We start from the raw sequence: 115,343 nt of genomic DNA on the forward strand, positions 1-115,343 counted from the left end.
AAGATTGTTTTTCGATTTTCAGGATATTCAAATCGGTTCGGTTTCCTCGGTAATTGTTTCCAAAGTCACCTATATAAATATGTGTGCTGTCCTGCGAAATTTCTTCCCAGTCATGATTGATGACCTGATCCAGCACTATTTTTCTTTTTATTTTTCCTAAGGAGTCCAGTCCGTAAATGGTTTTGTCGTGATCATCATTATGTGTCCAGAGTAAATTATCAAAAGCTGTTAAGCCCGAAGTCTCTTTAATCGTGTCGCTTAATTTTATAGAATATTCCGGTTTTAGTTTTAAAGTTTTATAGAGACAAGTTCCGTTATTTTCTGCAGCAGCGTCATTGTAATTTTTTGCAAGCGGATCTGTACAGCCGGAAGTCTGGGCATAAGCAGATAAAGAGATGAAATAAAGAAATAAAATAATCCTGCACATTTTCCTTAAGTTTAGGTTAAGGCAAAAGTAATTTTTTAAGAATAGTAAAAAAAATAGGATTATTAATATAATTAAAATGTTACTTTGCAGCCATAAGTGTAAGCCCAAATCTCAGCCCCCGAAATATGAGAATTTTAGAAGAATTATCCAGGTTTAGAATGTCCCGTTATTTCAAACTTTTGTTTGTATGCTGGGACGTGATTTTACTCAATACTGCCATTATTCTTTCTGCTTTAGCCAGATTTGGAAGCTTAGACGAACTTTTCATCAAAGAAGAAAAAACCGTTTCGCTTGTTGCTAATTTAATCTGGATTGGACTGCTTCTTAATAAAGATTCACATCAGATGATTCGTATTGAGCGCATCGAATCTATTTTAAAACGAACCATCCAGAAACTGATTATACACGCGTCTTTAATAGCCATTTTTGTTGTTTTCTTAAAATTCTCTGATATTTCGAGACTTAGGTTATTATTGTTTTACGTTTTCTTTTTTGGAATTTTATTGATTTCTAGATACGTATCTATGAAGCTTTTAAAAAGAATACGGGCAAAAGGATACAACTTTAGGAATTTTATTATTGTTGGCGCTAATGAAACGGGCGAAAAAATGCGTAAGATTCTGGCAAAAGACTTAACTTACGGTTATAAATTTTTAGGTTTTTTTGATGAAAAACCGGATGCTGATTTTCCTGAAAAAGTTTTAGGTAATTTTGATGCTGTACAGGATTTTATCGTCGAAGAAAATGTTGACGAAATGTATGTTGCACTGCATATTGATAATATCGAAATCATAAACAGACTTGTAAAAATCTGTGAGCAGAATATGGTTCGTATTAAGTTTATTCCGGATTTTCAGCTGTATACAAAATCAAGCAAGGTAGAAATTACTTTCTACGAAAATACTCCCGTATTAATGCTGCGCAGAGAACCTTTAGAATCCCCAGCTAACAGGCTGATTAAAAAAGCTTTTGATGTCTGTTTTTCAGCACTCGTAATCCTGTTGATATTTCCGTGGCTGTTTCCTATAGTAATGCTTATTATTAAAATAGAATCGCCGGGACCTGTTTTTTTTAAGCAGAAACGTTCCGGACGTGATAACCGTGAGTTTGTATGTCTGAAATTTAGAAGTATGTACGTAAACGATCTGGCACATAACAAACAGGCCGGAAAGGGAGATAGCCGTATAACGAAATTTGGGGCTTTTATTCGTAAAACGAGTATTGACGAACTTCCTCAGTTTTTTAATGTCTTTTGGGGCGATATGTCGGTTGTTGGACCACGTCCGCACATGATAAACCTTGCAAAAGAATACAGTGAGCTGATAAATAATTATTTAGTTCGTCAGTTTGCCAAACCCGGAATTACAGGCTGGGCGCAGGTAAATGGGTATCGCGGCGAAACCAAAGAACTTATCGATATGGAAAACAGGGTAGAATACGATATTTGGTATATCGAAAACTGGAGTTTACTGCTTGACATAAAAATTATAGTAAGAACCATAATTAATATCCTTAAAGGAGAAGAAAACGCTTATTAGTTTTTAAAATTTAAAAAACTGATTATTAGCAATGACTTCTTTTAAATTTGAAGTTTCGCTTATTTTAATCCTTTGGTTTAAAGCTTCGATATGTTTGCTGTGATGTACATCAGTTCCTGTAAAATCGTACATTCCTTTTTTAAGTAAAAGTGCAGCTGTTTTAGTGATTTCACTTCCGTAATAACCCATAACAGCCAATAAATTTAACTGAAAAAGACAGCCTGCTTTTTTTAAATTTTCGTATTCCTTGAAGTTTTTATGAAAATATAAATACCTTTCCGGATGCGCCAGAACCGGTTTATAACCAGCCAGCTGAATATCAAAAATCATTTTATAAAGATTTAGCGGTGCGCTTAAATAAGAAATCTCAACCAATATATAATTGTCCTTTAAAGTCAGCAGTTTTTGCTCTTTCAGATGATTTTCAAACCAGTCATCCATAAAATATTCGGCTGCAGCGTTAAAAGGCAGCTTGATATTTTCTTCCTCAAGTAAAAGTTTTGTTTCCTTTTGTTTTTCCTGAATATCGGTTTCAGAATTATCCCATACATAATGATTAATATGCGGTGTGGTAATATATTGCGAAATACCAAGTTCCTGAAACGCTGCGGCCAGTTTTATGGTTTTTTTTATCGTCTTTGCTCCATCGTCAATACCCGGAAGTAAATGCGAATGAATATCTATATAGCTTCCTGCTAAAAGATCTTTTAAAAAAGGTTTTGAGGTAAAAAATGATAACATGGCCGCAAAAGTAAAGAATTGATCTTGTTTTGTCTGCACTTTAAAAAGATAAATGTAAAATAATAATTAACCCATGTAATACGGTTTTGCAATTGTGCTATATTTGATAAAAAGCAGTTTTTATGAAAATTAAAGAGAATTTGTATAATCAAAGGATTATTTCGATTGATGCGCTGCGCGGCATCACTATTTTTGTAATGATATTTGTAAATGAACTGGCAAGTATTCAAAACGTGCCTCAATGGATGAAGCACATGCCTGCCGATGCCGATGCGATGACTTTTGTTGATCTCGTTTTTCCTGCTTTTTTATTTATTGTCGGCATGTCGGTTCCGTTTGCTTTTAATGCCCGGCTGATCAAAGGCGACAGCCCTAAAATAATCTGGACGCATACTTTAAAACGTGCATTGGCCTTAATCATTATTGGGGTTTATATGGTAAATGCCGAATATGGTTACGATGCTTCAAAAATGATTATTGCACCCGCTTTCTGGGGATTTTTGGCATACGCAATGCCAATTCCTGTCTGGAATAAATATCCAAAAGATTTTCCGCTTTGGCTAAAATACATACTGCAATACGGCGGTATGCTGGTTTTAACTGCACTTTACTTTTTATATGTTCAGGAAGATACGGGAAAGACAGGAATTACGTCAAAATGGTGGGGAATCCTAGGTTTAATAGGATGGGCGTATCTTATTTCGGTAGTTTATTACTGGCTGGTTTCGGGAAGATTATGGGCTATGATTGCCTTCTTGGTGGTTTGTGTTGCCGCTAATTCAGTTAACTTAACCAATGGCATAGTATTACCCGAATGGATTGCTTTTATTGCCGGACATTTAACTCATGCCTCATTAGTTACAGCTGGCGTAATAATATCGTTGTTGTTTTTTGACAGAAAAATCGAAACCCGAATCAACTGGTCTGTCATTATTTTTATTATTTTATTTTTCACTGCAGGTTTTGCTCTGCGTCCGTTTTACGGAATCTCGAAAATACAAGGAACTCCATCATGGACGATGCTTTCTGCCGGAATTTGCGCTATCCTGTTTTATTTTCTGTTTTGGCTGATGGAAATCAAAAAACAAACAAAATGGAGCGAATTTTTTATGCCTGCCGCTGCAAATCCATTATTGATTTATATCCTGCCCGGCGTTATCTATTATTTTAATAAAACTCTAAAAATCGAAATTATTCCGGAATATTTTCGCGAAGGCATTCCCGGAATCATCTGGTCGCTGGTTTTTTCAGTTATTATGCTGTATGTAATGAAAATCTTTAACCGATTTAAAATTCAGCTGCATTTGTAGTTTTTTTAGTTTCAGGTTTGAGGTTTGAGGTTTGAGGTTTCAGGTTTGAGGTTTCAAGTTTGAGGTTTCAGGTTTGAAGTTTCAGTTTTTTGCGTTTCGGTTTAACTTGAAACATGAAACCTGAAACAAAATGAAACCCCTGTCAAAACTATTCTGAATAAAATTTTAAATTTGTAAGATGTTGTTTTTGAAAAACTTATCTTATGAGAAATGCGAAAATTATTTTTGGGTTGTTTTTCTTTTTTCAGATGCATTTCGGCTATTGCCAGAACGATTCTGTTTCAGATAATAAAAAAGATATTTTAGATGTACTGCTGAAACTCTTTCATAAAAACGATTCAATCCGTCAGAGTCAGAATAAAAAAGTAGTTTTCTCACTGCTTCCGGTTCCTATCGATGCGAATAAAAGTGCCGGTTTGGTGGTTTCATTTCTAACGACTTTTTATCTTGGAGACAGCAACACCACCAAAATGTCACAGGTTTCTTTTTCGCCTTATTTCAGCTTTACAAAACAATATGTTTTTCCTGTTCAGTCCTACATCTATACAAAAGACAATCACTGGAATTTTACAGGAGATTATCGGTTTATGATTTATCCGCAGGATACGTATGGTCTCGGCGGACATAATACAGATGAAAAAATGTCGACCCTCGATTATCAGCAATGGCGGTTTTACCAGTTTGCAACCCGAAAAATTGTTGGAAATTACCGTGCAGGACTTGGATTGTTGTTCGACAATTACCAGAATATTTCTGAAGATTCGTATATCTCTGAACCAACAGATTATTACAAATATATGAATGGGGATTTTTCTAACGAAAGTTCCTTTGGAGTTGCTGTTCAGGGACTTTATGATTCCCGCGAAAACAACGTAAATCCGGAACAGGGAATGTATATAGAAGCCGATTACCGAATAAACACAAGCGGTGTTGAAGGGAAAAAATGGAATTCTGTTTACATCGATGCCCGCAGATATCATTCTTTCCATAAATACAAACACAGAGTTTTGGCCTACAGGGCTTTTTATTGGTCGACTTTTGGCGGAAAACCGCATTATTTAGATCTGCCGAGTATTGGCTGGGATCGAGAAGGGAAAACAGGCCGTGGATTTACCCGAAACAGATTTCGAAGTAATGCCCTAATTTATTTTGAAAGCGAATATCGTACGGATATTTCCAAAAACGGATTTTGGGGCGCAGTGTTTTTTACCAATATTTCTTCGGTGTCAAAATTTGATACGTACGATTTTAAAAAATGGAATCCGGCTGTGGGTACAGGCTTGCGCATAAAATGGAATAAAAAAAACAACAGCAATTTGATTCTCGATTACGGAATTAGTAAAAACGACTGGTCTTTGCGGTTAGGTTTGGCCGAAAATTTCTAACTTTCCCCAAAATCCATTTGCTAAAAAATTCATGCAGTTATCGGTTATTATCCTAAATTATAATGTGCGTTACTTTCTGGAACAATGCGTTTTAAGTGTTCAGGAAGCCATTTTGGACCTTGATGCCGAAATAATAGTAATTGATAATAATTCCTCTGATGACAGCTGTCTGATGATGAAAACCCGGTTTCCGGAAATAAAACTCATCGAAAACAAAGAAAATTTTGGTTTCCCAAAAGGGAATAATATAGGAGTTGAACAAGCTCACGGAAGGTATGTCTGCATTTTAAATCCGGATACAGTGGTCGCCGAAGATACTTTTAAAAAGATTTTGGGTTTCGCCGAAGAAAAACAAAACTTAGGAATTATCGGCTGTAAATTAATTGACGGAACCGGAAGTTTTCTGCCCGAAAGCAAACGCGGCATTCCAACGCCCTGGGTTGCCTTTACAAAGATTTTTGGGTTGTATAAAATCTTCCCGGATTCAAAACTATTCAACCAGTATTATGCACAGCATTTAAAAGAAAACCAAACCGGAAAAGTAGAGATTCTGGTAGGCGCTTTTATGTTCATGGAGAGAGAATTGTATTTGGATTTAAATGGTTTTGATGAAGATTGTTTTATGTATGCAGATGATATTGACTTGTCGTACAGGGCACTTTTGAAGAAAAAAGACAATTACTATTTTCACGAAACCACCGTGCTGCATTACAAAGGCGAAAGTACTGTTAAAGATGAATTGTATATGAAACGTTTTCAGGATGCCATGAATTTTTTCTATCAGAAACATTTTAAGAAATCCTTCTTTTTTAGTCTTTTTATCCGGCTCGGAACGTGGTTTTTTTCTTTTGTGAAAATGTTTCAGGGGAAACCAAGACTAAAACCGGTGCCAGAAACGTTTATTTTTTATTCGGAAAATGAAATTTTGGTCGAAAAAATGGCTTCCAATTTTAAAAATAAAGTCAGCTTTTTAGATTTAAAAAAAGAAAAATTGGTAAATTCGTTCCCGATTTTAAAGGGCAGAAGGACAGAGATCATTTTGGATAATCAGTATGTTTCATTTAAAAAATGTATCAATATCATAGAAACTCTTAAAGATAAGAACATTACTTTTAAGATTTTCCCTAAAAGAACAAGTTTTGTTATCGGAAGCGATTCAAGAAATGACAGGGGGCAAATCGTGAAAATTGACTAAAAAATTATATTAAGTATAATTTATGTTTAAAAATTTCAGTAATTTCGCAATCGTAAAATCAAAATCACCCTTTAGAATAACAATATGGCAAGATTTGAATTAAAGCTTCCTAAAATGGGAGAGAGCGTCGCTGAAGCAACCATTACCAACTGGTTGAAAGAAGTGGGAGACAAAATTGAAGCTGATGAAGCAGTACTTGAAATTGCAACTGATAAAGTTGACAGTGAAGTACCCAGCGAAGTATCAGGAATTTTAGTTGAACAATTATTTGGCAAAGATGATTTAGTTCAGGTAGGGCAGACTATTGCAATTATCGAAACCGAAGGCGGTGATGAGCCTGTAAGGACAGCTGCAGCAGCAACTGCTGTTCCTGCCGAAGCTGCAGAAATCGAAAAATCAATCGAAACAGTAAAAGAAGATATTGCGGCACCGCAGGATTTTTCGGGTTCTGAAAAATTCTTTTCTCCTTTAGTAAAAAATATTGCAAAAGAAGAAGGTGTTTCTGTTGCTGAACTTGAAAATATTCAGGGTTCAGGAAAAGACAGCCGCGTAACCAAAGATGATATTTTAAAATATATAGAAGACCGCAAAGCCGGACTTGTTGAAGCTCCAAAAGCAGTTGTTGAAACTCCAAAAGCGGCTGAAGAAGCTCCAAAAGCTGCAGAAACTCCAAAGGCATCAACTGAAACTCCAAAAGCTGCTGAACCGGTGGTTCAAAAAAGCCAGCAGGCAGTTCCGGTTTCTGTAAACGGAGGCGATGAAATTGTCGAAATGGACAGAATGCGTAAACTGATTTCAGGGTACATGACTGCTTCTGTACAAACTTCTGCTCACGTACAGTCGTTTATTGAAGTAGATGTAACCAACATCGTAAAATGGAGAGATAAAGTAAAAACAGCTTTTGAAAAGAGAGAAGGAGAAAAACTGACTTTCACACCAATTATGATGGAAGCAGTTGCAAAAGCTTTAAAAGATTTCCCTGGAATGAATATTTCTGTTGACGGTGATTATATCATCAAAAAGAAAAACATCAATTTAGGAATGGCAGCAGCATTACCAAACGGAAATTTAATTGTGCCTGTAATTAAAAATGCAGATCAGTTAAACCTTGTTGGAATGGCAAAAGCGGTTAATGATTTAGGAAACCGTGCAAAAGCAGGAAAACTAAAACCGGACGATACACAAGGCGGCACATATACAGTTACGAATGTTGGAACTTTTGGCAGTGTTTTCGGAACGCCTATTATCAATCAGCCTCAGGTTGGAATTTTAGCTCTGGGCGCTATTCGTAAAGTGCCTGCGGTTATCGAAACTCCGGAAGGTGATTTTATTGGAATCCGTCAGAAAATGTTCTTGTCTCACTCTTATGATCACAGAGTAGTTGATGGGGCTTTAGGAGGAAGTTTTGTTAAAAGAGTAGCAGAATATTTAGAAGCTTTTGATATAGATAGGGATTTCTAAGAGATTCGTAAAATAAATTTTAAAACCCGAAAAAATGAAATATTTTTTTCGGGTTTTTTTATTCGTTTTTAAAAGTCAAAATCCAAAAAATAGCCTTATTTTGGTCAAAAAAATAGAATTAAGGGCGGAAAACTCGCCTTTAAAAATTACATTTGTAATCTTATAAAAATTAAAAATGGAATTAAAACTTAACAAACCAATCTGCTTTTTTGATCTTGAAACAACAGGAATTGATATCGGTAAAGACCGAATCGTAGAAATTTCGATATTTAAAGTTTTTCCTAACGGAAATAAAGAAAGCAAGACCTGGCTTGTTAATCCTACTATTCCAATTCCGCCCCAAACTACGGCTGTACACGGTATTACAGATGAAAAAGTGGCTAATGAGCCTACTTTTGCAGAACTGGCGCCGCATATTCATAATATGATAAAAGACAGTGATTTGGGAGGCTTTAATTCCGATCGTTTTGATATTCCGCTTTTGGCAGAAGAACTGCTTCGTGCCGGAGTTGACTTTGATATGAAAAATAAAGTTTCTGTAGATGTACAAACTATTTTTCATAAAATGGAAGAGCGTACACTTAGTGCAGCTTTAAAATTCTACTGCGGAAAAACTCTTGACAATGCCCATTCAGCAGAAGCAGATACAATGGCAACATACGAAATCCTGAAAGCGCAATTGGATCGTTATCCTGAACTGGAAAATGATATGAAATCTTTGTCTGAATTTACAACCCGTAAAAAAATAGCCGATTTTGCCGGAATGATCGCGTTTGATAAAGACGATGAAGAAATCTTTACTTTCGGAAAACATAAAGGAGCAAAAGTCGAAAAAGTCCTTGAAACAGAACCGGGGTATTTCAGCTGGATTCAAAACGCCGATTTTCCTTTGTATACCAAAAAAGTTTTGACAGGAATTAAATTGAGAAAGTTAAATACGAAATAAGATTCTAAGCTGCTAAGATTCTAAGGTTCTGAGTTTTTTTTAAACATGAATTCTTAGAGTCTTGGAACCTTAGAATCTCAGTACCTTAAAATGAATGAAAATAATCTGTATAGGTAGAAATTATACCAATCATATCGAAGAGTTAAAAAACGAGCGTCCGGATGAACCGGTGGTTTTTATGAAACCGGATTCGGCGGTATTGCTGAAACAGCATCCGTTTGTAATTCCGGAATTTTCTGAAGAAGTTCATCACGAACTAGAAATAATTGTAAAAATCAACAAAGTAGGAAAGTATATCGAACCTAAGTTTGCGCATAAATATTATGATGAAATTAGTGTAGGTATTGATTTTACAGCCAGAGATTTACAGGATAAATTAAAAGCAAAAGGGCTGCCTTGGGAAAAAGCCAAAGCTTTTGACGGCTCTGCGGTAATTGGAGATTTTTTACCAAAAACTGATTTTGTTTCATTAGAAAACCTTACGTTTGAACTCAGGAAAAATTCAGAGACGGCACAAATAGGGAATACCAGTTTTATGCTTTGGAAAATCGATGAATTGATTTCGTACGTTTCTCAGTTTTTTACGTTAAAAATTGGAGATATTATTTTTACGGGAACGCCGGCAGGTGTTGCACCGGTTAAGCCAAATGATGTTTTAGAAGGCTTTTTAGAAGATAAAAAATTATTCAGAATACAAGTAAAATAATGGCCTTAAAGTACAACCTTTCGAAAGTATATGCGCTTTCAGACAATGACCCTGAATTTGTAAACGAAATTCTAAAATTATTTGTTACCGAAGTTCCGGAAGATTTAAAACAAATCAAAGAAGGAATTAAAAAGAAAGATCATAAATATGCCTACTCTTATGCGCATAAAATCAAACCTACATTAGACTTAATGGGGTTAAATGTTGCTTTCGAAGAAATCCTGCAGGTTGAGGCATGGACAAAAGCAGAAGGAAAGAAAAAAGATATTATCGAGACTTTTAAAAGCATCAAAATTCAGGTAAAAGATGCTATAAAAGAAATCAAAAAAGACTTTGATTTGTAAAATTTAAAAATAATCCGGTTCTAATAATTACAGAACCGGATTAACAATTCCTGGCTGTCAGGAATACTTTTGAATCTTATTATTTTGTGAACAAGATGTTCTGTACTTTTATAAAAGAATGCTGTTCAGATTCCCCCAGACAAAATGGGTTCAAAAGAAATACTTCTATTAATGACTCAAATTAAATGAGTATAAAAAATAATTCACATGAAAGCAGTTATTGTTACTATTGGAGATGAAATTCTAATTGGTCAGATTGTAGATACAAATTCTAATTTTATAGCCAAAGAGCTGGACAGAATCGGAGTTGAGGTTTTTGAAATGATTTCAATAAGCGATGACAAACAGCATATTTTAAATACTTTTGAGCAATTGCAAAACAAAGTTGATATTGTAATTGTAACAGGAGGTCTGGGGCCTACAAAAGATGATGTTACCAAAAAGACTTTTTGTGACTATTTTAATGATGAACTAGTAGTAAATCCCGAAGTTTTGGCGCATGTCACACAGTTAATAGAAGGATTTTATAAAAGACCTATTTCGCAGTTAAATAAAGATCAGGCACTTGTCCCGTCAACCTGTACCGTGCTTCCAAATAAAATGGGGACAGCACCGGGTATGTGGATGAAAAAGGAAAATACAGTATTTGTTTCGCTTCCGGGCGTTCCGTACGAAATGAAATATCTGGTAGAAAATGAAATTATCCCGAAGCTTGTCCGCGAATACAAGCGCCCTTATATCATTCATAAAACCATTCTTACGTACGGTCAGGGAGAAAGTTTAGTTGCAGAACGTATCGAACATTGGGAAAATAATCTGCCGGAATTTATAAAACTGGCTTATCTGCCAAATCCTGGGCGAGTGCGTCTTCGTTTAACGGCTCGAGGTATTAATAAAGAAGAACTTGAAGAAGCGATAGAAAGTAATGTTCGTTCTCTTGATGCGATAATTCATGATATTATAGTAGGGTATGAAGAAAATGAAACTATAGAATCTGTTGTTGGTAAACTGCTTTTAAAACAAAACCAAACTGTCGCAACAGCAGAAAGCTGTACAGGAGGAAAAATAGCTTCTCTTTTGTCTTCAATTCCGGGATCATCGGCTTATTTTAAAGGAAGTGTGGTTTCGTATGCGACAGAAGTAAAGGTAAATGTTCTGGGTGTTTCGCAGGAATTAATAGATCAGTTTTCGGTGGTAAGTGCTGAGGTTGCATCGGCTATGGCTTTGAATGTTAAAGATTTGCTGAAAACCGACTATGCACTGGCAACGACGGGCAATGCAGGGCCTTCAAAAGGCGATTCAGATGCAGAAATCGGTACTGTTTTTATAGCTTTAGCAACGCCGGACGGCGTGATTACAGAAGAATTTAACTTTGGACAACCGCGTGAAAAAGTGATAGATAGGGCAACAGTTAAGAGTTTGGAAATACTCCAAAAAGAAATTTTAAAAATTGTTCGATAAATTTTGGTACAATGGTTTATTTTTCTTTTCTTTGCACCCTGATTTTGAATAACGATAAAAGATAAGTATAATGTCAAGAGTTTGTGACCTTACAGGTAAAAGAGCGATGGTAGGAAATAACGTTTCTCACGCTATGAACAAAACTAAGAGAAAGTTTTCTGTAAACTTAGTTAAAAAGCGTTTTTATCTTCCAGAAGAAGATAGATGGATTACTCTTAGAGTAGCAGCATCTACGATAAAAACAATTAATAAAAATGGAATCACTGCTGTTTTGAAAAAAGCACAGTCAGAAGGATTTATCAAATAATCTTTTCCTAAATAAATATATAGCAAGATGGCAAAGAAAGGTAATAGAATCCAGGTAATTTTAGAATGTACTGAGCACAAAACTTCTGGTGTTCCGGGAACTTCTAGATATATTACAACTAAGAACAAAAAAAATACTCCGGATAGATTAGAGATTAAAAAATTTAATCCAATCTTGAAACGTGTAACTGTTCATAAAGAAATTAAATAATAATTAGAGATTTTAATAAAATCTCAAATGATTTCATTTGATGATTTTGTTGGATTTCAAATAACATTTGAATCATGGCAAAGAAAACCGTAGCATCGTTACAAACATCTTCTAAGAGATTATCAAAAGCCATTAAAATGGTAAAATCTCCAAAAACAGGTGCGTATATATTCGTTGAATCTATTATGGCTCCTGAATTAGTTGATGAATTCTTGAAAAAGAAATAATTACATTTACAATATATAGAAAAGCTACTTTCACTCGGAAGTAGCTTTTTTATTTTTTATATTTGTTTAAAATTTTATAGAAACACAACAATTTGTGCTTTTTTAAACATTTTTTCCCGCCATACACTGTATCTTTATCTGTCTAAAGAAGCCAGATAAAGGATGTCGTTTCTGTCGGGGTTAAAGTTAAGCAGGAGGCTTTCTATAAACAGCAGGATTATTCTATACTTACAAGATAATCAAAGAACTAACAATAAATAAAAAATGAGTTTTTTTAAAAAATTATTCTCTACCGAAAAAAAAGAGACCTTAGATAAAGGTCTTGAAAAAACAAAAACAAGCTTTTTCTCTAAATTGGGTAAAGCAGTTGCAGGAAAATCTAAAGTTGATGACGATGTTTTGGATGATCTTGAAGAAGTTTTGGTGGCATCAGATGTGGGTGTAAACACTACATTGAAAATTATCCAAAGAATTGAAAAACGTGTGGCGGAAGATAAATACCTGGGAACTGACGAACTGAACCAAATTCTTCGTGATGAAATAGGGGCTTTATTATCTGAAACGAATACCGGTGAAGCAACCGAATTTGAAATTCCAAAAGATAAAAAACCATACGTTTTGATGGTGGTAGGGGTTAATGGAGTTGGAAAAACTACTACAATTGGTAAGCTTGCCTATCAGTTTAAAAAAGCCGGGCATAAAGTGGTTTTAGGAGCTGCAGATACTTTTCGTGCTGCTGCAATCGATCAGTTACAAGTTTGGGCAGATCGTGTAAATGTACCTATTGTCAGACAGCAGATGGGAAGCGATCCAGCTTCTGTAGCATTTGATACATTACAGTCGGCAGTTGCTCAGGATGCAGATGTTGTGATTATCGATACTGCAGGGCGTCTTCATAATAAAATTAATCTGATGAACGAATTAACGAAAGTAAAACGTGTAATGCAGAAGGTAGTTGCCGATGCTCCTCATGATGTGCTTTTGGTTTTGGATGGTTCAACAGGGCAGAATGCTTTTGAACAGGCAAAACAATTCACAGCTGCTACAGAAGTAACTTCGTTAGCTGTTACTAAGTTGGACGGAACCGCAAAAGGAGGCGTTGTAATTGGTATTTCGGACCAGTTTCAGATTCCGGTAAAATATATTGGTGTAGGCGAAGGAATTGAAGATTTACAGGTTTTTAATAAATACGAATTCGTAGATAGTTTCTTTAAATAAAATATAATGAGTTTTTCTTCTTTAAAAAACATAACGCCTGTAACCTTTTATTTTGTAAGCGTTATATGTTTTGTTTTGGCAAATTTGCTAAAAGATAATAGTCTTTCTTTTTACTATGTTTTATTAGTGCTGGGTTTGGTTTTCTTTTTTATGGGATTACTTAAACGCGTGCGTTCTAATAAATGATTCAGCTGAAAAACTTTATTTGATAAGATTTCATTTTGTTCTTTTTATTTTTGCTTTGTTCTCTGTACAGGGCGCAGAACAGATTGTACAGAAGTCCGAAACAAATTCAGAAGGTATTGTTATGCAGTTTTTAGGGTATAAAATCAAAACCTGTTTAATGCGGGATACAGAAGGCGGTAATCCCCGCCCGATGAGGAAAAAGATTTTTGCGTCTCCTGTAAAGATTTTCTAAAAAAAATAAAGACTGGTGTTTGATCTGATTTTCTTAATGGAGATTCCATTTAGATCCGTCTGAAAATATGACGTAATAGGCACGTGCTTTAATGATAACATTGGCATCAGTTGAGAAGTCTTCCAGGAAAAAAGTTTTCGTACTTCCGACTCTTATTTTTTGAGCTATGTTTCCTGTTGATTTTCCTTTTTCGTAAAAGAATTTTCCGTTTGCTGGTTCATTAAAAGAGTTTTCACAGTACCATTCTAATTTTAATGCCTGAATGTCTTTTTTAGATGCGTTTTTAAAGACTATTTTAATGTCTTTGTGATTTGAGTATGGATTTTTAAACAGCTGGCTTGAAATGATTTTGATCGGAGAGTTTTTTGCTTTTTCGTTATTTAAAAAATTTTCCTTTATAGATTGCGGGCTGTTTTCTTTTACTAATTCTACGGGCTTAACTTCGTTGTAAGCCAGCTTGTTATGTGTCTCGGTTTTTTTTAATCCTGTGTTTTTATTACAACTCATTATTGAAAATGCTATAATGAATGTAAAGAGGTGAATTTTGCACATTGGATTTAGAATTTGCATTGTAAAGAATGATGTTTTTAAACTATTTTTTTTCGAGCGCAAAATTCTACTTAAATTAGATATAACAAAACCTTTAGAAGTCTTAAAGCTGATAGAATGAGACAAGATTTATTAAGGTTTTTGGAATTGGGAAATATAAATAATCATTAAAGTATTTCTTTTGAAAATTATAAGCTTACCTTTGCAGTTCGTCGTAAATTTCTTTTGAAAGCAGGAGTTTTTAGCCCTGATGGGAGCGGCATCCTTTTATGGCGGGGTTCGCCATAAAAGATATAGTCGGACAGCAGGAAAGAGCTTCTTATTAAATAATTATAGTATGAAAAACACTTTTATGGTTTTGGTTTTATCGATTCTGTTTGTAAGCTGTAAACAGGAAATAAAACCTGCAGATATTGCAAAATTAAACGGTTATTGGGAAATTGAAAAAGTGGTTTTTGATAAGGGGGAAGAGAAGGCGTACGGAATGAATGAAAACTTTGATTATTTTCAAATTAAAGGAAATAAAGGTACGCGCACGAAAGTGATGGCGCAGCTTAACGGAACTTTTTTAACGACTGATACTTTTGAAGATGTATCGGTTCGGTTTTCGGATAAAGGAACTTTTTTGGATTATAAAACCGATTATGCCAAATGGAGTGAAGAGCTGATTTCGATTTCGGATGGTAAATTTGTCGTGAAGAATGATCAGAATAAAGAATATCACTATAAAAAAGCAGGACCGGTAAATTTGATGAAAGATGGCGAAGAGACTAAATAACGAAAGTACAATAAGTGCTGTTTTACAGCAGATTATTCAGGTAAATAAATTACAGCCCGGAATGGACCAGATTGACGTGCGAGACGCATGGAAACAATTAATGGGAAGCGGTGTAAACACTTATACAAGAAACGTGGTTTTAAAAGGAAGTACGCTGTATGTTGAACTGGGTTCAGCTGTTTTGCGTGAAGAATTAAGTCACGGAAGATCGAAAATCGTAAAAATGATCAACGAAGAGCTTGGGCGCGAGGTAGTGAAGGATGTTGTTCTTCGATAGTATTTAGTGGTCAGTTTCAGTGATTAGTTGATAATTTGGCTGGAAAAAAAAATATCCCGATTCAGAATTTTGAATCGGGATATTTTTTTTTATCTGAATCAGTGAGCTTTAATACTGAACACTGATGACTATATTAGAATTGCTCTCTTCCAGCAAAGTGGAATGCACTTTCGATCGCAGCGTTTTCGTCGCTGTCAGAACCGTGAACTGCATTTTCTCCAATAGAAGTAGCGTACGCTTTACGAATAGTTCCTTCAGCAGCTTCAGCAGGGTTTGTAGCTCCAATTAAAGTTCTGAAATCTTCTACTGCGTTGTCTTTTTCTAAAATTGCAGCAACAATTGGTCCGCGTGACATGAATTCAACTAATTCACCGTAGAAAGGTCTTTCTGCGTGAACTGCGTAAAATGCTTTAGCATCAGCTACAGTTAATTGAGTTAATTTTAATGAAACGATTTTGAAACCACCATTAGTAATCATTGCTAAGATATTCCCGATGTGTCCGTTTGCAACAGCATCTGGTTTAATCATTGTAAAAGTTCTATTTGTTGCCATTTTATATTTTATTAAATTTTACGCAAAAGTAGACTTTTTTTATGAATTGAATTTAATAAATTCATAATTAAAACAGTGTAGAATGGTGTTTTGGACAAGAAAAAGGCTTTTTTTAAGCAGGTTTGCAATTCTCTGTTTATATGATATAAAAACTACACCTTAAAAATCAATTTGTTTTTGTAGAAAATCCATAAAATAAAAGTCCAGATGCCTACATAAACCAACGCTCCTGCCAGTGATGCTGCCATTGGACTGCTGAAAAAAGGTGCGATCCAGAAGCGGTATAAAAAGTCTAATAAATTGGTCTGTTCTTCAGGATTTTTAGGACTCGGAAATTGTATCATTACCAATGCCTGGGGAATAATCTGCGATGCAAAAAATACAATCATAGGATTTACTCCCCAGATTAAAAATGGTTTGAACCCTTTTTTGTAATCGGCGATATCGATTATGTAATATAATATCGTTAAAAAAACAGTCGCTAATCCAGTCGTGTATAAAACGTAACTGCTTGTCCAGAGTGATTTGTTTATTGGGAAAACCAAATCCCACATTAACCCTAAAAAGATGAGTACCGTTCCTGCAATTCCCATTTTTTGTGCTTTCAGAATTTTGGTTGTATCGCGCTGTAAAATCTGACCAATCAATAAACCTATTATTCCGTTTACGATTGACGGGATAGTACTTAAAATTCCCTCCGGGTCCCAGGTTACGGTGCCGCTGTACATATGTCCTTTTAGTAAAATACTGTCGGCCCAGGCTGCAAGATTGGTTCCTTTGTCAAGATTAGCCTCTCCAATTCCAGGAACAGGAATCAAAGTCATCATGGCCCAATAACCCAATAACAAAACTGCTCCGGTTATAATTTGGGTTTTCTGTGATGTTTTTAAGTACAAAAGAGAAACTACAAAATAAACAATGGCAATTCGCTGTAAAACTCCCGGAAGTCTTACATCATGATAGGCTTCGATTCCGCTGTAAGCGAGAAACAGATAAATAAACAGAATTGAAAAAGCCAGAATGTTTTTGATTTTTGGGCTGAAACTTCCCATTAGAGCATATCCAACGGCAATAGTTATAGCGATACGGCCAATTAAAAGCGGTATTCCTTCAAGTCCAAACAGCTGGATTTTTCCAAAGAAGTTAAAGAAAATACCCAGGCAGAACATTCGAAGTGACCGAATCAGGATTTTGCTGAAAGTGGTATCGTCATAAAATTTATCAGGCATTGCCAGCGGAACTGCCACTCCCATAATAAAAACGAAAAAAGGAAAAACTAAATCGGTTGGCGTGCAGCCGTGCCAGTCGGCGTGGAGTAATGGAGGGTATACATTACCCCAGTCTCCGGGATTGTTGACGATTGTCATTAATAAAATTGTGAGTCCGCGAAAGACATCTAGCGAAATTAAGCGTTCTTTTACCATTGGTTTGGGGTAAATAGGTTAGTTAATAATTTTAATAATCGCTATTTGGTTTATGTGAGCAATAATTTAGAGAAAAGAGGTGGTTATTTGTTTCTCGTTAAGTATTGCTTTATTTTTTCAGCCGCGAATTCACGAATTTTTATTTATCTGAATTTGTGAATTCGCGACTGATTATTTTAAAATGTTATAATATTAAAATTCATTTCTAAAGGTTTTAGTTTCTGCATTAAAAGCGGGATTAACTGGTCGCCTTTTTCTAAATAAAATTCAGAAAAATTGTTTTGGCGTTCCTGTAAACTGTTATTTGGGAACAATTCACACTGCAGATCGATTACACGCTGTAACTGATCGTTTAGTTTTCTTTTCTGCGCTTTTAATAAACGTTTCTCTAAATTTTCTAAACCTTTAATCTGTTTTACTTCCTGGGCTTTTACCGCTCCTGAAAATGATTTATCAGTTTGATTGGCCAGATTGTAAAGATATTCAAATTGTGTTTTCAGCGTTTCTTTTTGCGGTGTTAAATCAATTGGGAAAGCCGAAATTTTGTGTGTAATCTCGTTTACTAAATTTTCCTGTTTGGTAAACAAATCTTTCCAGCTCAAATTTAAATTATCGGCTTTCTTAGCTTGTTTTTCGGCTGCCAGAAGAACCGAATTACGAACTAAAAGCATCGGGAAAGTAACTTTTACGGCATCAAAAAATGATTTCAATTCCAGCCAGTATGCAATTTCTCCGCCTCCGCCAATGTAACATAAATTTGGAAGGATTATTTCCTGATATAAAGGACGCATAATTACATTTGGACTGAATTTCTCCGGATTACTGTTTAATAATTTTAGAATTTCTTCTTTAGAAAATGAGATTTTAGTATTGTTTACATGATATCTTTCATTTTCATAAATAATTCGTTCACGAATATCGTCTTCGATATAAAATAAATTGATTTCCCTCGGATTTACCTGAATAGTATAATCTTTAAGGTCTTCAATTGTTTTTTGAACAGCCTGAAATGATGTTTGGTTTTCTAATTCTTCTTTGATGTACGGAATAAAAGCCTGCTTTAAATTTGAATCGTCAGCATCGATAATAACCAAACCATGATTTGCAAATAAGGCATTGGCTAAAAAACGGGTTGCATCAGCCAGTTTATCGTGTTTTAAATAAGCATCTTCAAAAAGTTTTTTTAAAGTATTGGCATTCGTGCTTGATCCTAATTCCAGCGAATAAATTTCGAAAAATTCAGCTAAACCTTCAGTTGAAAGTCTTCCCACAGGGCCGTTACTTTCTTTATTCCATCTGAATTTTTTTCCTTTAAAATTAAAGTAATTGATCTCTTCAAAATCATGATCTTCAGTCGCCATCCAGTAAATTGGAATAAAATTATCCGAAGGATATTTAGCTTTTAATTCTTTAGTTAAATTGATTGTAGAAATGATTTTATACAAAAAATACAACGGTCCGCTGAATAAATTTAATTGATGCCCGGTTGTTACCGTATAGGTGTTTTCCAGAGCCAAAAGCTCGATATTTTGTCTGGTAGATTCCGAAATTTCAATGTGGTGATATTGTTTTCTTAGAGTTTCAACCAGCGGGATTCGGTTGTTATTGTCAAAACTGGCATGTTTTTCCTCAATTTGTTTTTCGAAATTTTCCAGTGTTGGAAAATGGTTATATAAAGATTGTAAGGCTGGTTTTTGATCTAAATAATCTTGTATCAAGGTAGAGAAATATCCTGAATTTTGGTAGCTGATACAGTCGGTAGGCATAATTTTAGATTTATTTTTGAAAGCTGTAAATTTAATGAAAATATGCAGTTAAAAATGTTTTTAACGATTGCTTATGATTTGTTTTTTGTTCAGTGTTTTTAAAGTTCCCAAAATCAGTTTTTTAGTTTACCGATAAAATCAGGTTTTCGTAATATAAAATTTATGAATTTTGTTAAATCATAGATGTAGTTCTAAAACTAATTCTTGTAAATGTGAATTATTAATAATGAAACTATATTTTTGTAAGCAAAAAAAGTTATATCTATTTTACATGAAAACGAACCCGAATAAGAAGAACTCTTTGCAGCATGTTCTTTTTGGAAGCTTGATAGGCACCACAATTGAATTTTTTGATTTTTATATTTATGCCAATGCGGCCGTATTGGTTTTTCCGCAATTATTTTTTCCGGGTTCAGATGCTACTATGGCGACTCTGGAATCTTTGGCTACTTTTTCGATTGCTTTTTTATCGCGCCCGCTGGGTTCTGCTTTTTTTGGACATTACGGAGATAAGATCGGGCGTAAATTTACCCTTGTTGCCGCTTTGCTCACAATGGGAATCTCGACGGTTACGATTGGTTTTCTGCCAAGTTATGCCAGTATTGGTGTTGCTGCGCCATTATTGTTAATGCTCTGCCGATTCGGGCAGGGTGTTGGTTTAGGCGGAGAATGGGGAGGAGCTGTTTTGCTTGCTATTGAAAATGCACCGCCGCATAAACGTGCGTGGTACGGCATGTTTCCGCAATTGGGTGCTCCAATTGGATTACTGCTTTCCGGAGGAACTTTTCTTTTGTTGACTGATTCTATGAGTAATGAAGATTTTATGGATTATGGTTGGAGAATTCCATTTATTGCCAGTGCACTTTTGGTCATAGTCGGTTTTTACATTCGAACAAAAATTACAGAAACACCTTCTTTTGAAAATTCCAAAAAAGAACAAGAAGAAGTTAAAGTTCCTTTTTTAGAATTAGTCAAATCATATAAAAATCAGCTTATTTTTGGAACCTTCGCCGCTATTACGACTTTCCTGGTTTTTTATCTTATGACGGTATTTACGTTAAGCTGGGCAACTTCTGATCTTGGAATTGTTAAAAGAGACGGATTGCTGATACAATTGTTTTCGGTATTGTTTTTTGCCATTTTTATCCCGGTTTCGGCTGTAGTGGCAGATAAAATTGGTCGTCGTAAAATGCTCATTTTAGCAACTCTTGCTATTGCCGTTTTTGGATTTTTCTTTCCATTCTTTTTAAGTACCGGAAATATAGCGTTAGTAACCACTTTTGCTTGTATAGGAATGGCTTTAATGGGATTCACGTATGGACCTTTAGGGACTTTTCTGTCTGAGTTGTTTCCAACAAATGTTCGTTATTCCGGAGCATCTTTAACTTTTAATATGGCGGGAATTTTGGGTGCTGCTTTTGCGCCTATGATCGCTATTTGGTTAGCTAAGAAATATGATGTCAGTTACGTAGGGTTTTATTTAGTTGCTGCAGCCTTAATTTCTTTAATTTCGTTCCTTGTAATTAGTAAAGATGAACATAAATTTTAAATCTTTTATAAAAATATCCATTCTAATGACATTATGTATTAATGTAATGATGTGTTAGAAGTTTAAAAATATTGAAATAGAAAAGTCCGCAGAAATAATTTATTTTTTGCGGACTTTTTACTTAAATAAATACTAGAGGGCTTCTCTAAAATCTTTTCAAAAAATGTCCTTAATATCCTGTATTTTTGCAAGAAAAATAAATTCTTTTGAAAACGAAACTTTTTGTAATCACACCGCCTTTTACACAGCTGAATACACCGTATCCGGCTAGTGCGTATATAAAGGGTTTTTTAAATACTAAAAATATCGAATCGGTGCAGGCTGATTTGGGTATTGATGTGATTTTGGAATTGTTTTCAAAAAAAGGACTTTCTGATTTGTTTCAGGTTTCAAGTTCAAAGTTTCAAGTTTCTGAAATCTCTGATAATTCCAAAAGAATTTTTGCTCTTCAGGATGAATATATCAAAACGATTGATCCCGTAATTCAGTTTCTGCAGGGTAAAAATCCAACTTTGGCATTACAGATTTGTCAGGAGGATTTTCTGCCCGAAGCTTCTCGTTTTGCACAGCTTGAAGAACTTGACTGGGCTTTTGGTTCTATGGGAACTCAGGATAAAGCCAAGCACTTAGCGACTTTATATCTCGAAGATATTTCGGATTTTATTGTAGAATGTGTCGATGAAAATTTTGGATTCAGCCGATATGCCGAACGTTTAGGCCGAAGTGCGAATTCTTTTGATGAATTGTATGAAGCTTTACAGCAAAAACCGACTTACATTGATTCGATTTTAATTTCACTTTTAAAAGCTAAGATTGAAGCCGTAAAACCAACTTTGTTTCTGATTTCTGTTCCTTTTCCTGGCAATTTATACAGCGCGTTTCGATGCGCACAATGGGTAAAACAAAATCATCCCGAAATTAAAATTTCAATGGGAGGAGGTTTTCCTAATACTGAATTACGTTCTCTTTCGGACAAACGTGTTTTTGAGTTTTTCGATTTTATCACTTTAGATGATGGCGAAGTGCCGATTGAAGAATTGATTTTTCATTTAGAAAATCCGGGTTCAAACTCGTTTAAAAGAACTTTTCTTTTGGAAAACGGAGAAGTAGTCTATAAAAACAATTCCTTAAAACACGATTACAAACAAGCTTACGTAGGAACTCCTGATTATTCAGATCTGCCTTTGGATAAATATATTTCGGTTATCGAAATCGTAAATCCAATGCACAGAATGTGGAGTGACGGCCGATGGAATAAACTCACGATGGCTCATGGCTGTTACTGGGGGAAATGTACTTTTTGTGATATTTCTTTAGATTACATCAAGGTTTACGAACCTGTTGCGGCAAGTCTGCTTTGTGATCGTATGGAAGAATTAATCGAGCAGACAGGACAAAACGGCTTTCATTTTGTAGACGAAGCGGCACCTCCGGCTTTAATGCGTGCTGTGGCGCTCGAAATTTTAAAAAGAAAACTGGCTGTAACATGGTGGACCAATATTCGGTTTGAAAAAAGTTTTTCAAAAGATTTGTGTTTATTGCTAAAAGCTTCCGGCTGTATCGCAGTTTCCGGAGGATTAGAAGTAGCATCTGACCGATTATTGAAATTAATAGACAAAGGTGTTACCGTTGAACAGGTTGCTAAAGTGACCCGAAATTTTACCGAAGCCGGAATTATGGTTCATGCGTATTTAATGTACGGATATCCAACACAAACAATTCAGGAAACGGTTGACAGTCTCGAAATGGTTCGTCAGTTGTTTGAAGCCGGCGTTTTACAATCGGGATTCTGGCATCAGTTTGCTTTGACGGCCCATAGCCCGGTTGGATTGTATCCTGAAAAATTTGGCGTGACCAAGAAAACAGAAACGATTGGAACTTTTGCCAATAATGATATTGAATACAGTGATTCAACAGGAATTAATCATGATAAATTCAGCTTTGGATTGAAAAAATCGCTTTTTAATTTCATGCACGGAATCTGTTTTGATTATGAACTTCAGGAATGGTTTGATTTTAAAATCCCGAGAACCAAAATTCATCCTGATTTTATTTTTAATGCTTTAGAAGAACAAAACGACTTCAATACCAAGCCCAATGCAAAAGTAGTCTGGCTTGGCGGTAAACCTTCGGCAGAAATTTTTACGAAATCAAAGAAAGGCAGAAGCTGGGAAATGATGTCGCTGACTTTTCACGACAAAAAAGAAAGTTTTAGTATTCAGACCAGCAGAGAAGAAGGTGAATGGCTGATCGGGATTCTGTCTAAAATCTCGGTTTCGAATGCTAAAAATTATACTTTTCAGGAAGTGAAAAATGATTTTGAAACTGCATTAGAGGATTTCGAATTATTTTGGTATTCGAAACCCATTAATACGCTGAGGGAATTTGGACTTTTGGTTTTATAATCAATATTCTATCGAATAACCATCGTTAGGAATGGCAGTTTTAGATAAAAGATTGTTTTGCGAAAGCGCTCTTTTTAATTCTTCCCTTGTTGTCGGGCAATGGTTTAAAGCTTCCAGATGATTGGCAAAAACTTTTCCGGGTGCCAGTGCAGCAAATCGCAGAATATCATTCATTCGCATAAGTAACGGCTGTCCTATGTCTAATCTGGCCGTACCGCAGGCCACGGTCGAAATATCGGGTTTTAGTTCTGTCAATACCTTTTGCACATCATCTGTAAAAATAGTATCAGAGCTTATGTAAACCGTTTTTTGGTTGGGAAGTTCAATATAAAAACCCATTACATTTCCCATCAGTTTTGCTATAAAACCATAACCGTGAAGTGCCGGAATACCAATAATTCTTCCGCCCAAAAAAGGCTGCGGTGTCCAGTACTCCAGAGTCTGAATAACTTTTAAACCTCTTTGGGTCAGTTTTTTTTCGTCTTTCTCGCTGCAGATAACCGGAACGCTGTTTCGTCTTAAAAACACTTCTCCCGCTTTGTCGATATGATCCGGATGCAGGTGCGTAATTAAACAATGCGTCACTTTGCTCAGGATCTCCCTGCTGTTTTTGGGCAGAGCAACAAGCGGATTTCGTTTTGGTTTATAACGAAAAATAGTAAAAGGCGCTATTGTTTTTCTCTTTCCAAGCATTGGGTCAACCAGAATTACATGCTCTTCTGTTTCAATTACCAATGTGGCATTTCGTAAGTGATGTATTTTCATATCCGGGAAAATTAGAACTTAAAAATACAAAGATTTTCGAAAATCTATTTACAGATTTTTCTTTATTTTTAACAGAATTGTTAATAATTCTGACAGGAATTGTATAGCTTCCTGGAGGGCACTATGCAATCAAAAAGCGGAAACCAATTCCGTGCAGGTTTTCAATCGAAATGCCTTCTTCGCCGGCTAAAATTTTGCGAAGGCGGGAAATAAACACATCAAGGCTTCTTCCCATAAAATAATCATCTGTTCCCCAAAGGGCAGTCAGGATTTGTTCTCTTTTAAGAACCAAGTTTTTATTGTCAAGAAAAAGTTTTAGTAACTCGGCTTCACGCTGCGTAAGGCCTACTTTTTCAGTATCATTATAAAGGATAAAATTTTTGGTGTCGAACTGGTATTTTCCAATCTCATAGATCGATTTTTCGACTTTGTTGTTTTTTTGAGATCGTTTTAGGAACACTTCGATTTTCAGGATCAGTTCTTCAATGCTGAAAGGTTTTACCAGATAATCATCAGCACCAAGACGAAGTCCTTTTATGCGGTCTTCTTTTAAAGTCTTAGCCGAAAGAAAAATAATAGGTACATCAATATCAATTTTTCTAATTTCGGAAGCCAGTTCAAAGCCGTCCATTTTCGGCATCATGATATCCAGAATACAAATATCAAAAAGTTCCTCTTTAAAAGCCTCCAATCCTGATTTTCCATTGGTACAATGCACAACCTCATAATTATTCTGTTCAAGATTGTCTTTGGTTAAAAATGCTAATGTTTCATCGTCTTCGGTATAAAGTATTTTGAATTGCTTCATCTTTTATAAGGAATTGAGAGAGTAATGGTAACTCCGTTTGTTAAATTATTTTCGGCTTTTATTTTCCAGTTTTGAAGGCTGCAGATTTCTTTTACATAAAATAATCCAAGTCCAAAACCGTTTACTTCATTGCTTTTTTCATTTTGTATTCGATAGAATTTATCAAATATAAACGATAATTTTTTATTAGAGATACCAATTCCGTTATCTGTGAATTCAATTTTTAAAAGAGAATTCTCTTCGTAAATTTTAACTGTAATTTCCGGTTTGGTATTACAGTATTTTACTGCATTGTCTAAAAGGTTGTAAACTAAATTAGCAAAGTGAAAAACATCGGTTTCCAAAACATATTCTCCCGAAGCGCTTTCAATTTTAATTTCGGCATCGGGATACTTAAGCACAATATTTTCGATAGTTTCCTCAATAACCGGAACGATTAAAGTAGTTTCTTTTTTTAATTCTAAAGGCGTATAGTCAGATTTTGCGACAGTTAATATTTTTTCAATATGATGATTCAGTTTATTACCCTGATTCAGGATGATTTCCGTATAAGTGTGGAGTTTTTTGTTTTCTTTTATAAGATTTTGTTCGCTTAAATATTTTGAAGCAATTAAAATAGATGATAAAGGCGTTTTAAATTCGTGCGTCATATTATTGATAAAGTCACGCTGCAATTCAGAATATTTCTTTTGCTGTAAAAGTTTAAAAATGGAGTACACGTAAATCAGTAAAATCAGAATTAAAGCGATCGAAAGCACAAACCAAAATCGCATAGAACTGAATAAATAAGTAGTTTCATTAGGAAAACGAACCACGAAATAATAAACCAGATTTTTATGTTTGGGGAAATAAACCGTCTTTTTTTCTTTGTCTTTTTTAGATAAAGAAATATAATCGCCGTACACCATTTCGTCACTCTGGCAATTGTACATTGCGTATTCAAAGTCGGTTGCTATGTTTACTTTTTTGAATTCCGTTTTCAGGTAAAACTCCAGAATATCCGGTTCAAATTCATTTTCGACATTTACTATATAATAATCGTTGGCTATTTTTTGCACCGGATTCTGCACCGGTTCATGATTAGTGCCTTCATATAATTTTCTGGCCACTTCAAGAAGTGCAATATGGGCTTTCTGGCTTAGTTTTTTCTGCTCGAGCGTAAAAGCCTCTTTTGTCCATAACAGCTGTGCCACCAGAATGCTCATAATGGCAACCAATCCCAGAACAATGATACTATTGAGTTTATTTATTTTCAAGAAAAAAGTCTTTTTTAAAATGTAATATTAAGCAATTTTAAAGTGAAAAAGGTCGATTAACAAGTCGTTAACAAACATTTGAAACCGGTTAACAGCGATTTGATTTTAACTCAGGTACTTTTGAAATATAGAAATCGAACTATAAACCATTTTAAAATATTTAGCTATGAAAATCGTAAAAATCTCAATGCTGGCTCTGGCTTTAGGCTTAATGTCTTTTTCAGCAATTGCACCGGTAAAATCTTTATCTTCAGAAACTGAAGTAATCGAAACAGCTTCTACAATTGTATGGAAAGCTGAAACAATCGACGTTGGACAAATTCCGCAGGGAACTCCAAAAGCAATTGTTTACGAATTTAAAAATACAGGAAAAACAGCAGTTGTAATTACAAATGTTCAGGGGTCTTGCGGCTGTACTGCAACAGACTATACAAAAGAACCTGTTTTGCCTGGAAAATCTGCAAAAGTTACCGCAACTTACAACGCAGCAGCAAAGGGTGCTTTTACTAAAACTGTAACCGTAACAACAAGTGCCGAGACTACTCCAAAAGTGCTTACTTTAAAAGGAACAGTTATCTAAAAAATAATTTTAATAGGTTGGTTATAAACGTGGCAGCTCCGGATATGTAATGTATCCGGAGCTTTTTTTATGTCTAAAGCCGAAGTCTGTTTTTATTTTTAATACTAGTTTGAATTAAGTAAAACTTTCCTATTTTTAACCAAAAATTGATATGAAAATCTGGTATTCGATTATTGCGTTTGTAGTGCTTCTAACGGTTGTTTCATGTAATTCGAAAGGAGAAAAAAAGAAGGAAAATCAAAAAAAGAAAGTTGAAATTCCGGAACTGAGACTTACTATTGACAGTACAAAAATTGCTGCTTTTTTTACAGCCTATCCAAAACTGGAAAAATTTCAGGGCGATGTTTTCAATTTGTATAAAAAGAACAAATCAACCCAATTGTGGCTGGATAATAAAGGCGTGGTCGAATTTGGCAACACACTTTTTAATAAATATAAAGGTCTGGATTCTGAAGGTCTGAAAGCCAATTTTCCATACAAGGAAATCAACGCTGTTTTTGAAAATAATACCGATAATAAATTATCAAAAGAATATACCGATTTGATGATTTCGAATCTCTATTTCTATTATGCCGAAAAAGTATACAGAGGTTTTGACGAAAAAACATCTATTTCGTTAGAATGGCTTTTACCGAGGAAAAAGCTGAACTATCAGGTTTTAACGGATTCTATTTTTAAGAAATCAACGATCAACGATGATAAGAAAAGCAAAATGTTCAGCCAGTATTATAAACTTCGTGATGCGCTGAAACAATACAGAGACATTGAAAAAAATGGCGGCTGGAAAAACATTGAAACGGATGAAGATTTTAAAAGCCTGAAACTGGGTGATTCTTCGACAGTAGTTTCTCAAATCAGGGAAAGACTTTTTATAACCGGAGATCTTAAAGAAGATACGAAAAGCCAGGTATGCGATTCGACTTTAATAAGTGCCATGAAAAACTATGAACAGCATCATGGTTATACACCTAAAAATGTTATACTGTCAGAACATATTAACGATCTGAATATTCCGGTTTCTGACCGAATTAAAACCATTATCGCCAATATGGAACGCTGCCGATGGATTGATCCTGATCTTGAGAAAGGGCAGAAATACATTGAAATCAATATTCCGGAATTTAAACTCTATATAATCGAAGACGCTAAAATTGCTTTTACCTCGCCGGTTGTAGTAGGAAAAGCGATGACAAAAACGGTTATTTTCAGCGGTATGATGAACAATATTGTTTTTAGTCCGTACTGGAATGTACCGCCAAGTATTATTGCCAATGAAATTAAACCCGGAATGGCAAAAAACAAAAATTATCTGAAACAGAAAAACCTGGAATGGAATAATGGAGCAGTGAGACAGCTTCCCGGCAAAAACAATTCGCTGGGACTGGTGAAGTTTTTATTCCCTAATTCAAGTAATATTTACCTGCATGATACACCTTCAAAAAGTTTGTTTGAAAGAGAAAGCCGTGCTTTTAGTCATGGATGTGTGCGTGTGGCAAAACCACGCGAACTCGCCATAGAATTACTAAAAGACGATAAGCAGTGGCCTCCTGCCCGAATTGACAAAGCCATGCATGCCGGAAAAGAAAACTGGTATACCTTAAAGAAAAAAGTTCCGGTTTACATAGGCTATTTTACTGCCTGGGTAGATCGCGAAGGGAATTTAAATTTCTACAAAGATATTTATGGAAGAGATGAAAGTCTGATAAAACTCTTAACCGAAGAATAAAGATTTAAATTCTAAATTCCTAAAACTGGGTTTGGAAATTTAATTTGCTTAATCAGAATGAAAAAGTGGAGTTGCAGATTAAGAATTAATATGATTTTAAAAAATCGCTGTTAATCCTTAATCTGCGGTAAAAAATTATTCAGATAAAACGTCGATGCATTTATAAAAACGTTTGGTATAGTGTTCTGTGTCAAGTGCGGTTATAGTTACCTGCTGGGCTTTTCCGGATGAAGCGTGAATAAATTTCGATTTCATTCCGTTGGCTTCGCAGATTATTCCAAGGTGTCCCACAACCGTTCGGTCTTTGTAGCCGTAGAAAACCAGAATATCGCCTACTTTAAATTCTTCCGGTTTTAGAGTTTTTCCTAAATTCTTATAACCGCTTGAACTCCTTGGTAACGTCAATCCGAAATTACCATACACATAACTTACAAATCCCGAACAGTCAAACCCTGCATCCGGATTACTGCTGGCATATTTATAAGGAACTCCTAAATATTGTTTTGCATACGTAACAAGCAAATCTCTGTCGATTGTGCTTTGTTCTGTTTTTACAGAAAACTGTTCTTTTGTTGTGAAAGAAGAAAATAAAAGCGAAAGTAAAACTATGGAAATGTAAGATTTCATTTTAAAATATTAAAAAATGGAATTTATAAAGATAGTTTGTTTTAATGGGGATATCAAACTGGAAATAAATTTTGGTATTTTTTTATTACTTTTTGACATTTTAGTATCTTTTAGTGTAGTCCATTTCAAATATATTTGTGAATCTTATTTATATTTTAACAAATAAATTATGTTTCTCAAAAAATATGCGGTTTTATTTCTGTTTTTGCTGATTTCTATTCTTTCGACAGCACAAAATCAGAATCGTTTTCTATACGCCGGACGAGTTGAAAAGCTCCAAAACGATCAGGTAATTTTAATTGGAACAGCATCCTCTGTCTCGTTTAATTTTACCGGAAATGAATGTTCAATTTTACTTCAAAGTGTTGATTCTTACGAACATCATAACTATGTTTCGTTAGTTCTTGACGGAAAATATATAGGTAAAATCAGAATTGAAAAAGGAGCAGCTCAGTCATTTCCCGTAAAAATAACTTCAAATAAAAAAGAACATCATTTAGAAATCTATAAAAATACCGAAGCGCAGAGCGGTAACATTTTGTTTGCCGGAACAACTGCAAAACTGACTTCAATTTCTTCAAAAAAGAAAAAGAAAATCGAATTCATCGGCGATTCAATTACCTGCGGGGCTGCAAGTGATCCTTCGGAAATTCCTTGCGATAAAGGCGAATATATGGATCATCATAACAGTTATTACGCTTACGGACCATCATTGTCAAGACAAATTGGTGCCGATTATCTGATGAGCTGCGTTTCAGGAATTGGAATGTACAGAAACTGGAACGACGAGAATAAAGAGGAAGCTATTATGCCCGATATTTATGGGAACTTGTATCTGACAAAAGATCCTGCTAAACCCAAATATGATTTTGCATTTCAGCCGGATATTATCAGTATTGCTTTAGGAACCAATGATTTTTCTGGAGGCGACGGTAAAAAAGAACGGCTGCCTTTTAATCCTGAAAAATACGTTTCGAATTACATGAATTTTATAAAGATGTTGTACCAACACAATCCAAAAGCGCAGATTGTTATTACAAACAGTCCAATGGTAAATGGCGAAAGGGCGGTTGTTTTTGAAGATTGTTTAAAGAAAGTAAAAGCCGCTTTTGATGGAGATAAAGCCCATAAAACAATTCTGATTTTCAAATTTAAACCCATGACACCAAAAGGATGTACAGGTCATCCGGATGTGGCTGATCATCAGGTTTTGGCAGCAGAATACGGTCCATTTTTAAAAAAGTTACTGAATGAAAAATAAAATACTATTCGTTTTCTTTTTGATGATTTATGGTTTTGCCGAAGCAAATGTTACGCTTCCCAATATTTTTGGGGATAATATGGTTTTACAACGTAACTCCGAAGTGAAAATCTGGGGCTGGGCAAATCCGAAAGAAGAAATCAAACTGATTTCCGGCTGGAATAACCAGGAATATAAAACAGTTACAAATAATCAGGCGAAATGGGAACTGACCATTAAAACTCCCGAAGCCGGTGGTCCTTTTACGATTTCTATAAAAGGTTACAACGAAGTTTTGCTTAAAAATATTCTGATTGGCGAAGTCTGGCTTTGTTCCGGTCAGTCGAACATGGAAATGTCGGCAAGCTGGGGAATCGATAATGGCGATGAAGAAGTTAAAAATGCCAAAGATTTTAATATCCGATTTTTTACGGTTTCAAAATCTACCGCAGTTACACCACAGAATAATGTATTAGGAAACTGGACAGAATCGACTCCGGAAACAATGAAATATTTCAGTGCCGTTGGTTATTTCTTTGCGAAGCGTTTAAAAGAAGATTTAAAAAATGTTCCCATCGGGTTAATTTCGTCCAACTGGGGCGGTACTCCTGCTGAAATCTGGATGCCTGAAGAAGTTGTTCAAAACGATCCTGTTTTACTCGAAAATGCTAAAAAACTCAGCGAACAAGAATATGGTCCGCATCAGCCGGGACGTGCATACAATGCGATGATTCACCCAATTACAGGATTTAAAATTGCAGGAACGCTTTGGTATCAGGGAGAATCGAATGTGGGTTCATTGGTTTATGATAAAACTTTAGGCGCTTTGATTACTTCATGGCGAAAAGAATGGAAAGAAAATTTCCCTTTTTACTATGTCCAGATTGCGCCTTATAAAACGGGAACGAATAATTTCTCAAATGTAACGGTTAGAAATTCACAGCGAAAATTATTAAAAGAAGTTTCAAATACCGGAATGGTCGTAATCAGCGATGTTTCGGATACAATTGATATTCATCCTAAGAATAAAAAATCAGTCGGAATTCGTCTGGCGAATCTGGCTTTGGCTGAAACGTATAAAACCAATTCTAATTTGGTTAATGGTCCGCTTTTTAAAGGTTTTAAAATTGAGAAAAACAAGGTAATAGTTTCTTTTGATCATGCTGACGGATTGTATTTCAAGAACAAAAAATCGAATCAGTTTGAAGTAGCCGGAGCCGATGGTGTTTTCGTACCTGCCGAAGCTTCGATAAAAAGTAATCAGGTGATTTTGACAAGTAAAGTTGTAAATCCGGCAAGAGTGAGATTTGCATGGGGAAATACAACGCAGTCAGATTTGTTTAACAAAGCAAATCTGCCTGCTTCTTGTTTTAGTTCTGAGGAATAAAATTTTAGATATTAGAATGTAGATTTTAGATTTTGCGGATTGTTTGTCATTTCGACCGAAGGGAGAAATCACACTAGGATATCTATAAAGTAAATCGCTAATCTTTGTCGAGTTTCGTGTGTGATTTCTCCCTTCGGTCGAAATGACAAGATTGGAGACATCTTACCGACAAAACAAGTCAAAAAAAACGTAGAATCTTAGCAACTCAGAACCTTAGAATCTAAAAAAAAAAGAACTAACTAAACCACATATGAAAAATAAAAAAATAATAATTATTGGGATCTTGTCCCTGTTTACAGTTGGAAATATGAATGCACAAAAAAAGCCGTATCTGGATAAAAATAAAACTATTGAACAGCGCATAGATTTGCTTTTGCCTTTAATGACTTTAGAGGAAAAAGTAGGGCAGATGAATCAATACAACGGTTTTTGGGATGTTACAGGACCGGCTCCAAAAGGCGGAACAGCCGAATTGAAATACGAACATTTAAGAAAAGGATTGGTTGGATCGATGCTGACAGTGCGCGGCGTAAAGGAAGTTCGTGCCGTGCAGAAAATTGCGGTAGAGGAAACACGATTAGGGATTCCGTTAATTATTGGTTTCGATGTAATTCATGGTTATAAAACGTTAAGCCCGATTCCGTTGGCAGAAGCAGCCAGCTGGGATTTAGAAGCCATTAAAAAATCGGCAGCGATTGCGGCTGATGAAGCTTCGGCATCCGGAATAAACTGGACTTTTGGGCCAAATGTTGATGTTGCAAACGATGCGCGCTGGGGACGCGTGATGGAAGGTGCAGGAGAAGATCCGTATTTAGGAAGTAAAGTGGGGTATGCCAGAGTAAAAGGTTTTCAGGGAGAAACCGTTGCTGATTTGCAAAAAGTAAATACGATTGCAGCCTGTGCGAAACACTTTGCGGCTTACGGTTATGTTGAAGCGGGATTGGAATATAATATTGTAGACATCAGTAATTCAAAATTGTACAATTCCGTTTTACCTCCTTTTGAAGCGACGGTTGAGGCGGGAGTTCGTACGTTTATGAATTCGTTTAATACTTTGAATGGTGTTCCGGCAACTGGAAATGCCTTTTTGCAAAGAGATATTTTGAAAGGAAAATGGAAGTTTGACGGATTTGTAATTTCGGATTATGCTTCAATTCGTGAAATGATTGCACACGGTTATGTTAAAGATGAAGCCGATGCAACGGCAAAAGCGGTTATTGCAGGTTCTGACATGGATATGGAATCGTATTTGTATGTGGCAAAATTGGTTGATTTGGTAAAATCCGGCAAAGTAAAAGAAGCTTTGGTTGATGATGCCGTTCGCAGAATTCTTCGAGTAAAATTTGAATTGGGTTTATTTGACGATCCGTACAAATATTGTGATGAAAAACGTGAAAAAACGGTTGTTGGAAGTAAAGCCAATAACGAAGGCGTTTTAGACATGGCAAAGAAATCTATTGTTTTATTAAAGAACGCTTATCCGCCGGGGAGGAAAGAGAATTTGCTTCCGCTGAAAAAATCTGGACAAAAAATTGCTTTGATAGGCGCTTTGGCAAATGATAAAAACAGTCCGTTGGGAAGCTGGAGAATTGCAGCTTCAGACGATACTGCGGTTTCGGTTTTAGAAGGAATGCAGCAATACAAAGACAATCAGCTGACTTTTGAAAAAGGAGTTGATTTATTGACGCAAAAAGCAACGTTTTTAACCGAAACTGTTTTTAATACAACAGATAAAAGCGGATTTGAAGCAGCAAAAAAAGCAGCGAAAAATGCCGATGTTGTCGTAATGGTTTTAGGCGAATACGGATTTCAAAGCGGTGAGGGAAGAAGCCGTACTGATTTAAACCTGCCTGGTTTACAGCAGGAATTATTAGAGGAAATTTATAAAGTAAACCCAAATGTGGTTTTAGTTTTAAATAACGGCCGTCCGTTGAGTATTCCGTGGGCTGCAGAAAATGTTCCTGCAATTGTGGAGGCTTGGCATTTAGGAACTCAGGCTGGAAATGCAATTGCACAGGTTTTATATGGAGATTATAATCCGAGTGGAAAACTGCCAATGTCGTTCCCAAGGAATGTTGGACAGGTTCCGATTTATTACAACAAATACAGCACAGGAAGACCAACGGACAGTGATAAAAACGTTTTCTGGTCGCATTATATGGATGTCGAAAAAACGCCTCAATTCCCGTTTGGTTTTGGATTAAGCTACACCACTTTCGAATATAAAAACCTGAAATTGAATAAAACGACTTTTACAAAAGGTGAAAAAGTAGAAGTAAGTGTTGAGGTTACAAACTCCGGGAATTATGACGGAAAAGAAGTAGTTCAGTTATACATTCATGATGAATATGCAAGCATCGTCCGCCCGATTAAAGAATTAAAAGGTTTTGAATTAGTAAACCTGAAAAAAGGTGAAACCAAAACAGTTTCTTTTACATTAACTAATAAAGAGCTTGGTTTTTATGATAATGAAGGAAACTTTTTGGTAGAGCCTGGAACGTTTAAAATCATGGCAGGAGGAAGTTCTGATAAAGGTTTGCAAAGTGGTTTTGAAATAATAGAATAGTTTCTTTTAAGGTTCAAAGGGACAAAGTAACAAAGGGACAAAGTTTTTTAATCTAGCAATCCCGATAGTTATAGGGAGCTAATCCACAACGATTTTTGAATAGCCCCTAGCTTCAGCTAGGGGATTAAATTTGAATTTGAAAAAGGCTTTAGCCAAACTAACGACAGTTTGGTTAAAGCCTTTTTTTATGCTTGCTATTTTTACATCCAGCTAAAGCTGGACGCAATTCAAAATAATTTGAAAAAAACTTTGCGACTCTACGAGATTAAAAAAACACAACTTTTTAAATTAATAGCTTTCGATATTTTTCTACCTTTAAAATCTATTAAAACTCCAACCTTTAAATTACAAACATGAAATATAACAGATGTGGCAGAAGCGGTTTATTACTGCCTGAGATTTCCTTAGGATTGTGGCATAACTTCGGTTCAGTAGATAATTTTGAAAATGCAGAAAGTATTGCCATTGAAGCTTTTGATAAAGGAATTACTCATTTTGATTTAGCCAATAATTACGGCCCGGTTCCCGGTTCTGCTGAGGAGAATTTCGGAAAAATAGTATGGCATAATTTTCAGGGAAATCTGCGTGATGAAATCGTGATTTCTACGAAAGCTGGTTATACGATGTGGAAAGGTCCTTATGGAGACTGGGGTTCGAGAAAATATCTCTTGTCAAGTTTAGATCAAAGTTTAAAACGAATGAATATCGATTATGTTGATATTTTTTATTCGCATCGTCCGGACCCTGAAACTCCAATTGAGGAAACGATGATGGCTTTGGATCACGCGGTTAGAAGCGGCAAAGCGTTGTATGTTGGAATCAGTAATTATTCGGCAGAACAAACCAGAGTTGCTGTTGATGTTTTAAAACAATTAGGAACGCCTTGTTTGATTCATCAGGCGAAATACTCCATGCTGGAGCGCTGGGTTGAAAATGGTTTATTAGATGTTCTAGAAGAAAAAGGAGTGGGATGTATTGCATTTTCGCCTTTGGCGCAAGGACTTTTAACCGACAAATATTTAAATGGAATTCCAGAAAACTCAAGAGCGCATAATCCAAACGGACATTTGAGAGAAGATGAGGTTACACAGGAACGTATTCAGAAATTAATGCAGCTAAATGAAATAGCCCAGAATAGAAATCAATCTTTGGCGCAAATGGCTTTGGCTTGGCTGCAAAAAGACAAACGAATTACTTCTGTTTTGATTGGTGCAAGTTCGGTAAAACAATTGTGTAATAATATTGATTGTTTGCAGAATACTGAGTTTTCGCATGATGAATTGAACGCGATTGAGAAGATTTTATCGTAATGTTTTTTTGTGAAATGTGAAATGTGAAATGTGAAATGTGAAATGTGAAACGTAAAATGTAAAATGTGAATTGTAGAGGCACACTGCAGTGCGTCTGCGTTTTGTAAATATTAAACCCGACAGGTTTTTAGAACCTGTCGGGTTTCAAATATATAGAATATTGATTTCATTTTTATTGAATAATCATTGCCAAACCTCCACCGTTTGCTAAACGATATTTCAATTTTGTTGTAGAATCAACGGTTACAATTTCTTTTTTATAATCTACTGCTGCTTTGTCGGCATTTACGCCATCAGAGAAAATTTCTGCTTGGAATTTTTTACCTTTTTCAAGGAAGGAAAAATCAATTGTAATATCTCTTGAATCCCAATTTGTGATTGCGCCTAAATACCAAATATTGTCTTTTTTTCGGGCTATGGAAACGAATTTCCCAACTTCTCCATCAAGAGCAACCGTTTGATCAAAAACGGTCGGGATTTTAGCGATAAAATCAGTGCTTTCTTGTTCCTTCATAAAAGCGGTCGGACTATCTGCCATCATTTGCAAAGGAGATTCAAAAATCGTATAAAGCGCCAATTGATGACATCTTGTTCCCTGACTCATTGGAGCTGAATGATTTGGTTTGAATTCACTTTTAGTTGCATTTCGCATTGCGCCCGGCGTGTAATCCATTGGGCCGGCCATCATTCGGATAAACGGAATTGTAGTATCGTACAATGGCACATCATCATTTGGCGTCCATTTATTGTTTTCTAAACCTTTTACACCTTCAAAATTCAGGATATTTGGAAAAGTTCTCTGGATTCCAGTTGGTTTGTACATTCCGTGGAAATCTAAAATCAATTTATAATTCGCAGCTTTCTGCGAAATATCATAAACGGAATTCACCATTTTGGCATCGTCCCGATCTAAGAAATCAACTTTAAAACCTTTTATTCCTAAATTGGCATAATTCTTCAAAATTCCGTCTGTGTTTTTGGTCAACGCCATCCATGAACTCCATAAAATTATACCAACATTTCGTTCTTTTCCGTAAGCGATTAAAGCTAGTAAATCAACATTCGGGTTGTGTTTCATGATGTCTTCTTCCAAACTCCAGCCTTCATCTAAAACAACATATTCAACTTTGTTTTTAGAAGCAAAATCAATGTAATATTGGTATGTTTTAGTATTAATTCCGGCCTTAAAATCGACGTTATAAATATTCCAGTCGTTCCACCAATCCCAGGCTACTTTTCCTGGTTTTATCCACGAAATGTCTTTTATTTTTGAAGGTTCAGCTAATTTTTGAACCATATCATTATTGGCTAAAGCTGCATCATTTTCAGAAATCACAATCGCGCGCCACGGGAAAGATCTTGTTCCTTTGGTTTTAACCAAATAATCAGCTCTTTCTGTAATTAATCGGTTAATATTATTGAATCCGCCGTTGGTTTCTTTTAAGGGATATTTAGAAAAACGAGATTCAAAACCTGTTTTGTCTTTTTTGTTTGTTACAAATAATCCCGGATAATCTTCGAGATCAGCCTCAAGAAAAACGGCTTTTTTATTATTTTTAAAATCAATTAATAAAGGAAGAAATGCTAAAGTATCTTTTGCAAATTCGCTGATTTTTTTGTTCTCATAATGTGCTTCAAAAGAAGAAATATAAGGATCTTTAGGGTTTCTCAAATCTCTCACATAAGGTATGAAAGTATTATAATCCTGATCAAAGTTTAAAACTACTTCTTCAGATTTTATAGTAATATCTTTTTTCTTTTTAGTTATAAATCGATACGCTGCTCCATCATCAAAAACACGATATTCGATACTGAAATCATTTTTGAAATTTAAAGTCAGTTGATTATAATGATTTTGAACTGATTTCTTTTTGTAAAGCGGTGTTTCAAATGAATTGTTTACAGTTTCTTTTTTTGAATTAATAACAACAGGTTTCTTTCCTAAAACCTGATTTTCATCTAAAGTTAAAGCCATTTCTGAAGATGCCAGAATCAAATCTTTTTCATGCGATATTGACCATGAAATTTTATCATCAATTGTGATTTTAACTTCAATTTTTCCATCGGGAGAATTTACTGTAAACTCTTGTTTTTTCTGCGAAAAAGAAAGATTTAGAAATAGTAGACAAAAAAGAATAAATGTGTTTTTCATGCGGGTATTTTTTGAAACCATATAAGTGATATAAGTTCATTTAATAAGTTTTAATCTGTGGACATCTGCTTTGATCTTTTTAAATCTGCGTGAAAAATCTATGCGTAAAAACATTTCACGCAGATTTAAAGAGATTTCAGCAGATTAAATTAGATTTTTATATTTTATTAAATGAACTTATATGACTTATATGGTCTAGATAAATTATTTTTTCTTCAATTCTAAATTGTATTTTTTTACAATTTCCAGAGTAGATTTGTCTCCGTTAAAAACAGAATTCAAACCTTGTGGTTCCTGCGGCGGGTCTGTTGTTAAAGGTTCGCCGGGATTCCATTTTCCGTCAGGGTGAATTGCTTTTCCTTCACCGCCGTAACCCCAAAAATTGGCTGCCTGTAAAGGTCCTCCATTTTTATGGCTTTCTAAGACTCTTCCAAAAATGAAGCTGTAAAATTGGTCACGGTAAACAGATGGCGCACCCGCATTTAAATTTTCATGTTCTCTCGGAAGTCCAAATTCTTCGATAATAATGGGTCTTTTTAAATTATTAGCAACTTTAATATGATCGTCAATATATTTTCCGGCATTTTCGATCGTTTTTGGCATTGTCGCTTCGGCATTATCGGCTTTGAACCAGTTCCAGTTTTTGGGCCAGATGTGCATTGTTAGATAATCAATATTTGGGTTTTGATGTGTTCTTTCAAAAATTTCCATGCTGTCGTTTGAACTGTTTTTTCCTTCAGATCCGGTAGAAACTAAATGATTTTTGTCTAAACTGTCAATTAGATCCACAATATTATTCAGCCATTTTGTGAATTTGGCTTCGTTTTCTGTTGTAAAAAGACGCGGTTCGTTTCCAACCTGCCAGGACATAATGGTATTATCTTCGGTATATTTCTTTTTAGAATATTGGTTTGTTCTTCCAATAATAAATTTTACATGATTGTTGAGTGCTTCCATACATGGTTCGCAGCTGTGAAATTGCTCTGTATACGACATAAACTGAGGCCAGGTATTGGGGGGGATATTTGGAACCGGAATTGCGCCTTTGCCATTCCATTCTAAATATTGCGACATTCCGCCGGACCATTCCCAGTTGTTAGTCAGGTACAAAACTGCATACATTTTGCGTTTGCTCATTTCGTTTATTAAAAAATCCAAACCGTCCAGTAAATCTTCATCGTATTTTCCCTGCTCATATTGAAGTGCCGGACGAACGGTGAAATCGTATTTTCCGCCATCGGCGCCAACTAAAATTCGTAAATTATCGATTCCGTTTTTTTTCATAAAATCCAGTTCTCGTAAAAGTCTTTTGCGATCGCCTATTTTTTTAGATGCCAGCATGCTTCCGTACCAATAATTGGTTCCAATATAAGCGTAAGGTTTATCACCTTTATAAAATTCGTTTCCTTTTACGGTAATTTTTTCCTGTGCCTGACAAGCAATACTTGTAAGGAGTAAGGCGGCTGAAAGTGTTTTAAAAAATCGGTTTTTCATAATTTGTATTTTGAAATTAAACCTAACAGGTTTTTAAAACTGTTAGGTTTTTTAAAGTCTTATTTCGGCATTTCATACATCTTTGGCAGAGAATTCACTAAAGCTGATTTCGTTTTCAAGCTGTATGTTTTAAAATCAGATGCATTCGAAACGGATCCGTTTGGAACATAATAACCATCTGTGTTATTATTCCAGAACATTACATAACTAATCTGAATATCATTTTTGGTTAAAGCACTGTATAAAAAATTCGAGAACCAATTTGTAATGGCTGGCGATGCGGATGTAACACGGTATCCGGTTTCGGTTAAAGCGGCGATTTTTACTTTTGCTTTAGCGTAATCAGAAAGGATTTTGAGTTTTGCATTTGCTTTATCAGATCCGGTTTGACCCTGATTGTTGAAATCTCCGTAATTGTCCATTCCGATAATGTCAACGTATTTGTCACCCGGATATCGGCTTAAATAATTGGCTTCGGTTGTATAGGAGTTGTCAGGAGAAAAAGCATATAAAATATTGTGAACACCTTTTGTGTTTTTTAAATAATCAACTGTGAATTGATAGGCTTTTTTGTATTCGTCGGCGGTACAAAAATCAGCGCCCCACCAAAACCAGCTTCCGTCGAATTCATGAAAAGGTCTGAAGATAATGGGAATCAGTTCTCCGTTTGCGCCTTTTAAGTTTGAAACTACACTGGCGACTTTATCTAGTTTTTTCTTGTACCATTCGTTGTTGGCACCGCCGGGTAAAATGCTTTTAAAAGCTGCAGCTTTTTCTTCGGCAGACATATCAGCAGTATAAAAAGAATCTTCTTTAAAAGGTTCTCTCAAATGCCAGCTGAAGGTATTGATTATGCCTTTTGCGTAAGCGGCTTTTGTATCGGCAATAATTTTAAGTTCCTGCTGATAGAACCAGTTATTGGCTTGCTCGTTGTTGTTTTTATCGGTGATAAACATAAAGTCGGAACCCAGAACGGCAGGATCAAAACCAGTATTTTTTTTAATGTCAGATTCGGTTCCGGCATCCTGATAAAAGCTGTTAAAGGCATCTTGCTGTCCAATTGCAGTTTTGGTCTGTGCGAGTCTTTTTAAATTGTAGAATAAAGCGATGGTTTCTTTTGAAGCATTGGCATCGACCATATAATTTGTCACGTTCGATGTGGTTAAAGGATCGTCCTGCATAGGATAATCGATGATTACTTCGGCTGGATCTTCTTTGTCAGACGAACAGCTTGTGACGGTTAAAACCGTGAGGCTGAGAAATGCTATTTTGAGAAACGATGTTTTCATTTTTTACGTTTTAATTCGGTTAATAAGTTCCAGGCATGCCCTGCCGTTGTGGTACGGACATTTCCAGAAACCTGCTTTGTCTTTTTGCATTACAGCATAGTCGCTGTAAACTCCCCAAACCCATTCGCCGTTTTTTTTGTCGAGAATGTGTTTTTTTATGAATTCCCAGTTTTTGTAAACAATATCCAGATATTCCTGTTTGCTTGTTAATTGATAAGCGTTATAAAACCCGATTAAAGCTTCGGCTTGAGGCCACCAGTGTTTTTCGGCAATTAATTCTTTTTTTTCAGGATCGTATTCGTACCATAAACCGCCATCAGAATCGATTCCTTTTTTTGTGGCTTCGGCAATCTGGATGGCGTGTTTTTTATAATTGGCAATTAAGGTTTTATCCTCTGAAATTTCGGCGCATTGCTGTAAAAGCCAGGCTGCTTCGATGTCGTGTCCGTATGAAATAACATCCGGTTTTTCGATCCATTTTTCATCAAAAAACAAACGAAGATGCCCGGTTTCGGTATTGATAAAATGTTTTTCGATGGTTTCAAGAAGCTCAACCATAATGTTTTGCAGCGTCTTGTCTTTCCATACTTTATATAAATTCGCATACGCTTCAATAATGTGAAGATGCGTATTCATGGTTTTCTTTTCGTTGGCATCTTTTTCGCTTAAACGCAAATCTTCAATTGGTTTCCAGTCTCTTGTAAAAGCTTCCAGATACCCTTTGTTTACAGGATCATAACTATAATCCTGAATTTTAGAATATAAATTAATGGCGATTTCCAATGCTTTTTCATTATTAGAAATGGCATAATATTCAGATAGTCCGTAAATCGCAAATGCCAGGGCATAAATCTGATTTTTGGTGTCTTTTGGTGTTTTATCGGCATTAATACTCCAAAAAAGACCTCCAAACTGTGTGTCATAAAAATGTTCCGACAGAAATTCAAAGGCTCGCTCAGCCAGTTTTTTGTGGTTTTCGTTTTTAGTGGTCTGATAACTGGCTGCAAACGTCCATAAAATACGGGCGTTTAAAACGGAACCTTTTTCTGAATCTGCTATAAGATGTTCGTTAAAATCAATCTGTCCAATAAAACCGCCGTTTTGGTTATCGACAGTATTCGCTGTCCAATATTCCAGAATAGAATTGAGTTCTGTTTCTAATTCTGATTTTAACTTTTTTAAATTCTCTGACACTTGTATTAAATTGCGTTGTTTTTTTCGATTTGGCTGATGATAGTTTCTACAGACCCTGCAGAAATAAAGGTGTCTGAAGGTGCATTGGTTACATAATCAACCAGTTTTTCTACAGATGAAACCGCAACATGCATGCGGGTGTCTGATGAAGCATAATAGACATAAACAGTTCCATCTGCATCTTCAATCCATCCGTTTGAAAATAATACATTTGATACATCTCCGACTCTTTCAATGCCTTCGGGACCCATAAAATGTCCGGCCGGAACATGGATTACTTTTGAAATATCATGCAAATCCGTCATGAAAACGTACAATGTATATCGTAATCCTGCGGCGGTATTACGAACTCCGTGTGCCAGATGCAGCCAGCCTTTTGATGTTTTGATAGGAGCAGGACCAAGCCCGTTTTTCAATTCGTAAATTGTATGATAGTGTTTACCAAAAATGATTCTTTCGTCTTTTACAACCGGATTGGTCATATCATCGACATAACCTAACCCAATTCCGCCGCCAGAACCTACATCGATAAATCCGTCCTGCGGGCGTGTATATAAAGCATATTTTCCGTTTACGAATTCCGGATGTAAAACTACATTTCGCTGTTGTCCGGTGTTCGAGATCAAATCAGGAAGTCTTTCCCAGTTTATTAAATCTTTTGAGCGCACGATTCCTGCATTGGCTACAGCCGAACTTGTGTCGCCTTTTGGCGCTTTTGGATCTTTTCTTTCGGTGCAGAAAATACCGTAAACCCAGCCGTCTTCGTGGTTAATTAAACGCATATCGTATACGTTTGTGTCTGGTTCTTCGGTCTGTGGAATTACACAGGGTTTGTCCCAGAATTTAAAATTATCGATTCCGTTTGGACTTTCTGCAATGGCAAAAAACGATTTTCTGTCAATTCCTTCCACGCGTACGGCAAGTAGGTATTTTTCGTTCCATTTCATGGCTCCTGCGTTGAAAGCGGCATTCATCCCGATGCGTTCCTGTAAAAACGGATTTGTTTTTTCGTTTAAATCAAAACGCCAGTTTAAAGGTACGTGAGATGCTGTAACGACAGGATTTTTATAACGCTCGTAAATTCCGTTTCCTGTCTTTTCCTCAGGAGAATTTTTTTTCTCGATGAGTGTTTTATGTTCGTTTTCCAAGGCCGTTTTTCTTTCGAGAAATAAGGCTGAAGAGGTTATTGTTGTCATATATTTTTCTGATTTCGGTATTCTGTTTATATTTTTTGATCTCTCTGCGAGTTTAAATCCTGTTCTATGATCTGTAATTTTTCTTCTGAAAGCGGGTAAAATAAAATAAAAGCGACAGAGACTGCAGCAGCAATGGCAGGCAGTATGCTCAGCATGAGCTGAATGCCGTTTTGGGTTACAGCAGTTTGCTCGACATTGGCCTGAAAGCCATAATATGCTAATAGCCATCCAGTTCCGGCGCCTCCAATGGTCCATCCAAATTTTTGCGACATAGATGATGCCGAGAAAACGAGTCCGGTTGCACGTCTTCCTTGTTTCCATTCAGAATAATCGGCGCTGTCTGCATACATGGACCATATTAACGGGAAAATGCATCCTGCACAAATACTAATTAAAACCTGAAAAGTCATAATTAGGAAAATATCTTCTTTTCCGAAGAAATAGAATATTAAACTTAAGATTGCAGCGATTGCCATTGCACCAAAAAAAGTGTTCTTTTTTCCCAGTTTGTTTGCCAGCGGTGTTGCAAGGATTACCCCGATAATATTAGCGGCCTGGCCTAAAACCAGATAAATTGAAGTTGGGGTCATATGAAAATCGCTTCCAAAAAGTGAAAAATCAAAATTGACATTGCTGCTTACATAATATTTAAAGTAATAAACTGCAGCACCGTCTCTGATAGAATTGAAAACCAAAGTTCCGATTCCGGCTCCCAGAAGAATCCACCACGGTTTGTTTTTAAGTAAATCTTTTAAATCTTCTTTCAGGTTCGATTGTTCGTTTTCAATAGGTTTTACCCTTTCTTTTGTGAAAAGAAAACAAGCCCAGAAAAAGATTGTGGTTATAAGCCCGAATACGGCTATTGTAGCCAGCCAGCCTGTTTTAGAATTTAAGTTTCCGCCAAAGTAATTTACAAGAGGTTCAATAAGCCAAAGAGCCAGAAGACTGCCTCCAAAAGCAAAAACCATTCGGTACGATGACAAGGTGTTTCTGTCTTTTCTGTCCGATGACATTACGCCTAAAAGTGAGGCGTACGGAACATTAATTAAGGAATAAATCATCATCATTAACGAATAGGTTACGTAGGCGTAGATTATTTTTCCTTTTTCATCAAAATCCGGCGTGTAGAAAGTTAAAACTCCAATCACGGCAAAAGGTACGGCTACCCATAATAAGTAGGGTCTGAATTTTCCCCATTTGCTTTTTGTCCGGTCTGCAATAATTCCCACAATCGGGTCAAAGCAGGAATCCCAGATCCGGGTAATCAAAAACATGGTTCCCACAACGGCAGGAGCCAGTCCGAAAACATCAGTATAAAAGAACAGAAGATACATGCTGAAAATTTTCCAAAACATGGAAGAAGCGGCATCTCCAAGTCCGTAACCGATTTTTTCTTTTAAATTAATTTTGTCGTGCATTGGTTAGTTTTTAAGTTTTAGTTTAGTTTTTTGAGTTTATTTTAGTTCTTTTTTAATGTCTTTTTCAAACAAAGTTTTGTCGAGATTGTAAAAATCAATAAAGTCTTTTTCGCTTATCTGGCCTTTAAACGGCGCATAATAATGCATCTTTTTTTCGTTTTCCTGCCAGCCGTGATTTCTCCAGAGTAAAATGTAAGATATTTTATAATCTCCAATGGCTTTTAAAAGTGTTTCTGTCCACCATTTTGGATCTGGAACGGCTTCGTATCCTGCTTCGGCAATGGCAGTTAATTTGTGTTTTTCGGCACCAATTTCGTCTATGATTTTAAGTTGTTTTTGTACTTCATCAATAAATTTCTGACCGCTTTTATCATTATTATTCTGATAGGTGTCAAAACTGATCATATCGGCAAAATCATCTCCGGGATAATTCGTTAAAAAATCTTCTTTTGAATTGAAACTGCTGGTGTTGTACACATAAATAAGATTGTGAACGCCCTTTTTTTGAAGATATTCAAAGGTGAATTTCCATGCCGATTTAAATTCTTCGGGTGTGCAGTTTCCTTTTCCCCACCAGAACCAGCCTCCGGTTAATTCATGAAATGGTCTGAAAAGTATCGGAATGTTTTTTCCTTTTTTATCTTTTAAGGAAAGAAAGAAAGCAGCTGCTTTGTCCAGCCATGCAGTATATTTTTGATGGTTTTTTCCTTCCGGCAGAATCGTTTTTAAAGAATTCGGCGTATTGTCCCAAGCATTTTTTCCGGTTGCCGGATTGTCAAAATGCCAGCTTATGGTCGAGATACCGCCTCTGGAATCTGCCTCAATAATATATTGTTTCATTTTGGCAAAAGGAACACCGTCGATATTGTTTTCATCCCCTTTTTCCAGGCCGGCAATGTCCCAGCCGTAAACAGCGGGATAATCGCCCGTAACATCTTTTATGTCGCTGCGCCCTTTTTCATATTTCCAGTTTACCCCGTAAGCCAGATCGTCCTGGTGTCCAAAAAGAAACCCTTTTGCAGCCAGTTTATGTAGTTTTTGGTATAATAAAACTGTTTCTGCTGTTGCTTTTTTATCTGAAAGTGACAAATTCGTATTAGTATTTAAATGTCGGGCAGAACATGAAACCCCAAGTACAGCTGTGATTAAAAGAGAGTAAAAGTATTTTTTCATATTTGAAATTGTTGTTTTTCAGTACACTGCTTGTCATTGCTTGTAAATAAAGCAATTCACTTGTAAAAAGCTTGTTCCGCCTGTTTGTAATTAAATATTGTTTTCCTGATAAAATTATTAAAACTATAAAAAGTTTGACTATTAAAAATGATTAATGATTATTATTAATAGACTTTTTATAAACTTGATAATTCTATTTTTCAAAGATAAAAGGATGTTTATACTCGAATTAATATTATTTTATCAATTATATATCATATTATTGCAGAAAAAATCCAAGTTGTAACCGTAATAATAGTTCAGAACGATGAGCAGTGATAAAAATTTTTACAGAGAAATCGCTCCGCTTTCAGCCGGAGATAGTTTTTTAGTTTTTGACAGAGTTAAGGATAGTTTTGATTTTCCGGTTCACTATCATCCTGAGTTTGAGATTAATTTTATTTTGAATGGAAAAGGCGTACGACGTGTTGTAGGTGATAATATTGAAGAAATTGACAATGTCGAACTGGTTTTAATTGGTCCGAATTTATATCATGGATGGGAGCTTAATAAGTGTACCAATAAAAAAATACACGAAATCACGATACAGTTTCATAATGATCTTTTTCATGAGTCACTGCTGGCCAGAAGGATTATGAATCCTATTCGTGATATGTTTAATCGTTCTATTCACGGAATTTTATTCTCTAAGAAAACCGCCGACGAACTGACGCCGAGACTGGTCAGACTTTCAAAGCTGGACGGAATGGATTATTTCCTGGAAATTACATCTTTATTATATGATCTGGCAAACTCCAGAAACCAGCGTCTGCTTTCTACTTATACAGTAGACTATGATAAATTTGATGACTATGACAAGATGAAACTGGTGTATGAGTATGTACAGAAGCATTTTGCAGATAAAATTACTTTAGAAGATGTGGCAAATGTGGCAAGTATGTCGATCATCTCTTTTAACCGATTTATAAAAAAACGCACCGGAAAGACTTTTGTAAACTATATCAATGACATTAGAATTGGTTATGCGGCCAGATGGCTTGTTGAAAAAGATATGAGTGTTTCTGAGGTGGCTTTTAAATCCGGTTTTAATAATATAGCGAACTTCAACCGCAGTTTTAAAGCGATTAAAAATTGTACGCCTAGTCAATATCGTGAGGATTTCTCAGGATTAAAACGAATTTTATAGTGATACTTTTTTTTCACACATTCCTATTATTTTTAACGAAAACGTTTGATTTTTAAGTTTTTGTTAACTTTTATTTATAATTAGTACCGGTTTTGAGTAAAGCATTGCGAATAATTCAATTTTTAATGCTTTAAATTTCGATATGTGTTTTTTTAATGCGATATAGTAAAAATATTATCATTAAATGATGGAATACTATCGATTTGATATTTCCTTCTGTTATAGATTTGTTAAATAATTTTGAAGTAAACATCACTCTTTTATTGCTTAATTATAAAATAACAATTTAAACTAACCAAACACTTATTTATGAAAAAACTAATGACCAATTTTATTCATTGGAATGCTGGCCACAAAGCAGTTCCTTTGATTTTAATTTTGCTGCTGACAAGTAATTTTATTACAGCTCAGGTAAAAGTATCGGGAACGGTGTCTGATGAAAAAGGATTATCTATCCCGGGCGCCAATATTTCAGTTGCCGGTTCGAAAGTCTCTACTTCAACAGATTTTGACGGGAAATATTCAATCGATGTTCCGGTAAACGGAACGCTTGTATATTCATTTATTGGATTTAATACACAAAAAATCGCTGTCGACGGAAGAAAAAGTATCAATGTAATTTTAAAAGCCAGTGCAGAGGATTTGAAAGATGTAGTTGTAATTGGTTACGGTACTCAAAAGAGAAAAGATGTAAACAGTGCAATTTCGAGCATCAGCTCAAAAGATATCGAGAATTTAAAAGTAGTTTCATTTGACCAGATGATGCAGGGTAAAGCGGCCGGGGTTGTGGTAAACAGCAACTCAGGAGAACCTGGAAGTAACGTTTCGGTACGTATTCGTGGTATTTCGTCTTTAACAGGAACAAACGAACCTTTGTATGTAATTGATGGTGTGCCGATTTCGGGAGATGCGAGAAACTCTTCTACATCCGGAAGAAATGCACAAGGAAATTCAAACTTCTCTAATAATGGTAATATTACGCAGAGTCCGTTAGCTTTGCTGAATCCAAGTGATATTGAGTCAATCGATATTTTAAAAGATGCTTCTGCAACGGCTATTTACGGTTCGCGTGGTGCAAACGGGGTAGTTATCGTAACCACTAAATCCGGTAAAAAAGGAACAGGAAAAATATCTTTCGAAAATTCATACACTATCAGCACGCTGCCAAAAAAACTGCATTCTATGAATCTGCAGCAGTATGCCACACATCAAAATGCTTTGTCTGGTGTTTATGATCCAACTTCATACAGACCTGAATTTGCTCATCCTGAACTTTTAGGAAAAGGTACTGACTGGCAGGATGCGATTTACGAAACCGGAATTATGACTTCGAACCAGTTGTCTTTTTCAGGCGGTAAAGAAGGGGTGAATTACTACTTATCAGGAGGAGTTGTAAATCAGGAAGGTATCGTAATCGAATCCGGGTTTAAAAGATACAATGTAAGAGCTAATATCGATGCTAAAGTAAACAGCTTTATCAAAGTTGGTGTAAACATCAGTGGAGCCATTACTGATGAAAAGTTAACTCTTAACGGACAATTTAATGGTGTGGTTGCTACTTCATTACTGGCAACTCCGGATGTAGCGGTAAGAGAATTATCAGGTGCTTTTGCCGGACCTCCTGCAGGTGGTGCAACATCATTTGTCAATCCGGTTGCGACTTCTTTATTGGGTTCTAATACATTGGTTAGAAAAAACTATTCTGGTAATTTCTATACTCAGGTTGATTTGTTCAAAGGTTTAGAATATCGTTTTGAGGCTGGTGGTTATATCTACGACAATTTAGGACAACGATTTGATCCTATGTATTCGTTGGGTAATGCAGTAAAAAGCTTTGCGAACTTGTATTACAATCCATCTACGGGTAATTCATGGAACTTAAAAAACATGCTTACGTACAGAAATACGATTGGTAAACACAATTTTACCGTTCTTGCCGTGCAGGAATCTAACAGAGCGCACTGGGAAGGGTACACAATTACAGGTTATGGCTATAAAGATAACAACGACAAATCACTTGCCGCTTCAGATTTGCCAAAAGCGGTTACAAGCGGGGTTTATTCAGGTACGCAGACTTTGGCTTCTTATTTAGGAAGAGTTGTGTATGATTATGCAGATAGATACGGCGTTTCTGCTGCAGTAAGAACCGATGGATCTTCAAAATTCTTTATGGGAAATAAATGGGGTGTTTTCAGCTCTGCCAGTGGTTCCTGGAAAATTTCAAACGAAGCTTTCATGGCAGGAACAAAAAAATATGTTGACAATATTAAATTAAGAGCCGGCTGGGGACAAACAGGTAACAACCAGATTGGTAATAATTTATACGATTCAAATCTTCATATCGTAAATAGTACAATGGGAACTTCTTATCTGCCGTCTAATACAGCAAATAAAAAACTGAAATGGGAGACTCAGGAACAAACCAACTTAGGATTGGATTTTACAATGTTCAATTCTTCGCTTTCTGCTACCATCGATTTGTACCAAAAAGTTTCTAAAGATTTCTTGTATCAGGTGCCTCTTCCAAACTTTCTTTCAGGAGGTGGTGATTATGAGGGTGGTGTGAATCCGCCGTCTGAAAACCTTGGAAGCATGAAAAATAAAGGTTTGGAGATTACCTTGACGTATAACAAACAATTTTCTCAAAATTTCTCATGGAATGCCAGCGCCAACTTTACAAGATATGTAAACGAGGTTACAGATATGGCGGGGTTAAATATCATCAAAACAATGGGAACTCTGGCTTATAATACCGTAACGGTTTCCAGAACTCAGGAAGGACTGCCAATTGGTTCTTTTATAGGGTATGAAGCAGCAGGTATTTATAGAACAGATGAAGATTTACTGACTTACGGTCATACAACTGCAGGTGGTACACGTGTAGTTCTGAAAAATGGAACCAATTCATTACAGCCCAACTTTCAAAAAGGAGATGTAATTTATAAAGATCAGAATAATGATGGTATTATCGATACAAAAGATTTAGTGACTATTGGAAATCCAAACCCAAAATTCACTTATGGTATTACCAATAACTTCAAATACAAAAATGTCGATTTGTCTATTTTCCTTCAGGGAACTGCCGGAAATAAACTGATGAACTTAACGCGTATGTCCGGTACGTTAAACAGTAATTTAGGAACCAATTATTTAACTGAAGCTGCTGATTTTTATTCTGCGGATAATTTAGATGGCTCTCTTCCAAGACCATCTGCTTATAATGATATTAATAATGCGGTTTCGTCAAGATTTATCGAAAACGGATCGTATTTAAGAATTCAAAACGTGACTTTAGGATATTCACTTCCTTCTGATGTGATTTCAAAATTGAAATTAACAAGATTGAGAATTTACGCTTCGGGTCAGAACTTATACACATTTACGAAATACAAAGGATACGATCCTGAGGTAGGTTCTTACAACCAGGACGCTTTGTTATCCGGAGTAGATAACGGTCGTTATCCTGTCCCTAGACAAGTGTCATTTGGTTTTAATGTTGAATTTTAATAACGAATTACTATGAAAAATATAATAAAAAGAAGTGGTGCTTTTGCCTTAACATTACTTGTGCTGCTTTCGTCATCTTGTTCTCAGGACTTTTTGGATGTACCTGCAGAAGGAGTGCCGACAATAGGAAATTATTACGACTCTGATGTTAAACTCGATAATGCGAGTAACGGACTTTACGGTATCGTTTGGTTTAATATGAATAAAGAAGGATTTTACGGAATTACCGATGTAATTTCGGGGAATATGTACGCCGGACCGTATAATGAGTTTGGAAAATTTACTGATTTGAGCTTTACCAATTCACAGTCTTTTATTGGTGATTCATGGAGATCTTGTTTTGGAGCAATCGCCAATTGTAATACCTATATTAATATATTACCGCAGAGTGTGGGGCCAAATGTTACAGATGAGGCTTTGAACAATGCAATGGGTGAGATACATTTTATCAGGGCGTTTTCGTATTTCTTCCTGGTAAGATTATGGGGAAATGTGCCGATTATCGAAAACAATGCTGATTATTCTACCAATTTTGTTATTCCAAGTAATCCTTCTGAAGATGTGTACAAATTCATCGAAAATGATTTGAAATTTGCTATCGATAACTTAAGATCTAAAAACAGAGGGTCAGATTATGCAGCCAATGCACACGTGTCTAAAGGTTCTGCAAAAGCACTTTTGGCAAAAGTATATTTGTATCAAAAGAAATACGATCTGGCAAGAGCAATGGCTCAGGATGTAATTAACAGCGGGGAATTTAAATTATTAGGAGGAGAAGAACTGCCGCTGAAATCATTTGCAGATTTATGGCTTCAGAAAAATAATAACAATGAAGAATCAATCTTTTCATGGCAGTGGACAGGTGCAGGAACGTACTTTGAAGGAAACTTCTCAAATACTTTATTTGCTCCGGAAAACAGACTGGTAGAAACTTCCTATTCAGGGCAAATCGCACCATCTCAGGATTTAATTCACAATGTTTTTGAACCTGGCGATAAAAGAAGAATCGAAACGTTTATGCTTCCGGGAGATTTTTATCCAAACCTGACCTATGCACAGACACTTGCAGTAGATGCTCCTAAAATTTTAGGGTACACTTTTGAAGAAGAAAACGAAGCTCAGAACTCAGGTGCTGGTTTGAAAAAATACGTGATCGGAAAAGAAAACCTGCCTATAACAGGACCGTTTAATGCACCTTTTAACGGAGAAAGCAGTATGAACAGCTACATGATGCGTTATGCCGAATTACTTTTAATTCATGCCGAAGCTATTTTAGGATCTCAGTCAGGAAGTACTTCAGATCCTGCCGCTTTAAGATCGTTTAATGCGGTGAGAAGAAGAGCGGGTGTGCCTGTTAAAACCTCTATTTCTTTTGATGATATTTTCAGAGAAAGACGTGCCGAATTAGCTTGCGAAGGAGATTACTATTTTGACTTAGGCCGTCTGCCGTTTGCAAAAGCCAAAGCGATTTTAGAAGCACAAAACAGAGGAGACAAAGAAACGCCGAAATTCATTACTATTTCAGCATCGAATCTTTTGCTTCCTTATCCTGCTGATGATTTAATTAAAAATCCAAAATTAACAGAAGTAGTACCGTATACTTTTAAATAATTTTTAAAAATAATAAGATGAAAAATATAAAAATTGTTTCGTTAGCGGCCTGCATGTCATGGATGCTTTCTTTAATGTTTTTTACTTCATGCTCAAGTGATGATAGTAACGAGGAATACAAGGGCGGTCCGGTAATTGAATCGGTAATGCCTTCAGGATATAATGAAGATGGCAGTTTAAAACCGCTTACTCCGGTTACGATTGGTGATCCAAAAAATTACTACGTGATTCATGGTAAAGGTTTCCTGACGACTAAAAAGGTTTATTTTAATGATTTTGATACCTATTTCAGACCCACATTTGTAACTGATACCGATATTATTATTTTAATTGATGAAGATACACCTTACGCAAATTCATCGAATAAATTAAAAGTGGTAACAGACAAAGGAACGGCTCTTTTTGATTTTGAAATTGCGCCTCCGGTTCCAACACTGACACAGTTTTATCCGGTTAATGCGACAGCAGGAAGTGAAATTACCATTACAGGGAAATATTTCTTAAATCCGGTAGTTACCCTGCCAAAAACAGCTGATCTGCCAGAAGTTCCGGTAACGGTTGTTTCTTCGACATTAGAAAAAATTGTGATTAAAGTTCCTGAAAATGCAGACCTTAGATATCTTGCAGTTTCAAATATTTCCGGTACAGCAACTTCTGCTTACGGTATTGGAACAGCTATTTTTGATGATGTTGCGTACTATGATTTAGGTTTCCCGGACTGGAACAACCATAAAGTAGTAACTGATGGAACTGCTGAACAAGGATTAACGCATCTCGAAAAAGAAATGGATGCCTGGGGTAACCTGCAAGGAAACTGGGGCTGGTATGATAAACTACAGCCATTCGCGGGAATACGTGTAGCGGTTAAAGCAAAAGTGGATGGTAAAGTACGATTGGTATTTAACGGAGATTGGAGTAATTCACCAATCCTGAATGTTACAACGAAATGGCAGACGTTCACTCTTCCGTGGTCGGCATTCAGTTCTTCAGATCGTGTTCAGAATATTTCATTCCAGAACTTAACAGCCAATGCTGATGGTGATGGACAAAAAAATACATTTTATATTGATAATATTGGTTTTATATTGAAGTAGTAAGAGTTGATTAAGTTTTAAGCCTCCATTTTGAAAAAAATGGGGGCTTTTACAAAAAAAAGCTTCATACAGAAGTTTAGAATTTAGAATTGTGTTTAAATAAAGTAGTAGTTCTTATTTAATAAGTCTTTGTCAATAAAAGTTGAATTTAACCTTAAAAACAAAAATTATGAAAAAAAAATACTTTTTAAATGTTACGCCAAACCATAGATTCTTTTTGTTAAACATCTTTTTTTTAATAACCATTTTTAGTGCAAAAGCACAGGTAATTACAGGGATTAATCCTTACTGTATAGCAAGTAATCCCACTTATACTATTACGCCGGATCTTGGTGTTGCATACGACACCATTAAATGGGTGGCTTCAAATGATTCCGGAATAACTTTCAGCGGTAATCCTTCTCCAAAATCTTTATCAAAAGTGGTAATAAAGTCAGGAAACATTATTAATGCACCTCACTATATCTACGCGCAGTTTAGGTTAAACGGCACCGTGGTGTATCAAACACCTCAGTTTAATTTTGTTACAGCACCGCCTCCGGTTCAGCCAGGTTATGTAGTAACCAAGACACAGGACTATTGTACACCGCAGTATCATATTATAGTTTTAAATGTTGCGGTCAATCCAAACCCAAGTCCAAATACCAATTTCTACATTTCACCTTCAATGGCAGATCCTTCTGTTATTGTAACACAGACTTCAAAAAATGTGTTTGAATTAAAACTGCCTTTAAACGGCCAGAATTATTTTTTATATAACATACAAAGTACAACATCCTCTGGAGGGTGTTTGTCAAATTCGGTCACATCAACTTCTTATGGAAATGCGGTTTCGCTTAACTTAACCAATTGTGCCAATACTTCTCCGGGAGTAAATTATGATTTTTCGGTGGCTCCAAATCCATATAGTAATGGATATATTACCATAGTAGCATCTGCAATAAGTGCTTCGTCGCCGGGAGTATGCAGAATATTTAATTCTTCTGGAACTCAGGTAAGCAGTTTTTCTTTAACAAATTCGTCAACGGCCTATCAGCTAAAAGCGACGGCAGGAGCCGCTTTGACATCAGGAAATTATATTGTTCATGTTACCTATGCTAACGGAGTTACAAGGACTAAAAACCTTATTGTGATTTAAAAAACGTTCTTAATTTATAAGAACTCCATTCCGGTCAGCCGGGATGGAGTTTTTTATGCAATTCACCTTTAAAATTTGATACATACAAAGATGAGGTTGAATCTTTCGATTAACAAATATTAAAATTTATAAAAATGAAAAAAACGATAGCTTTATTGTTTGCGCTTAATTTTTCTGTTTTGGTTCTCGGTCAGGGAAATACCCATAACCAGACGGGCGGGAAATTCGAAGGTCTTGCCATGAAACCGCCAATGGGATGGAATTCATGGAATACCTTTGCAACTAATATCGATGAAAAACTGGTAAAAGAAACTGCTGATATTATGGTGTCATCCGGACTGGCTGCTGCCGGTTATAATTATATTGTATTAGATGACGGCTGGATGACCAAAGAACGTGATGCAAACGGAGATTTGGTTCCGGATCCTGCTAAATTTCCAAACGGCATGAAATCGCTTATCGATTATGTACACAGCAAAGGTTTAAAATTTGGATTGTACAATTGCGCCGGAACGCAGACTTGTGCCGGATATCCGGGAACAAGAGGCTATGAATATCAGGATGCCCGTTTTTATGCCAGACTCGGAATAGATTTCTTAAAATACGACTGGTGTAATACTAAAGGCATTACAGCCCCCGAAGCCTATACAACAATGAGCAATGCTCTTAAAACGGCCGGAAGGCCTATTGTTTTCAGTCTTTGCGAATGGGGTGATAATCAGCCTTGGGAATGGGGAAAACCAATTGGGAACCTTTGGAGAATTTCGGGAGATATTTATCCTTGTTTTGACTGCGAATTCAAACATCCGGAAAATTGGTCATCCTGGGGGTTTATGAAAATTGCCGAAATGCGAAAAGATATACGTAAATATTCCGGACCTGATCATTGGAACGATTTTGATATGATGGAAGTAGGAAACGAAATGAACGATACCGAAGACAAATCTCATTTTGCGATGTGGTGCATGTTGTCATCACCATTATTTACCGGAAACGATTATAGAAAAATGTCCAAAGAAACACTCGCAATCCTTACCAATAAAGATTTAATTGCGATTAATCAGGATAAACTGGGAATTCAGGGATTTAAATATTCGGCAGAAGATGGAGTAGAAGTCTGGGTAAAACCTTTGTCTGATGGAAACTGGGCAGTTACTTTTTTAAACAGAAGTGATGCTGTAAAAAAGGTTAATTTCGACTGGAAGAAAAATACAATTAAAGACGCTGATTTTGGTTATGAAGCAGATTTTAATAAAAACACTTATAAGATAAAAAATTTATGGACGGGCAGAGAAGCCGGAACGACCAAAAAGAATTTTACAGGAGAATTAGCATCTCACGACTGTATCACATTGAAATTGTCGCTTTAAAATAAGGTAATATGAAATTTAAAAAAGTAATAACTGTTTTGTTTTTGATGATCTGCTGTTTCTCTAAAGCGCAGTTTGTTAAAAAACATGGTCAGTTAAGCGTTCAGGGAACACAGTTGACAGATAAAAATGGCGAACCCATTGTTTTAAGAGGAATGAGTTTTGGCTGGCATAGCATGTGGCCGAGATTTTATAATGAAAAAGCAGTAAACTGGCTTAAAAAAGATTTTAACTGCAATGTCGTGAGGGCAGCACTGGGAATTGAACTGGGTGAATATGCTTATCTGAAAGACCCGCAGTTTTCAAAACAAAAAATAGAAGCGGTTGTAAATGGAGCCATTAAATCAGATATTTATGTGATTATTGACTGGCACAGCCACAATATCAATTTAAAAGAAGCAAAAGAGTTCTTTGCCGAAATTTCCAAAAAATATGCAAAGTACCCTAATATAATCTACGAAGTATTTAATGAACCGGATTATGAATCATGGGCTGAGGTTAAAAGTTATTCTGAAGAAATAATTAAAGTGATACGCGAAAATGATCCCAATAATATAATACTTGTCGGCTGTCCGCACTGGGATCAGGATATCGATCTTCCGGCGGCCGATCCAATTCAGGGATACAATAATATAATGTATACCATGCATTTTTATGCGGCAACACACGGTAAAGATTTAAGAGACAGAACTGATGCTGCTATACAAAGCGGTCTTCCTGTATTTATATCAGAATCAGCCGGAATGGAAGCTTCCGGAGACGGTCCATTAAATATTCAGGCATGGCAGGAATATATTGACTGGATGGAATCAAAAAGACTCAGCTGGATTACCTGGTCGGTTTCAGACAAAGATGAGACTTGCTCTATTTTGAAGAAATCAGCAAAATCAGAAGGAAAATGGAAAGAAGAAGATTTAAAAGAGTCAGGAATTAAAGTTCGTGAGTTTTTAAGAAAATATAATAATCAGAATTAAATATATTTTAAGAAGCTGAAAAAGCCTGCTCAAACCGAGCGGGCTTTTTTTTGTTTTTTGATTTAAATAGTCTTCTTAAAATCAATACAGACTAATAGATTTGATTATGTTTAATTTGTAAGAATTTTAATGTCGGCAAAAGAAGGTTTAATGGTTGTGTAAATAGTGATTAATTTTTGCATGTTTTTTAATTTATTTGAATGCACCCCTATTTTTTAAGGGGGTACTTGTTGTTTTGTTTGTTTTTAAAATTGATTTTTGTAATAATTAACCTGTTGTTTTTGTTTTTACCCTTAAAAATTATAATTAAAAGTTTAAAATTATGTTGTTGATTTTTCAAAAACGAAACGCTATAAATATCAAATAATGATTATTGGTTCTTTAATTTTTGTAATCCGTAATTCTTCAATGAAATCGTTAAAAAAGTAGATTTCGATTATTCAACTCATGCAAAAGTTAATAAATTCGCTAATGAAAATGATGAAGTTTTAGAGCGCAGATTCAATGTTTTAAAAATGGCTTATACTATTAAATAGATATATAAAGGATTAACTAACCAAAATCAATTAGTAACTAAAAACCAATTAACACATGAAAAAAGTATTTTACATTTTAGCTGCGACGTTAACAAGCTCTGTTGCTTTTGCTCAGGATGAAGATTCACCAACTTCACCGGCAACAACTTGGGGCGGATCTGCTGACGCTTATTATAAATATGACTTTTCTAAACAAATGAACGGATTAACGAGCTTTACCAACTCACAAGATTCGTTTGAACTAGGGATGGCTTCTATAGAAGCAGCACATTCATTTGGAAAAGCTTCCATTTTCGTAGACTTAGGTTTCGGAAAAAGAGCAGGGGAGTTTTCTTATAATGAAACAACAGACAAAGACATTAATGCTAAATTTTTAATTAAACAATTGTTTTTTACGTATCAAATGACCGAAAAATTCAAAGTTGTGGCGGGTAGTTTTGGTACACACATTGGCTACGAAGTTTTAGACGCTGTTGATAATAAAAACTACAGTATGTCGTATGCGTTCTCTTACGGACCGTTTTTTAACACGGGAGTAAAAGCACAGTACACTTCGGGTAAGTTTACAGCTATGCTGGGAATAACAAACCCAACCGATTTTAAATCAGCAATGGATGCCGGATCGACTCAAAAAACATACATTGGTCAGGTAGGGTACATAGGCGATACAGGAAGCGCTTACCTTAATTTTACAAGCGGAAGTACAAATCCAATTCCGGGAAGTCTGATTCCGGTTTCAGATGAAAATAAAACGCAGTTTGACTTAACAGCCTCAAAAACGATAACTGATAGTTTTAGTCTTGGATTAAATGCAACTTATGCAAAAACAAAGCATGATTTCGATGGTACTTTAGACGGTGAATGGTTTTCTGTAGTGGGATATGCAAGCTATTCCTTCTCACCATCTTTGCTTCTGGCATACAGAATGGAATATTTTGACGCAAAAGATGCTGCTCCAAGTTTAGGAACATTGACAGGATCAAGCGTATTTGCAAATACAGCTTCGTTAAATTATAAAGTTGGAAAACTAACCATTATTCCGGAGATCAGATACGATGCAGCTTCAGAAGATATCTTTTTAGATAAAGATGCTGCCCCAACAGGAGGATCGTTCTTCGCCTTACTTGCAACAACATACTCTTTCTAGAGATAAAGATTGATATTTTTTTTTTTTTTTTGGAGCTGTCGAAACATACTCATGTTTTGGCAGCTTTTTTATTTTTTTGTTTCCAGGTTTGAGGTTTGAAGTTTCAAGTTTGAAGTTTGAAGTTTCAAGTTTGAAGTTTCAAGTTTCAAGTTTCAGGTTTCTGTTGAGGTTTGTTATTGAAATTGACATTTATATTGAAATTGATATTTAACAAAAATTGGTAAAAAAATAAAAGCGCATTTCTCAGTTTAAAGAAATGCGCTTTTATTTTTTATTTTGGAAACCTTATTGAATTTGTTTTTTGTAAATCGAATAAATTGTATCAATTGTTTTTCGATCTAAGGTTGAGGTTGTGTCAGTTTGAATATAATGCAATTTGAAAGCCTGAATTGCTGCGGATAGGTTTTTTGTGTTATACCCTATGATTCTCAAAGCAGGTTCTATTTTAAAGTCAAACGGAGCTTCTTCTAAAACAGCATCCGGCCAGATTCCGAAACCTTTTTCTGCCAGTGTTTTCCACGGAAACAAAGCACTTGGATCTTGTTTTCTTCCAGGCGCAATATCAGCATGACCTAAAAAGTTCTGTGTCGGGATATTGTAATCTTTTTTCAGCTTGGTTAGCAAAGCTACTAAACTGCTTATTTGCGCTTCAGTAAAAGGTTTAAAACCGTTGTTGTCAAGTTCAATTCCTATAGAAGAGGAATTTAAATCAGTGTTTTTACCCCAGGTTGAATTTCCGGCATGCCAGGCTCTTAAATAATCATTTAACATCTGGACCACTTTTCCGTTTTCAGAAATAATATAGTGAGAACTAACCTGAGTTCTTGTTTTTGTAAACGTATTAATCGTTTGCTGTATAGAATCCTGAGCGGTATGGTGAATTATTACAAAACTCGGTTTTCTTAAATTGAAATTAACGGTTCCAATCCATTCCGTACTGATGCCGTTCTGCAAAGAAGTTGACCCTGTTTTTGATAAAGTATCTTTAATAATACCAAGCTGCGATGCATACGTCGTGTCGATAATAACAGGACTTACCGGTGGAATCACCTGCGAATCTTTACTGGTAATTTGATTTTCTAATGTCTTTAACTGCTGATCATAAGCTTTTTCAGTAGTCTTATATGGATTCGTTGAGCAAGAAGTAAGTACAATTGCCAAAATCAAATAACAAAAATGTTTTTTTGTCATAATTCACTATTTAGTATAGAATTTTAAACGCCTATTCCTGGATTTTCGTATCTGGATTTTCGTTAACTTCTTTTAAGTCTTTAGACTCTTTGTCTTTATCCTTATCTTTTTTCTTTTTAGATTTTGTTTTTTTGATCTCTTTAAACTCTGCCATGAATTTCGTGTACTTTTCAACCTGGTCCGGATTTAAAAATGCATTTATTTTTTTGTTCATGCTTTCAGTTAAAGCTTTGATTTGTTCGATTTTTTGATCCTGAGTTGCATTTTCGTTCTTTAAAAGAATTCCCTGCTCTCTCATGGTATCTGCCAGAACATTTGTTACTGCAATAGCCTGAAGTTCATCAAGATTTACAACTGGTTTCATCTGTTCCACAACTTTAGCGGCTGTTTCTTCCACCGGCACCTCTTTAGGCTTGCTTGTATTTCCCTGTGGTCCAGCCATCATACTTCTGTCCATTCCCATTCTGTTACTGCCATAGCCGTTTCCGTAGCCATTACCATAACCACCGTAACCATTTCCATAACCATTTCCGTATTGTGCTGAAACAGAGTTGAAACAAAATAAAGTAAAAACTAAAATAATGAAGTTTTGAGTAAGTTTCATAAAAGTATTTTTGACTGGGTTAACAATTGTTTCCTGTAAAATTAAGCAGGTTCTCCGTATAAATCAAATTCTGTTGCTTCAATTATCTTTATGTTAACAAATTCGCCTGTTTTTAAATAATGTTTAGACGCATCTATTAAAACTTCATTATCCACATCCGGACTGTCAAATTCTGTTCTTCCCACAAAATGAGCGCCTTCTTTTCTGTCAATAATGCATTTATAAGTTTGTCCTACTTTTTCCTGATTTAAATCCCACGAAATTTGAGACTGTAATTCCATGATTTCATTTGCTCTAGCTTGTTTTACATCATCCGGAACATCGTCGTCTAATAAATATGCATGTGTGTTTTCTTCGTGAGAATAAGCGAAACAACCCATTCGGTCAAATTTCATTTCCTGAACAAAATCCTTCAGGATTTCAAAATCTTCCTGAGTTTCTCCAGGATATCCTACAATTAAAGTAGTTCTGATTGCCATTCCAGGAACAGCTGCACGGAAATCTTTTAATAACTGCGTTGTTTTTGCCTGAGTTGTACCACGGCGCATCGATTTTAAAATAGAATCTGAAATATGTTGTAATGGAATATCAATATAATTACAAATTTTTGGCTCACGTTTCATGATTTCCAGAACATCCATTGGGAAACCTGTTGGGAAAGCATAATGAAGACGAATCCATTCGATACCTTCTACTTTTACCAAAGCTTCTAAAAGTTCGCCAAGATTTCTCTTTTTATAAAGATCAAGACCATAATACGTTAAATCCTGCGCAATTAAAATCAATTCTTTAACCCCGTTTTTAGCCAGACCTTGCGCTTCTTTAACCAGTTTTTCAATAGGCTGCGAAACGTGAGATCCTCTCATTAAAGGAATAGCGCAAAAACTGCAGGGTCTGTCGCATCCTTCGGCAATTTTTAAATACGCATAATTTTTAGGAGTAGTTGTTAATCTTTCTCCTAATAACTCATGCTTATAGTCGGCTCCAAGAGCTTTTAATAATTGAGGAAGTTCTGTTGTCCCGAAGTATTGATCTACATTCGGGATTTCTTTTTCTAAATCAGGTCTGTAACGTTCAGACAAACATCCGGTTACAAAAACCTTGTCAACGATTCCTTTGTCTTTTTTATCAGCATATTCCAAAATCATGTTTACCGATTCTGCTTTCGCATTATCAATAAAACCACAAGTGTTTATTACAATAATGTTTCCTTCTTCTTTTGGTGCGGCCTCATGAGTGACTTCTTTTCCGTTTGCACGAAGCTGACCCATAAGCACTTCACTGTCATATACATTTTTTGAACACCCAAGAGTGATTACGTTAATTTTGTTCTTTTTTAAAGACTTGGTTCTCATACTTTTATAAATTGGAGTGCAAAATTACACTTTTTTATTCAAACAGCGCTTTTTTAGGTTTTATTTAGATGTTTTTTATCCGGCTTTCTACTGATTTTTAAAGCTTCTCCTGCCGGATTGTTTTGTTTTTGTGAGACTAAAAAAAATCCGCCAGATAAAAACCTGACGGAAATTTCCATTCATCTATTTATTCTTAATTACAATTCAAATAATAAGGTTAGAGAAACATTGTTTAATACTGAGTTTATTCTTGCCGGATCTGTTAATCCTACTGGAAAAAATCCCTGACTTGATTTTCTTTCAAGATAAGAATAAGCCAAATCTACTTTTGTTCCTCCAAAATCATATCCTAAACCACCAGAGAAACTGGTTAGATCTCCAACCGTTTTTCCGTCTTTATAAGGGCTTCCTTCAAAACGGTAACCGCCTCTTAAGCTTAATTGTTTTATTTTATATTCTGCTCCAACTCTCAATTCGCCATTATTAGTTAGCTGCTGGCTCATTTCTGAGTTTATGCCTCCAAACTTGTCTGTGGATTTGTATTTAGCGTTGCTATAATCTTTTATAGAATAATCGATGCTTATTAAACCGGATTTTCCAAATACATAAGCTCCGCTGAATGTGAATTTTCCGGGAGTTTGAAGAGTATAAGGTTCGTAAACGGTTATGACGTTTGGGTTTGCTGAATAATCGAATGCTTGATTTGCATTCGTTTCTGTAGTACTGTATAAGCTTTGAGTAACTTCGTCATATAATTCGTACCAAGTATTTGATTCGTATGCTAAACCAAGTCTTAATGAATTAGTGACTTTTGCAATTGCACCCAATTGGAAAGAAAAACCATTACCATATGTGTACAATTCATTGTTAAATGTTGCATTGGAAATTGTTTCTGTTGCGGTAAGAGGGTTTCTGTTGGATTCGTAAAATTGGCTTGTTCTTCGGTAATCTGTTACGTGTACATTTAAATTTGCACCCAAATAAAGACGGTCTTTGTAAGAGGTGGCAATGTTAAAGCCTACTTTGCTGTTGTATCCTCTTTCGTAAACATTGTTTTCCTGATAGTAATTTCCCTGATTAGGTACATTTGTTATGTACGATGTGTTCGCGTCTGATGGGTTTACGGGCAGTATTATTTTGCCATAATATCCGAAGTATGCTTGTTGTTCTTCGTAGAACATATCTCTGTAGTCTATTTTTGTAATGTTACCCAGAGGGATTCCATTAGCATATTCTAGAAAATATTTATCAATAGAATTCGTTGGATTCCATCCTGCAGAGAAGGTATTATTGTTAAAGTTATTTGTGTTTTCATAAGCAACTCCAATTGCAATTTTGTTCCAATTGTTGTTTGGGTTACGATCGTTAAAAACAAATATAGCCCCCGCCTGATTTAAAAGAAAAGAATTGTCTTTGTCTTGTGTTTGAGGATCGTTAAAATATCTGGACTTATTAGCAATACTTTGATTGCTTAAAGTTAATCCGGCCTGATTGTTATTGAATATAGCAGATCCGGCAGGATTGACTGATAAAGCAGACATATCGCCTCCAACGGCTCCAAAAGCACCGCTCATCGCTCTAAATCTAGCAGTACCGGTTATGTTGTCCTGCGAAAAACGTACAGCATCAGAAATATCCTGAGAATGTGAGACGCTGACAGTTAGTCCTGTTAATAAAAGGAAGAATATTTTTTTCATTAGGTGAGTTTTAAATGTGTAATTAGATGTGTAAAAGGTGAAAAATGTTACCTTCTTCCGCCTCCGCCTCCTCCGTAAGATCTTCCTCCGCCACCGCCACCGCCAGATGATCTCATGCTGCCACTGCTGTTTGAAGAGCGTGAAGGGCTAGGAGAGTATGATCTCGTTGGTGCACTGCTGCTGTTATTGTAGCTTCTGTTTGATGGTGCACTGCTGCTTGATCTTCTGTTAGAATAATCATAACTGCTGTTGTTGCTTGGTGTGTAGCTTCTTCTGTTAGAAAAAGTTGGACTGCTTGTTGAGCCATTGTTGTATGATCTTCCGTTTACACTAGATCCTCTTCTGTAATCAGAATAACTGTTGGATCTGTTGGTTGTGTAATTTCTATTTGTCGTGTAACCGCTTCTATTTGTAGAGTAAGTTCTGTCAGAAGAATAACTTCTGTTTGTGAAGCTTCTGTTTGCGGCGTAACTTCTGTTTGAAGCGTAATTACGTCCTCCGTAATAAGCTGCAGAACCTCTTCTTCCATAATTATATGAGTAGTTCGCGTAGTAACGAGGTCCCCAGTAACCCGGATATCCCCATCCTGGTCCGTAGTAGCCCGGGTATCCCCAGCCGCCGCCCCAGTAGCCGCCACCCCAATAACCTGCGCCCCAGTAATTACCCCAGTAACCGCCTCCATAACCCCATCCGTAATATGGATATCCCCATCCAAATCCCATTGACCATGTTGGATCAGAATATACATTTATAGATACTTCTGAATTAGCGCTTCCCCAAGCCGGGTAGGCAACAGAAGCAGTCTGTGTGCTGTCATTTGCAGAATAACTACCGTAACTGTCTACATCTGTAAAAATTTCAGTCGGCTGATTGTCGTCTTGTAATGATCTAAAGTAATCTTTGTATTGATTATTGACATTATTATTGTTCGTTTGAGCATATCTGTTGGTTGAGCTGCCATATACGCCATCATTATCATGATATGATGTGTTTTGGTAAGAGCCACATGATGCTAATAGAAAACTCAGTAATCCAATTAAGTAAAAATGACTTGAGTTTTGGCGGTGAGTAGTATAAGTTTTCATATCTGTGGAGTTTTTTATTGTTGCACATTACAAAAATAGTTAGTTTTGTCAAACTATTTAGTTAAAATTATTAAAACAAAATTTGTGCCAAACTATATAAATATATGAGTAAGAACCTTACTACAAGATCAGAAGATTATTCTAAATGGTATAACGAACTGGTTGTAAAAGCAGATTTAGCAGAGAATTCAGGTGTGAGAGGCTGTATGGTAATTAAGCCATACGGATATGCTATCTGGGAAAAAATGCAGGCTGAATTAGACAGGATGTTTAAAGAAACCGGACATCAAAATGCTTATTTTCCTTTATTCGTGCCGAAAAGCATGTTTGAAGCTGAAGAAACAAATGCGGAAGGATTTGCAAAAGAATGTGCGGTTGTAACGCATTACAGATTAAAGAATGACGAGGAAAGGCCGGGAAAACTTATGGTTGACCCAAATGCTAAACTGGAAGAAGAACTTATTGTTCGTCCTACCAGTGAAGCTATTATTTGGTCTACATATAAGGGATGGGTGCAGTCTTACAGAGATTTACCTTTATTAATAAACCAATGGGCGAATGTGGTTCGTTGGGAAATGCGTACACGTTTGTTTTTAAGAACTGCCGAGTTTTTATGGCAGGAAGGGCATACGGCTCACGCGACGAAAGCAGAAGCGCTTGAAGAATCTGAAAAGATGATGAATGTTTATGCGGATTTTGCAGAGAACTTTATGGCAATTCCGGTTGTAAAAGGGTTTAAGACAGAAACAGAACGTTTTGCAGGAGCAGATGAAACGTATTGTATTGAAGCTTTAATGCAGGACGGAAAAGCGCTGCAGGCAGGAACGTCTCACTTCTTGGGTCAGAACTTTGCCAAAGCTTTTGATGTTAAGTTTGCGAATGCAGAAGGAAAACAAGAGCACGTTTGGGGAACTTCGTGGGGAGTTTCTACTCGTTTGATGGGAGCGTTGATTATGACGCACTCTGATGATCAGGGATTGGTTCTGCCTCCAAACTTAGCCCCGGTTCAGGTTGTTATTGTGCCTATCCATAAAACAGATGAGCAATTAGCAGAAATTACAGCTGCAGTAAACGAATTGACAGCGAAATTAAGAAAACTTAAGATATCTGTTAAGTACGATGACAGAACTACTCAAAAACCAGGATTCAAATTTGCTGAATGGGAATTAAAAGGAGTTCCTGTTAGAATTGCGGTTGGTCCAAAAGATTTAGAAAATGGAACTTTTGAGGTGGCAAGACGTGATAATTTGACGAAAGAAGTGGTTTCGAGCGAAAAAATCGTTGAACACGTAAATGATCTTTTAGAGCAGATTCAAACTGATTTATTTGCAAAAGCATTAGATTATCGCAATACTCATATTACGGAAGTAAATAATTTTGAGGAATTTAAGGAAGTTTTAGAAGGTAAAGGCGGTTTTATTTCGGCTCACTGGGACGGAACTGCTGCGACAGAAGAAAAGATAAAAGATTTGACAAAAGCGACAATTCGCTGTATCCCTTTGGACGCTGTTGAAGAGGCGGGAACCTGTGTGTTTACTGGGAATCCTTCGTCTAAGAGAGTGCTTTTTGCAAAGGCATATTAAAAAAAAATAAAAAAAATCGCTTGCCCTATTGTGTAAATAAAAATTAGATGTATCTTTGCATCCGCATTAGAGAAGCACGGTCCGTTCGTCTATCGGTTAGGACGCCAGGTTTTCATCCTGGTAAGGGGGGTTCGATTCCCCCACGGACTACAAGTTATATTACATATTGAAAAGTTTCCAACTTAGGAGAATTGAGGTCCGTTCGTCTAGGGGTTAGGACGCCAGGTTTTCATCCTGGTAACAGGGGTTCGATTCCCCTACGGACTACAAAAATTAGTTGTAAATAAGTTTTGTAAAACAAAAATTGGTGTCTCGGTTTTTGTTTTATTAGTTAAAACCAAAGTGATTGTTTTACAATTGTGGGAGGTTTTTCTTTTTTAACTAGTATCTATAATAATTATTACATCTAAAATTAAAAGAAAATGGCAAATCATAAGTCAGCATTAAAAAGAATCAGAAGTAACGAAAAAAGAAGAGTTCTTAACAGATATCAGCATAAAACTACTCGTAATGCTATTAAAGCATTAAGATTAGCTACTGATAAATCTGATGCTGCTGCAAAATTATCAACTGTAATCTCTATGATTGATAAATTAGCTAAAAAGAACATCATTCATGATAACAAAGCTTCTAACTTGAAGTCTAAATTAACTAAGCACGTTGCTAAATTGTAATTAAATACAATTTTTTAATATACAAAAGCCCTCTTTAAAAAAGAGGGCTTTTTTTATATGTAAAATTCCAAATATTTAGGACGAAAAGGAATTTTGGTAAACTCAATTATTATAAACGTTTATTCCTGTCCGGCCGGTTAAGCAAGATTAGGATTTGTACCCAAGCGCCAGGAATTGATGTAGCAGTTTGGCTGTTGAAAGTAATCTTGTGAAAAAACTGAATTTACATAGTTGGTCCAATTTTCTTTTTAAGATATTCAAGCATTGCCTGAGTGATTGGTTTTGATAGAAAATCGATTATTATAGGGTATTTTTTTGCTTTAGCAAGATCTTCAGGGTCTATTGTAGAAGATAATACGATGACTTTTGCAGTATTGAATTCAGCATAATCTTCTGAGATAAAATGATCCAGAAACTCCCAGCCTCCCATAACCGGCATATTTAGATCCAGAAAAATCAATTCCGGTTTTTTGTTTACCCTGTTTTTGTTATTGGTATATTTTAAGTTGTTGAAGTGGTGCAAAGCTTCTTCGCCATTTTGAGCCGTAATAATTTCATGTGCAAATGATGATTTCGAAATTACTTTTTTGCATAGCATTAAGGTAATAGGATCGTCGTCAATACATAAAATTTGCTCAAGCATGATTTTAATTTTTAAATGTTATGGTAAATGTTGTGCCCTTGTTGACTTCACTGTCAATACTAATTGTGCCTCCCATTGTCTCTACCTGCGATTTTACCAGATATAAACCCAGTCCCTTGCTGTCAGGATAGTTATGAAATCTTTGGTAAAGTCCAAAAACCTTGTCGCGATTTCTTTCAAGATCAATTCCAATTCCGTTGTCTTTAAACGTTAGTATGGCTTTGTGATCTATCTGTTCTGCGGTAATGGATATTTTCAGCTTTCTGTTTTCTGATTTGTATTTTATCGAATTGGTCAGCAGATTCAGTAAAATGCTTTCAAGATAAGCTTTATTTATAATTAAGGTAGGGACTTTTTCAAATTTTAATTTTATAATAGGTTTGTGCAGTTCAATTTGAAAAGATAATTGGTTAAAAACATTTTCAAAAATTTCCTGTAAAAATACTTCTTCTTTTTGCATCGAAGGATTATCTTTTATGATAATTACTTTTACCAGATCGTTTATGGTCTCGTTTAATAAATGAGTAGATTTCGTAAATCCTGTCAGGATTTCTTCTAACTCTTCGTTTTCTACCGGAATATCTTCTATAAGATTTAATAGTCCAATTAAATTTGATAAAGGTGCTCTAAGGTTGTGGGATGTTATATAAGAGAATTGCTTTAAGTCTTTGTTGTTTTGTGTCAGTTCCCGAATAAGATGTTCTTTTTCTGTTTCAAGTTTTTTCTCATCCGTAATATCTCTTTGAATGGAAATCCAGTGCGTAATGACGCCTTCGTTGTTGAAAATCGGAATCATGGCAAAACGCACCCAGTATTCTTCTTTTGTTTTGGTGTACGTAATAGTTTCGATTACACATTCTTCTTCGTTTTTTATGGCACGCAGTAACTTTTTTAATTCTTCTGAATCTGAGTTTGGTCCTTTGAAGATATTAGTCGATTTTCCTATTATTTCATCCGAACTGTAACCTGACATTTGAGAAAAAGCCGGATTTACATAAACAATTCGGGGAATTTTTCTGTCTAACGAATTCGCTTCAGTAATTAAAATAGAATCTTTAGATTGTGTAATTACAGTTTCTAAAAGTTTTAGCCTCTGTTCTTCTTCTTTTTGTTTGGTAATATCCTGAATAGCTCCAATCATTCTTATGGCTCTTCCATTTTCATCTTTTAGAAGAAAACCACGGTCTAAAACATATTTATAAGTTCCGTCTGCACATCTAAAACGGTATTGATCCTGCCATTTTTCTGTTTTTTGTTCAATAAAAGAATATAGTTTAACAGACATTCTGATACTGTCTTCGGGGTGGATTTTGTCAAACCACCATTTTGAGGTTTTGCCGACTTCTTCCTGTTTGTAGCCGAATACGCTCTCAATTCCCTTGTTCCAGTTGATACAGTCTTCCTGAATTTTCCAGTCCCAAATAGTGTCGCTGGTCGCTTTTGCTACTATATCGTATTTTTCGTTGGATTCTTTAATTTCTTCGTTTGTCTCTTTTAATTTTTTAAAGACAGCAATATTTTTTCGTTCGTTTTTGGAAAGTATGTATTTGAAAATGAATCCAGTAATGAGTATAAAAGAAATATCTTTTGTTAAGAAAAAGTAAGAGAATTTAGGATTGAATAAGTAGTCATTTAGTAAATTATGGCTGACAACTGCCACAATTAGCGATATGATAACGTAAACTAGAATAATTTGGAGAGTTTTACTTTTCATCAATCAAATATAGTTAAATTAACTATAAATAAACAATAAGTAAAGTTCATTTTAAGTACTAAATTAACACTGTTTTAATGAACTAATTAGTTGGATATACGCAAACTATCATAGAAACATTTTTTTTTACAAAATAAAGTGTACTTTTGCACCCATTAAAAATCACAAATGGAATCTATTAGAAATATTGCAATTATTGCCCACGTCGATCACGGTAAAACCACTTTGGTTGATAAAATTATGTATCACTGTCAATTATTTCGTGAGAACGAAAATACAGGTGATTTAATCTTAGATAATAATGATTTAGAGCGTGAGAGAGGTATTACTATTACTTCAAAAAACGTTTCGGTTCAGTATAAAGGAACAAAAATCAATATTATTGATACTCCAGGCCACGCGGATTTTGGAGGTGAAGTAGAACGTGTATTGAACATGGCCGATGGTGTTTGTTTGCTGGTAGATGCTTTTGAAGGACCAATGCCTCAAACGCGTTTTGTATTGCAAAAAGCGATCGACTTAGGTTTAAAACCATGTGTGGTTATCAACAAAGTTGATAAAGAAAACTGTACTCCTGAAGAAGTTCACGAGAAAGTTTTTGACTTAATGTTTGAATTAGGTGCTACGGAAGAACAATTGGATTTCCCGGCAGTTTATGGTTCTGCAAAGAACAACTGGATGTCTGAAGACTGGAAAGTTCAAACGCAAAACATTGAGCCATTATTAGATATGGTTATTGCTAACGTACCTGCTCCTAAAGTTTCTGAAGGAACTCCTCAAATGTTGATTACATCTTTAGATTTCTCTTCTTTTACAGGTCGTATCGCTATCGGACGTCTTGAAAGAGGTACTTTGAAAGAAGGAATGCCAATTTCTTTGGTAAAAAGAGATGGTAAAGTAATCAAATCAAGAATTAAAGAATTACATACTTTCGAAGGTTTAGGCCGTAGAAAAGTAGAAGAAGTTGTTGCCGGTGATATTTGTGCTGTAGTTGGTATCGAAGGTTTTGAGATTGGTGATACTATCGCTGATTTTGAAAATCCAGAAGCTTTACAAACTATTGCAATCGACGAACCAACAATGAGTATGTTGTTTACAATTAACGATTCTCCTTTCTTTGGTAAAGAAGGTAAATTTGTTACTTCCAGACATATCCGTGAAAGGTTAACAAAAGAATTGGAGAAAAATCTAGCGATGAAAGTTGGAGAAACTGATTCTGCTGATAAATTCATGGTTTTTGGTCGTGGGGTACTTCACTTGTCAGTTCTTATTGAAACTATGAGAAGAGAAGGATACGAGCTTCAAATTGGTCAGCCGCAAGTTATCATCAAAGAAGTGGATGGTGTTAAATGTGAACCAATTGAGGAATTAACTATCGACTTACCAGAAAACCTTTCAGGTAGAGCGGTTGAATTCGTAACGATCCGTAAAGGAGAAATGCTTTCTATGGAAGGTAAAGGTGAGCGTATGATTATTAAATTCAACATTCCGTCTCGTGGAATTATCGGTTTAAGAAATCAATTACTTACTGCTACTGCTGGTGAGGCTATTATGGCACACCGTTTCATTGGATACGAACCATACAAAGGAGAAATTCCTGGACGTAACAATGGTTCATTAATCTCTATGGAAAACGGAAAAGCAATTCCTTACTCTATCGATAAATTACAAGATCGTGGTAAATTCTTCGTTGATCCAAACGAGGATATCTATGAAGGTCAGGTAATTGGAGAAAACACTCGCAGCGATGATATGACTGTTAACGTTACTAAAACGAAAAAACTTTCTAACGTACGTTCTTCTGGAGCTGATGATAAAGCCAGAATTATTCCCGCTATCAAATTCTCTTTAGAAGAAGCTTTAGAGTACATTCAAAAAGATGAGTATGTTGAAGTTACTCCAAAATCACTTCGTTTAAGAAAAATCTACTTGAGCGAAACAGATAGAAAGAGATTCAAAATCTAATTAGATTAATTTTCAATATAAGAAATCCCAAATTCCATATGGAGTTTGGGATTTGTTTTTTTACTATTAGTAAACTTTTGTCTTCGTTTTTAGAATTAAAGATTCTCGAACGGGATTGGGTTTTCAAGTTTCAGGTTTCAAGTTTCAAGTTTCAGGTTTTAGAATGCTTTAACCCAATTTTAGAATTTGATATATTGAGATTTTGACAATTATAAACCCTCTTTATCTTTTCAGGCTAAAATGTCCCTTCACACTTTTACCATCAGCAAATAATAACGTAAACCAGTAATCATCAGACGGAAGAGGCTGACCATTAAAAATTCCGTTCCAGCCCGAGCTGTTTTGGTTTAATTGTTTCAATAATTTTCCGTAACGATCAAAAATGTGAATGGTATAATTTGGCATTGTACTCGTTTTTTCTATTGTCCATAAATCATTGAAACCGTCACCGTTTGGAGTAAAGAATTTAGGATAATCTAAAACATAGATGGTGAAAATATTCGATAATCCGCAGCCGTTTTTATTTCTTACAACCGTATTGTAGGCTCCTGCCGGTACTCTTGTAAACAGAGGTTCATCCTGAAAAACTACTCCGTCGAGTGAAAATTCGTAATTTCCGGTACCTGTATATTCTATTAAAACCGAATTATCGTTTCCTGAGAAATCTTTGATTACAGCATTTGTTATAACGGCAGGTTCAGATAGAATGATAACAAACTTTTTCGTTTTTTCACATCCCGCCGCATTCTGTACGGTTACAGTATAATCGCCTGCACTTGTTACAATTATTGAATTGGCGGTTTCTCCCGTATTCCATAAATAACTGCTGAATCCCGGATCTACAGACAGAGTTTTGCTGCTGCCTTTGCACAGATATAAAACTTCTTCATCAAAATTTGGCGGATTAAAAGTATTGACAACCAAATTGACCGGAACAATATCGTAACAACTAGGTCCGTTAATGACTCTTGCGTAAATCGTCTGGTTAAAAGGCGTTGTATTAGAGTAAATATTTGGCAGAGGATTGGTTTCTGTTACGGCATCGGTTGAATTGGCATAATAAATTACAGTTAAACCTGCCGGAAGACCTGTGATAATAACAGGTGTAACTTGGGCGTTCAGATCGAATTGAGACAGACCATCCTGATTTTCATCCATATCACAAATCTGGATCGGATTTGGATCAGCTATCGGGGTGTTTGAAATTTTCAGGGTAACTTCGGCAATTTTAAAACAATCAAACTCGTTTTCAAGACGTGCATAAACAATTTGATCCGGTGCTTTGTTTCTGTAATGCTCAGGGTCTGCTATTGGATTTGTTTTATTTTCTGCATCGGTTACCGTTTCATAGAAACCTTCATTAGAAATAAATGTATTATTGTTTTTTACAATATTATTTACTTTGCCTAAATTGAAAATAGAAATACCATCAGTATCATCATCACATTGTACAAGAGATGTATCAGCAGAAAAAATTTCCGGTGCATAATCGATTTTTATTTCGCCGGATGTAATACAAGTTGTTCCTGTTACAGTCGCATCTACTTTATAGACTCCTGCATTTGTAACTTCATAAGTTGAATTTGTTCCTAAGGTTACAGAAGGATTATCTGTTTTATACCATTTAAATGTGTAATTGGTACTGTTTAATTTGGTGTCTAAAAGTACTTTTTCGCCAAAGCAGGCAGGATTATTTCCGGCTATAGTACGATCTTCTCCTAATGTAACTTTAGAAGTAAAACTTCCGGCTTCAAGAAACACAGCCGATTCTAAATTTTTGTTCTGATCATCAGCAATAACCAACTTAACATGATATGTTTTTCCCGGAATAACATCTGTCTGGGCATTCATAACCACAGTTTGTCCCGCAAAATTTACCGGGCTTGTATTGCCGTTTATACCATTAAAATAATGTTCATTATCTGCTTCGCAGCCTGTATAGGTAATACCGCCTGGTCTTGTACCGGGTGCGATTCTTGGATGAATGTTTATAGAAGAAACCGGCAAGGCAGTATTAGGAAGAACAGCCAGATTTTTGTATGCATTTGTTGTTCCGGCTTCTTTAATTAAAAAAGCAAATCCATCTGAATAATGGCAGGGATAGTCGTATTGATATTCGTTTGAAGCAAAAATGTAATTAAAACTTAATAAGCTGGCAGATGCAACAAAATCAAATTCTAATACAGTTGAATTGACAGAACGAATTCCTAATGTCTGATCAAGATCGCTGTCGCCAAGCCAGTTTGTATTGTCAGTGCTTATAAGCTGCTGTTCAAATGGTCCGACAGCACTTTGAGCTGTAGAAGTTACCAAAACAATTCCTTCACTAAAGGGGAAACCGCTTCCGTTACTGTTAAAATATGCAAAACTCTGACGGCCGGGTCTAAAGGTGTCTCCACTTCCTGTTGAGTTTGAAGCCGCAGCACATGAACTGTTAACTAAAACATTTTCAATAAGCTGCTGCGGTGTTCTTTGGTCATCTATAGTTATAAATTGTGCTTTCATCTGTAGTGATGAAACACATAAAAAGAGAATAATAAGTAAGCTTTTTGTCTGATTCATAGTATAACAAATATACTATAAATCCCGACTTTTTAATAGTTTGTAAGAAAATAGTACAAATAGATACGTCCAGGCCAGTACAATAAAAATTGAAAAATAGCTTACAGCGTAGTTATTAGTTAAATTTATTCCTATCTGCGAGCCGATATTTTTTACCACAGACAATCTTGGAGCAGGATTTAAAATTAAATTCGACATTGCTTCAAGAGGAAGAAACTGAACAATCTTATCGCCTGTAGTACTGTTTGGAAAAACCTGAAACACTAAAAAACCTTTTATTATCGCTTCAACAATGCTCCAGAGTAAAAGAAAACCCAATGCAAAAGCAGAACGTTTTACTAATATTCCTAAAAATAAACAGAAAGAAAAGAAACCTGTAAGTTTTACAAAAAATGCTAAAAGATAATCCAGATCACTAAAAATGATGCCTATTTCATTGTAAGATGAAAAACACAGTCCCAGAATTAAGCTCATTATGAAAACAAAAACAGTAGAGCAAAAAGCAAATACCACTACGGTAAGAAATTTAGAGAGGATAAATTCTTTTTTGCTTAAACCATCGATTAAGTTTTGTTTTAAAGTTCCATAGCTGTATTCGTTGGCCATCATGGAAACAATGACAATAGCCAGAAAAAATTTAAGCCACGCAGCCACGTAGGTATTAAAGTGCCAGATAAACGGAAAATTAAAAATTCCCATTTCGGCAAGATGGAATTTAAAAGGACCAACGTCAAATTTTATTGATGCAATAAGAGCAATAAAAGAAAGTAAAATGAAATAGGTGAGTGTTAAAGTGCTGCTGGCTTTGTTTTTCCAGATTTTTTGCAGTTCTATAGAGATAAGTCTTTTCATGGCTTAGTTCGTTTTTGGATTGGTATTTTGGGTTAATTCTAAAAATTGCGATTCCAAACTGTTTTTACGTTTTACCAGGTGGCTTAAAACAATGTTTTTTGAAAATAAAAACTGATTGAGTTCAGAAGCTGTTAATTCTGATTTTAAGTATACTAAAAGCTTTCCGTCTTCTTCTCCAATTCGGTCTACTGCCGGATGATTTATCAGAATTGTTTTTAGAACGGCATTGTCATTGGAACAAACTTCAAAGAAACTTTCATTGGCAGACATGGCATCTACAGAACCGGAGTATAAAATTTCTCCTTTTCTTAAAACTACGACATGCGAACATACTTTTTCGACTTCATCTAATAAATGTGAAGCCAGTAAAATAGTGGTTCCCTCCGAAGCAATTTCTTTAATAATATCACGTATCTGGTGAATTCCCTGCGGATCAAGACCATTTGTAGGTTCGTCTAAAATTAAAATCTCAGGATCGTTTAAAAGTGCCGATGCAATAGCCAGACGCTGTTTCATTCCTAATGAAAAGGTGCTGAATTTGCTGTGTTTTCTTTGAATTAAACCAACCAGACTCAGCTTTTCGTCAATTTTAGAATAATTAATGCTTTTAATTTTGCAGACCAGTTTCAGATTTTCTTCGGCTGTCATGTACGGATAAAAGTTAGGACGCTCGATTATGGCGCCTACTTTTTTTAACGCATCGTGTGTTTTTACTTTTCCGTCAAACCATTTGTAATCGCCTGATGTTTTGTTAATCACATTTAACACAATCCCTAAAGTAGTTGATTTTCCGCTTCCGTTAGGGCCTAAAATTCCGTATACATGTCCTTTTTGTATAGAAAAAGACACATTTTTTAGAGCCTGAATACGCCCGTATCTTTTGCTGAGATTTTCGATAGTAAGTATGGTTTCCAAATTTATTTCGGTTTAAGGTTTTTAGTAAGACGAATAAGCCCTGATATTGTTACGCGGAATTTAATTTTCTCTAAATTTGTAATAAAGTTATTCAAAATGAGCGAACCATTAATGGTTTTTAAAAAACCGTCTTACCCCTTAACACGCCCGCTGCTAAATTATCTGGACAAGTACGAACGTATTTCAAAAGTATCTATTTTTTACGATGACTTACTGCGGTTTGCGGGTTCAGTAAATGTTTACGATAAAAACGGAGAAGATACATTATGGATTCGGGTGTATTATGATGAATTTGAAAGAGTTGAAATAGATCTTAATCTTAAGAAAATATATTCGCTTCTGCATTCTGACGGGAATAATGAGATTATTCAGTATTTAAATGTGGATGCTATTGACTTTTGTACTTTCGGGAATTCAAAACCTTTCAGGGTAAAAGTCCGAAATATCCTGAATGATAACTATGTTCATTTTTATATTAAAAAAGCCGATGCTTCCAGAATTTACGGATTAGAACTCGAAGATATTCTGTCTCCGGATAAAATTAACTTTCTGGTTTACAATGATACCCTGATAGAAGAACATATTGTTGGGATTCCCGGTGATATTTTTATGGAAGTTTTTCTTCATACTTGTTCAGAAACCGAGAAAGCTCAAATTGCTAAAGAGTTTGTTAAATTCAACGAACGATGCATGATCCGGCTTTTAGGCGATATGCGGGCTTACAATTATGTAATTGTTCCAATTCACGATTTTGATCAGGTAGTGTATAAAATCCGTCCAATCGATTTTGATCAGCAATGTTATGAGGGAAATTTCAAAGTTTACCGTCCGCAGTTTTTTAAAGAGAACTATCCGATGATTTTATTGGTCAAAGAAAAGCTGGAAGAACGATCTATTCTTCAGTATAAAGATGAAGAAAGAGCAATTTTGGCAAAACGTATTTATTCGGCACAGGCCAGAATTACCAAATTACTGGACATTATGTGCCATGATACGATTTCGACTCAGGAACATCTGAAACAGCTTAAAATGGAATTGTACCATTATACCAATGATATGAAGTTTAAAAACGCTATATCGATGGGACATATCATGCACGCCGCATTCGAATTCATAACCCGTAATTTTAAAAATACTAACCTGCTTTAATATGCAGTAAAATATAAAATGAAATTTATGAAAAAGTCTTTTTTAATTGCTGTTTCAATTGTTTTATTAGCCTGCCAGCAGCAATCTGATTCTGATTTAAAAGAATTGTATTCGCTCCCGAAGAAATTGAAAGAAGTTTCAGGAATAACGTATTTTCCTGAAAACAATCTGATTTATACTTTAGAAGACAGCGGAAATAAAAATGCGATTTATGCTCTTGATTCTAAAGGGAAATTAGCTAAAACTATAAAAATCACCAATGCCGTAAATGTCGACTGGGAGGATATTACCAAAGATAAAGCAGGGAATATTTACATAGGCGATTTTGGAAACAATGATAATATACGAAGGGATTTGTGTATTTATAAAGTTGCTAAAAAACAGTTAAATAATGATCAGGCTTCCGCCGAATATAAAATCTCATTTTCTTATCCGGAACAAAAAGAATTTCCTCCAAAGAAAAAAGAAATGTTTTTTGATGTTGAAGGTTTTTTCGAACACGGAGGTTTCTTTTATCTTTTTACTAAAAACCGAAGCAAAGGTTTTGACGGAACTGCTTTTATCTATAAAATTAAAAATGCGGCAGGAACCCAGAAAGCGGTAAAAATTGGTGAATTTAAAACCTGCAATAATTACAATCACTGTGTTGTAACTGCTGCAACAATTAGTCCGGACGGAAAAAAAGTGGTTTTGCTAAGTCACGACAAAATTGTTTTGTTTAAAGATTTCAAAGGGGATTTATTTCACAAAGGAACTCAAACGGAAATAAACTTAAATCACTTTTCACAAAAAGAAGCGATAGTTTTTAAAGATAACAACACTTTGCTGATTTCAGATGAAAAGACAAACAAAATAGGAGGAAAGGTGTATGAGTTTAAGCTTTAATTAAGGTTCAAAGCTGCAAAGGAACAAAGGTTCAAAGTTTTTTTTTTAAGATTACAACTAAAAACCTTTGAACCTTTGTCACTATGTGCCTTTGTATCTAAATTAAAAACTATAAGCTGCTCCAAAAATAACCCTTCCCACTTCGTCAGGAGATTTGAAATAAGATATTCTGGCTGTAATTACATTGATTGCGTTCAACCAGAGTCCGCCGCCGTAATCATGATGCCATTTTCTTGAATTTTCACCATCAAGCCAGATTCTTCCGTAGTCAAAACCACCTAAAATTCCGTATGTCATAGGAGCAATGGTGCGTTGTATTTTTCCGATGCTTAAACGTAAATCAGAACTTTGAGAGAAATATGAACTTCCTAAGAAACGCTCGTTTCTAAAACCTCTCAAATCAGTATCACCGCCCAAAGCAGCTCCCTGATAAAATTCGTAATTATTATTTAAAATCGCTTTTCCTTTTAGGTATGTTGCCAGAATAAGTTTTCCGTTGTGATCGATTTTATGAGTAAACCCTAAAATACTTTCAAGAGTAGGGAAGTTCTTTTGCGTTTCGTTCAGATTAGTTGTCCAGGTTCCGGCAATCATAAAATGAATACCTAAAGTTGGTTTCGCTGCAAAATCAGAATTTTTGAACTGATATTTCACCTTTAAACTTCCAAAATTCTGACTGTCAAAAACATTAGGATTTACAATTCCCGGAAGATCAATAAATCGGTTTTCTGTTTCTTCAACCGTCATTCTTTGGAAAATTGGCTGAATGCTGAATTCGCTTCCGTATCTTCCAACATGCCTGATTGCTCCGGAAGCATTAAATTTGCGAATGCGGACACGATTGTAATCCATTCCAACTTCATCATTATCGTATTTGGTTTCATTTCCGTATCCAAAATAATTCATGGCAAAATTTGGAGTAGTGTATAATGATTCAACATCAATAACCCATTTTCCTAATAATCCTGGGAAATGAGCTGCGTAATTAAACTCCAAACCGCCCGTTGCAAAATAATAAAATGCATTAACAACGTGTCTTTGCGTGTACGGATTCTGTTTGAAATTATTAACCGTATAATTTAAGTTAACCCCCACTTTTACACCATCATCAGGATTAAAACCAACATTTGGAAGTCCTGAAATCACATTGTATTTGGGTCTTTCATAATTATATTGGTTAACATCATAATCATCTGTTAACTGCGTCTGAGTTTTAGAATCCAGATTATACGTGTTTTCTTTTGATTTGAAATCGTATACAATAACCCTTCTTCCGTTTTCGATATTGTAAGTATCATTATTCTGACCTCCAATTAAACGGATTTTAATTCTTGATTTCTCATTTCCTTTAACTTCAAAAATGTCATTATCATCCAAACCATAGATCCATAAATTTCTGGTTTTGGCATCGGTTACATTTTTGGTATACAATAATTCATCGCCTTCTTTTTTAACCCTGAAAACCTGAATTTCAATTCCTTTTCTCACATTATGATTCAAAACAAATTTGTCTTTTTTGTCTGTTCCGGCAATCATAATCGTTTTGCTTAAAACATCAGAATAGCGGACTGCATATTTTTGAAGATCTTTCTTTCTGTTTTTCAGCTTTGCTTTTATTTCGTCAATCGTTTCATCCTGAACCTCTTTTGGCAGATTTTTAAAAGCAGCATCGATATCGCTGTCCGATAAGTTGTTCTGAATGTATTCAGCCTGTTCGATCCAGTCTTTTTCTGTCGCTGTTTTTAAGAAAGCCAGATCCATAGGATAAGGTTCTCTGCTCAGCCATTTTACGTTATCAATTTTGTATTTAAAAGTTCGCATGTGGCGAAGTGCAGGAATGTTCATTAAAATAGAAAGCAAGGCTCCGTCATATTTTACAAATGCCTGATCACGATCACGCGGAATTGGTCTGTAGATTACCTTTCCGTCTTCTTTATACTCTGCCCAGCGCCATTGGTCACTATGCCTGTCCCAGTCGCCTAAAAGCATATCAAACAAACGGGCTTTGATGTATTCTTTTTCATCAACAACATATTTTTCGTCTTTATGCAGATTCAGCATCATATCATCTGTTCCAATAATATTTGTTGGTTTTCCAAAATTTTTGCCGTCAAGATGATTGTCAGCAGGTCTTTCTTCCACCATATACAATTGATCTCCAAAACTCGCATTGAATTCTCCTAAACCATTTTGTTTTGGAATATAATATAAAATAGGGTTGGTATGCCTTAGATTAATTTTGTCCGACATGCTTCCAATTGCAAAAGAAGAATACGGATGCGAAGTCGTATAAAAATCAAATAAGAAATCTTCGGCATAGGTTTTTTCAAAATCATTTACGACATATTGATCTTTAAAGGCAACCGACTGTAAAAAGACTGTGGCGCTTTTTTTCATAGCACGCATTACATATTCACGCCCTTGCGGATCTGACATACGCAAAGAAACCGACTGATGACCACCGCCGCCGCGAATAGGTTTCAGCCCGCCTTTTAAAGTATCTACCGTTGCTGTTTCTGCTTCGATTGGCATACTGTAATATTTTCTGTAATGTTGTCCGAACAAAAATTTATGAAACATACTTTTATCTGTCATTTTTGTTGAATAGATAGAAGTCGTCATTTTTGAAGGGAAATTATTCGGAATATCCGAAGCCCAGTTGATTTCTTTCGCTTTTATGATTTCACGTTCGAAAAGCAGTTTTTCTTTGTTGTTTTCATTTCCAAAGAAAGAAACCTTCGCATCGCCGCTTTTGTATAAAGTTAAAGTTGCATAACCATTGCCTCCATATGAAAAATCAAACGGATTTATTGCTCGTGCCGCTTCTGATTTTGATCCGGCACCGCTGATAATCTGCTGAATGTTTTCTTTGCTGATATATTGCAGATTATGATCGTGGCCCGAAACTACAATTACGTTTTTCTGTTTCTGCAAAAGAGTTTTAATTCTTTTGGCATAAATGGTATACTGTTTATTTTGAATATCCTGCGGACTCACTCCGGATGTTTTTCTCAACAAATTAATAAACGAGCCAATTACCGGAAGCGGAATTTTTTTCTCCAACGGAAATAATTGTTTCTCCAGCGAAAATTGCCCGCCGTGTGTTCCGTTGCTTAATAAAGGATGATGAATTGCGAGAACAACTGTTTTTTCCTGATTTTTATTTAAGATACTTTCGAGTTCATCAAAAAAGTCTTCACGGGTTTTAATTTCGCAGTTATCATTAATCGTAGGATGATTGTCCCAGTCTTCAAGAAACCATTCGCTGTCTACGATTATTAACGTGGCGGTACTATCAATTTTTACATCCTCAATTGCGCAGGATTTTCTGGGCATGAAGGCTTTTTTATCATCTAATTTTTTTGTTACATAATCTGCCTGTTTTTCAAGACCTTTAATACCGCTGTACCAGTCGTGATTTCCGGGAATAAAAATGGTTTTTCCTCTAAAACCTTTCGCTAATTTTAACTGATTATCCAGTTTTGTTTCGGCCAAAGCCCTGTCCTCAGATTTTTTATCAGCCGGAAAACCTTTAGGATAAATATTATCTCCTAAAAACAAAAGTGTTGATTTTTTGCTGGCTTTTTTAAGCTTTTTATGTAAAAGGTCAAGTGTCTGCTGCGCCTGTTGTTCATCGGCATTTCCGGCATCGCCCGCAAGATAAAATGTATGTGCAATTTTTATGGTATCTGTTGCGTTTTCTGTTTCGACAGCACCAACATTTTTTCCGTACTGAGGCTTACGCGTCGCACACGAATAAAAAATGATCAGCACTATAATTGCCAATGAAAAGTTTTTAATTTTGGCAATAAAATGATTATCCAAAAACAATTTCATAATTTAGTGGTATAAAATATTCTCTATGAATTTAATAGAACAATCCGAAGATTTCGTCAGTAATTTACTCAAAGATAAACTTTCTAATCTATATTCTTATCATAATTTTAACCATACTTTCACAGTAGTAACAGCGGTAAAAGAACTATGCAAAAAAGAAGATGTAGAAGGTGATGATAAAGAGGCACTTCTGGCCGCAGCATGGTTTCATGATACGGGTTATATTGAAGGATATGAAAATCATGAGGAAGCCAGTACCAAAATTGCATCTGATTTTTTAAGACAAAAGGGAAAATCAGAAGAATTTATTGCGCTGGTGTCGGGTTTGATTTTGGCTACTGCCAAAGAATATGAACCAAAAACACATTTAGAAAAAATCATTAAAGATGCCGATTATGCGCATTTAATGGGAACTGAATATACTACAACCTGCGAATTACTTCGTTTGGAACTCAAAAATACCGGAATTGTAAATTTTTCTAATGCCGAATGGACAAAAGAAAATTTAAACTTTTTATTAAATAAACATCGTTTTTATACAGATTATGCCTTAAGAAAGTGGCAGCCTCTAAAAGAAAAAAATCTACTCGTTATTCAGAAAAAGATAAACAAACAAGAGTTGAAAGCGGCGGCGGCCATCGAAACCGAAAACAAAAAGAAAGATAAAGTAGAAAAACCAGATCGTGGCATTGATACTTTGTTTCGTGTTACGCTAGGGAATCACACACGTTTGAGTGGAATTGCTGATAGTAAAGCTAATATTTTATTGTCTGTAAATGCGATTATTATTTCGATCGCACTTTCGACCATTATTCCAAAATTAGACAGCCCTAAAAATGCACATTTAGTTATTCCAACCTTTGTAATGCTTATGTCGAGCGTAGTTACCATTATTTTTGCTATTCTTTCTACAAGGCCCAAAGTGACATCCGGATTTTTTACGCGTGGAGATGTTGAAGCCAAAAAGGTCAATTTAATGTTTTTTGGAAATTTCTACAAAATGCCTCTTGAAGATTATGACTGGGCTATGAATGAAATGATGAAGGACCGTGATTATTTGTACTCAACAATGATCAAAGATTTATATTATTTAGGATTGGTTTTGCAACGAAAATATAACTTACTCCGAATTGCCTACAATTTATTTATGTTCGGAATTATTATTACCGTGATTTCGTTTGTAATTGCTTTTAAATCAATATGATTATTGGGTTTGATGAAATTTAAACACATAGAAACATAGATTTTATTTCTAAAAGAGATTGAAGAAAGAAACTAGTTTCTAACACATAGCTGAAAATGAAGAAAGCTTTGTCAAATTCCAAACTTTGACAAAGCTTTTTTTAACTAACTAAATTAGCCAAAGCTATGTTTGTTTAAAAAAATGAAATGCCTCTTGTAAGTTTTCAAAATCTATGTTTCTATGTGTTTAAAAAAATAAATGGCATAAAAAAAGCCCAACTTTTAGTTGAGCTCATCTAATAAATCTTGATATGTTATTTTTTTGACCGCAGCGTTTGCTGCATTATTGATTACTTTCACACGAATTGCTCTCAAACCAGAAACTCCCTGAAGGTCTTCAACTTCAAATTGTTCTATTGCCGGTTCAAGAATTTTTTTGTGCTGCAGATATTTAATGTATTTTAAATATTCGGCTTCTTCGCTGTTTTGAGAATATACGATTGTAATTTTCTCTTTTTCGGTAATTCTTTCATTTGTGCCTTTAATATTCGATTTATCGATACGTTTTTTAACTACTTCATATCTTGCATTATACGTTCCATCAACATCAAAACGTTTTTCATCCATTCTAAAACGGATAGAAAGCGGCTGACTAAATACTAATATTAAAGAAGTAACATCCAACTCATACGGAAGCGATTCTTTAAGCTGATGATGTTCTAATTCCATTTCGCATAAAGTTTGTAACTGCCACAAACGAAGATTATGCAAATACATAATATCGAAAGGTTTAGTTGGAGAAATTGAAGCTCCGATATACAAATTGTGTTCTACACCATCAGTTTTAAAACGTTCATAATAATGCGGATAAATTTGCTGTGCCTCAATTTGTTTTTTATCCAAAACAGCTGCCAGTCGTTTATTGATAATCGACATTGCATTATCAAACTTTTTTCTTTCCTGATAAAACATTCCTGTTTTTTCGTCCAGATTTTCAAAATACAATTCTTCCAGCTTTTCGTTTTTAGAATTTTCTCTGGTGTTTTTTAAAATCGGATGAATTTCTTCTTCAATATATCTTTGAATATGTTGTTCAGTATCTGCTTTTAAAGGAAAATCCAATTCGCTTCGAAGTGACTCCAATTCGAATTTTCTTTGTTCCAAAAGCACCAAATTAGAATTAGGTTTTTGATTATCGAAAATTTCCAAAATCGCAGAAAGCTGATTTTTTAAGTCGATTTTTACTGTTTCGTTTCTATGTTCAGACGAACTTTTAATATCGATTTGTCCGTACAACGGAAATACATTTTTGAAGACAATTTCCTTAAAAATATAATCCTTTGTTGGATTTGTATTCTGAAAATAATTTTGAGATTCTTTTTTAAATTTCCAATATACACTTGGATGAATTGTAGTGTATTCACGTTGAATAATCGCTTCAATCTGATGCTGCATATCCGTATTATAGCGATCAATAGTATCGGTTAAGTAAGGCAGAACCAATTCTAGTTTTGTAGCATTAACGGAATTTAAATCTCTTGGGTTTTCAGAAACCAATTCGACAACTCCCAACAAATGATTGTCTTTAACAACAGGCGCGAAGATACAGCTTTGAATATTTTGTTTTAACAAATGCTGTCCTAGTATCTTGTTTGTAGATTCTTCTGTAAATTTGCTGACATTCGAAATAACAAAAGGTTCGTTTTTGTCGAGTAAGTTTTCGAAAGAACAACCAAAAAAAGCATTTTTGCAGTCTACTTCCTGATCGGCATGAAGCAGGAAACTATTTAGATGGTTATCATGTTTGGTTGGTCTTATAAACTTTTCTTCTTCAGGATTATAAATAATAAAACCAACTTTTAAGTTTGGCAAATTAAAAATAGATTGAAAAATATTTGAGATTTCCTGATCTGTTGTAACAGTTTTTACTTCAGGTTTAAGTAAACTGCTTTTTAGCGTCGAAATGGCACTTTCTGTAGTGGCATCAAACAAAGATACGATTCCAAAACCTCTCAGGATCCAGCTTCCTTTTGGGAATTTAGATTTCCATAAATTGATATCCTGATAATTGTCAATCAGTTGGTCAATATCTTCCTGAGTTAAATGAACAGCATTTTCTGTGGGAATAATTTCCATGAAATCAGCATTATACAAAATGCGATAGTGTTTCTCTACACCAATTTCGTTTGGAATGTCATAAAAAAACGGTTTATTGAAATCAATATGCTGATTGTAATAATCACTTAAAATTAAACAACAATTATTAATATAAAATTGATGCTCATCAAAATCACGAATTTCCATATAAAATTCGTCTCCGGCATTTTTCAGAATTTTTTTAAAACGTTCTGTATAATTAAAAGAGATATTTTGAAATGGAATGGTGACGGCTTTTATTTCATTGTGCGTCAAAGCAGTCGGAAACAAATCGGCTAATATATTTTTAATTAATCCTTCATTTTCTTTAATGACAGAATAATCCTGAATTCCGGTTTTTAATTCCGGAATCAATTCGATTTGCTCTAAAATTGCTTTGGCATAATTAGATCTGTAATCGATATTTGATAAAGCGATTGCTTCAAAAGATTCGATTAGTTTATGAAATGAAATTATGGTAGTGAAAGGACTTTCTTTAAATAAGTGAATATCCATCGTGGTATTTTTTTATACAAAATTAATGATAAATTAAAAATGCCCGACATTTTTTTATTTCTTTAATTTATAGCAATATAGATATTTGTTTAAATAAAAAACAGCAATTACATTTTGTAACTGCCGTTTTTTGTATTTAGTTTAATGAATGCTTAAACTTATTTGTTGAAAACATTTGACTGAAACCAATCTTGTGCATTATCAATCATTTCTTGTCCGTACTGTTTCCGGATCATATTATGAACCCATTGCAGATTTTTTTCGCGTAACGAATCTTTTATTTTATTTTCTGTTTCAATCATTACCTGATGTATCGCACAAACGCTGTCTTTTTTCCACGGAAGGTTTTCCTTGTCCAGCATTATACAATTATCTCTAATTTGATTGCATTCAAAAAATGAAATTTCTCCTTCTACGGCAAGAACAATATCTAAAAATGTTATTTCTTCTGCTGATCTGGCTAGTTTATAACCTCCTTTTACTCCGATATTTGACTTAACGATTCCTGCTTTTTTTAATTTGGTAAAAGCTTTAGCCAAATAAGTTTCGGATATATTTTGAAAATTAGCCAAATCACGCACCGTTATGGTTTCGCTTTTCGGATTATCAATCAAATAAACCAGAGAGTGTATCGCATATTCAACATTTTTTCCAAGAGTTGGCATACAAATAATTTGATTAATTTGTTGAATGTAATTTAACACATAGAAACATAGATTTTTATTTCAAAAAAGAGAGTAGAAGAAACTAGTTTCCACACATAGAAGCTATGTGCATTTAAGTAAGTGAAACGCCTTTTTTAAATCTCTAAAAAACTATGTTTCTATGTGTTGAAGATAATTACACGCAACAGATAATTTGATTAATAAATATTAAGCGTTCTGGCTCACATTTGGAACTTCTGGAAAAGATTCTTCCAGAGCAGTTTCAACATCATCAGCAGGATAAATTAGTTTTGTAGTAACTTCCATTTTGATGTTTTTGCCTTCAATTCCGCTTACCGCCAGACTGCGTTCCCAGCCAGTTGTCAGCATTCCGTCTTCTTGGCCCAAATCGACACAAGTAACATAATCTGTATAATTGTAAGGTTTTAAAGGTTGAGAAAACAAACTGTTTACCGCATTATGTCCCGCCCATTTTCCTAAGAACATAGAAAACTGACATGCCATAAGAGAAGTATTTCCTTGGTCATCAACCGGAATATTAGCAACGTCTCCGGCTGCAATTACATTTTCATGTTGTTCCAATTGAAGATATTTGTTTACATGAAGACGTCCCAAATTATCTTTTTCGCCTTTAAAGAAATTACAAAGTGAACTTGCCACCAATCCAACAGTCGAAATAACCGTTTGTGAAGGTATAAAAGTGCCATCGCTTAATGTTGCTCCGTTTGAAGTTACGCCTGCCAATGAAACACCTGTCATGATTTTCACGTCTTTAGATTCTAAGGTTTTTATAACATAATCCTGCGCTTCAGCTGAATAATAATTTCCTACTTTATCCCCTTTTTCTATAAGCACGACTTTAAAATCCATTGCATCCTGAGAATAAGTATTCCAGATTTTCGCTGCTTTTTCTTTAATTGTTGTAACTATTTCTAATCCGGTTAATCCACTTCCGGCAACTACAAAAGTCGCTGCACCTTCTGCATTAAAACCTTTTTCTGCCAATTGTGTTACATGATCTTCTAATCTTTGCGCACCATTGAATGTGTCTACATTAAAAGTATTTTCAATACCTGGAATGTTAATTGCTTTTAAAACACTTCCTGAAGAAAGCACAAGAAAATCATAAGTCAAAATTCTAGATCCACTGTCTGTTGCAACCGTAACCAGTTTTTCTTCCGGATTGATGATTTCTGCTTTACCAATAATTAATTTGATGTTTAACGGCTTAAAATATTTATTAAGCTCAACTCTTAATCCTTCTAATGACACCTCGTATAATCTCGGACGAATCGTCATATATTCATCCATATTTACTAAAGTTACCTCTAGTTCGCCTTCTTTTTTTAATTCACGACTTTGTCTAACAGCACTTAAAGCACTCCAGAAACCTGCAAATCCACCTCCAATAATTAATAACTGCTTTTTCATTTTCTTTTAATAGATAATTACGATATTATTTGTCGCAAATTAAATGAAATAAAACTTAATTATAAAATAAATCTTACATTTTATTTGAAAGTTATTTTTCTAAAGTATCTAAAATCTTATAATTTAAATAATTGTGGCTTTGTTTTTTTTTGAGTTAAAAAAGTAAAAAAGTTTTTTCCGATGCTATATAGACTAAAATTGCTTTAAGATTCAGACATAAAAAAACGGCAGTTACAAAATGTAATTGCCGTTTTCTGTTTTAGTAAGTAAGTAATAGAAAATGAAAACTTCTTAGCTTTTTTCTTCTTTATTGAAATACACTAAGTAGTAATACATTTGTTTTTCTTCATCCCAGCCTTTTTCAACAAATTTCTCTGCGCTTTCCGGATTGATGAAATCCATTTTAATCTGAATGTGGGTATCCAGATTAATTACGTTTTTAATCGATTTTCTGGCGTCAGAAACTGCTGCGTTGGCGATAGGGAATGTGGTTACATCTTCGATGCTGTATTTTTCTCCTTTATCAACTTTATAGTTTTTAAATTCAGGAATTAAATCAGGATTGTCTAGTACTTCATTCAAGAAATTTTGTTCTTCAAACTGATCATTTTTAGCGAAATAATTCACAGATCGGTTCATAAACATAACTTCCTCTTTCTTGTCTTCTGCCGGCAAAACAACGTCTTTTGCGAAGTTTTGACAGAATTTTAAATATTTCTTTGTGATGAAATTTTCATCCTCAAAAGCATCAACAGATAAAAAGTGCTCTAGCCAGTAGCGCGCATCATAACGGTTGCTGTCTACAGTCAGGATTTTGTATCCTTCTTCTTTTTTGTAGTTGAAAATCAAACATCCTTTATCTAATTTACTCAGGTTAATTCCCTGTTGTAAAATCATTTCAAGGTTGCTTCCGTTTTCTTCAAACTGCAAAAAGTCAGCCTGTAATTCGCTTTTAAAAATACCAATTGCATCAACAACATTGTTATCAATACTAAGATTAGTCAAATAGGTTACATAAACCTCTCCGTTTTTAATGTGCGGGTGATTTGACTGTTCGTATAAATGTTTTGTGATTTTTTTAGAAACCTCATGAACATTCGCCGGATTAGCAAAAATTTCAGTTGCATACTTAAACATGTCGTTGTAGTCTAAGTCTACTTCATGTGCAAACTGATAATAGTTTTCTTCTTTTTCTCTAAAAGGTTTAAAAAAGAATTCTTTTATCAGCGGTACAATTTCATCATTTAAGTTAAATGGCTGCTCTGATAAGAAAATAGCCTCATTACGGCTTTTGTTTCCTACGCGGTGTATCGCCAGCGTGTCGATGTGGGTGTTGAATAAATTGATCATTTTTTTTCTAGGTGCTGAGGTTCTGAGATCCTAAGGTACTAAGGTTTAGCTCTATCTTTTATTTTTTTTATAAAAGAAACTAACATTCTTTCTACCTCGCGACTATCCTCATATAAGTTATTAAAATCGTCTTCTTTTAAATAAGATATATTTTTTGCGATTTCTAATTGCGTTTGCATTTCAAATAGTGAGCCTATAGAAATGTTTAAAAAACGTAAAAGATCTTTATCACTTTCTCTTCCAAATCCTTCAGCTATATTACTGGGAATAGAAATCGAACTGCGTCTGATTTGTGAAGTCAATCCGAAGATTTCTTCTTTTGGAAATTTGTTTGTTAAGGAATAAATTTTGGTAATCAAGTTCATTGACTTCTGCCAGATAATTAGGTTTCTAAAGTTACTCATTTCTTATTTTTAAATTAAATATAAAAATAAGAAAAAACCTTCAAAATAAAAACCTAGAACCTTAGCATCTCAGAACCTTAGAACCTCAAAAAAACTAATTCCAATTCTCCTCAAATCCGTAATCTTCGAAGCTGTCATCGCCCTCGAACATGTCAAGATCGTCTTCGTCAAGGTCGTCTTCAAATTCTCCGTAGATATCGTCGTGCATATCGGCTTCGAAGTTTTTTTCGATGGCTTCATCCGGCATTTCACCGTGAGAGAATAAAGTTTCTGGATAAGTTGCTCCAACAGCTTCTTCTTCGATGGCGGCCAGTTCGACTAAGAAAGTCCACATACTGATGAAATCGTAAACATAGATAATCTTTGTATTTTCTTTGTCTAAAATACTCGACAACGGATAATCGTTCATGGTTCTTTGTTCTCCCGGAACATCGCCTGTATCAAAAAGCGGAATTTCATCTTCCTGATTCCAGGTTTCATCACAAGTGTAGAATGAAGCCACTTCTGACCCGTCAAAACCAAAAGCATTGAAGATTGCATTATGTAAATCCTCAAGAGTATCGTCTTCAAGAATTGCGATGTCTCTGAAGATATCTTCTTCGGCGTCTAGAATTACTCTAAATTTATAAACCATAATCTTTGTTTTTATTGAGAGGTCAAAGGTAAAATATAAAAAACGAAATCCGAATCAGGAATCGCGATTTGTTGAAAAGATTTTAAAATGCTGTTTTTATTAGTTTTAACTTACTTTGTGTTCCTGCAAGGTTTTCAAAACCTTGTAGGTTTGATTATTACTAAAGTTATACCTACAAGGTTTTGAAAACCTTGCAGGAAGAGAAAAACTTATCTTCTGCTAAGTCTTTTTCTAAGTTTATGATAATGTTTATGGTAAGTGTTATGACTTGGATAGCTTCTGCTTGGTGTCATGTTGTTAAAAATCAAAGCCGTTAAAAGTAAAATAAGGACACCTACTAAAACAGGAGAAATCACATACATATAACCCAATGATTTTACTTTTTCTGTACCAATAACAGCAATAAGGGCTGTCGCGCCTCCCGGCGGATGAAGTGTTTTGGTAATCTGCATTAAGATAATGGCGATTGAAACAGCCAGCGGTGCGGCAACCCACATAATATCCGGAACCAGTTTATGAACCGTTACGCCAACAATGGCCGAAACCAAGTGCCCGCCAACTAAATTTCGGGGCTGAGAGAATGGACTTTGGATAATTCCGTAAACCAAAACACTCGAAGCTCCAAAAGAACCAATTAAATAAACAGCATCAGGTCCTGAAAAATGTATCGACTGCACATAAGCCAGAATTCCAATTCCAACAAATGATCCTAAAAATGACCAAAAGTGTTCCTTATAATCGATTAAAGTTTCTTTATAAAGAATGTAACGTGTTTTGCGGTAACTTCTTCGAATTTTTTGAGTCGGCATAAGTCTTTAAAATATTTATTGTGGTATTTTTTGCTGCAGATTAATTGATTTCAGATAATCTCTAAACCTTATAATCTGCGGCAGAAAAAAACATTTTATTTGATTAAGCTTGGTGAATAACTGTATACAGTATAAGGATAAATTGTTTTTGCAGTGTATTTTGAAATTAGACAAACCACAAGAATTGGGAAAAATAATGTGTAATCGTTTGTTAATCCGCATACTAAAAATATGGCTGTAAAAGGCGCATGAATGCTCGCGCTTAGAACTGCAGCCATTCCGATAATCATAAAGTTAACCGGAATTACATTGACGTGGAAAAAGCTGTTTAAAACTGTTGCCAGTAATAAACCTAAGAATGCACCAATAAATAAACTCGGAGCAAACACACCGCCATCGCCTCCGGAAGCAAGTGTAATCGAAGTTACAATTGGTTTTAAGATTAAAATAGCAATAAATGTTAATGCCAAAGTTACTGTTAACTGGGTTTGAGATGAAGTTCCAAAGATGCCCTTTATCGCGTGATAACCTTCTCCGTACAATTGCGGGAAAAAGAACAGCGAAACACTTAAAACAACAGAACCAATTAGAATTTTATAATAATGTCTTTCTATTTTAGAAAACTGAGATTTAAAGAATAATACACAACGTGTTAGGTAAACGGAATTGATTCCGGCTAAAATTCCCAATAAAATAAAATACGGAATTGCTTTTAACTGCCAGCTTACGATTGAAACCGCAAATAATGGTTCTTCTTTTAAAATAGTAAGCAAACCAAAAGCAATCGAAACCGCAATTACATTTGAAATAACAAATGCTCGTGTTACTTTTCTGGAAATGACTTCAAAAGCAAACAAAACACCTGCAATTGGACTGCTGAAAAGTGCCGTAACTCCTGCCGCAACTCCCGCGCAGATTAATTCTGTTTTGTACTGACGGAAAATATTTTCTTTTTCATGGGCAACAGAACCAATTGTTGCAGTTGCTACAACTGTAGAAACTTCGATTCCGGTTGAACCACCAAAAATTACAGTTAATAATCCGTTGATAAAGTGAGACGGAATTTTGTAAGAAGGAAGATTTTTTGAATTTTTTCCTGTGCTTTCAAAAACTTCTTTGATTCCCTTGTTTTCTTTTTTCTTAAAAAGATACTGTCTTAAGAAATAAATTACCGATAATCCGAAAACCGGAAACAGGATATAAAATAGTGGGTTAACCGATACTTCATGAAAGAAGATTTCTTCGTAATATTCGGTTATTTTTTTTAATGAAATTCCGAGAAAGGCAGAAAGGAAGCCAATTAAAATAGAAACAATAACTAATTTTCGGAATTTGATAAATTGATGATTTTTTTTGATTTGCGCCGTTTTGTTCATCATTATTAGTTTGAAAAATCCGCAGTTTTTTTCTGCGGATTACAAAATTAAGAATCAAATTCGGTTTTTTATAGAAAATGTTTAATATAATGTGTTAAAACTCAAATAAACAAGAAAAATCTTTCGTTAGTATAAAAGTGTAAAAGATAGCCGTGAAGGGGCTAAGGCACAAAGTTTTTTTGATGCAAAGTCAATAAATACGGGCAGTTTTGTCATTTCGATTGCAGGAAGTAATCACACTAGCATTCCATAAAGTAAAATCTTCAATCTGTATAGAATTTCTGAAAGAGAAAAATCTTAAATTTTTAATTTGGATTGCCTCCAGCTTTAGCTGGAGGTTCAAAGTATGTATGGAAAAAGGCTTTAGCCAAAAAATCGTTTTGTTTGGCTAAAGCCTTTTTTACGGACTTTATATTTATTCATCCAGCTGACGCTGGACGCTATTGATAAACTTATCTTTCATAAAACTCGATAGGAAGTAAATCCGGATCGGCAATAAAAGTAAAACGCTTTTGAGTTGTTTCATCGATTCTAATAGGTTCAGATTCGATGTTTTTTGAAGTTAAAAAAGCAACGGTCTCGTTTAGGTTTATAACTTCAAATGCTAAATGACGCAATCCTACAGCTTCCGGTCTCGAAGGACGTTTTGGCGGATCGGGGAATGAGAATAATTCAACTACATAAGAACCATTCAGAGCTAAATCTAATTTATACGACCGGCGTTCTTCGCGATAGATTTCGCGGATAATCGTTAAACCTAAAATTTGTGTATAGAAATATTTCGATTTTTCATAATCAGAACATAAAATGGCAATATGGTGGATTTTATTGAGGGTAAGCATTAGATTTTGGTTTCAGATTCCTGATTTAGTTTTCGAATTACTTTTGCGGGGTTTCCAACTGCCAGCGAATTGTCCGGAATATCTTTGGTAACGACAGATCCTGCGCCAATCACGCATCCTTTCCCAATAGTTACACCCGGACAGATTACCGAATTACCGCCAATCCAGCAGTCGTCGCCAATCGTAACAGGATATGCATTTTCAAGCGATTTTCGTAACTCAGCATCAAGCGGATGCGAAGCTGTGTAAATTTGAACATTTGGAGCAATAAAAACATTCGATCCAATATTTACAGGCGCGCAGTCCAAAACAACGCAATTCACATTAAAATAAACATTTTCGCCGCAAAAAATATTATAGCCGTAATCACAATGAAAAGGCGGTTCGATATAGAAACCTTCTCCTGTATTTGGTATTAGTTCTTTTAAAATTTCTTTTGCTTTTTTAGTAACTCTGTATTCTTTTACATTAAGGCTGTGCAAGAGATTTTTTGCGGCACGGCGGCCTTTCAATAATTCTGGATCAAAGGCGTTGTAATATTCGCCGGAGATCATTTTTTCTTTTTCTGTTTTCATATTGGGTATTACATTTTCGTCCTGGCGATTTTATTGTGAATTTTTGTGATTTCCTGCAAAGCTGCAGAAGAATACCAGGGCGTTAATTCAGCTTCGAGTAAATTGGCTTGTATTGCCGGATCTGTGGCAACGAGCGCTTTGGCTTCGTCTATAGTTTCGACATTAAAAATATAAATGCCGCGATAATTTTTGTCGTTTTTCATAAAAGGGCCGGCGACAGCCAGTTTTCCTTCTTTGGCCAATTTATTGATGTTTGCCATGTGGCCTTCAAATAATTTTTTGGATTCTTCTTTTGAAACAGTTGTATTAGTTCCTGATTTTAAAAGACAGAACACATATTTTTTCATTCCGTATTCATCGGCATGAAGTGATTTGGCTAATGCTTCATCATATTTTACTTCCGCTTCCTGAGTAAATCCAACAGCACTTACCATTAAAAGAAAGAATAAAAACAGCGATTTTTTCATGACAAAATAAGTTTAAAGTTTACAATTAAGTCTTGCTGAAAATTTGAATTAAAGACAGTCTTCATATTTTAAATCTATAAAATTCGGAATTTTTTCATAGTTTTTAGCTTCCCAGCTTTTAAAGGTAAAATCTTCAATTTTTTGAAGTAGAGCAACGTCTAATTCAATATTGGCTTGCTTACAAAAAGCTAAAATTACAGTATATCCCAAAATAGTCGGATTTGTATCGGTTGCAATTAGACCTGCTGCTTTTTTTATTTTTACTGTCCATTTGGCTTCAGTTTTAGAAAAAGCAAATTCTAATCCTTTTTGTACTGCCTTTTTCCAGTCTGTAAAACCCGCCTTTCCAGGTTCAGTTTCAGCAGGAATACTGGCGAGATAACCCATTCCAATCCAGCCATCACCGTTATACTCTTCTATAATTTCATTTTGATTATCATTTGGACTGATTTCAAGATTTACAACACCCAGAAAGGGTTTTCCGTTTTTTATCTTTCGCCATTGGTAATCTAGTGTTTCATCAATCATCAATAAGTTTATTAAAGCATTTTCTTTAAAATAACAATTTGACCTAAATGATACACATCATGCTGAATAATTCCGTGAATGTGTTCGTAATATGTATGACCATTATTAACATAGATTTTCGTCAGATCGGCATCATCAAAATCTTCAAAAAAAGTATTCCACGCTTCCTGTGTTTTGGCAAGTGTCTGTAATGATTGCTCCCAGGCAGCTTCTGACGGATCTAAAACGGGAACAAAATAATTATGATCCGGCGTTATAATCGTTTCGCCCTGCATTCGCTGTAAAATGTTTCTTCTCCACTGAATTAAATGGTTCACAATTTCCCAGATTGTATTCAGGTTAGGGTTTATTTTTCTATAAGCCTGTTCGGCGTTTACATTCTTTAAAGTATCTGCTAAATTAACCTCCAGCCACGGGTTTCCATTGTAAATAGATTGGTAAAGTGCTGAAATTCTTTTGTTTTCTGACATAGTTAGGTGGTTTTGGAATTCCTAGCTAAGATACAAATTAGTCATTTACAACTCATCCTCGAAATTCTACAATTGGGTTATTATATATTTTTTAACTTTAATTGTTAAAATACATTTGCTTCATCAAAAACCAGAGATGATATGAAAACCAAATTATTTTTTACGATTAGCTTTTTATTTTTTACAGCTTTAATTTTTGCTCAAAACACTATTTCAGGAAAAGTAGTAGATCAAAAAGGCAAACCGGTTGCGGGGGCAAATATTTATATAGACGGAACTTACGATGGAGCGACAAGTTCTGAAACTGGAGATTTTTCTTTTGAAACTGCCGAGACTGGAAATAAGTTTTTAGTAGTAAGCTTTTTGCTTTTTGAAACTTTTAAACAAGAGATTGATGTGGCGAATTACAAAGATCAAACTGTTAAATTAAGAGAAAACGTAAATGCTCTGGATGCCGTTGTAATTACAGCCGGAACATTTGAGTCCGGAGACAAAGCCAGGGTTTCGGTTTTAAAACCATTGGATATTGTAACTACAGCAGGTTCTGCCGGAAATATCGTGGCTGCTTTACAGACTTTGCCGGGAACACAAAGTGTGGGCGAGGACGGACGTTTGTTTGTACGCGGCGGTGAAGCCAGCGAAACACAGACTTTTGTTGACGGAATCCGCGTTGCGCAGCCTTACGGAGCTACAACCAATAATTTACCAACCAGAAGCCGTTTTTCTCCTTTCTTGTTCAGCGGTATTGCCTTTTCTACCGGAGGATATTCTGCAGAATACGGTGAAGCATTATCAAGTGTTTTGCTTTTGAATACGCAGGACGAGGCAGATCATGAAAAAACAGATATAGGATTAATGACGGTTGGTTTGAGTTTAGGAAATACTCAAAAATGGAATAAAAGTTCTTTGAGTGTAAATATGGCTTATATCAATCTGGCTCCTTATCAGGCTGTTGTTCCTCAAAATGTAAAATGGAACAGTCCTTATCAGTCACTTGGAGGCGAAACGGTTTACAGATATAATTTTGCAAACGGAATTTTCAAACTATATGCTTCTTTCGATTCTGAAAAATTCGATTTGAATCAGAAAAATGTAAATTTTGAAAATCCAATCCGTACCGATTTAAACAACAACAACTTTTATCTGAATTCTTCTTATAAAGGAACTTTTGGAACAGGCTGGCAGTTAACTTCGGGAATCAGCTACGGTTACAGCAAAAAACAAATCAAATATGATATAAATGATGTTGACAGTAACGAAAATGCGGCGCAGCTAAAATTAAAGCTTCAGAAAAAAATCTCAAATTATTTTAAACTTTCTTTTGGTACAGATTATTTCATTACAAAATTCAATGAAAATTTCAACGATAATATTTCTGTTGATGTAGCAAACGGTTACGATTCTAACATTTTTGCGGCTTATACCGAAGGGGATATTTTATTCTCTAAAAAATTAGCAATGAAAGTAGGTTTAAGATATTCTAATAATAGTTTATTAAACGAAAATAACTTTGCACCAAGAGCTTCTATTGCTTATAAAGTTTCAAAAAGCAGCCAGTTTTCATTTGCTTACGGAGATTTTTCTCAGACACCGGTTGTAGATTATATTAAATATTCTAAATACCATCAGTTTGAAAGTGAAAAAGCCAGTCATTATATCCTGAATTATCAGTTTACACAGCCGGGACAGACTTTTAGAGCCGAAGCTTACTACAAAGATTACCGTAATTTGGTTCAGTATGATACAAGAGATATTCAGTACAATTCGGTTTTTAATAACAACGGTTCAGGTTATGCAAAAGGACTGGATATTTTTTGGAGAGACAGCAATTTGTACAAAAATTTAGAATACTGGATTTCATATTCATACATCGATTCAGAAAGACAGTATAAAAACTTTCCAAACATGGCAACTCCAAGTTTTGTGGCCAATCATAATCTATCAGTTGTAACCAAATATTTTATTACCGACTGGAAGTCCCAGGTTGGTTTTACAAACAGTTTCAGCACAGGACGCCCTTACAACGATCCAAACCAGACACAATTCATGAACGGAAAAACAAAAGCATACAATAGTTTGAGTTTTAACTGGGCATATTTATTAACCACACAAAAAATCCTTTATTTCTCAGTTTCAAATGTTTTAGGAACACAGAATGTTTTTGGATATGATTACGCAAAATTACCGGACGCAAACGGAGTGTACAACAGACAAGCTGTAACGCCAACAGCAGATCGATTTTTCTTCGTAGGTTTCTTCTGGACGATCAGCCAGAACAAGAATGAGAATCAGTTGAAGAATTTGTAGAAAGAGCCTCTAAACCGCTAAGGTTTTATTTATCAGGAAAAAACGCAGAACCTTAGTAACCTTAAAAAAACAATTCATCATCAAAAATCAACAACTCAGCAGCATTTAATTTTAAAAGACTAAAAACCAGCATACTTTTGAAGTGTAGATTGAAAGTGACAAAGACAAAAGTTTAATAGATAGATAGTTAGCAAAATAACTTTGCCCCTTTGTACCTCTGTCCCTTTGAACCTTAAAAAAAAGAGTTTTAATCATCAATAAAAAACTTAGAACCAAAGAACCTTAAAAAAAAGAAATCATGACCAAAATTATTACACTTACCATGTTATTTATCTGCAGTTTAATGTCTGCTCAAAATGTGAAATTAACTGTTTCTGTTTCAGGTTTAAAAAACAATACAGGAATTGTAAAAGTAGGATTGTACAACTCAGAAGGAACTTTTCTTAAAACGACTTACCAAAGTCTTTCTTCTGAAATTAAAAACAATCAGGCAGTTGTAACATTTGATAATATTCCTGCGGGCGAATATGCAATTTCAACTTATCATGATGAAAACAACAACGGAAAACTGGATCGAAATGCAATGGGAATTCCTTCTGAGGCTTTTGCAGCATCAAACAATGCTAAAGGATTTATGGGGCCTCCTTCTTATAACGATGCTAAGTTTACTGTTAATAAAGATTCAAAAATCGAACTTACATTATAAATAAAACTAACTAATCAAGATCAACCATTTAATTACTTTAAAAAATGAAAAAAATCATCACTATAGCCGCATTATTTGCAGTAGTATTATGTTCTGCACAAACACAATTTGAACAAGGAATGACAAAAGCTTTAGGGCTTTGGAAAGAAGGGAAAAATGCCGAAGCTACGGCTTTATTTGAAAGAATTGCAGCAGCAGAGAAAAACAGTTATCTGCCAAATTATTATGTATCATTGATGAATGCGACAGCTGTTTTTACCGAAAAAGACAAAACAAAAATCAATCTCCTTTTAACGAAAGCTCAGGATGCGCTTGATGCAGAATTTATCAAAGATCAAAACAATGCTGAGCTGTACGTTTTACAGGCTTTAATTTATACGGGATATGTTGTGGCAGACCCAATGACAAACGGAATGAAATATTCCGGTAAAGTGATGGAAGCGTACGCAAAAGCAAAAGCGATTGACCCCAATAATCCAAGAGCTGTGTTTGGAGAGGCTGATTATCAGTTAGGAGGCGCAAAATGGACAGGCGTTGATACAAAACCTTTGTGCGCGCAAGTTGATAAATCTATTGAACTTTTTGCTACTTTTAAACCAGAAACTCCTTTTTCTCCTAAATGGGGATTAGAAAGAGCTTTGGAAATCCAAAAAACTTGTAAATAATTTAATTTAAAAATAATGACTTTAAAACCAAATCTATTAAAAGCGCTGATGGTTGGCGGAGTAGTTTTTGTATTCTCCTTTCTGATTCGTTTTGCTTCATTTGGAATTGCAATTTTCAATAACAATCTGTACATATTTTTCTTGTACTGTATGCTTTACAGTGTTGTGCTGTATATTGCAAATGCCTCTCTGTTTGTGTTTTTAGATAAGGTTTTTAAAGAAAACAGATTTTCGAACAAAAGGATTTTTATAGGTTTTGTAAGTTCATTTCTTCTTTCGGTTTTTGTTGTTTTCCTGCTTCGGGTTTTTACAAACGTAGTAATTGAAAGACGCCCTATAGTAAGTTTTCTGGCAAATGAAGAAGCTTCGACTTATGTAGAAAATTCAGTTATCGCTTTTATTATACTGCTTGTATTTCACGCCTTGCATTTTTACAAAGCGTATCAGGAAAATAAAGTCAGACAGCAAAAGATAATTGCGGGAACGGCAAATGCCAAATTCGAAAGTTTAAAAAATCAGATCGATCCGCATTTTCTTTTTAACAGTCTGAATGTTCTTAGTTCTCTGATCGAGGAAAATCCGGATAATGCACAGCGGTTTACGACTTCATTATCTAAAATTTATAGATACGTTCTGGAGCAGAAAGATAAAGAACTGGTTTCTGTAGAAGATGAATTATCGTTTGCAAAAACCTATATGAACCTTCTGAAAATGCGTTTCGAGAACAGTTTGTTTTACGAGCTGCCCACAGAAAATATAAATCCGGATGCTAAAGTGGTGCCGTTGTCCTTGCAGCTTCTGCTGGAAAATACAGTGAAACACAATGTAGTCAGCGAACAAAAACCATTGCATATCCGAATTTTTATCGACAAAGATTATCTGGCCATACAAAATGATCTTCAGAAAAAAGAAGTCTTGCAGGACAGGCAGGGGGTTGGACTTCAGAATATTGTAAATCGTTACGGAATCATAACAGACAGAAAAGTGAAAGTCGAACAGGATGAAAAGAATTTCACAGTCAGGATTCCGATTTTAACTAAACAAATAACTGTTATGGATATAGGTGCAGAATATAACGACGAAGCAAAAGCATATTACAGAGCTAAAAAAAGAGTTGAAGAATTAAAAGGTTTCTACGGAAACGTGATTTCATACTGTTGTGTAATTCCGTTTTTGGTGTTTATCAATTTAAAATTTTCACCGGAGTTTCAATGGTTTTGGTTTTCGGCTTTGGGCTGGGGATTTGGAGTAGCCATGCATGCTTTTAAGGTTTTTGGTTACAGTTCTGATTGGGAAGAGCGAAAAATCAGGGAAATTCTGGAAAAAGAAAACAATCAAAAAACGTGGAAATAATGGAGCAAAATTATATAGAAGCAGCTCGTTATTACGAGGCTCAGAAAAGAGTAAAAAAAATCAGGGAATTCTACGAACATTTAACAGTTTATGTGCTTACAAATCCAATTGTAATTGTGGTTAATGTTATGACTTCTCCGGGCTATTTATGGTGTTTGTGGTGTCTGCTGGGATGGGGTGCAGCGGTTGCCTTACACGGAATGAAAGTTTTTAGGTTTCCTGCTTTCTTCAATAAAAAATGGGAAGAAAGAAAAATCAGGGAAATTTTAGAGAAAGAAGAAAAGCAAAGACTTGAAGATTATGGAAGCTAATCTTAATAAAGATTCCGAAGAAAAGTAAAAGACAAAAATGGAGGTAATTATGGAAATGAAATTTAACGAAGAAGACCGATATATTCAGGCTCGAAAAAAAGTCGAAAAAATAAAAGGATTTTACGGAAATCTGGCAGCTTATATTTTAGTAAATGCAATTTTGATCTTCATCAATTTGTATACATCACCAAAATATTTATGGTTTTTCTGGCCGTTAATGTGGTGGGGAGCAGGAGTTGTTTTTCACGGATTAAAAGTCTTTGAAGTATTTCCGGTTCTTGGAAAAGAATGGGAAGAAAGAAAAATCAAAGAATTCATGGAAAAAGAAAAAGAGAATAAAAACAAGTGGAAATAATTAATAAAATAAAGAGATGGGACGTTTTAGAAGACGCATGTACGAAGAATATGCACAAGAATTTAGTTCAGATGAAAGCTATAACAATGCTTACAGAAAGGTAAAAAGATTAAAAGGATTTTACTCGCATTTACGAGTGTACATCATTGTAAACATCATTATCATTGTGGCAAACCTGAATAAAGATATTTTTACAGAAGGAATCCACGCAAGTGCATTAACAGAATGGCATACCTATTCGACAGCATTTTTCTGGGGAATTGGTTTAGTCGCTCATGCCTTATCTGTATTTGGCCGTGATATTTTTTTCAGCTCTGACTGGGAAGAAAGAAAAATTAAAAAATATATGCAGAAAGAAGCTGCAAATACAAACAAATGGGAGTAATTTTGATTTAATATTTTTCAAATTTTACAATATAGTAAATGATCACATTAATTATAGAAGACGAGAAACCAGCTGCAAGATTGCTGCAAAGAAAACTTGAAAAGTTAGATGTTACAGTAGAAACGATGCTTCATTCTGTTGAAGAATCGGTAGAATGGTTTTCGAAAAACCAGCATCCGGATTTGATTTTTCTGGATATTCAGCTCTCAGATGGTCTATCATTTGAAATTTTTGAAAAAATAGATATTAAAAGCGCTATTATATTTACAACGGCATACGATGAGTATGCCTTAAAAGCTTTTAAACTCAACAGTATCGATTATCTTCTAAAACCAATTGATGAAGATGATCTGGAAACAGCGGTTTCAAAATTTAAATCGCGGCTTCCTAAAGCAGCAGAAACTTCAAATCTGCAATTGGATTTTGAACAAATCCGACAGATGTTGTCAAACCCATTTGAGAAATCGTATAAAAAGCGGTTTACAGTTAAAATCGGGCAGCATTTAAAAGTTATTACTACAGAAGAAATCGAATGTTTTTTTAGTGAAAATAAAGGAACATACATTCATACCTTCGACAATCGGGATTATTTAATCGATTCAACCCTCGAAATTCTGGAACAGGAACTGGACAAGAAGGATTTCTTTCGCGTAAGCAGAAAATTCATTGTTCCGTTAAAAGCAATCAAAGAAATCCAGGTATACACCAATTCACGTTTAAAAGTTATTTTACCAAGTTATAAAGACGATGAGGTAATTGTAAGCCGTGAAAAAGTTCAGGATTTTAAAAGCTGGCTGGGGTAGTTTTTTTTGTTAGATGTTAGATGTTAGATGTTAGAAGAAAGATGTTAGAAGAAAGATTTGGAATTTATCTTGTCATTACTTTCGGTATTATTTTTCATTTCTGCGGAATTTCTTTTAGTGTAGAAAATTAATTTTTTACAAATGCAAAAGAGCCATCGGCTTGATAAATATTGCAGGACCGAATTTAATCCGGTCTTAATTATATAGAACGTACCTAAAAAAAAGAGCCGAAATTTTCGGCTCTTTTTAATATCTAATATTTTCTGTGATTATTTACTCAATCTGTGTAATGTATATGTCATGGCACTTAAAAGGAAAAATGCCATAATCTGGTGAATTAATCCTAATGCCAAAGGAACGCTGTACAATAAAGTGAAAACCCCAAGTAAAAACTGAATGAAAACAAAAACTACCAAAGTTTTGATTCCGTTTGCCTGAGTATGCGTAAGCGTATATTTTTTGCTTTTGAAGAAAAGAAAAAGAATAATGGCCACTACAACATAAGCAAAAGTTCTGTGTACAAACTGAACGCCGCTTTTTCCTTCAATTAAATTTTTTACCAAAGTCGACTGTTCAATAAAAACCGATTCGTGAATAAATTCGCCATCGCTCATTAAAGGCCAGTGATTGTGAATTAATCCTGCATTTAATCCTGCAACAAATCCGCCGTAAATAATCTGGATTAATAAAGCAGCTAAAGCATAACGGGCAATAGTGCGAAGTGGTAATATTTTATTGATATTTCTTTCCGGATAAATTAAATCTAATGCAACCCAAAGTGTGTATGCGAAAGTGATAAATGCAAAAGTAAGATGTAAAGAAAGTCTGAAGTGGCTCACGTCCGGATTATCAATTAAACCGCTTCGAACCATAAACCAGCCTAAAAACCCCTGAAAACCACCCATTGCAAAAAGAACGATACATTTTTTGATGGTATCCGTATCTAATTTCTTTTTAGCTAAAAAGTAAACAAAAGGCACAAAAAACACAAGTCCGATAATGCGCCCGATGAAACGGTGAAACCATTCCCAGAAATAGATAAATTTATAATCTGATAGCTGAAAATCATTGTGAATATTGATTTTTTGGTATTCAGGGAATTTCTTGTATTCATCAAAAGCAGCCTGCCATTTAGCATCTGTTAAAGGAGGGAAAGTGTCGGTTACTAAATGCCAGTCCGTCATTGATAAACCTGAATTGGTCAAACGTGTGATACCGCCCACGACAACCATTAAAAATAATAAAACACAACCCGATAGTAACCAAATGATTACTGATTTATTTTCTTTTTTCATTTTATTAAATAACTTATTTATCTACTTTTTTTAAGCCTAATTTTTCAGCTCGTTTAATTACAAAATCGTAAGCAGCCTGATATTCATTTGGAATATCTCCTTCTAAAATAGCTTCTTTTACGGCTTCTTTTAAAATTCCGATTTCGCGAGAAGGCTTCAAATCAAACATTTCCATAATTTCCTCCCCAGAAATTGGCGGCTGGAAATTACGTACATGATCACGTTCTTCGACTTCTATAATTTTTTGACGAACTACTTCGAAGTTTTTGTGATACTTTTTAAATTTTGCCGGATTTTTGGTTGTAATATCAGCAGCACACAAAGTCATTAAACTTTCAACATCTTCGCCGGCATCAAAAACCAAACGACGAACGGCACTGTCAGTTACAATATCTTCTGCCAAAACAATCGGACGTGAACTCATAATCACCATTTTTTGCACAAATTTCATTTTGTGATTTAGCGGCATGTGTAAACGTTCGAAGATTTTCTTAGTCATTTTTCCGCCTAAAAATTCATGTCCATGAAAAGTCCATCCCTGTTTTTTATTAAAACGTTTCGTTGGTGCTTTCCCAATATCATGTAATAATGCTGCCCAGCGTAACCACACATCATCTGTATTCGGGCAGATATTATCTACGACTTCAAGTGTATGATAGAAGTTGTTTTTATGTGTATGACCTTCGATTTCTTCGACCTGATTCAATGCTGTTAATTCAGGTAAAATAATATCAAGAAGCCCGGTTTTGTATAAAAGTAAAAATCCTGTAGATGGCTTAGGAGTCGAAAGAATCTTATTTAATTCATCTACTATTCTTTCACCCGAAATGATCGTAATACGTTCCGCATTTTTCGTTATCGCATTCAGTGAATTTTCTTCGATTTCAAAATGCAGCTGAGTCGCAAAACGAATGGCACGAAGCATACGCAATGGATCATCAGAATATGTAATATCCGGGTCAAGAGGCGTTTTGATAGTTTTATTTTCTAAATCGGTTAAACCGTCGAATGGATCCAGAAGATCTCCAAAGTTATTCTCGTTTAAAGACAAAGCAAAAGCATTGATCGTAAAATCACGACGATTTTGATCGTCCTGTAAAGTTCCGTTCTCAACAATTGGATTTCGGCTGTCACGGTTATACGATTCTTTTCGTGCACCTACGAACTCAATATCAGTGTCTTCAAAACGAAGCATTGCGGTTCCGTACGATTTAAAAACCTGTACTTTTGGTTTATTCGGAAGTAATTCAGAAACCTTCAACGCTAATTCAATACCGCTTCCAACTGCTACAACATCAATATCTTTTTTTGATCCTCTTTTTAAAAGTAAATCACGAACAAAACCTCCTATAACATACGAGTCAACATTTAATTCCTGAGAAGCTTTGGAAATGATACCGAAGATTTTATTCTGTAGTGCAGTTTTATAGTTTGTTTGTATAGCCACGAATTCAGTAATTTTTTGAGTAAAAATGCAATTTGAATTTCAGATGAAATAAAATGCACGCAAATTTACAACATAGAAAATGCCTATTATAATCTATTGCTCACTTTTTTGAATAAATTCACAATTTTTCAATTGAATTTTATGAAAATAAAAAACAGTGGCGGGACTATACGAATTAATCTAAATTTTCTGCCGCGAATTCACGAATTATTTTAATTAATTTTAAAAACATGTAATAGTGAATTACCCGAATTCATTCGAAACTAAACGCAAAGATTTTAAAAGATAAATTCGTGAATTCGTGGCGAAAAAAAAATATACGCTCATAGAACAAATCAATTGCAAATAATAATTTTTAGAATTTCAATTTGTATTTTTGAATCATACAAAAACGTACAAATGAAAATTGTTATATCTCCGGCGAAGTCCCTGAATTTCGAAAAAGAATTACCAACATCTCAATATACTGAACCTTCTTTTTTAAAAGAAGCCCGAATAGTTCATAAAGTGGTTAAACAGAAAAAGCCGTCTGAATTATCAGAATTAATGTCAATTTCAGACAAACTGGCCGATTTAAACTGGAAACGTAATCAGGACTGGAAAACACCTTTTACACCAGAAAATGCCCGTCCGGCCGTTTATACTTTTGATGGCGATGTTTATACAGGATTGGATGCGTATACGATTCCGTTAGATAAATTAGATGCTTTGCAGGATAAATTAAGAATCTTATCAGGTCTTTACGGACTTTTAAAACCACTTGATTTAATGCAGGCGTACCGTTTGGAAATGGGAACCAAAATGCCGGTTGCCGAATCTAAAAATCTGCATGAGTTCTGGAAACCTACCGTTACAAAAGCTTTAAATAAGGAATTGAAAAAAGACGAGTTATTTGTGAATTTAGCAAGTAACGAATATTTCTCTGCTGTAGATGTAAAAGCTTTGAAAGTTCCTGTTATTACTCCTGATTTTAAAGATTATAAAGACGGAAAACTGAAAATGATCAGTTTCTTTGCTAAAAAGGCGAGAGGTATGATGGTGCGTTATATTATCGATACCAATGCCGAAACTATTGACGACCTAAAAGGATTTAATTACGAAGGCTACCAGTTTGATGCGAATCTGTCTAAAGGGAATCATTTGGTTTTTACAAGGTAGTTTTTTGCTTTGAAATTTTAACCGCAAATATCGCAATCCCGATAGCTATCGGGAAGCAAGGTTCGCAAAGTTTTGAAAACTGCGGCTGAACACTGAATATTAAATAAAAAGCCGAGTTCCAGGAAAGTGAACTCGGCTTTTTCGTATTATAAATAATCATTAACCATTAATGCATTGCGTCGGCTGCATTAATTTTGTTCTTCCCTTTTTTAATAAAGAGAATAATTGGTATACAGCATAAAAACATAATTCCCAGATAAAGAAAAATATCCATGTATGCCATAACAGTACTTTGTTTCATAACAGAATGTTCTATAGCCTGATAGGCTTTTTTCAAAGCAACATCAGCACTGTATCCTTTTGCCATAAAGGCATGCTGCATTCCTGCAATACGCTGCTGCACTTCAAATTTTGCAGGATCTAAATTATTAATCAGATCTACCCGGTGTGACTGGCTGAAACGAGTGATAAAAGTGGTAATAATCGCAATACCAAAAGATCCTCCTAGCTGGCGCATCATTCCGGTAAACGCAGCTCCTTCACCAATTTGTTTTCCTTTTAAAGTTGAAAGAGAAAGTGTTGTAATAGGTACAAAAAGTAATCCTAAACCAACTCCTCTTAAAATTAAAGGCCAGTACATATGTTCAACACCGGTATCAGGTGTCATACGGCTGTACATCATAAAAGTAAAGAAGAAGAAAATTAAAAATCCTACTCCCACCATATATCCCTGAGGTACACCTTTCTGGATCATATTTCCAACAAACGGCATCATAAGGGCAGTTGTAATAGATCCCGGAATTAATAATAAACCGGCATCAGTTGCTGTCCATCCTAAAATTGACTGCGTATAAATTGGAATAATCAAAGTCGAACCGTACAAACCAAAACCAAGAATGAAACACATTATAGTTCCAATTCTTAAATTTCCGTCTTTTAAAACACTCAGGTTTACGATTGGATGCTTGTAAGTAAGCTCTCTCCAAATAAATAAAACCAATCCAAGAACAGTAACAACACTTAAGGTTACGATTAAAGAATCGTTAAACCAGTCATCCTGCTGTCCGTGCTCCAGTACAAATTGTAAAGAACCAATAAAGGTGCTCAACAAAATAATTCCCCACCAGTCAACCTGATTGGCTTTTAATTTCTCTCCATATTTTGGACTTCTGACAAAAGTCAGCGCCAAAACAGTAGCGATAATTCCTAACGGAATATTGATGTAGAAAATATATGGCCATGAATAATTATCTACTAAATAACCTCCCAGAGGCGGTCCTAAAGTTGGACCTACAATTACACCCATTCCGTAAATAGCCTGGGCCATACCGCGTTTTGCAACCGGATAACTTTCGGTAATAATGGTCTGGGCTGTTACAAGTAATGCCCCGCCGCCCATACCTTGTACGAAACGGAAAGCTACAAGTTCCCATATATTTGAGGCATTCCCACACAAAAAGGAACAAACGGTAAATATGATGATCGAAGCCACAAAATAATTACGTCGTCCAAATTGTTGTGACAGCCAGCTCGTCATCGGAATTACAATAACATTCGCAATCGCGTATGCTGTAATTACCCATGCAACGTCAGTCAGGGTTGCCCCAAGACTTCCTCGCATGTCTGTTAGTGCTACGTTTACAATCGTAGTGTCAACAATTTCCAGCAGCGCACAAAGTACTGCCGTAATCGTAATGACAACACGTCTAAAACCGTATTCTACTAAATCGTCGTCTTGTACTGCTGTTGCCATTTATTTTATTTCAAATGTACGTCTACATCAACATTCATTCCCGGTCTTAAAAGTTTTACTTTTTCAGGATCGTTTGATTCGTCTAAGTTAATTTTTACAGGTAATCTCTGAATTGTTTTTACGAAGTTTCCTGTTGCATTGTCAGGAGGTAATAATGAAAAACGAGAACCTGTCGCAGGTGAAAATGATGTTACAGTTCCTTTGAATTCGTAATTTGGATAAGCATCTACTTTTAAGCTTACTTTTTGTCCTACAACCATTTTGTTTAATTGTGTTTCTTTAAAGTTTGCTACAACCCATGCTTCATTGTTATTGATGATGTAGAACAAAGATTGTCCCGGCTGAACCAATTGTCCAGGCTGAATATCAACTTTAGAAACCTGACCGTCAATAGCAGCTGTTACTACAGTATAAGAAAGATTTAGGTGAGCAACATCCAGCATTGTTTTTGCTTTTTTGATGTTTGCCGCTGCAACTTCAGTCTGTTTATCAGAGACTTTAGATTTTGACTGAATAACTGATTTTTGGTAAGAACTTGCTCTTTGTTGCTGCTCTAAAACTCTTACCTGATTTTCGGCTTCATCTTTTGCAGTCTGAGCCTGCTCAAATTGCTGTTTTGTAATAGTATGCGTTTTGTATAAATTGTTATAACGGTTAAAATCGTTTGTAAGCTGTCTCAATCTGATTTTTGCACTTTCGATAGAACCTCCTGCAGATCTCATTTGCGCATCAGAAACCGAAATACTTGCATAAGCGCTTCCAATATCGGCTTTTGCTGCTTCATATTGACCTTCAGCACCTAATAAAGCAGCATTAGCCTCATCAATTTTCAACTGGTAATCTCTTTTATCAATAGTAAATAAAGTATCTCCTTTTTTTACAAAATCATTATCTTTCACATAAACTTTGCTGATATATCCGGAAACTCTCGGAATAATCGGGTTCATTCGTTTTTCAATCTGAGCATCATCAGTTTCTTCGTGCGCCTGAGAGTGTAAATATTTAGATATTCCGTAAGTTCCGCCTCCTAAGATCAGAACTGCAAGTATGATGATGAATTTTTTATTTGTCTTTTTCTTTTCCATGAGAACTGTCGATTATATTTTTGAAAGATTGAATGATTGTGATAATTGTCCTGATACTGAAAGTAATTCGTAATATTTTTGAATAATAGTTGCTTTAGATAAAGCTGTATTGATTTTGGCACTTAAATGCTCAACATCAGCTTCAACCAAATCGTTTGTGTCTGATAAACCATTATCAAATTTGTCTTTTACCAATCTGTAATTTTCAGCAGCCTGCTGCAATGCTTCGTCGTAAACCACACTTTGGTTGATAGCTAAATCGTAATCTTCGATAGATTTCTGAACTTCAACTTTAATACGGTCTGTCAAAATTAATTCTGAATTTTTTACTTCAAGAGCTTTGCTTTCAGCTTCTCTAACGTGCGAATTGTTTTTTAGAATACCTGATAAGTCATACGTCAAACCTACTCCAAAATTCATGGCATATTTTACTGTAATAAAATCTTTAAGATCTAAAGCAGTGTAACCTCCTAATAAAGCAAGTGTAGGATAGTATCCTGCTCTGGCTATTCTAATGTTGGCTTCGCTGGCTTTTGACTGAAAACGTAAAGCTTCTAAATCTTTTCTGCTTTCCAGTGCCAAAGCATCAGTTGTTGGGGCATTGTTTGTTTTTAAATTAAAGAAATCATCTTCATTAACCTGAAGTTTAACTGATGGCTCTAATTTAAGCAATGTTGTTAGATAATAGTTGATGTTATTAATATTATTATTAGCTTCATCGATAGATAACTGTGTTTTAGAAACTAGTAATTGCGCCTTCAATAAATCATTTCTTGGAATGATTCCGTTTTTTTCTAATTCGGTAAAATCAGTAACACGCTGTTTGGCTTGTTTCTGGTTTTCGTTTAAAAGATCAAGCGTTTTTTGAGCTTTGTATAAAGCAGTGTAATAGGTAATTACACGAAGCGCAACATCTTCTTTCGTTTTTGCTGCGTTAGCCGTTTCTGCTTCGTAAAGATTATCGTAAGCATTGATGCTGCTTTGGATTTTAAATCCTGAGAAGATTGGCAGACTTAGATTTGCCATTCCAAGCATTGCCTGATCCGGAGACGGCATTGATCCTGATGCGGCCTCATCGCCATTGTGCATATCGATTGAAGCTTTTGTTAATCGCTGGTACTGACCTGAAATTTTTAAGTCAGGATATTGATTGTTCTTAACGGACTGCAGTTCGTATTTTTTCGAGTTTACTTTAGTGTTGGCAAGCGCAACTTCATTGCTCTTTTCCCAAGCCAGTTTAACGGCTTCATCTAAAGTTAAACTTGTTTTTTCTTGTGCTTCTATTGAAGATATTCCTATAAAGAAAACTCCAAAGAGCATTAATTGACTAATTTTCATAAACAAGTAGCGCTTTTATAGTTTGTTGAATGTGCTTTGTGAGATTGGTTTTAATGTAATTGTTATACAGTTCTTCTGTATTTAAATTCAGTAATTCTACATAGAAAGATTTGTTCATATGAAAATGAAAAAAGGTTCCGATTATCGTAGGTGTAATAAGCGGAATGATGACGTCTTTTCTAAAAACGCCCTTTGACTGTCCCTGAACAATAATGCTTTCAACAGACTTTAAGTTTCCTTTTTTTAGTTCTGTAAAAGCATTCAGACTTTTTTCTCTTTTTTTGGAGTTGATTTCAAAATGAAGAACCCTGAAAATTCCTTTATTACAACTAATTCTGTTAATGTAGATTTCAATTAACTTATTGACTTTTTCAATCGGTTCCAGGTTTTCCTGAAGCAGATTTTCAAGCTGTAATTTTAAATCAGAAGTTTTGTAAATAATTAAAGATTCAAGTAATCTGTCTTTTGAACCAAAATAATACGAAACCATGGCGATATTGATTTTTGCCTCTTTGGATATGTCTCGTATAGAAGTCCCTTCAAATCCTTTCTCAGAAAATAGCTTTTCAGCAACATTAAGAATCTGAATTTTTTTATCGTTTAATTCGATGTTTGACATGGTATTGTTTCTAATCGAATGCAAAATTAAACACTTGTTTAATTTAAACGCTTGTTTAATTTTGTTTTAACAAAATATTAACAGAAAACATTTTCGATGATTTGTGCTTTTAAAAGTCTTTTTTATAATAAAAAAAGCTGAAACATCATGATGTTTCAGCTTAAATGAATATTATATATTTAATTGAAAAAATTATCGAATCTCTCCAACAAATTCAGCAATTTTCCCACTTCCGCTTTCGCTTAAATGTTTAATAAAAGCACTTCCAATAATAGCCCCCTTTGCATATTTAGTTGCCTGATTGAAAGTTTCTTTATTTGAAATTCCGAAACCAACTATCTGAGGATTTTTTAAATTCAGATTTGAAATTCTTTCAAAATATTCTTCCTGAACGTTTCCAAAACCAGATTGCGATCCTGTAACACTTGCAGAGCTTACCATATAAATAAATCCGTTTGAAACGCTGTCGATAAAACGAATTCTTTCATCTGAAGTTTGCGGTGTAATAAGGAAAACATTAATTAATCCGTATTTTTCGAAAATAGCTTTGTATTCATCTGCATAAACGTCAACCGGAAGATCCGGAATAATTAAACCATCAATTCCAATTTCAGCGCATTTTTGACAAAAAGCTTCAACGCCGTACTGTAACATCGGGTTAAAATATCCCATAATAATCAACGGAATTTTTACGCTTTCGCGGATGTTTTGCAGCTGGTCGAAAAGAATTTGAGTAGTCATTCCGTTATGAAGTGCCTGTGTAGAACTTGCCTGAATCGTTGGTCCGTCTGCCAAAGGATCACTGAAAGGAAGTCCGATTTCGATTAAATCGACTCCGTTTTTTTCTAAATCCTGAATAATCTGCACAGTATCGTTTAAGTTTGGATATCCGGCAGAAAAATAAATAGAAAGTATCTTTTTATCTTCCTGTAATTTCTGAGTTATTCTGTTCATTTTTTATTTTTTATCCTAACAGGTTTTTAAAACCTTTCAGGTATTGTTTTTTAACTTAATTTATTTGTTCTAACTCTCCAGATAAACCCATGCCGTTGTTCCGGATTTCAGTGTTACCTGAACTCTTCTGTAGGCATTTGATTCAAATAAATCTACTTTGGCTAGATCTGAAGGAGTAACATTAAAAACTACGCCGTGTATAATATCTGCGGGATTTTCGCTTGCTACCACCACAACATAATCTGCCATTCCAAATTCTTCTTCTATCTGCAGACTTTTAAGTTTGTAACCCAGCAGCTGATCCTGAGTACCGGTTAGTACCTTATTAAAAAGGCGCATCTGAATTTCTTTTGACCGTAATGTTCCGTAAGAGAATAACTTTTCCATAATTACTATTTTTCTCGTTATTTATTGCGTTAGGGATGGGAGCGGCATCCTTTTTATTTTTTCTTTAAAAATAAAAAGATATAGCGGACAGCCCGACCATAGGGAACGCCCAAATTACGATTTTTATTACAATTTAAAATAGTCAATATAATTATCTAAATCTTTATCACCGCGGCCGGAAAGACTGATAACGACAACATCTGAAGGTTTGAATTTTTTCTGATCCAAAACCGCAAAAGCGTGTGCGCTTTCGATTGCCGGAATAATTCCTTCTAATTTTGTTAATTGTAAACCTGCATTCATGGCGTCATCATCTGTTACTGAGAAAAATTCCCCGCGTCCGCTTTGTGCCAAATGCGCATGCAAAGGCCCGACTCCTGGATAATCCAAACCTGCAGAAATTGAATACGGTTCTGTAATCTGCCCATCAGGAGTCTGCATTAAAAGCGTTTTACAACCATGAATAACCCCCACTTTTCCTAATTTACTTGTTGCAGCACTATGTCCGCTGTCGACCCCTTTTCCGGCAGCTTCAACGGCAATGATTCCTACTTCTGGTTCGTGTAAAAAGTGATAATAGGTTCCGGCAGCGTTACTTCCGCCGCCAATACAAGCAACTACATAATCCGGGTTTTCACGTCCTTCTTTCTCTTTTAACTGCCATTTGATTTCTTCGGAAATAATACTCTGAAAACGTGTTACCATATCCGGATAAGGATGCGGCCCAATTGCCGATCCGATGATATAATGTGTATCAACCGGATTGTTGATCCAATCGCGAATGGCTTCGTTTGTAGCATCTTTTAAAGTTCTTGAACCCGAAAGTGCCGGACGTACTTCTGCACCCAGCATTTTCATACGAGCTACGTTTGGTGCCTGACGCGCAATGTCGATTTCGCCCATATATACGATACACTCAATTCCCATTAAAGCGCAGACCGTAGCAGTTGCTACACCGTGTTGTCCGGCTCCTGTTTCGGCAATGATTCTTTTTTTGCCTAAACGTTTTGCAAGCAGGATCTGACCAATGGTATTGTTTACTTTGTGTGCACCTGTATGGTTTAAGTCTTCTCTTTTCAGGTAAACTTTAGTATTGTATTTCTCAGATAAGCGTTTTGCAAAATACAACGGACTTGGGCGTCCAACGTAATCTTTCAGCAATTGGTTAAACTCTGCTTTAAAATCAGGTTCATCCATTATACTTAGGTATTGCTGACGTAATTCTTCTACATTTGGATATAACATTTCAGGTATGTAAGCTCCTCCAAATTCTCCGTAATATCCTTTTTCGTTAACGTTAAAACTCATTTTATTTAAATTTTAAAAGTTGGCAACATCAAATTTTCGTTTGAAATTGCTAAATAGATTTTTATTCTTAAGCCCCGGTTCGATCTCAAATTTACTATTTACATCGACAGCATAAATAGGTAAATTGCTTTTTGAAATTTCTTCGATGGCTTTTAATTCGTTCATTCCGATGCCGCCGCTTAAAAAGAAAGGCTTTTTCGAATTGTATTTTTTTAATATCGTCCAGTCGAAAGTTGTTCCGTTTCCGCCGGGTAATTTTCCTTTGGTGTCGAAGAGAAAATAATCGCAGACATCTTCGAAAGGTTTAATAACTTCAAAATCAAAATTTTCATTGGCCGAAAATACTTTAATAATTTCGATTTTCTTTGGCAGCTGTTTTTTTAATTCTGAACAAAATTCAACAGATTCATCTCCATGTAACTGAACGGCTTGTAAATTGTGTTTTTCGACTTTTTCCAGAATTTCTTCCTGACTCTGCTTGACGAAAATACCGACTTTTTTAATTGTTTTTATGAGTTCCGGAATATTTCCGTCACAGTATCTTGCGGATTTTTCCCAGAAAATAAATCCCATATAATCGGGTAGGAGTGCGCCTACTTCGAGGATATTTTCAGGATATTTCATGCCGCATATTTTGAGTTTCATTTTTTTGATGCTTTAAGCAGTAGGCAATAAGCTTTAAGCTCTTTGCTTTGTGCTGATTTTTTTTGATGCTTTATGCTTTTTTATTGTGTGTCTTTTCGCTGTTTTTTTAAGCTTACAGCCTAAAGCTTATTGCCTACAGCTGACTTATAAAGTCAATAGCTGCTTGGCCTGCGTTGTCGGTTTTCATGAAGTTTTCTCCAATTAAGAAACCTTTGTAACCGTAAGGTTTTAGTTCCTGAATTGCTTCTACGGATGAAATACCGCTTTCTGATACTTTTACAAATTCATTTGGAATCTTTGATGCCAGTTCTTTGCTGAAATCTAAGCTTACTTCGAATGTTTTCAGGTTTCTGTTATTCACGCCAATCATGTCCAAAGTCGGCATAATTGATTTTTCTAGTTCTTCCTGATTGTGGACTTCTAGAAGCACTTCCAGACCTAAACTTTTTGCAAATTCAGATAAAGATTTGATTTCTTCTCGGGTCAAAACCGCTGCGATTAATAAAATCAAATCGGCTCCGTGTGCTTTTGCTTCTAAAATCTGGTATTCGTCTACAATAAATTCTTTCCTTAAAAGCGGAATATTTACTGATGCTCTTGCTAAAAGTAAATCGTCTAAAGATCCGCCGAAGTATTTTCCGTCTGTTAAAACTGAGATACCGCATGCACCGGCATTTTCGTAACCTTTCACTACTTCTTCAACTGTAAAATTATTGTTGATAACTGATTTTGAAGGAGAGCGGCGTTTGTGTTCCGCGATAATTCCGGAATTGCTTTCTCTTAATTTCTGACTAAGGGAAATGGTTTGTTTTCCAAAAAATACAGAAGCTTCCAATTGAGAAACCGGAATTATCGATTTCTTTAAAATCACTTCTTGTTTTTTATCTACGATTATTTTATCTAAAATGTTCATTGTCTTTATTTGTTTCAAGTTTCAAGTCTTTTTAGTTTCACGTTCCAACAACCTGAAACTTGAAACCTGAAACTTGAAACTAAAAAATTATTTACTTAATTCTTGTAATTTTTGTAAAGCTTTTAATCCTTTTCCAGAGAATAAACTTTCTTTTGCCAGTTCAAAACCTTCTTGCGGTGTGCATTTGTTAACCGTTGCGATTGCCATAGCTGCATTGGCACAAACGACATTATTCTGCGCGTCGTTTCCTTTTCCTGAAATAATATTGGTGAATATTTCTGCCGATTCTTCGATGGTTTTTCCTCCTTCTATTTCGGTTTGTGATAAAAGACGAACACCAAAATCTTCCGGTTTTATCATGCCTTCCATGTGACTGGTGATAATTTTTGTTGGGCCAGTAAGGGAAATTTCGTCATAGCCGTCAAGCGAATGCAGGATTGTGAAATTGGTATTCGTATTTTGATATAAATACGCGTACATTCTTGCCAATTCTAAGTTGAAAACTCCAACTAATTGATTTTGTGGAAAAGCCGGATTTACCATTGGTCCTAACATATTAAAGAAGGTTTTTACCGCCAGTTCTTTTCTAATTGGTCCAACATTTTTCATCGCTGGATGAAATAGGGGAGCATGCAGCACACAAATTCCTGCCTGATCGATACATTTTTCTAAAAATGCGGGATCATTGCTGAATTTAATTCCCATTTTCTCCATTACGTTACTTGATCCCGAAATAGATGAAACACCGTAATTTCCGTGTTTTGCCACTTTAATTCCAGCTCCTGCTGATACAAAAGAGGCTAAAGTCGAGATATTGAAAGTATCTTTTCCGTCACCGCCCGTTCCGCATAAATCGATTGTATTGTAAGCTGATAAATCAACCCGAACACACAATTCTAATAAAGCTTCACGAAAGCCCGAAAGTTCATCAATGGTAATGCTTCGCATCATAAAAACAGTCAAAAATGCCGAAATCTGACTTGGATTATACTGACCGCTAGAAATATTAATCAATACGTTTTTTGCTTCTTCTTTTGTAAGCACTTCGTGGTTGATTAATTTGTTTAATATAGTTTTCATTTTTTTATTTTTAGTTTTTTTGTTTCAGGTTTCAAGTTTCACGTTCCATTAACTTGAAACCTGAAACTTGAAACAAAAAGCTTCTAACTCTTAATCCAATTCTCTAAAATCCTTTTTCCTTCTGGTGTCAGAACGCTTTCCGGGTGAAACTGAACGCCTCTTACATCGTAATTTTTGTGTCTTAGGGACATAATCTGACCATTTTCGTCGATTGAAGTAGCTTCTAAAACGTCAGGCAGATTAGCATCGACAACCCAGGAATGGTATCTTCCAACTTCGAATTCGTTTCCTAGACCTTCAAACAAAATTTCGTCTGAAACGACTGTTTTTACGTTTGTAGCTACGCCGTGATATACTTTGTCAAGGTTTGAAAGTGTCCCGCCAAAAACTTCTCCAATGGCTTGCTGTCCTAAACAAACTCCAAGAATACTTTTCGTTGGA

General features: G+C 35.2%; 100 protein-coding genes and 2 tRNA genes (2 of these 102 running past the window's edge). 48 read left to right on the forward strand and 54 right to left on the reverse strand.

The window, feature by feature from the left end; all coding sequences use genetic code 11:
* A protein-coding gene (locus OZP11_RS19960) for a T9SS C-terminal target domain-containing protein (RefSeq protein WP_281232253.1) crosses the window boundary here: on the reverse strand, nucleotides 1-427 show its 5' portion. It extends 539 nt beyond the left edge of the window; the window shows 427 of its 966 coding nt (coding positions 1-427); its start codon is at nucleotides 425-427; the stop codon falls past the left edge of the window.
* A 125-nt stretch (nucleotides 428-552) separates the two neighbouring features.
* Here OZP11_RS19960 and OZP11_RS19965 point away from each other — a divergent pair, with 125 nt between their 5' ends.
* Nucleotides 553-1,965, forward strand: a complete 1,413-nt coding sequence (locus OZP11_RS19965) for an undecaprenyl-phosphate glucose phosphotransferase (protein ID WP_281232254.1) — start codon at nucleotides 553-555, stop codon at nucleotides 1,963-1,965.
* 3 nt (nucleotides 1,966-1,968) lie between these two features.
* Here OZP11_RS19965 and OZP11_RS19970 read toward each other — a convergent pair whose 3' ends face one another.
* Entirely contained in the window at nucleotides 1,969-2,745 is a 777-nt protein-coding gene (locus OZP11_RS19970; protein ID WP_349293768.1) for a tyrosine-protein phosphatase, read from the reverse strand.
* 83 nt (nucleotides 2,746-2,828) lie between these two features.
* Here OZP11_RS19970 and OZP11_RS19975 point away from each other — a divergent pair, with 83 nt between their 5' ends.
* From OZP11_RS19975 to ftsY, 12 genes are all read left to right on the forward strand, one after another.
* Nucleotides 2,829-4,016: a DUF5009 domain-containing protein gene (locus OZP11_RS19975; RefSeq protein WP_281232255.1), complete on the forward strand. Its 1,188-nt coding sequence runs from the start codon at nucleotides 2,829-2,831 to the stop codon at nucleotides 4,014-4,016.
* Nucleotides 4,017-4,219: 203 nt separating this feature from the next.
* On the forward strand, nucleotides 4,220-5,401 hold the full coding sequence (locus OZP11_RS19980; RefSeq protein ID WP_281232256.1) for a BamA/TamA family outer membrane protein: 1,182 nt from the start codon (nucleotides 4,220-4,222) through the stop codon (nucleotides 5,399-5,401).
* A gap of 31 nt (nucleotides 5,402-5,432) precedes the next feature.
* Nucleotides 5,433-6,596: a glycosyltransferase family 2 protein gene (locus OZP11_RS19985; protein WP_281232257.1), complete on the forward strand. Its 1,164-nt coding sequence runs from the start codon at nucleotides 5,433-5,435 to the stop codon at nucleotides 6,594-6,596.
* A gap of 84 nt (nucleotides 6,597-6,680) precedes the next feature.
* The gene (locus OZP11_RS19990) at nucleotides 6,681-8,057 is read left to right on the forward strand and encodes a dihydrolipoamide acetyltransferase family protein (protein WP_281232258.1); all 1,377 of its coding nucleotides are present in this window, start codon (nucleotides 6,681-6,683) and stop codon (nucleotides 8,055-8,057) included.
* 175 nt (nucleotides 8,058-8,232) lie between these two features.
* Entirely contained in the window at nucleotides 8,233-9,003 is a 771-nt protein-coding gene (locus OZP11_RS19995; protein WP_281232259.1) for a 3'-5' exonuclease, read from the forward strand.
* A gap of 94 nt (nucleotides 9,004-9,097) precedes the next feature.
* Nucleotides 9,098-9,709 (forward strand): fumarylacetoacetate hydrolase family protein, encoded by a 612-nt coding sequence (locus tag OZP11_RS20000; protein ID WP_281232260.1) that lies wholly within the window; start codon nucleotides 9,098-9,100, stop codon nucleotides 9,707-9,709.
* Nucleotides 9,709-10,053, forward strand: a complete 345-nt coding sequence (locus OZP11_RS20005; RefSeq protein WP_281232261.1) for an Hpt domain-containing protein — start codon at nucleotides 9,709-9,711, stop codon at nucleotides 10,051-10,053. The genes OZP11_RS20000 and OZP11_RS20005 overlap by 1 nt, the downstream gene beginning before the upstream one ends.
* Nucleotides 10,054-10,260: 207 nt before the next feature.
* Entirely contained in the window at nucleotides 10,261-11,514 is a 1,254-nt protein-coding gene (locus tag OZP11_RS20010) for a competence/damage-inducible protein A (RefSeq protein ID WP_281232262.1), read from the forward strand.
* 70 nt (nucleotides 11,515-11,584) lie between these two features.
* Entirely contained in the window at nucleotides 11,585-11,821 is a 237-nt protein-coding gene (gene rpmB / locus OZP11_RS20015) for a 50S ribosomal protein L28 (protein ID WP_008468080.1), read from the forward strand.
* A gap of 27 nt (nucleotides 11,822-11,848) precedes the next feature.
* Nucleotides 11,849-12,031, forward strand: coding sequence for a 50S ribosomal protein L33 (rpmG, locus tag OZP11_RS20020; protein WP_008253902.1), 183 nt, complete (start codon nucleotides 11,849-11,851; stop codon nucleotides 12,029-12,031).
* A gap of 74 nt (nucleotides 12,032-12,105) precedes the next feature.
* On the forward strand, nucleotides 12,106-12,258 hold the full coding sequence (locus OZP11_RS20025) for a DUF4295 domain-containing protein (RefSeq protein WP_012026946.1): 153 nt from the start codon (nucleotides 12,106-12,108) through the stop codon (nucleotides 12,256-12,258).
* Between the two features lie 264 nt (nucleotides 12,259-12,522).
* The gene (gene ftsY / locus OZP11_RS20030; protein WP_281232263.1) at nucleotides 12,523-13,476 is read left to right on the forward strand and encodes a signal recognition particle-docking protein FtsY; all 954 of its coding nucleotides are present in this window, start codon (nucleotides 12,523-12,525) and stop codon (nucleotides 13,474-13,476) included.
* Between the two features lie 451 nt (nucleotides 13,477-13,927).
* Here ftsY and OZP11_RS20035 read toward each other — a convergent pair whose 3' ends face one another.
* Nucleotides 13,928-14,401 carry a hypothetical protein gene (locus OZP11_RS20035; protein WP_281232264.1) on the reverse strand — a complete coding sequence of 158 codons (474 nt, stop codon included), beginning with the start codon at nucleotides 14,399-14,401 and terminating at the stop codon, nucleotides 13,928-13,930.
* A 379-nt stretch (nucleotides 14,402-14,780) separates the two neighbouring features.
* Here OZP11_RS20035 and OZP11_RS20040 point away from each other — a divergent pair, with 379 nt between their 5' ends.
* Nucleotides 14,781-15,221 carry a hypothetical protein gene (locus OZP11_RS20040; RefSeq protein WP_281232265.1) on the forward strand — a complete coding sequence of 147 codons (441 nt, stop codon included), beginning with the start codon at nucleotides 14,781-14,783 and terminating at the stop codon, nucleotides 15,219-15,221.
* On the forward strand, nucleotides 15,202-15,498 hold the full coding sequence (locus tag OZP11_RS20045) for a DciA family protein (protein WP_281232266.1): 297 nt from the start codon (nucleotides 15,202-15,204) through the stop codon (nucleotides 15,496-15,498). The genes OZP11_RS20040 and OZP11_RS20045 overlap by 20 nt, the downstream gene beginning before the upstream one ends.
* Nucleotides 15,499-15,631: 133 nt before the next feature.
* Here the strand turns inward: OZP11_RS20045 and OZP11_RS20050 are convergent, their stop codons facing one another.
* From OZP11_RS20050 to bshC, 3 genes are all read right to left on the reverse strand, one after another.
* Complete coding sequence (locus OZP11_RS20050) at nucleotides 15,632-16,051, reverse strand: nucleoside-diphosphate kinase (protein WP_012026941.1); 420 nt, start codon at nucleotides 16,049-16,051, stop codon at nucleotides 15,632-15,634.
* Between the two features lie 152 nt (nucleotides 16,052-16,203).
* Nucleotides 16,204-17,475, reverse strand: a complete 1,272-nt coding sequence (locus OZP11_RS20055; protein ID WP_281232267.1) for an acyltransferase family protein — start codon at nucleotides 17,473-17,475, stop codon at nucleotides 16,204-16,206.
* 176 nt (nucleotides 17,476-17,651) lie between these two features.
* Nucleotides 17,652-19,241 carry a bacillithiol biosynthesis cysteine-adding enzyme BshC gene (gene bshC / locus OZP11_RS20060; protein ID WP_281232268.1) on the reverse strand — a complete coding sequence of 530 codons (1,590 nt, stop codon included), beginning with the start codon at nucleotides 19,239-19,241 and terminating at the stop codon, nucleotides 17,652-17,654.
* A gap of 271 nt (nucleotides 19,242-19,512) precedes the next feature.
* Here bshC and OZP11_RS20065 point away from each other — a divergent pair, with 271 nt between their 5' ends.
* Both OZP11_RS20065 and OZP11_RS20070 read left to right on the forward strand, forming a co-directional pair.
* Nucleotides 19,513-20,790 carry an MFS transporter gene (locus tag OZP11_RS20065; protein ID WP_281232269.1) on the forward strand — a complete coding sequence of 426 codons (1,278 nt, stop codon included), beginning with the start codon at nucleotides 19,513-19,515 and terminating at the stop codon, nucleotides 20,788-20,790.
* A gap of 206 nt (nucleotides 20,791-20,996) precedes the next feature.
* Nucleotides 20,997-23,195, forward strand: a complete 2,199-nt coding sequence (locus OZP11_RS20070) for a B12-binding domain-containing radical SAM protein (protein ID WP_281232270.1) — start codon at nucleotides 20,997-20,999, stop codon at nucleotides 23,193-23,195.
* Here the strand turns inward: OZP11_RS20070 and OZP11_RS20075 are convergent, their stop codons facing one another.
* The 3 genes from OZP11_RS20075 to OZP11_RS20085 all read right to left on the reverse strand — a co-directional run bounded on the left by OZP11_RS20075 (nucleotide 23,196) and on the right by OZP11_RS20085 (nucleotide 26,024).
* Nucleotides 23,196-23,960, reverse strand: a complete 765-nt coding sequence (locus OZP11_RS20075; RefSeq protein ID WP_281232271.1) for an MBL fold metallo-hydrolase — start codon at nucleotides 23,958-23,960, stop codon at nucleotides 23,196-23,198.
* 121 nt (nucleotides 23,961-24,081) lie between these two features.
* Nucleotides 24,082-24,768, reverse strand: a complete 687-nt coding sequence (locus OZP11_RS20080) for a response regulator transcription factor (RefSeq protein WP_281232272.1) — start codon at nucleotides 24,766-24,768, stop codon at nucleotides 24,082-24,084.
* Entirely contained in the window at nucleotides 24,765-26,024 is a 1,260-nt protein-coding gene (locus tag OZP11_RS20085) for a sensor histidine kinase (RefSeq protein ID WP_281232273.1), read from the reverse strand. Before OZP11_RS20085 ends, OZP11_RS20080 begins: the two co-directional genes overlap by 4 nt.
* Before the next feature lie 166 nt (nucleotides 26,025-26,190).
* Here OZP11_RS20085 and OZP11_RS20090 point away from each other — a divergent pair, with 166 nt between their 5' ends.
* Together OZP11_RS20090 and OZP11_RS20095 are read left to right on the forward strand one after the other, a co-directional pair.
* Complete coding sequence (locus OZP11_RS20090) at nucleotides 26,191-26,604, forward strand: DUF1573 domain-containing protein (RefSeq protein ID WP_281232274.1); 414 nt, start codon at nucleotides 26,191-26,193, stop codon at nucleotides 26,602-26,604.
* Nucleotides 26,605-26,755: 151 nt separating this feature from the next.
* A complete protein-coding gene (locus tag OZP11_RS20095) occupies nucleotides 26,756-28,330 on the forward strand; it encodes a L,D-transpeptidase family protein (protein WP_281232275.1) in 1,575 nt (524 codons plus the stop codon).
* A 135-nt stretch (nucleotides 28,331-28,465) separates the two neighbouring features.
* Here the strand turns inward: OZP11_RS20095 and OZP11_RS20100 are convergent, their stop codons facing one another.
* Nucleotides 28,466-28,957 (reverse strand): C40 family peptidase, encoded by a 492-nt coding sequence (locus OZP11_RS20100; protein ID WP_281232276.1) that lies wholly within the window; start codon nucleotides 28,955-28,957, stop codon nucleotides 28,466-28,468.
* 169 nt (nucleotides 28,958-29,126) lie between these two features.
* Here OZP11_RS20100 and OZP11_RS20105 point away from each other — a divergent pair, with 169 nt between their 5' ends.
* From OZP11_RS20105 to mgrA, 4 genes are all read left to right on the forward strand, one after another.
* Nucleotides 29,127-30,218: an SGNH/GDSL hydrolase family protein gene (locus OZP11_RS20105; RefSeq protein WP_281232277.1), complete on the forward strand. Its 1,092-nt coding sequence runs from the start codon at nucleotides 29,127-29,129 to the stop codon at nucleotides 30,216-30,218.
* On the forward strand, nucleotides 30,208-31,584 hold the full coding sequence (locus OZP11_RS20110; RefSeq protein WP_281232278.1) for a sialate O-acetylesterase: 1,377 nt from the start codon (nucleotides 30,208-30,210) through the stop codon (nucleotides 31,582-31,584). The genes OZP11_RS20105 and OZP11_RS20110 overlap by 11 nt, the downstream gene beginning before the upstream one ends.
* A gap of 250 nt (nucleotides 31,585-31,834) precedes the next feature.
* Complete coding sequence (gene bglX, locus OZP11_RS20115) at nucleotides 31,835-34,150, forward strand: beta-glucosidase BglX (protein WP_281232279.1); 2,316 nt, start codon at nucleotides 31,835-31,837, stop codon at nucleotides 34,148-34,150.
* A 353-nt stretch (nucleotides 34,151-34,503) separates the two neighbouring features.
* The gene (gene mgrA / locus OZP11_RS20120; protein ID WP_281232280.1) at nucleotides 34,504-35,460 is read left to right on the forward strand and encodes an L-glyceraldehyde 3-phosphate reductase; all 957 of its coding nucleotides are present in this window, start codon (nucleotides 34,504-34,506) and stop codon (nucleotides 35,458-35,460) included.
* A 172-nt stretch (nucleotides 35,461-35,632) separates the two neighbouring features.
* On the opposite strand, the gene OZP11_RS20125 is transcribed toward mgrA, so the two are convergent.
* The 7 genes from OZP11_RS20125 to OZP11_RS20155 all read right to left on the reverse strand — a co-directional run bounded on the left by OZP11_RS20125 (nucleotide 35,633) and on the right by OZP11_RS20155 (nucleotide 45,376).
* Nucleotides 35,633-37,612 carry a retaining alpha-galactosidase gene (locus tag OZP11_RS20125; RefSeq protein WP_281232281.1) on the reverse strand — a complete coding sequence of 660 codons (1,980 nt, stop codon included), beginning with the start codon at nucleotides 37,610-37,612 and terminating at the stop codon, nucleotides 35,633-35,635.
* Between the two features lie 204 nt (nucleotides 37,613-37,816).
* The gene (locus OZP11_RS20130; protein ID WP_281232282.1) at nucleotides 37,817-39,106 is read right to left on the reverse strand and encodes a glycoside hydrolase 5 family protein; all 1,290 of its coding nucleotides are present in this window, start codon (nucleotides 39,104-39,106) and stop codon (nucleotides 37,817-37,819) included.
* 59 nt (nucleotides 39,107-39,165) lie between these two features.
* A complete protein-coding gene (locus OZP11_RS20135) occupies nucleotides 39,166-40,395 on the reverse strand; it encodes a glycoside hydrolase family 26 protein (RefSeq protein ID WP_281232283.1) in 1,230 nt (409 codons plus the stop codon).
* Nucleotides 40,396-40,398: 3 nt separating this feature from the next.
* A complete protein-coding gene (locus OZP11_RS20140; RefSeq protein ID WP_281232284.1) occupies nucleotides 40,399-41,589 on the reverse strand; it encodes an AGE family epimerase/isomerase in 1,191 nt (396 codons plus the stop codon).
* Between the two features lie 5 nt (nucleotides 41,590-41,594).
* On the reverse strand, nucleotides 41,595-42,785 hold the full coding sequence (locus OZP11_RS20145) for a glycoside hydrolase family 130 protein (protein WP_281232285.1): 1,191 nt from the start codon (nucleotides 42,783-42,785) through the stop codon (nucleotides 41,595-41,597).
* 26 nt (nucleotides 42,786-42,811) lie between these two features.
* Complete coding sequence (locus tag OZP11_RS20150; RefSeq protein WP_281232286.1) at nucleotides 42,812-44,203, reverse strand: MFS transporter; 1,392 nt, start codon at nucleotides 44,201-44,203, stop codon at nucleotides 42,812-42,814.
* Nucleotides 44,204-44,239: 36 nt separating this feature from the next.
* Nucleotides 44,240-45,376, reverse strand: coding sequence for a glycoside hydrolase family 26 protein (locus OZP11_RS20155; protein ID WP_281232287.1), 1,137 nt, complete (start codon nucleotides 45,374-45,376; stop codon nucleotides 44,240-44,242).
* A 307-nt stretch (nucleotides 45,377-45,683) separates the two neighbouring features.
* Here OZP11_RS20155 and OZP11_RS20160 point away from each other — a divergent pair, with 307 nt between their 5' ends.
* The 8 genes from OZP11_RS20160 (at nucleotide 45,684) to OZP11_RS20195 (ending at nucleotide 57,939) form a co-directional block, all read left to right on the forward strand.
* Entirely contained in the window at nucleotides 45,684-46,562 is an 879-nt protein-coding gene (locus tag OZP11_RS20160) for a helix-turn-helix domain-containing protein (RefSeq protein WP_281232288.1), read from the forward strand.
* Between the two features lie 309 nt (nucleotides 46,563-46,871).
* A complete protein-coding gene (locus OZP11_RS20165) occupies nucleotides 46,872-50,069 on the forward strand; it encodes a SusC/RagA family TonB-linked outer membrane protein (protein WP_281232289.1) in 3,198 nt (1,065 codons plus the stop codon).
* 12 nt (nucleotides 50,070-50,081) lie between these two features.
* A complete protein-coding gene (locus OZP11_RS20170) occupies nucleotides 50,082-51,680 on the forward strand; it encodes a RagB/SusD family nutrient uptake outer membrane protein (protein WP_281232290.1) in 1,599 nt (532 codons plus the stop codon).
* A gap of 17 nt (nucleotides 51,681-51,697) precedes the next feature.
* Nucleotides 51,698-52,774 (forward strand): hypothetical protein, encoded by a 1,077-nt coding sequence (locus tag OZP11_RS20175; RefSeq protein ID WP_281232291.1) that lies wholly within the window; start codon nucleotides 51,698-51,700, stop codon nucleotides 52,772-52,774.
* Between the two features lie 169 nt (nucleotides 52,775-52,943).
* Nucleotides 52,944-53,912, forward strand: a complete 969-nt coding sequence (locus OZP11_RS20180) for a T9SS type A sorting domain-containing protein (protein ID WP_281232292.1) — start codon at nucleotides 52,944-52,946, stop codon at nucleotides 53,910-53,912.
* A gap of 134 nt (nucleotides 53,913-54,046) precedes the next feature.
* Nucleotides 54,047-55,282, forward strand: a complete 1,236-nt coding sequence (locus OZP11_RS20185) for a glycoside hydrolase family 27 protein (protein WP_281232293.1) — start codon at nucleotides 54,047-54,049, stop codon at nucleotides 55,280-55,282.
* 11 nt (nucleotides 55,283-55,293) lie between these two features.
* On the forward strand, nucleotides 55,294-56,256 hold the full coding sequence (locus OZP11_RS20190; protein WP_281232294.1) for a glycoside hydrolase family 5 protein: 963 nt from the start codon (nucleotides 55,294-55,296) through the stop codon (nucleotides 56,254-56,256).
* 591 nt (nucleotides 56,257-56,847) lie between these two features.
* On the forward strand, nucleotides 56,848-57,939 hold the full coding sequence (locus OZP11_RS20195) for an outer membrane beta-barrel protein (protein WP_281232295.1): 1,092 nt from the start codon (nucleotides 56,848-56,850) through the stop codon (nucleotides 57,937-57,939).
* 285 nt (nucleotides 57,940-58,224) lie between these two features.
* Here the strand turns inward: OZP11_RS20195 and OZP11_RS20200 are convergent, their stop codons facing one another.
* From OZP11_RS20200 to OZP11_RS20220, 5 genes are all read right to left on the reverse strand, one after another.
* A complete protein-coding gene (locus OZP11_RS20200) occupies nucleotides 58,225-59,130 on the reverse strand; it encodes an N-acetylmuramoyl-L-alanine amidase (RefSeq protein WP_281232296.1) in 906 nt (301 codons plus the stop codon).
* A gap of 31 nt (nucleotides 59,131-59,161) precedes the next feature.
* Nucleotides 59,162-59,734, reverse strand: a complete 573-nt coding sequence (locus OZP11_RS20205) for a hypothetical protein (RefSeq protein ID WP_281232297.1) — start codon at nucleotides 59,732-59,734, stop codon at nucleotides 59,162-59,164.
* Nucleotides 59,735-59,775: 41 nt separating this feature from the next.
* Nucleotides 59,776-61,089: a 30S ribosomal protein S12 methylthiotransferase RimO gene (gene rimO / locus OZP11_RS20210; RefSeq protein ID WP_281232298.1), complete on the reverse strand. Its 1,314-nt coding sequence runs from the start codon at nucleotides 61,087-61,089 to the stop codon at nucleotides 59,776-59,778.
* Between the two features lie 197 nt (nucleotides 61,090-61,286).
* On the reverse strand, nucleotides 61,287-62,786 hold the full coding sequence (locus OZP11_RS20215; RefSeq protein WP_281232299.1) for an OmpP1/FadL family transporter: 1,500 nt from the start codon (nucleotides 62,784-62,786) through the stop codon (nucleotides 61,287-61,289).
* Nucleotides 62,787-62,833: 47 nt separating this feature from the next.
* Nucleotides 62,834-63,871: a hypothetical protein gene (locus OZP11_RS20220; protein ID WP_281232300.1), complete on the reverse strand. Its 1,038-nt coding sequence runs from the start codon at nucleotides 63,869-63,871 to the stop codon at nucleotides 62,834-62,836.
* Nucleotides 63,872-63,975: 104 nt separating this feature from the next.
* Here OZP11_RS20220 and proS point away from each other — a divergent pair, with 104 nt between their 5' ends.
* The 4 genes from proS (at nucleotide 63,976) to rpsT (ending at nucleotide 66,128) form a co-directional block, all read left to right on the forward strand.
* A complete protein-coding gene (proS, locus tag OZP11_RS20225; RefSeq protein WP_281232301.1) occupies nucleotides 63,976-65,454 on the forward strand; it encodes a proline--tRNA ligase in 1,479 nt (492 codons plus the stop codon).
* 78 nt (nucleotides 65,455-65,532) lie between these two features.
* Nucleotides 65,533-65,604 (forward strand) — tRNA-Glu (locus OZP11_RS20230).
* Between the two features lie 45 nt (nucleotides 65,605-65,649).
* Nucleotides 65,650-65,721 (forward strand) — tRNA-Glu (locus tag OZP11_RS20235).
* Nucleotides 65,722-65,876: 155 nt separating this feature from the next.
* Nucleotides 65,877-66,128: a 30S ribosomal protein S20 gene (gene rpsT / locus OZP11_RS20240; protein ID WP_012026903.1), complete on the forward strand. Its 252-nt coding sequence runs from the start codon at nucleotides 65,877-65,879 to the stop codon at nucleotides 66,126-66,128.
* 223 nt (nucleotides 66,129-66,351) lie between these two features.
* Here rpsT and OZP11_RS20245 read toward each other — a convergent pair whose 3' ends face one another.
* Nucleotides 66,352-66,771, reverse strand: a complete 420-nt coding sequence (locus OZP11_RS20245; protein WP_281232302.1) for a response regulator — start codon at nucleotides 66,769-66,771, stop codon at nucleotides 66,352-66,354.
* Nucleotides 66,772-66,775: 4 nt separating this feature from the next.
* Nucleotides 66,776-68,485 (reverse strand): PAS domain-containing sensor histidine kinase, encoded by a 1,710-nt coding sequence (locus tag OZP11_RS20250; protein ID WP_281232303.1) that lies wholly within the window; start codon nucleotides 68,483-68,485, stop codon nucleotides 66,776-66,778.
* Nucleotides 68,486-68,653: 168 nt separating this feature from the next.
* Between OZP11_RS20250 and typA the strand changes: the two genes are divergently transcribed.
* Nucleotides 68,654-70,450: a translational GTPase TypA gene (gene typA, locus OZP11_RS20255; protein WP_281232304.1), complete on the forward strand. Its 1,797-nt coding sequence runs from the start codon at nucleotides 68,654-68,656 to the stop codon at nucleotides 70,448-70,450.
* A 222-nt stretch (nucleotides 70,451-70,672) separates the two neighbouring features.
* Here typA and OZP11_RS20260 read toward each other — a convergent pair whose 3' ends face one another.
* The 3 genes from OZP11_RS20260 to OZP11_RS20270 all read right to left on the reverse strand — a co-directional run bounded on the left by OZP11_RS20260 (nucleotide 70,673) and on the right by OZP11_RS20270 (nucleotide 74,779).
* On the reverse strand, nucleotides 70,673-72,955 hold the full coding sequence (locus OZP11_RS20260) for a T9SS type B sorting domain-containing protein (RefSeq protein ID WP_281232305.1): 2,283 nt from the start codon (nucleotides 72,953-72,955) through the stop codon (nucleotides 70,673-70,675).
* A gap of 72 nt (nucleotides 72,956-73,027) precedes the next feature.
* Nucleotides 73,028-73,864, reverse strand: coding sequence for an ABC transporter permease (locus tag OZP11_RS20265; protein WP_281232306.1), 837 nt, complete (start codon nucleotides 73,862-73,864; stop codon nucleotides 73,028-73,030).
* Between the two features lie 3 nt (nucleotides 73,865-73,867).
* Nucleotides 73,868-74,779 carry an ABC transporter ATP-binding protein gene (locus tag OZP11_RS20270; protein ID WP_281232307.1) on the reverse strand — a complete coding sequence of 304 codons (912 nt, stop codon included), beginning with the start codon at nucleotides 74,777-74,779 and terminating at the stop codon, nucleotides 73,868-73,870.
* A gap of 96 nt (nucleotides 74,780-74,875) precedes the next feature.
* Between OZP11_RS20270 and OZP11_RS20275 the strand changes: the two genes are divergently transcribed.
* Nucleotides 74,876-75,928: a hypothetical protein gene (locus tag OZP11_RS20275; protein ID WP_281232308.1), complete on the forward strand. Its 1,053-nt coding sequence runs from the start codon at nucleotides 74,876-74,878 to the stop codon at nucleotides 75,926-75,928.
* A gap of 27 nt (nucleotides 75,929-75,955) precedes the next feature.
* Nucleotides 75,956-76,813, forward strand: coding sequence for a hypothetical protein (locus tag OZP11_RS20280; protein WP_281232309.1), 858 nt, complete (start codon nucleotides 75,956-75,958; stop codon nucleotides 76,811-76,813).
* Between the two features lie 102 nt (nucleotides 76,814-76,915).
* Here OZP11_RS20280 and OZP11_RS20285 read toward each other — a convergent pair whose 3' ends face one another.
* A complete protein-coding gene (locus OZP11_RS20285) occupies nucleotides 76,916-80,650 on the reverse strand; it encodes a metallophosphoesterase (protein ID WP_281232310.1) in 3,735 nt (1,244 codons plus the stop codon).
* Nucleotides 80,651-80,675: 25 nt separating this feature from the next.
* Between OZP11_RS20285 and OZP11_RS20290 the strand changes: the two genes are divergently transcribed.
* On the forward strand, nucleotides 80,676-81,854 hold the full coding sequence (locus OZP11_RS20290; protein WP_281232311.1) for a Pycsar system effector family protein: 1,179 nt from the start codon (nucleotides 80,676-80,678) through the stop codon (nucleotides 81,852-81,854).
* Nucleotides 81,855-82,114: 260 nt separating this feature from the next.
* Here OZP11_RS20290 and OZP11_RS20295 read toward each other — a convergent pair whose 3' ends face one another.
* The 13 genes from OZP11_RS20295 to OZP11_RS20355 form a co-directional block, all read right to left on the reverse strand.
* Nucleotides 82,115-84,484 carry a GAF domain-containing protein gene (locus OZP11_RS20295; protein ID WP_281232312.1) on the reverse strand — a complete coding sequence of 790 codons (2,370 nt, stop codon included), beginning with the start codon at nucleotides 84,482-84,484 and terminating at the stop codon, nucleotides 82,115-82,117.
* A 158-nt stretch (nucleotides 84,485-84,642) separates the two neighbouring features.
* A complete protein-coding gene (locus OZP11_RS20300) occupies nucleotides 84,643-85,149 on the reverse strand; it encodes an RrF2 family transcriptional regulator (protein ID WP_281232313.1) in 507 nt (168 codons plus the stop codon).
* A gap of 207 nt (nucleotides 85,150-85,356) precedes the next feature.
* A complete protein-coding gene (locus tag OZP11_RS20305; protein ID WP_281232314.1) occupies nucleotides 85,357-86,580 on the reverse strand; it encodes an NAD(P)/FAD-dependent oxidoreductase in 1,224 nt (407 codons plus the stop codon).
* A gap of 291 nt (nucleotides 86,581-86,871) precedes the next feature.
* Complete coding sequence (locus tag OZP11_RS20310; protein ID WP_281232315.1) at nucleotides 86,872-87,930, reverse strand: nucleoid-associated protein; 1,059 nt, start codon at nucleotides 87,928-87,930, stop codon at nucleotides 86,872-86,874.
* Between the two features lie 38 nt (nucleotides 87,931-87,968).
* Complete coding sequence (locus OZP11_RS20315) at nucleotides 87,969-88,334, reverse strand: four helix bundle protein (protein WP_281232316.1); 366 nt, start codon at nucleotides 88,332-88,334, stop codon at nucleotides 87,969-87,971.
* A 94-nt stretch (nucleotides 88,335-88,428) separates the two neighbouring features.
* Nucleotides 88,429-88,968: an IS1096 element passenger TnpR family protein gene (locus OZP11_RS20320; RefSeq protein ID WP_281232317.1), complete on the reverse strand. Its 540-nt coding sequence runs from the start codon at nucleotides 88,966-88,968 to the stop codon at nucleotides 88,429-88,431.
* Between the two features lie 209 nt (nucleotides 88,969-89,177).
* The gene (locus tag OZP11_RS20325) at nucleotides 89,178-89,777 is read right to left on the reverse strand and encodes an HPP family protein (RefSeq protein ID WP_281232318.1); all 600 of its coding nucleotides are present in this window, start codon (nucleotides 89,775-89,777) and stop codon (nucleotides 89,178-89,180) included.
* 95 nt (nucleotides 89,778-89,872) lie between these two features.
* Complete coding sequence (locus tag OZP11_RS20330) at nucleotides 89,873-91,156, reverse strand: chloride channel protein (RefSeq protein WP_281232319.1); 1,284 nt, start codon at nucleotides 91,154-91,156, stop codon at nucleotides 89,873-89,875.
* A 449-nt stretch (nucleotides 91,157-91,605) separates the two neighbouring features.
* Nucleotides 91,606-91,995, reverse strand: coding sequence for an SMU1112c/YaeR family gloxylase I-like metalloprotein (gene gloA2, locus OZP11_RS20335; RefSeq protein ID WP_281232320.1), 390 nt, complete (start codon nucleotides 91,993-91,995; stop codon nucleotides 91,606-91,608).
* Complete coding sequence (locus OZP11_RS20340) at nucleotides 91,995-92,570, reverse strand: sugar O-acetyltransferase (RefSeq protein WP_281232321.1); 576 nt, start codon at nucleotides 92,568-92,570, stop codon at nucleotides 91,995-91,997. The genes gloA2 and OZP11_RS20340 overlap by 1 nt, the downstream gene beginning before the upstream one ends.
* Before the next feature lie 8 nt (nucleotides 92,571-92,578).
* The gene (locus OZP11_RS20345) at nucleotides 92,579-93,037 is read right to left on the reverse strand and encodes a YciI family protein (protein WP_281232322.1); all 459 of its coding nucleotides are present in this window, start codon (nucleotides 93,035-93,037) and stop codon (nucleotides 92,579-92,581) included.
* Between the two features lie 48 nt (nucleotides 93,038-93,085).
* On the reverse strand, nucleotides 93,086-93,565 hold the full coding sequence (locus OZP11_RS20350; protein WP_281232323.1) for a hypothetical protein: 480 nt from the start codon (nucleotides 93,563-93,565) through the stop codon (nucleotides 93,086-93,088).
* 11 nt (nucleotides 93,566-93,576) lie between these two features.
* Nucleotides 93,577-94,035: a DinB family protein gene (locus OZP11_RS20355; RefSeq protein WP_281232324.1), complete on the reverse strand. Its 459-nt coding sequence runs from the start codon at nucleotides 94,033-94,035 to the stop codon at nucleotides 93,577-93,579.
* A 141-nt stretch (nucleotides 94,036-94,176) separates the two neighbouring features.
* Here OZP11_RS20355 and OZP11_RS20360 point away from each other — a divergent pair, with 141 nt between their 5' ends.
* From OZP11_RS20360 to OZP11_RS20395, 8 genes are all read left to right on the forward strand, one after another.
* Complete coding sequence (locus OZP11_RS20360; protein WP_281232325.1) at nucleotides 94,177-96,342, forward strand: TonB-dependent receptor; 2,166 nt, start codon at nucleotides 94,177-94,179, stop codon at nucleotides 96,340-96,342.
* A gap of 298 nt (nucleotides 96,343-96,640) precedes the next feature.
* The gene (locus OZP11_RS20365) at nucleotides 96,641-97,048 is read left to right on the forward strand and encodes a DUF2141 domain-containing protein (protein WP_281232326.1); all 408 of its coding nucleotides are present in this window, start codon (nucleotides 96,641-96,643) and stop codon (nucleotides 97,046-97,048) included.
* Nucleotides 97,049-97,092: 44 nt separating this feature from the next.
* On the forward strand, nucleotides 97,093-97,713 hold the full coding sequence (locus OZP11_RS20370; RefSeq protein ID WP_281232327.1) for a hypothetical protein: 621 nt from the start codon (nucleotides 97,093-97,095) through the stop codon (nucleotides 97,711-97,713).
* 15 nt (nucleotides 97,714-97,728) lie between these two features.
* Nucleotides 97,729-99,066, forward strand: a complete 1,338-nt coding sequence (locus OZP11_RS20375) for a histidine kinase (protein WP_281232328.1) — start codon at nucleotides 97,729-97,731, stop codon at nucleotides 99,064-99,066.
* Nucleotides 99,066-99,377 (forward strand): 2TM domain-containing protein, encoded by a 312-nt coding sequence (locus OZP11_RS20380; protein ID WP_281232329.1) that lies wholly within the window; start codon nucleotides 99,066-99,068, stop codon nucleotides 99,375-99,377. Before OZP11_RS20375 ends, OZP11_RS20380 begins: the two co-directional genes overlap by 1 nt.
* A 49-nt stretch (nucleotides 99,378-99,426) precedes the next feature.
* Nucleotides 99,427-99,732 (forward strand): 2TM domain-containing protein, encoded by a 306-nt coding sequence (locus tag OZP11_RS20385; RefSeq protein WP_281232330.1) that lies wholly within the window; start codon nucleotides 99,427-99,429, stop codon nucleotides 99,730-99,732.
* A 16-nt stretch (nucleotides 99,733-99,748) separates the two neighbouring features.
* The gene (locus OZP11_RS20390; protein WP_281232331.1) at nucleotides 99,749-100,117 is read left to right on the forward strand and encodes a 2TM domain-containing protein; all 369 of its coding nucleotides are present in this window, start codon (nucleotides 99,749-99,751) and stop codon (nucleotides 100,115-100,117) included.
* Nucleotides 100,118-100,155: 38 nt separating this feature from the next.
* Nucleotides 100,156-100,920, forward strand: a complete 765-nt coding sequence (locus OZP11_RS20395; protein ID WP_281232332.1) for a LytR/AlgR family response regulator transcription factor — start codon at nucleotides 100,156-100,158, stop codon at nucleotides 100,918-100,920.
* Between the two features lie 269 nt (nucleotides 100,921-101,189).
* On the opposite strand, the gene OZP11_RS20400 is transcribed toward OZP11_RS20395, so the two are convergent.
* Both OZP11_RS20400 and OZP11_RS20405 read right to left on the reverse strand, forming a co-directional pair.
* Complete coding sequence (locus OZP11_RS20400; RefSeq protein WP_281232333.1) at nucleotides 101,190-102,215, reverse strand: COX15/CtaA family protein; 1,026 nt, start codon at nucleotides 102,213-102,215, stop codon at nucleotides 101,190-101,192.
* Nucleotides 102,216-102,228: 13 nt separating this feature from the next.
* Nucleotides 102,229-103,662: a CCA tRNA nucleotidyltransferase gene (locus OZP11_RS20405; protein WP_281232334.1), complete on the reverse strand. Its 1,434-nt coding sequence runs from the start codon at nucleotides 103,660-103,662 to the stop codon at nucleotides 102,229-102,231.
* A 399-nt stretch (nucleotides 103,663-104,061) separates the two neighbouring features.
* On the opposite strand from OZP11_RS20405, the gene yaaA reads away from it, so the two are divergent.
* The gene (gene yaaA / locus OZP11_RS20410; protein WP_281232335.1) at nucleotides 104,062-104,820 is read left to right on the forward strand and encodes a peroxide stress protein YaaA; all 759 of its coding nucleotides are present in this window, start codon (nucleotides 104,062-104,064) and stop codon (nucleotides 104,818-104,820) included.
* 166 nt (nucleotides 104,821-104,986) lie between these two features.
* Here the strand turns inward: yaaA and OZP11_RS20415 are convergent, their stop codons facing one another.
* From OZP11_RS20415 to OZP11_RS20465, 11 genes are all read right to left on the reverse strand, one after another.
* Nucleotides 104,987-106,573 carry an MDR family MFS transporter gene (locus OZP11_RS20415; protein WP_281232336.1) on the reverse strand — a complete coding sequence of 529 codons (1,587 nt, stop codon included), beginning with the start codon at nucleotides 106,571-106,573 and terminating at the stop codon, nucleotides 104,987-104,989.
* A gap of 5 nt (nucleotides 106,574-106,578) precedes the next feature.
* The gene (locus OZP11_RS20420) at nucleotides 106,579-107,658 is read right to left on the reverse strand and encodes an HlyD family secretion protein (protein WP_281232337.1); all 1,080 of its coding nucleotides are present in this window, start codon (nucleotides 107,656-107,658) and stop codon (nucleotides 106,579-106,581) included.
* A gap of 12 nt (nucleotides 107,659-107,670) precedes the next feature.
* The gene (locus OZP11_RS20425) at nucleotides 107,671-108,996 is read right to left on the reverse strand and encodes a TolC family protein (RefSeq protein ID WP_281232338.1); all 1,326 of its coding nucleotides are present in this window, start codon (nucleotides 108,994-108,996) and stop codon (nucleotides 107,671-107,673) included.
* On the reverse strand, nucleotides 108,986-109,615 hold the full coding sequence (locus tag OZP11_RS20430) for a TetR/AcrR family transcriptional regulator (RefSeq protein WP_281232339.1): 630 nt from the start codon (nucleotides 109,613-109,615) through the stop codon (nucleotides 108,986-108,988). The genes OZP11_RS20425 and OZP11_RS20430 overlap by 11 nt, the downstream gene beginning before the upstream one ends.
* Nucleotides 109,616-109,807: 192 nt before the next feature.
* Nucleotides 109,808-110,569, reverse strand: coding sequence for a tryptophan synthase subunit alpha (gene trpA / locus OZP11_RS20435; protein ID WP_281232340.1), 762 nt, complete (start codon nucleotides 110,567-110,569; stop codon nucleotides 109,808-109,810).
* Between the two features lie 69 nt (nucleotides 110,570-110,638).
* Nucleotides 110,639-110,956: a gamma-glutamylcyclotransferase family protein gene (locus tag OZP11_RS20440; RefSeq protein WP_281232341.1), complete on the reverse strand. Its 318-nt coding sequence runs from the start codon at nucleotides 110,954-110,956 to the stop codon at nucleotides 110,639-110,641.
* 126 nt (nucleotides 110,957-111,082) lie between these two features.
* Nucleotides 111,083-112,264 carry a tryptophan synthase subunit beta gene (gene trpB / locus OZP11_RS20445; RefSeq protein WP_281232342.1) on the reverse strand — a complete coding sequence of 394 codons (1,182 nt, stop codon included), beginning with the start codon at nucleotides 112,262-112,264 and terminating at the stop codon, nucleotides 111,083-111,085.
* A gap of 12 nt (nucleotides 112,265-112,276) precedes the next feature.
* Nucleotides 112,277-112,909 (reverse strand): phosphoribosylanthranilate isomerase, encoded by a 633-nt coding sequence (locus OZP11_RS20450; protein WP_281232343.1) that lies wholly within the window; start codon nucleotides 112,907-112,909, stop codon nucleotides 112,277-112,279.
* 133 nt (nucleotides 112,910-113,042) lie between these two features.
* Nucleotides 113,043-113,822: an indole-3-glycerol phosphate synthase TrpC gene (gene trpC / locus OZP11_RS20455; protein WP_281235551.1), complete on the reverse strand. Its 780-nt coding sequence runs from the start codon at nucleotides 113,820-113,822 to the stop codon at nucleotides 113,043-113,045.
* 87 nt (nucleotides 113,823-113,909) lie between these two features.
* Nucleotides 113,910-114,902 carry an anthranilate phosphoribosyltransferase gene (trpD, locus tag OZP11_RS20460; RefSeq protein ID WP_281232344.1) on the reverse strand — a complete coding sequence of 331 codons (993 nt, stop codon included), beginning with the start codon at nucleotides 114,900-114,902 and terminating at the stop codon, nucleotides 113,910-113,912.
* Between the two features lie 83 nt (nucleotides 114,903-114,985).
* Nucleotides 114,986-115,343: the 3' portion of an anthranilate synthase component II gene (locus OZP11_RS20465; protein WP_281232345.1), read on the reverse strand. Its footprint extends 209 nt past the window's final position; only the last 358 of its 567 coding nucleotides appear in the window; the start codon falls outside the window, past its right edge; it ends in the stop codon at nucleotides 114,986-114,988.

This window comes from Flavobacterium gelatinilyticum (genome assembly GCF_027111295.1).
In the GTDB taxonomy this organism is placed as follows: Bacteria; Bacteroidota; Bacteroidia; order Flavobacteriales; family Flavobacteriaceae; genus Flavobacterium; species Flavobacterium gelatinilyticum.

What these genes read in the sequence shown, in the direction of transcription:
- OZP11_RS20125 (WP_281232281.1), bottom strand. Translation starts at nt 37,612, where the DNA reads ATGAAAAACACATTTATTCTTTTTTGTCTACTATTTCTAAATCTTTCT.
- OZP11_RS20395 (WP_281232332.1), top strand. Translation starts at nt 100,156, where the DNA reads ATGATCACATTAATTATAGAAGACGAGAAACCAGCTGCAAGATTGCTG.
- OZP11_RS20275 (WP_281232308.1), top strand. Translation starts at nt 74,876, where the DNA reads ATGAGCGAACCATTAATGGTTTTTAAAAAACCGTCTTACCCCTTAACA.
- OZP11_RS20360 (WP_281232325.1), top strand. Translation starts at nt 94,177, where the DNA reads ATGAAAACCAAATTATTTTTTACGATTAGCTTTTTATTTTTTACAGCT.
- OZP11_RS20320 (WP_281232317.1), bottom strand. Translation starts at nt 88,968, where the DNA reads ATGGTTTATAAATTTAGAGTAATTCTAGACGCCGAAGAAGATATCTTC.
- OZP11_RS20160 (WP_281232288.1), top strand. Translation starts at nt 45,684, where the DNA reads ATGAGCAGTGATAAAAATTTTTACAGAGAAATCGCTCCGCTTTCAGCC.
- OZP11_RS19995 (WP_281232259.1), top strand. Translation starts at nt 8,233, where the DNA reads ATGGAATTAAAACTTAACAAACCAATCTGCTTTTTTGATCTTGAAACA.
- rpmB (WP_008468080.1), top strand. Translation starts at nt 11,585, where the DNA reads ATGTCAAGAGTTTGTGACCTTACAGGTAAAAGAGCGATGGTAGGAAAT.
- OZP11_RS20420 (WP_281232337.1), bottom strand. Translation starts at nt 107,658, where the DNA reads ATGGAAAAGAAAAAGACAAATAAAAAATTCATCATCATACTTGCAGTT.
- OZP11_RS19990 (WP_281232258.1), top strand. Translation starts at nt 6,681, where the DNA reads ATGGCAAGATTTGAATTAAAGCTTCCTAAAATGGGAGAGAGCGTCGCT.
- OZP11_RS20390 (WP_281232331.1), top strand. Translation starts at nt 99,749, where the DNA reads ATGGGACGTTTTAGAAGACGCATGTACGAAGAATATGCACAAGAATTT.
- OZP11_RS20315 (WP_281232316.1), bottom strand. Translation starts at nt 88,334, where the DNA reads ATGAGTAACTTTAGAAACCTAATTATCTGGCAGAAGTCAATGAACTTG.
- OZP11_RS20145 (WP_281232285.1), bottom strand. Translation starts at nt 42,785, where the DNA reads ATGACAACAATAACCTCTTCAGCCTTATTTCTCGAAAGAAAAACGGCC.
- OZP11_RS20170 (WP_281232290.1), top strand. Translation starts at nt 50,082, where the DNA reads ATGAAAAATATAATAAAAAGAAGTGGTGCTTTTGCCTTAACATTACTT.
- gloA2 (WP_281232320.1), bottom strand. Translation starts at nt 91,995, where the DNA reads ATGCTTACCCTCAATAAAATCCACCATATTGCCATTTTATGTTCTGAT.
- OZP11_RS20050 (WP_012026941.1), bottom strand. Translation starts at nt 16,051, where the DNA reads ATGGCAACAAATAGAACTTTTACAATGATTAAACCAGATGCTGTTGCA.
- OZP11_RS20380 (WP_281232329.1), top strand. Translation starts at nt 99,066, where the DNA reads ATGGAGCAAAATTATATAGAAGCAGCTCGTTATTACGAGGCTCAGAAA.
- trpB (WP_281232342.1), bottom strand. Translation starts at nt 112,264, where the DNA reads ATGAGTTTTAACGTTAACGAAAAAGGATATTACGGAGAATTTGGAGGA.
- OZP11_RS20260 (WP_281232305.1), bottom strand. Translation starts at nt 72,955, where the DNA reads ATGAAAGCACAATTTATAACTATAGATGACCAAAGAACACCGCAGCAG.
- trpC (WP_281235551.1), bottom strand. Translation starts at nt 113,822, where the DNA reads ATGAACATTTTAGATAAAATAATCGTAGATAAAAAACAAGAAGTGATT.
- OZP11_RS20265 (WP_281232306.1), bottom strand. Translation starts at nt 73,864, where the DNA reads ATGAAAAGACTTATCTCTATAGAACTGCAAAAAATCTGGAAAAACAAA.
- OZP11_RS20150 (WP_281232286.1), bottom strand. Translation starts at nt 44,203, where the DNA reads ATGCACGACAAAATTAATTTAAAAGAAAAAATCGGTTACGGACTTGGA.
- OZP11_RS19965 (WP_281232254.1), top strand. Translation starts at nt 553, where the DNA reads ATGAGAATTTTAGAAGAATTATCCAGGTTTAGAATGTCCCGTTATTTC.
- trpA (WP_281232340.1), bottom strand. Translation starts at nt 110,569, where the DNA reads ATGAACAGAATAACTCAGAAATTACAGGAAGATAAAAAGATACTTTCT.
- mgrA (WP_281232280.1), top strand. Translation starts at nt 34,504, where the DNA reads ATGAAATATAACAGATGTGGCAGAAGCGGTTTATTACTGCCTGAGATT.
- OZP11_RS20095 (WP_281232275.1), top strand. Translation starts at nt 26,756, where the DNA reads ATGAAAATCTGGTATTCGATTATTGCGTTTGTAGTGCTTCTAACGGTT.
- bshC (WP_281232268.1), bottom strand. Translation starts at nt 19,241, where the DNA reads ATGCCTACCGACTGTATCAGCTACCAAAATTCAGGATATTTCTCTACC.
- OZP11_RS20365 (WP_281232326.1), top strand. Translation starts at nt 96,641, where the DNA reads ATGACCAAAATTATTACACTTACCATGTTATTTATCTGCAGTTTAATG.
- OZP11_RS20090 (WP_281232274.1), top strand. Translation starts at nt 26,191, where the DNA reads ATGAAAATCGTAAAAATCTCAATGCTGGCTCTGGCTTTAGGCTTAATG.
- bglX (WP_281232279.1), top strand. Translation starts at nt 31,835, where the DNA reads ATGAAAAATAAAAAAATAATAATTATTGGGATCTTGTCCCTGTTTACA.
- OZP11_RS20450 (WP_281232343.1), bottom strand. Translation starts at nt 112,909, where the DNA reads ATGAAACTCAAAATATGCGGCATGAAATATCCTGAAAATATCCTCGAA.
- OZP11_RS20055 (WP_281232267.1), bottom strand. Translation starts at nt 17,475, where the DNA reads ATGGTAAAAGAACGCTTAATTTCGCTAGATGTCTTTCGCGGACTCACA.
- OZP11_RS20080 (WP_281232272.1), bottom strand. Translation starts at nt 24,768, where the DNA reads ATGAAGCAATTCAAAATACTTTATACCGAAGACGATGAAACATTAGCA.
- yaaA (WP_281232335.1), top strand. Translation starts at nt 104,062, where the DNA reads ATGAAAATTGTTATATCTCCGGCGAAGTCCCTGAATTTCGAAAAAGAA.
- OZP11_RS20135 (WP_281232283.1), bottom strand. Translation starts at nt 40,395, where the DNA reads ATGAAAACATCGTTTCTCAAAATAGCATTTCTCAGCCTCACGGTTTTA.
- rpmG (WP_008253902.1), top strand. Translation starts at nt 11,849, where the DNA reads ATGGCAAAGAAAGGTAATAGAATCCAGGTAATTTTAGAATGTACTGAG.
- OZP11_RS20010 (WP_281232262.1), top strand. Translation starts at nt 10,261, where the DNA reads ATGAAAGCAGTTATTGTTACTATTGGAGATGAAATTCTAATTGGTCAG.
- OZP11_RS20025 (WP_012026946.1), top strand. Translation starts at nt 12,106, where the DNA reads ATGGCAAAGAAAACCGTAGCATCGTTACAAACATCTTCTAAGAGATTA.
- OZP11_RS20300 (WP_281232313.1), bottom strand. Translation starts at nt 85,149, where the DNA reads ATGCCAACTCTTGGAAAAAATGTTGAATATGCGATACACTCTCTGGTT.
- OZP11_RS20000 (WP_281232260.1), top strand. Translation starts at nt 9,098, where the DNA reads ATGAAAATAATCTGTATAGGTAGAAATTATACCAATCATATCGAAGAG.
- OZP11_RS20175 (WP_281232291.1), top strand. Translation starts at nt 51,698, where the DNA reads ATGAAAAATATAAAAATTGTTTCGTTAGCGGCCTGCATGTCATGGATG.
- OZP11_RS20375 (WP_281232328.1), top strand. Translation starts at nt 97,729, where the DNA reads ATGACTTTAAAACCAAATCTATTAAAAGCGCTGATGGTTGGCGGAGTA.
- OZP11_RS20370 (WP_281232327.1), top strand. Translation starts at nt 97,093, where the DNA reads ATGAAAAAAATCATCACTATAGCCGCATTATTTGCAGTAGTATTATGT.
- OZP11_RS20440 (WP_281232341.1), bottom strand. Translation starts at nt 110,956, where the DNA reads ATGGAAAAGTTATTCTCTTACGGAACATTACGGTCAAAAGAAATTCAG.
- OZP11_RS20180 (WP_281232292.1), top strand. Translation starts at nt 52,944, where the DNA reads ATGAAAAAAAAATACTTTTTAAATGTTACGCCAAACCATAGATTCTTT.
- OZP11_RS20415 (WP_281232336.1), bottom strand. Translation starts at nt 106,573, where the DNA reads ATGGCAACAGCAGTACAAGACGACGATTTAGTAGAATACGGTTTTAGA.
- OZP11_RS20215 (WP_281232299.1), bottom strand. Translation starts at nt 62,786, where the DNA reads ATGAAAAAAATATTCTTCCTTTTATTAACAGGACTAACTGTCAGCGTC.
- OZP11_RS20305 (WP_281232314.1), bottom strand. Translation starts at nt 86,580, where the DNA reads ATGAAAAAGCAGTTATTAATTATTGGAGGTGGATTTGCAGGTTTCTGG.
- OZP11_RS20075 (WP_281232271.1), bottom strand. Translation starts at nt 23,960, where the DNA reads ATGAAAATACATCACTTACGAAATGCCACATTGGTAATTGAAACAGAA.
- OZP11_RS20110 (WP_281232278.1), top strand. Translation starts at nt 30,208, where the DNA reads ATGAAAAATAAAATACTATTCGTTTTCTTTTTGATGATTTATGGTTTT.
- OZP11_RS20185 (WP_281232293.1), top strand. Translation starts at nt 54,047, where the DNA reads ATGAAAAAAACGATAGCTTTATTGTTTGCGCTTAATTTTTCTGTTTTG.
- OZP11_RS20190 (WP_281232294.1), top strand. Translation starts at nt 55,294, where the DNA reads ATGAAATTTAAAAAAGTAATAACTGTTTTGTTTTTGATGATCTGCTGT.
- OZP11_RS20045 (WP_281232266.1), top strand. Translation starts at nt 15,202, where the DNA reads ATGGCGAAGAGACTAAATAACGAAAGTACAATAAGTGCTGTTTTACAG.
- rimO (WP_281232298.1), bottom strand. Translation starts at nt 61,089, where the DNA reads ATGAGAACCAAGTCTTTAAAAAAGAACAAAATTAACGTAATCACTCTT.
- OZP11_RS20165 (WP_281232289.1), top strand. Translation starts at nt 46,872, where the DNA reads ATGAAAAAACTAATGACCAATTTTATTCATTGGAATGCTGGCCACAAA.
- ftsY (WP_281232263.1), top strand. Translation starts at nt 12,523, where the DNA reads ATGAGTTTTTTTAAAAAATTATTCTCTACCGAAAAAAAAGAGACCTTA.
- OZP11_RS20295 (WP_281232312.1), bottom strand. Translation starts at nt 84,484, where the DNA reads ATGGATATTCACTTATTTAAAGAAAGTCCTTTCACTACCATAATTTCA.
- OZP11_RS19980 (WP_281232256.1), top strand. Translation starts at nt 4,220, where the DNA reads ATGAGAAATGCGAAAATTATTTTTGGGTTGTTTTTCTTTTTTCAGATG.
- OZP11_RS20340 (WP_281232321.1), bottom strand. Translation starts at nt 92,570, where the DNA reads ATGAAAACAGAAAAAGAAAAAATGATCTCCGGCGAATATTACAACGCC.
- OZP11_RS19975 (WP_281232255.1), top strand. Translation starts at nt 2,829, where the DNA reads ATGAAAATTAAAGAGAATTTGTATAATCAAAGGATTATTTCGATTGAT.
- OZP11_RS20065 (WP_281232269.1), top strand. Translation starts at nt 19,513, where the DNA reads ATGAAAACGAACCCGAATAAGAAGAACTCTTTGCAGCATGTTCTTTTT.
- OZP11_RS20250 (WP_281232303.1), bottom strand. Translation starts at nt 68,485, where the DNA reads ATGAAAAGTAAAACTCTCCAAATTATTCTAGTTTACGTTATCATATCG.
- OZP11_RS20205 (WP_281232297.1), bottom strand. Translation starts at nt 59,734, where the DNA reads ATGAAACTTACTCAAAACTTCATTATTTTAGTTTTTACTTTATTTTGT.
- OZP11_RS20245 (WP_281232302.1), bottom strand. Translation starts at nt 66,771, where the DNA reads ATGCTTGAGCAAATTTTATGTATTGACGACGATCCTATTACCTTAATG.
- OZP11_RS20430 (WP_281232339.1), bottom strand. Translation starts at nt 109,615, where the DNA reads ATGTCAAACATCGAATTAAACGATAAAAAAATTCAGATTCTTAATGTT.
- OZP11_RS20200 (WP_281232296.1), bottom strand. Translation starts at nt 59,130, where the DNA reads ATGACAAAAAAACATTTTTGTTATTTGATTTTGGCAATTGTACTTACT.
- OZP11_RS20285 (WP_281232310.1), bottom strand. Translation starts at nt 80,650, where the DNA reads ATGAAATTGTTTTTGGATAATCATTTTATTGCCAAAATTAAAAACTTT.
- OZP11_RS20345 (WP_281232322.1), bottom strand. Translation starts at nt 93,037, where the DNA reads ATGAAAAAATCGCTGTTTTTATTCTTTCTTTTAATGGTAAGTGCTGTT.
- trpD (WP_281232344.1), bottom strand. Translation starts at nt 114,902, where the DNA reads ATGAAAACTATATTAAACAAATTAATCAACCACGAAGTGCTTACAAAA.
- OZP11_RS20310 (WP_281232315.1), bottom strand. Translation starts at nt 87,930, where the DNA reads ATGATCAATTTATTCAACACCCACATCGACACGCTGGCGATACACCGC.
- OZP11_RS20350 (WP_281232323.1), bottom strand. Translation starts at nt 93,565, where the DNA reads ATGATTGATGAAACACTAGATTACCAATGGCGAAAGATAAAAAACGGA.
- OZP11_RS20425 (WP_281232338.1), bottom strand. Translation starts at nt 108,996, where the DNA reads ATGAAAATTAGTCAATTAATGCTCTTTGGAGTTTTCTTTATAGGAATA.
- OZP11_RS19985 (WP_281232257.1), top strand. Translation starts at nt 5,433, where the DNA reads ATGCAGTTATCGGTTATTATCCTAAATTATAATGTGCGTTACTTTCTG.
- OZP11_RS20355 (WP_281232324.1), bottom strand. Translation starts at nt 94,035, where the DNA reads ATGTCAGAAAACAAAAGAATTTCAGCACTTTACCAATCTATTTACAAT.
- OZP11_RS20385 (WP_281232330.1), top strand. Translation starts at nt 99,427, where the DNA reads ATGGAAATGAAATTTAACGAAGAAGACCGATATATTCAGGCTCGAAAA.
- OZP11_RS20220 (WP_281232300.1), bottom strand. Translation starts at nt 63,871, where the DNA reads ATGAAAACTTATACTACTCACCGCCAAAACTCAAGTCATTTTTACTTA.
- OZP11_RS20005 (WP_281232261.1), top strand. Translation starts at nt 9,709, where the DNA reads ATGGCCTTAAAGTACAACCTTTCGAAAGTATATGCGCTTTCAGACAAT.
- OZP11_RS20280 (WP_281232309.1), top strand. Translation starts at nt 75,956, where the DNA reads ATGAAAAAGTCTTTTTTAATTGCTGTTTCAATTGTTTTATTAGCCTGC.
- OZP11_RS20105 (WP_281232277.1), top strand. Translation starts at nt 29,127, where the DNA reads ATGTTTCTCAAAAAATATGCGGTTTTATTTCTGTTTTTGCTGATTTCT.
- OZP11_RS20100 (WP_281232276.1), bottom strand. Translation starts at nt 28,957, where the DNA reads ATGAAATCTTACATTTCCATAGTTTTACTTTCGCTTTTATTTTCTTCT.
- OZP11_RS20195 (WP_281232295.1), top strand. Translation starts at nt 56,848, where the DNA reads ATGAAAAAAGTATTTTACATTTTAGCTGCGACGTTAACAAGCTCTGTT.
- proS (WP_281232301.1), top strand. Translation starts at nt 63,976, where the DNA reads ATGAGTAAGAACCTTACTACAAGATCAGAAGATTATTCTAAATGGTAT.
- OZP11_RS20040 (WP_281232265.1), top strand. Translation starts at nt 14,781, where the DNA reads ATGAAAAACACTTTTATGGTTTTGGTTTTATCGATTCTGTTTGTAAGC.
- OZP11_RS20290 (WP_281232311.1), top strand. Translation starts at nt 80,676, where the DNA reads ATGAATTTAATAGAACAATCCGAAGATTTCGTCAGTAATTTACTCAAA.
- OZP11_RS20155 (WP_281232287.1), bottom strand. Translation starts at nt 45,376, where the DNA reads ATGAAAAAATACTTTTACTCTCTTTTAATCACAGCTGTACTTGGGGTT.
- OZP11_RS20325 (WP_281232318.1), bottom strand. Translation starts at nt 89,777, where the DNA reads ATGCCGACTCAAAAAATTCGAAGAAGTTACCGCAAAACACGTTACATT.
- OZP11_RS20400 (WP_281232333.1), bottom strand. Translation starts at nt 102,215, where the DNA reads ATGAAAAAAGAAAATAAATCAGTAATCATTTGGTTACTATCGGGTTGT.
- rpsT (WP_012026903.1), top strand. Translation starts at nt 65,877, where the DNA reads ATGGCAAATCATAAGTCAGCATTAAAAAGAATCAGAAGTAACGAAAAA.
- OZP11_RS20330 (WP_281232319.1), bottom strand. Translation starts at nt 91,156, where the DNA reads ATGATGAACAAAACGGCGCAAATCAAAAAAAATCATCAATTTATCAAA.
- typA (WP_281232304.1), top strand. Translation starts at nt 68,654, where the DNA reads ATGGAATCTATTAGAAATATTGCAATTATTGCCCACGTCGATCACGGT.
- OZP11_RS20035 (WP_281232264.1), bottom strand. Translation starts at nt 14,401, where the DNA reads ATGAGTTGTAATAAAAACACAGGATTAAAAAAAACCGAGACACATAAC.
- OZP11_RS20130 (WP_281232282.1), bottom strand. Translation starts at nt 39,106, where the DNA reads ATGAAAAACCGATTTTTTAAAACACTTTCAGCCGCCTTACTCCTTACA.